This window comes from Actinoalloteichus hymeniacidonis, from assembly GCF_014203365.1.
GTDB classification, from domain to species: domain Bacteria; phylum Actinomycetota; class Actinomycetes; order Mycobacteriales; family Pseudonocardiaceae; genus Actinoalloteichus_A; species Actinoalloteichus_A hymeniacidonis.
Map to the genome: position 1 here is coordinate 3,277,168 of NZ_JACHIS010000001.1, position 115,343 is coordinate 3,392,510.

Annotated in this window: 94 protein-coding genes, 1 pseudogene and 1 riboswitch; of the genes and pseudogenes, 47 read left to right on the plus strand and 48 right to left on the minus strand. The window is 68.2% G+C overall.

The genetic code is table 11. The features are described 5' to 3' along the window. Window positions 1-44: 44 nt before the first annotated feature. The 4 genes from BKA25_RS13315 to BKA25_RS13330 all read left to right on the plus strand — a co-directional run bounded on the left by BKA25_RS13315 (window position 45) and on the right by BKA25_RS13330 (window position 3,799). Window positions 45-842 (plus strand): glycerophosphodiester phosphodiesterase family protein, encoded by a 798-nt coding sequence (locus BKA25_RS13315; protein WP_069849426.1) that lies wholly within the window; start codon window positions 45-47, stop codon window positions 840-842. A 154-nt stretch (window positions 843-996) separates the two neighbouring features. Continuing rightward, window positions 997-2,385 carry an MFS transporter gene (locus BKA25_RS13320; RefSeq protein WP_069849425.1) on the plus strand — a complete coding sequence of 463 codons (1,389 nt, stop codon included), beginning with the start codon at window positions 997-999 and terminating at the stop codon, window positions 2,383-2,385. A 64-nt stretch (window positions 2,386-2,449) separates the two neighbouring features. Further along, window positions 2,450-3,208: a thymidine kinase gene (locus tag BKA25_RS13325; protein WP_069849423.1), complete on the plus strand. Its 759-nt coding sequence runs from the start codon at window positions 2,450-2,452 to the stop codon at window positions 3,206-3,208. A 243-nt stretch (window positions 3,209-3,451) separates the two neighbouring features. Then, entirely contained in the window at window positions 3,452-3,799 is a 348-nt protein-coding gene (locus BKA25_RS13330) for an RNA polymerase-binding protein RbpA (protein ID WP_069849421.1), read from the plus strand. Between the two features lie 152 nt (window positions 3,800-3,951). On the opposite strand, the gene BKA25_RS13335 is transcribed toward BKA25_RS13330, so the two are convergent. The 4 genes from BKA25_RS13335 to BKA25_RS13350 all read right to left on the minus strand — a co-directional run bounded on the left by BKA25_RS13335 (window position 3,952) and on the right by BKA25_RS13350 (window position 7,031). Continuing rightward, window positions 3,952-4,752: a polyprenol monophosphomannose synthase gene (locus BKA25_RS13335; RefSeq protein ID WP_069849419.1), complete on the minus strand. Its 801-nt coding sequence runs from the start codon at window positions 4,750-4,752 to the stop codon at window positions 3,952-3,954. Between the two features lie 110 nt (window positions 4,753-4,862). Continuing rightward, the gene (gene lnt / locus BKA25_RS13340; protein ID WP_069849417.1) at window positions 4,863-6,518 is read right to left on the minus strand and encodes an apolipoprotein N-acyltransferase; all 1,656 of its coding nucleotides are present in this window, start codon (window positions 6,516-6,518) and stop codon (window positions 4,863-4,865) included. Window positions 6,519-6,680: 162 nt separating this feature from the next. Next, window positions 6,681-6,863, minus strand: coding sequence for a hypothetical protein (locus BKA25_RS13345; RefSeq protein WP_069849415.1), 183 nt, complete (start codon window positions 6,861-6,863; stop codon window positions 6,681-6,683). 27 nt (window positions 6,864-6,890) lie between these two features. Further along, on the minus strand, window positions 6,891-7,031 hold the full coding sequence (locus tag BKA25_RS13350) for a hypothetical protein (RefSeq protein ID WP_184285090.1): 141 nt from the start codon (window positions 7,029-7,031) through the stop codon (window positions 6,891-6,893). On the opposite strand from BKA25_RS13350, the gene BKA25_RS27850 reads away from it, so the two are divergent. Further along, entirely contained in the window at window positions 7,030-7,782 is a 753-nt protein-coding gene (locus BKA25_RS27850) for a class I SAM-dependent methyltransferase (RefSeq protein ID WP_084642994.1), read from the plus strand. The genes BKA25_RS13350 and BKA25_RS27850 overlap by 2 nt on opposite strands. Window positions 7,783-8,207: 425 nt before the next feature. Here BKA25_RS27850 and BKA25_RS28735 read toward each other — a convergent pair. After that, a pseudogene (locus tag BKA25_RS28735) lies at window positions 8,208-8,792 on the minus strand (helix-turn-helix transcriptional regulator); the annotation flags it as partial. A gap of 183 nt (window positions 8,793-8,975) precedes the next feature. Here BKA25_RS28735 and BKA25_RS13360 point away from each other — a divergent pair. Next, window positions 8,976-10,442, plus strand: coding sequence for an FAD-binding oxidoreductase (locus BKA25_RS13360; protein ID WP_216637831.1), 1,467 nt, complete (start codon window positions 8,976-8,978; stop codon window positions 10,440-10,442). Between the two features lie 268 nt (window positions 10,443-10,710). On the opposite strand, the gene BKA25_RS13365 is transcribed toward BKA25_RS13360, so the two are convergent. Then, on the minus strand, window positions 10,711-11,328 hold the full coding sequence (locus BKA25_RS13365; RefSeq protein ID WP_069849409.1) for a dihydrofolate reductase family protein: 618 nt from the start codon (window positions 11,326-11,328) through the stop codon (window positions 10,711-10,713). A gap of 327 nt (window positions 11,329-11,655) precedes the next feature. Here BKA25_RS13365 and BKA25_RS13370 point away from each other — a divergent pair, with 327 nt between their 5' ends. Beyond that, the gene (locus tag BKA25_RS13370) at window positions 11,656-11,832 is read left to right on the plus strand and encodes a hypothetical protein (protein WP_157421069.1); all 177 of its coding nucleotides are present in this window, start codon (window positions 11,656-11,658) and stop codon (window positions 11,830-11,832) included. A gap of 12 nt (window positions 11,833-11,844) precedes the next feature. After that, window positions 11,845-12,426, plus strand: coding sequence for a hypothetical protein (locus tag BKA25_RS13375; protein ID WP_157421068.1), 582 nt, complete (start codon window positions 11,845-11,847; stop codon window positions 12,424-12,426). A gap of 26 nt (window positions 12,427-12,452) precedes the next feature. Here the strand turns inward: BKA25_RS13375 and BKA25_RS13380 are convergent, their stop codons facing one another. Then, window positions 12,453-12,713, minus strand: coding sequence for a hypothetical protein (locus BKA25_RS13380; RefSeq protein ID WP_157421067.1), 261 nt, complete (start codon window positions 12,711-12,713; stop codon window positions 12,453-12,455). Between the two features lie 4 nt (window positions 12,714-12,717). Between BKA25_RS13380 and BKA25_RS13385 the strand changes: the two genes are divergently transcribed. After that, window positions 12,718-12,978: a hypothetical protein gene (locus BKA25_RS13385; RefSeq protein ID WP_069849403.1), complete on the plus strand. Its 261-nt coding sequence runs from the start codon at window positions 12,718-12,720 to the stop codon at window positions 12,976-12,978. Window positions 12,979-13,102: 124 nt separating this feature from the next. On the opposite strand, the gene BKA25_RS13390 is transcribed toward BKA25_RS13385, so the two are convergent. After that, a complete protein-coding gene (locus BKA25_RS13390; protein WP_069849401.1) occupies window positions 13,103-13,735 on the minus strand; it encodes a YigZ family protein in 633 nt (210 codons plus the stop codon). Window positions 13,736-13,909: 174 nt separating this feature from the next. After that, the gene (abc-f, locus tag BKA25_RS13395) at window positions 13,910-15,547 is read right to left on the minus strand and encodes a ribosomal protection-like ABC-F family protein (RefSeq protein WP_069853679.1); all 1,638 of its coding nucleotides are present in this window, start codon (window positions 15,545-15,547) and stop codon (window positions 13,910-13,912) included. A gap of 373 nt (window positions 15,548-15,920) precedes the next feature. Here abc-f and BKA25_RS13400 point away from each other — a divergent pair, with 373 nt between their 5' ends. Next, window positions 15,921-16,673 carry a class I SAM-dependent methyltransferase gene (locus BKA25_RS13400; RefSeq protein ID WP_069849398.1) on the plus strand — a complete coding sequence of 251 codons (753 nt, stop codon included), beginning with the start codon at window positions 15,921-15,923 and terminating at the stop codon, window positions 16,671-16,673. A gap of 88 nt (window positions 16,674-16,761) precedes the next feature. Here the strand turns inward: BKA25_RS13400 and BKA25_RS13405 are convergent, their stop codons facing one another. From BKA25_RS13405 to BKA25_RS13415, 3 genes are all read right to left on the minus strand, one after another. Further along, window positions 16,762-17,550, minus strand: a complete 789-nt coding sequence (locus BKA25_RS13405) for a DUF4132 domain-containing protein (RefSeq protein WP_069849396.1) — start codon at window positions 17,548-17,550, stop codon at window positions 16,762-16,764. 610 nt (window positions 17,551-18,160) lie between these two features. Continuing rightward, window positions 18,161-19,198, minus strand: coding sequence for an aldo/keto reductase (locus tag BKA25_RS13410; RefSeq protein ID WP_069849395.1), 1,038 nt, complete (start codon window positions 19,196-19,198; stop codon window positions 18,161-18,163). 30 nt (window positions 19,199-19,228) lie between these two features. Beyond that, on the minus strand, window positions 19,229-19,678 hold the full coding sequence (locus BKA25_RS13415; protein WP_069849393.1) for a PPOX class F420-dependent oxidoreductase: 450 nt from the start codon (window positions 19,676-19,678) through the stop codon (window positions 19,229-19,231). Between the two features lie 110 nt (window positions 19,679-19,788). On the opposite strand from BKA25_RS13415, the gene BKA25_RS13420 reads away from it, so the two are divergent. Then, on the plus strand, window positions 19,789-20,604 hold the full coding sequence (locus BKA25_RS13420) for a helix-turn-helix transcriptional regulator (RefSeq protein WP_069849391.1): 816 nt from the start codon (window positions 19,789-19,791) through the stop codon (window positions 20,602-20,604). A gap of 60 nt (window positions 20,605-20,664) precedes the next feature. Beyond that, the gene (locus tag BKA25_RS13425; protein ID WP_069849390.1) at window positions 20,665-21,351 is read left to right on the plus strand and encodes a helix-turn-helix domain-containing protein; all 687 of its coding nucleotides are present in this window, start codon (window positions 20,665-20,667) and stop codon (window positions 21,349-21,351) included. A 38-nt stretch (window positions 21,352-21,389) separates the two neighbouring features. On the opposite strand, the gene bla is transcribed toward BKA25_RS13425, so the two are convergent. Next, complete coding sequence (bla, locus tag BKA25_RS13430; RefSeq protein ID WP_311734475.1) at window positions 21,390-22,337, minus strand: class A beta-lactamase; 948 nt, start codon at window positions 22,335-22,337, stop codon at window positions 21,390-21,392. Between the two features lie 154 nt (window positions 22,338-22,491). Here bla and BKA25_RS27855 point away from each other — a divergent pair, with 154 nt between their 5' ends. After that, window positions 22,492-23,256 (plus strand): GNAT family N-acetyltransferase, encoded by a 765-nt coding sequence (locus tag BKA25_RS27855; protein WP_236750832.1) that lies wholly within the window; start codon window positions 22,492-22,494, stop codon window positions 23,254-23,256. A gap of 21 nt (window positions 23,257-23,277) precedes the next feature. Here BKA25_RS27855 and BKA25_RS13440 read toward each other — a convergent pair whose 3' ends face one another. The 6 genes from BKA25_RS13440 to BKA25_RS13465 all read right to left on the minus strand — a co-directional run bounded on the left by BKA25_RS13440 (window position 23,278) and on the right by BKA25_RS13465 (window position 29,688). Next, window positions 23,278-24,306, minus strand: coding sequence for a serine hydrolase (locus BKA25_RS13440; protein ID WP_157421066.1), 1,029 nt, complete (start codon window positions 24,304-24,306; stop codon window positions 23,278-23,280). Window positions 24,307-24,427: 121 nt separating this feature from the next. Next, window positions 24,428-24,970, minus strand: a complete 543-nt coding sequence (locus tag BKA25_RS13445) for a methylated-DNA--[protein]-cysteine S-methyltransferase (RefSeq protein ID WP_236750830.1) — start codon at window positions 24,968-24,970, stop codon at window positions 24,428-24,430. A gap of 25 nt (window positions 24,971-24,995) precedes the next feature. Continuing rightward, a complete protein-coding gene (locus BKA25_RS13450; protein ID WP_069853674.1) occupies window positions 24,996-26,483 on the minus strand; it encodes an AlkA N-terminal domain-containing protein in 1,488 nt (495 codons plus the stop codon). Between the two features lie 361 nt (window positions 26,484-26,844). Next, window positions 26,845-27,654: a Rossmann-like domain-containing protein gene (locus tag BKA25_RS13455; protein WP_069849388.1), complete on the minus strand. Its 810-nt coding sequence runs from the start codon at window positions 27,652-27,654 to the stop codon at window positions 26,845-26,847. A 28-nt stretch (window positions 27,655-27,682) separates the two neighbouring features. Further along, on the minus strand, window positions 27,683-28,744 hold the full coding sequence (locus BKA25_RS13460) for a pyridoxal-phosphate dependent enzyme (RefSeq protein WP_069849386.1): 1,062 nt from the start codon (window positions 28,742-28,744) through the stop codon (window positions 27,683-27,685). A gap of 149 nt (window positions 28,745-28,893) precedes the next feature. After that, window positions 28,894-29,688 (minus strand): class I SAM-dependent methyltransferase, encoded by a 795-nt coding sequence (locus tag BKA25_RS13465; RefSeq protein ID WP_236750828.1) that lies wholly within the window; start codon window positions 29,686-29,688, stop codon window positions 28,894-28,896. 352 nt (window positions 29,689-30,040) lie between these two features. Here BKA25_RS13465 and BKA25_RS13470 point away from each other — a divergent pair, with 352 nt between their 5' ends. Beyond that, window positions 30,041-30,556, plus strand: a complete 516-nt coding sequence (locus BKA25_RS13470; protein ID WP_069853672.1) for an isochorismatase family protein — start codon at window positions 30,041-30,043, stop codon at window positions 30,554-30,556. 52 nt (window positions 30,557-30,608) lie between these two features. Here BKA25_RS13470 and BKA25_RS13475 read toward each other — a convergent pair whose 3' ends face one another. Both BKA25_RS13475 and BKA25_RS13480 read right to left on the minus strand, forming a co-directional pair. Further along, window positions 30,609-31,871 (minus strand): glycoside hydrolase family 10-like protein, encoded by a 1,263-nt coding sequence (locus BKA25_RS13475; RefSeq protein ID WP_069853671.1) that lies wholly within the window; start codon window positions 31,869-31,871, stop codon window positions 30,609-30,611. A gap of 265 nt (window positions 31,872-32,136) precedes the next feature. Then, window positions 32,137-32,628 (minus strand): MarR family winged helix-turn-helix transcriptional regulator, encoded by a 492-nt coding sequence (locus tag BKA25_RS13480; protein ID WP_069849385.1) that lies wholly within the window; start codon window positions 32,626-32,628, stop codon window positions 32,137-32,139. Window positions 32,629-32,802: 174 nt separating this feature from the next. Between BKA25_RS13480 and BKA25_RS13485 the strand changes: the two genes are divergently transcribed. From BKA25_RS13485 to BKA25_RS13495, 3 genes are read left to right on the plus strand one after another with little or no spacing between them, the layout of a single operon-like run. After that, window positions 32,803-33,807 carry a ring-cleaving dioxygenase gene (locus BKA25_RS13485; protein ID WP_069849383.1) on the plus strand — a complete coding sequence of 335 codons (1,005 nt, stop codon included), beginning with the start codon at window positions 32,803-32,805 and terminating at the stop codon, window positions 33,805-33,807. A gap of 52 nt (window positions 33,808-33,859) precedes the next feature. After that, window positions 33,860-34,489: an alpha/beta hydrolase gene (locus BKA25_RS13490; RefSeq protein WP_069849381.1), complete on the plus strand. Its 630-nt coding sequence runs from the start codon at window positions 33,860-33,862 to the stop codon at window positions 34,487-34,489. Between the two features lie 12 nt (window positions 34,490-34,501). Further along, window positions 34,502-35,563, plus strand: coding sequence for a maleylacetate reductase (locus BKA25_RS13495; protein ID WP_069849379.1), 1,062 nt, complete (start codon window positions 34,502-34,504; stop codon window positions 35,561-35,563). A gap of 583 nt (window positions 35,564-36,146) precedes the next feature. On the opposite strand, the gene BKA25_RS13500 is transcribed toward BKA25_RS13495, so the two are convergent. From BKA25_RS13500 to dacB, 3 genes are all read right to left on the minus strand, one after another. Further along, window positions 36,147-37,211, minus strand: coding sequence for a zinc-dependent alcohol dehydrogenase (locus tag BKA25_RS13500; RefSeq protein ID WP_069849377.1), 1,065 nt, complete (start codon window positions 37,209-37,211; stop codon window positions 36,147-36,149). Between the two features lie 114 nt (window positions 37,212-37,325). After that, a complete protein-coding gene (locus tag BKA25_RS13505) occupies window positions 37,326-38,969 on the minus strand; it encodes an ABC-F family ATP-binding cassette domain-containing protein (RefSeq protein WP_069849375.1) in 1,644 nt (547 codons plus the stop codon). Between the two features lie 111 nt (window positions 38,970-39,080). Beyond that, window positions 39,081-40,682, minus strand: a complete 1,602-nt coding sequence (gene dacB / locus BKA25_RS13510; protein WP_236750826.1) for a D-alanyl-D-alanine carboxypeptidase/D-alanyl-D-alanine endopeptidase — start codon at window positions 40,680-40,682, stop codon at window positions 39,081-39,083. A 966-nt stretch (window positions 40,683-41,648) separates the two neighbouring features. Between dacB and BKA25_RS13515 the strand changes: the two genes are divergently transcribed. The 6 genes from BKA25_RS13515 (at window position 41,649) to BKA25_RS13540 (ending at window position 47,468) form a co-directional block, all read left to right on the plus strand. Continuing rightward, on the plus strand, window positions 41,649-42,413 hold the full coding sequence (locus tag BKA25_RS13515; protein WP_069849372.1) for a thioesterase II family protein: 765 nt from the start codon (window positions 41,649-41,651) through the stop codon (window positions 42,411-42,413). 128 nt (window positions 42,414-42,541) lie between these two features. Continuing rightward, entirely contained in the window at window positions 42,542-43,198 is a 657-nt protein-coding gene (locus BKA25_RS13520) for a 4'-phosphopantetheinyl transferase family protein (RefSeq protein WP_069849370.1), read from the plus strand. Between the two features lie 275 nt (window positions 43,199-43,473). Beyond that, on the plus strand, window positions 43,474-44,499 hold the full coding sequence (locus tag BKA25_RS13525; protein ID WP_069853669.1) for an iron-siderophore ABC transporter substrate-binding protein: 1,026 nt from the start codon (window positions 43,474-43,476) through the stop codon (window positions 44,497-44,499). A 16-nt stretch (window positions 44,500-44,515) separates the two neighbouring features. After that, entirely contained in the window at window positions 44,516-45,556 is a 1,041-nt protein-coding gene (locus BKA25_RS13530; protein WP_069849368.1) for a FecCD family ABC transporter permease, read from the plus strand. Continuing rightward, the gene (locus tag BKA25_RS13535; protein ID WP_069849367.1) at window positions 45,553-46,614 is read left to right on the plus strand and encodes a FecCD family ABC transporter permease; all 1,062 of its coding nucleotides are present in this window, start codon (window positions 45,553-45,555) and stop codon (window positions 46,612-46,614) included. The genes BKA25_RS13530 and BKA25_RS13535 overlap by 4 nt, the downstream gene beginning before the upstream one ends. Further along, window positions 46,611-47,468 (plus strand): ABC transporter ATP-binding protein, encoded by an 858-nt coding sequence (locus BKA25_RS13540; RefSeq protein ID WP_216637829.1) that lies wholly within the window; start codon window positions 46,611-46,613, stop codon window positions 47,466-47,468. Before BKA25_RS13535 ends, BKA25_RS13540 begins: the two co-directional genes overlap by 4 nt. 25 nt (window positions 47,469-47,493) lie before the next feature. Here BKA25_RS13540 and BKA25_RS13545 read toward each other — a convergent pair whose 3' ends face one another. Further along, complete coding sequence (locus tag BKA25_RS13545; RefSeq protein WP_069849366.1) at window positions 47,494-48,114, minus strand: L-threonylcarbamoyladenylate synthase; 621 nt, start codon at window positions 48,112-48,114, stop codon at window positions 47,494-47,496. Between the two features lie 290 nt (window positions 48,115-48,404). On the opposite strand from BKA25_RS13545, the gene BKA25_RS13550 reads away from it, so the two are divergent. The 3 genes from BKA25_RS13550 to BKA25_RS13560 all read left to right on the plus strand — a co-directional run bounded on the left by BKA25_RS13550 (window position 48,405) and on the right by BKA25_RS13560 (window position 51,896). Further along, the gene (locus BKA25_RS13550; protein WP_069849365.1) at window positions 48,405-49,052 is read left to right on the plus strand and encodes a DUF1707 SHOCT-like domain-containing protein; all 648 of its coding nucleotides are present in this window, start codon (window positions 48,405-48,407) and stop codon (window positions 49,050-49,052) included. Between the two features lie 367 nt (window positions 49,053-49,419). Beyond that, window positions 49,420-50,382, plus strand: a complete 963-nt coding sequence (locus BKA25_RS13555) for a glycoside hydrolase family 43 protein (RefSeq protein WP_084643664.1) — start codon at window positions 49,420-49,422, stop codon at window positions 50,380-50,382. A 50-nt stretch (window positions 50,383-50,432) separates the two neighbouring features. Beyond that, window positions 50,433-51,896 carry a DUF6055 domain-containing protein gene (locus BKA25_RS13560; RefSeq protein ID WP_069849363.1) on the plus strand — a complete coding sequence of 488 codons (1,464 nt, stop codon included), beginning with the start codon at window positions 50,433-50,435 and terminating at the stop codon, window positions 51,894-51,896. A gap of 66 nt (window positions 51,897-51,962) precedes the next feature. Here the strand turns inward: BKA25_RS13560 and BKA25_RS13565 are convergent, their stop codons facing one another. The 5 genes from BKA25_RS13565 to BKA25_RS13585 all read right to left on the minus strand — a co-directional run bounded on the left by BKA25_RS13565 (window position 51,963) and on the right by BKA25_RS13585 (window position 58,360). Next, window positions 51,963-53,051, minus strand: a complete 1,089-nt coding sequence (locus BKA25_RS13565; protein WP_069849362.1) for a LacI family DNA-binding transcriptional regulator — start codon at window positions 53,049-53,051, stop codon at window positions 51,963-51,965. A 29-nt stretch (window positions 53,052-53,080) separates the two neighbouring features. Then, complete coding sequence (locus BKA25_RS13570; RefSeq protein WP_084643663.1) at window positions 53,081-55,144, minus strand: glycoside hydrolase family 127 protein; 2,064 nt, start codon at window positions 55,142-55,144, stop codon at window positions 53,081-53,083. Window positions 55,145-55,212: 68 nt separating this feature from the next. Further along, window positions 55,213-56,067: a carbohydrate ABC transporter permease gene (locus BKA25_RS13575; RefSeq protein ID WP_236750817.1), complete on the minus strand. Its 855-nt coding sequence runs from the start codon at window positions 56,065-56,067 to the stop codon at window positions 55,213-55,215. Continuing rightward, window positions 56,064-56,972 carry a carbohydrate ABC transporter permease gene (locus BKA25_RS13580; protein ID WP_069849360.1) on the minus strand — a complete coding sequence of 303 codons (909 nt, stop codon included), beginning with the start codon at window positions 56,970-56,972 and terminating at the stop codon, window positions 56,064-56,066. Before BKA25_RS13580 ends, BKA25_RS13575 begins: the two co-directional genes overlap by 4 nt. Window positions 56,973-57,085: 113 nt before the next feature. Next, the gene (locus BKA25_RS13585; protein ID WP_069849357.1) at window positions 57,086-58,360 is read right to left on the minus strand and encodes an ABC transporter substrate-binding protein; all 1,275 of its coding nucleotides are present in this window, start codon (window positions 58,358-58,360) and stop codon (window positions 57,086-57,088) included. A gap of 283 nt (window positions 58,361-58,643) precedes the next feature. Here BKA25_RS13585 and BKA25_RS13590 point away from each other — a divergent pair, with 283 nt between their 5' ends. Next, window positions 58,644-59,687 carry a LacI family DNA-binding transcriptional regulator gene (locus BKA25_RS13590; protein WP_069849355.1) on the plus strand — a complete coding sequence of 348 codons (1,044 nt, stop codon included), beginning with the start codon at window positions 58,644-58,646 and terminating at the stop codon, window positions 59,685-59,687. Here the strand turns inward: BKA25_RS13590 and BKA25_RS13595 are convergent. The 3 genes from BKA25_RS13595 to BKA25_RS13605 form a co-directional block, all read right to left on the minus strand. Next, window positions 59,684-60,550 carry a GNAT family N-acetyltransferase gene (locus BKA25_RS13595; protein ID WP_069849353.1) on the minus strand — a complete coding sequence of 289 codons (867 nt, stop codon included), beginning with the start codon at window positions 60,548-60,550 and terminating at the stop codon, window positions 59,684-59,686. The genes BKA25_RS13590 and BKA25_RS13595 overlap by 4 nt on opposite strands. A 92-nt stretch (window positions 60,551-60,642) precedes the next feature. After that, the gene (locus BKA25_RS28390; RefSeq protein WP_157421065.1) at window positions 60,643-64,857 is read right to left on the minus strand and encodes an Ig-like domain-containing protein; all 4,215 of its coding nucleotides are present in this window, start codon (window positions 64,855-64,857) and stop codon (window positions 60,643-60,645) included. 205 nt (window positions 64,858-65,062) lie between these two features. Beyond that, a complete protein-coding gene (locus BKA25_RS13605; RefSeq protein WP_084642987.1) occupies window positions 65,063-65,824 on the minus strand; it encodes a DUF2306 domain-containing protein in 762 nt (253 codons plus the stop codon). Between the two features lie 324 nt (window positions 65,825-66,148). Here BKA25_RS13605 and BKA25_RS13610 point away from each other — a divergent pair, with 324 nt between their 5' ends. The 4 genes from BKA25_RS13610 (at window position 66,149) to BKA25_RS13625 (ending at window position 69,210) form a co-directional block, all read left to right on the plus strand. After that, complete coding sequence (locus tag BKA25_RS13610; RefSeq protein ID WP_069849349.1) at window positions 66,149-66,898, plus strand: TetR/AcrR family transcriptional regulator; 750 nt, start codon at window positions 66,149-66,151, stop codon at window positions 66,896-66,898. Window positions 66,899-66,983: 85 nt separating this feature from the next. Beyond that, on the plus strand, window positions 66,984-68,093 hold the full coding sequence (locus BKA25_RS13615) for an LLM class flavin-dependent oxidoreductase (RefSeq protein WP_069849347.1): 1,110 nt from the start codon (window positions 66,984-66,986) through the stop codon (window positions 68,091-68,093). Next, window positions 68,090-68,713 (plus strand): FMN reductase, encoded by a 624-nt coding sequence (locus BKA25_RS13620; RefSeq protein WP_069849345.1) that lies wholly within the window; start codon window positions 68,090-68,092, stop codon window positions 68,711-68,713. The genes BKA25_RS13615 and BKA25_RS13620 overlap by 4 nt, the downstream gene beginning before the upstream one ends. Continuing rightward, on the plus strand, window positions 68,710-69,210 hold the full coding sequence (locus BKA25_RS13625; protein WP_236750815.1) for a MarR family winged helix-turn-helix transcriptional regulator: 501 nt from the start codon (window positions 68,710-68,712) through the stop codon (window positions 69,208-69,210). Before BKA25_RS13620 ends, BKA25_RS13625 begins: the two co-directional genes overlap by 4 nt. A gap of 163 nt (window positions 69,211-69,373) precedes the next feature. Here the strand turns inward: BKA25_RS13625 and BKA25_RS13630 are convergent, their stop codons facing one another. From BKA25_RS13630 to BKA25_RS13650, 5 genes are all read right to left on the minus strand, one after another. Then, window positions 69,374-69,637, minus strand: a complete 264-nt coding sequence (locus BKA25_RS13630; RefSeq protein ID WP_157421064.1) for a hypothetical protein — start codon at window positions 69,635-69,637, stop codon at window positions 69,374-69,376. A gap of 197 nt (window positions 69,638-69,834) precedes the next feature. Continuing rightward, window positions 69,835-72,369: a bifunctional FO biosynthesis protein CofGH gene (locus BKA25_RS13635; protein WP_069849342.1), complete on the minus strand. Its 2,535-nt coding sequence runs from the start codon at window positions 72,367-72,369 to the stop codon at window positions 69,835-69,837. Between the two features lie 219 nt (window positions 72,370-72,588). Continuing rightward, window positions 72,589-73,251, minus strand: coding sequence for a methionine ABC transporter permease (locus BKA25_RS13640; protein WP_069849340.1), 663 nt, complete (start codon window positions 73,249-73,251; stop codon window positions 72,589-72,591). Next, a complete protein-coding gene (locus tag BKA25_RS13645) occupies window positions 73,248-74,273 on the minus strand; it encodes a methionine ABC transporter ATP-binding protein (protein ID WP_069853663.1) in 1,026 nt (341 codons plus the stop codon). The genes BKA25_RS13640 and BKA25_RS13645 overlap by 4 nt, the downstream gene beginning before the upstream one ends. 5 nt (window positions 74,274-74,278) lie before the next feature. Beyond that, window positions 74,279-75,238: a MetQ/NlpA family ABC transporter substrate-binding protein gene (locus BKA25_RS13650; RefSeq protein ID WP_069849338.1), complete on the minus strand. Its 960-nt coding sequence runs from the start codon at window positions 75,236-75,238 to the stop codon at window positions 74,279-74,281. Window positions 75,239-75,694: 456 nt separating this feature from the next. Here BKA25_RS13650 and BKA25_RS13655 point away from each other — a divergent pair, with 456 nt between their 5' ends. The 3 genes from BKA25_RS13655 to BKA25_RS13665 all read left to right on the plus strand — a co-directional run bounded on the left by BKA25_RS13655 (window position 75,695) and on the right by BKA25_RS13665 (window position 78,885). Then, window positions 75,695-77,107, plus strand: a complete 1,413-nt coding sequence (locus tag BKA25_RS13655; RefSeq protein ID WP_084643660.1) for an MFS transporter — start codon at window positions 75,695-75,697, stop codon at window positions 77,105-77,107. A gap of 77 nt (window positions 77,108-77,184) precedes the next feature. Beyond that, window positions 77,185-77,481, plus strand: coding sequence for a hypothetical protein (locus BKA25_RS13660; RefSeq protein ID WP_069849336.1), 297 nt, complete (start codon window positions 77,185-77,187; stop codon window positions 77,479-77,481). A gap of 135 nt (window positions 77,482-77,616) precedes the next feature. Continuing rightward, window positions 77,617-78,885 carry a YeeE/YedE family protein gene (locus BKA25_RS13665; protein ID WP_069849334.1) on the plus strand — a complete coding sequence of 423 codons (1,269 nt, stop codon included), beginning with the start codon at window positions 77,617-77,619 and terminating at the stop codon, window positions 78,883-78,885. 61 nt (window positions 78,886-78,946) lie between these two features. Here the strand turns inward: BKA25_RS13665 and BKA25_RS13670 are convergent, their stop codons facing one another. Next, on the minus strand, window positions 78,947-79,645 hold the full coding sequence (locus BKA25_RS13670) for a hypothetical protein (RefSeq protein ID WP_069849332.1): 699 nt from the start codon (window positions 79,643-79,645) through the stop codon (window positions 78,947-78,949). 228 nt (window positions 79,646-79,873) lie between these two features. On the opposite strand from BKA25_RS13670, the gene BKA25_RS13675 reads away from it, so the two are divergent. After that, window positions 79,874-80,875, plus strand: coding sequence for an iron-siderophore ABC transporter substrate-binding protein (locus BKA25_RS13675; RefSeq protein WP_069849330.1), 1,002 nt, complete (start codon window positions 79,874-79,876; stop codon window positions 80,873-80,875). Window positions 80,876-81,119: 244 nt separating this feature from the next. Continuing rightward, window positions 81,120-81,962 (plus strand): siderophore-interacting protein, encoded by an 843-nt coding sequence (locus BKA25_RS13680; RefSeq protein WP_069849328.1) that lies wholly within the window; start codon window positions 81,120-81,122, stop codon window positions 81,960-81,962. 112 nt (window positions 81,963-82,074) lie between these two features. Here the strand turns inward: BKA25_RS13680 and BKA25_RS13685 are convergent, their stop codons facing one another. The 5 genes from BKA25_RS13685 to BKA25_RS13705 form a co-directional block, all read right to left on the minus strand. Continuing rightward, window positions 82,075-83,133 (minus strand): MDR family NADP-dependent oxidoreductase, encoded by a 1,059-nt coding sequence (locus tag BKA25_RS13685; protein ID WP_069849326.1) that lies wholly within the window; start codon window positions 83,131-83,133, stop codon window positions 82,075-82,077. A 2-nt stretch (window positions 83,134-83,135) separates the two neighbouring features. Further along, window positions 83,136-84,881, minus strand: coding sequence for a phytoene desaturase family protein (locus BKA25_RS13690; protein WP_069849324.1), 1,746 nt, complete (start codon window positions 84,879-84,881; stop codon window positions 83,136-83,138). Between the two features lie 35 nt (window positions 84,882-84,916). Next, entirely contained in the window at window positions 84,917-86,584 is a 1,668-nt protein-coding gene (locus tag BKA25_RS13695) for a phytoene desaturase family protein (RefSeq protein WP_069853662.1), read from the minus strand. After that, the gene (locus BKA25_RS13700; RefSeq protein WP_069849322.1) at window positions 86,574-96,077 is read right to left on the minus strand and encodes a non-ribosomal peptide synthetase/type I polyketide synthase; all 9,504 of its coding nucleotides are present in this window, start codon (window positions 96,075-96,077) and stop codon (window positions 86,574-86,576) included. The genes BKA25_RS13695 and BKA25_RS13700 overlap by 11 nt, the downstream gene beginning before the upstream one ends. A 64-nt stretch (window positions 96,078-96,141) precedes the next feature. After that, entirely contained in the window at window positions 96,142-97,086 is a 945-nt protein-coding gene (locus BKA25_RS13705; RefSeq protein WP_084642983.1) for a sterol desaturase family protein, read from the minus strand. Window positions 97,087-98,372: 1,286 nt separating this feature from the next. On the opposite strand from BKA25_RS13705, the gene BKA25_RS13710 reads away from it, so the two are divergent. Next, window positions 98,373-99,302 (plus strand): tachylectin-related carbohydrate-binding protein, encoded by a 930-nt coding sequence (locus tag BKA25_RS13710; protein WP_069849318.1) that lies wholly within the window; start codon window positions 98,373-98,375, stop codon window positions 99,300-99,302. A 78-nt stretch (window positions 99,303-99,380) separates the two neighbouring features. Here BKA25_RS13710 and BKA25_RS13715 read toward each other — a convergent pair whose 3' ends face one another. Beyond that, a complete protein-coding gene (locus tag BKA25_RS13715) occupies window positions 99,381-100,064 on the minus strand; it encodes a dienelactone hydrolase family protein (RefSeq protein WP_221312343.1) in 684 nt (227 codons plus the stop codon). 139 nt (window positions 100,065-100,203) lie between these two features. Then, window positions 100,204-100,740: a mycothiol transferase gene (locus tag BKA25_RS13720; RefSeq protein ID WP_069849315.1), complete on the minus strand. Its 537-nt coding sequence runs from the start codon at window positions 100,738-100,740 to the stop codon at window positions 100,204-100,206. A gap of 250 nt (window positions 100,741-100,990) precedes the next feature. Here BKA25_RS13720 and BKA25_RS13725 point away from each other — a divergent pair, with 250 nt between their 5' ends. Continuing rightward, entirely contained in the window at window positions 100,991-101,662 is a 672-nt protein-coding gene (locus BKA25_RS13725; protein ID WP_084642982.1) for a lytic polysaccharide monooxygenase auxiliary activity family 9 protein, read from the plus strand. 139 nt (window positions 101,663-101,801) lie between these two features. Further along, window positions 101,802-102,269: a DUF6314 family protein gene (locus BKA25_RS13730; RefSeq protein WP_069853659.1), complete on the plus strand. Its 468-nt coding sequence runs from the start codon at window positions 101,802-101,804 to the stop codon at window positions 102,267-102,269. Window positions 102,270-102,321: 52 nt separating this feature from the next. Here the strand turns inward: BKA25_RS13730 and pip are convergent, their stop codons facing one another. Then, window positions 102,322-103,284 (minus strand): prolyl aminopeptidase, encoded by a 963-nt coding sequence (gene pip / locus BKA25_RS13735; RefSeq protein ID WP_069849311.1) that lies wholly within the window; start codon window positions 103,282-103,284, stop codon window positions 102,322-102,324. Window positions 103,285-103,331: 47 nt separating this feature from the next. Between pip and BKA25_RS13740 the strand changes: the two genes are divergently transcribed. Then, window positions 103,332-103,883, plus strand: coding sequence for a MarR family winged helix-turn-helix transcriptional regulator (locus BKA25_RS13740; protein ID WP_069849309.1), 552 nt, complete (start codon window positions 103,332-103,334; stop codon window positions 103,881-103,883). A 159-nt stretch (window positions 103,884-104,042) separates the two neighbouring features. Here the strand turns inward: BKA25_RS13740 and BKA25_RS13745 are convergent, their stop codons facing one another. Then, complete coding sequence (locus BKA25_RS13745) at window positions 104,043-104,951, minus strand: endo alpha-1,4 polygalactosaminidase (protein ID WP_069849307.1); 909 nt, start codon at window positions 104,949-104,951, stop codon at window positions 104,043-104,045. A 689-nt stretch (window positions 104,952-105,640) separates the two neighbouring features. Here BKA25_RS13745 and BKA25_RS28395 point away from each other — a divergent pair. The 7 genes from BKA25_RS28395 (at window position 105,641) to BKA25_RS28400 (ending at window position 114,976) form a co-directional block, all read left to right on the plus strand. After that, entirely contained in the window at window positions 105,641-106,819 is a 1,179-nt protein-coding gene (locus BKA25_RS28395; protein ID WP_069849306.1) for a SagB/ThcOx family dehydrogenase, read from the plus strand. A 68-nt stretch (window positions 106,820-106,887) separates the two neighbouring features. Beyond that, a complete protein-coding gene (locus tag BKA25_RS13755; RefSeq protein ID WP_069849304.1) occupies window positions 106,888-107,859 on the plus strand; it encodes a ferric reductase-like transmembrane domain-containing protein in 972 nt (323 codons plus the stop codon). Between the two features lie 887 nt (window positions 107,860-108,746). Next, complete coding sequence (locus BKA25_RS13760) at window positions 108,747-110,591, plus strand: carbohydrate-binding module family 20 domain-containing protein (RefSeq protein ID WP_236750813.1); 1,845 nt, start codon at window positions 108,747-108,749, stop codon at window positions 110,589-110,591. Between the two features lie 234 nt (window positions 110,592-110,825). Continuing rightward, window positions 110,826-111,476, plus strand: a complete 651-nt coding sequence (locus BKA25_RS13765; RefSeq protein WP_069849300.1) for an SRPBCC family protein — start codon at window positions 110,826-110,828, stop codon at window positions 111,474-111,476. Between the two features lie 412 nt (window positions 111,477-111,888). After that, window positions 111,889-113,166, plus strand: coding sequence for an ABC transporter substrate-binding protein (locus BKA25_RS13770; RefSeq protein WP_172803786.1), 1,278 nt, complete (start codon window positions 111,889-111,891; stop codon window positions 113,164-113,166). Further along, the gene (locus BKA25_RS13775) at window positions 113,163-114,152 is read left to right on the plus strand and encodes a carbohydrate ABC transporter permease (RefSeq protein ID WP_216637827.1); all 990 of its coding nucleotides are present in this window, start codon (window positions 113,163-113,165) and stop codon (window positions 114,150-114,152) included. The genes BKA25_RS13770 and BKA25_RS13775 overlap by 4 nt, the downstream gene beginning before the upstream one ends. Continuing rightward, the gene (locus BKA25_RS28400; protein WP_069849298.1) at window positions 114,149-114,976 is read left to right on the plus strand and encodes a carbohydrate ABC transporter permease; all 828 of its coding nucleotides are present in this window, start codon (window positions 114,149-114,151) and stop codon (window positions 114,974-114,976) included. The genes BKA25_RS13775 and BKA25_RS28400 overlap by 4 nt, the downstream gene beginning before the upstream one ends. Before the next feature lie 146 nt (window positions 114,977-115,122). After that, window positions 115,123-115,258, plus strand: a riboswitch (cobalamin riboswitch). Window positions 115,259-115,343 lie beyond the last annotated feature (85 nt).

Below are 115,343 nucleotides of genomic sequence, written 5' to 3' on the forward strand. Positions count from 1 at the left end.
ACACCGGGTGCAGCGATGCCACGCCGCACTTGCACACTGGGCCGGTGCCTCGACAAGTACCTCGCCCGCATCCCTATCTCGACGGGCCGTATCCGCGAGCGTTCGCCCACCGCGGGTGGCATCTGGATGAATTGGCGGGCCTGGAGAACTCCGGCGCAGCCTTCACCCGAGCCTGGGCCGAGGGTTTCCGATACCTGGAGACCGATGTGCGGGCCACCGCCGACGGTGTGGTGGTCGTCCACCACGACGAGACGCTGGACCGCACCACCGATGCTCTCGGGCCGGTGGCCCGGTTGCCGTGGTCGACGGTACGGCGGGCCCGGATCGGCGGCCGGGAGCCGGTGTCGCGCCTGGAGGACGTGTTGGAGGCGTCCCCGGCCGCGCGGTTCAACATCGACGTGAAGTCCTCGGATGCCATCGCGCCGGTGATCCGGGTCTTGGAACGGATGTCGGTGTGGGACCGGGTGTGCCTGGCCTCGTTCGACGAGAAACGCCTACAGACGCTGCGGCGAACCTGTGGCCCCCGCCTGATGACCTCGGTGGCCGAGCACTCCGCACGACTGCTGTGGGCGGGGGCCCGGGTGGGTCGTCTCGGTGACCTGCTCCCGGTCGCCGGGCGGCTGGCCCAGCTGCCGCAGCATCGCGGTTCGCTGACGGTGGTCGACCGGGCCCTGGTGCGGGCGGCACATCGTCGAGGGATCGAGGTGCACGTGTGGACCGTGGACGAGCGGGACCGGATGCGCACGCTGCTGGATCTGGGTGTCGACGGGTTGGTCACCGATCGACCGGATCTGCTGCGGGCCGAGTTGCGGGCGCGCGGGGTCTGGCCCGACGGGGCTTGAGGGGTCCCAAGGTGAACGGCCGGCAACGCTGAGGACATGTGTTCGACGCGAGTGGATGTCGGCTGCATCGTTCCCGGGTCCGGCAGTGGATCAGCCGAGTACAGTCCCGCCACCTGGGCCAATCAGCCTCGCCCGGGCGAGAGGAACTGGGGCCATGGTTTCCAACGTGTCAGGCGCTGCGACCAGCGAGGAGAAACGCCGCGAACAGCGCGGCTGGGTGTGGTACGACTGGGCGAACTCGGTGTTTCCGACCTCGGTCATCACCGTGTTCCTGTCGCTGTATCTGACGGAGGTCGCGGAGTCGGCGGCACGCGCGGACGGACAGTCGTGCGCGGACGGGTCCGCCTTGGTGGACTGCGACATCAGTCTGTGGGGGTTGTCGTTCCCGGCGGGTTCGCTGTGGGGTTATCTGCTGTCCGTGGCGACCGTGGTGCAGGTGTTGGTGCTGCCGATCACGGGTGCGATCGCCGACCGGACGCAGAACAAGCGTGTGATGCTGGCGGGTTTCGCGTTCGTCGGTTCGGCGGCGACCTCTGCGTTGGCGTTGTTGGCGGGGACGAACTGGGAACTCGGCGTCGGGCTGTTCATCCTGGCCAATATCTGTTTCGGCGGGTCGGTCGTCGTCTACTACTCGTTCCTCCCGGAGATCGCCGACGCCGACGAGCGGGACGGGGTGTCCTCGCGCGGTTGGGCGTTCGGTTATCTGGGTGGTGGTCTGGCCCTGGCGTTGCATCTGGCGCTGTATCTCAACCACGAGGCGTTGGGCCTGACAGAGTCCGAAGCGGTTCGGTGGTGTTTCTTCACCGCGGGTCTGTGGTGGGCGGTGTTCACGTTGATCCCGTTGGCTCGGCTGCGAGGTCACCAGGCACCGCAGGGCACCGAGCGGGGTGTGGCGGTGTTCCGGGCGGGTTTCCGACAGTTGGGGCAGACACTGCGGGAGGCGAAGTCCTATCCCCTGACGCTGGGGTTCCTGGCCGCGTACCTGATCTACAACGACGGGATCGTGACGGTGACCAACGTCGCCGGGCAGTACGGCGAGCGCGAGCTGGGTCTGGACCGGACGGTGTTGATCACCACGATTCTGATCGTGCAGTTCATCGCCTTCGTGGGCGCGGTGGTGCACGGCCGAGCGGCGCGGCGGTTCGGCGCGAAGCGGACGATCATGGTCAGCCTGGTGTTATGGGTGGTGGTCGTGGGCGCGGCGTTCTTCGTCGAGGCGGGCCAGGAGTTCCAGTTCTACGGACTGGCGGTGGGCATCGGCCTGGTTCTCGGCGGGACCAACGCCCTGTCGCGGTCGTTGTTCTCCCAACTGGTGCCGCCGGGTCGCGAGGCCGAGTACTTCTCGGTGTACGAGGTCGGTGAGCGGGCGACGTCGTGGCTGGGGCCGATGGTCTTCGCGGTGGCCGGGCAGATGACGGGTTCCTATCGGTTGGCGATCGTGTCGCTGGTGGTGTTCTTCGTGGTCGGGCTGATCGCGGTGTCCTTCGTCCCGGTGCGTCGGGCTATCGAGGCTGCGGGGAATCGCCCCCCGAAGGTGGTGTGATCTCGGCGGCCGGGCGGCGAGCGTGCGTCGGGACTGATCGGCGCACACCGTAAGGTCTGCGGCCGTGGATAGTGCAGTGTTGGCCGATGACCCGACCGATGCCCTCTCCTCGCTGCCTCGACGCGCCGGGCGTCGAGCGGCGGGGCAGGTGAGGTTCTTCTACGGACCGATGGACTGTGGGAAGTCGACGCTGGCGTTGCAGATCGATCACAACCACGCGCGGCAGGGCCGGGAGGGAATGCTGCTGGTCCGCCATGATCGGTCGGGGCATCCCAAGATCTCCAGCCGTATCGGGATCACCCGGGGTGCGGTGGAGGTCCATGAGGATCTGGACATCCGTGAGCTGGTCCGGGGGCGTTGGTCGGCGAGCAGACCGGTGGACTATCTGATCGTGGACGAGGCGCAGTTCCTGACCGAGGCGCAGGTGGATCAGCTCAGCGAGCTGGCGGACGACGTGCAGGTGGACGTGTACTGCTTCGGGATCGCCACCGACTTCCAGAGCAGGCTCTTCCCGGGGTCCCGCCGGTTGTTCGAGCTGGCCGATCTGATCCAGGCGGTGCAGGTCGAGGTGCTGTGTTGGTGTGGCTCGGCGGGCCGGTTCAATGCCAGGGTCGTCGATGGGCGGGTAATCCGTGCCGGTGACACGGTGCTGGTGGCCGACACCGCGCGGGATGATGGACAGCGTGAGGGGGCTGCCGCTGTGGACGCGGCGACAGTCGACGAGAAAACTACCGTGCGTTACCAAGTGTTGTGTCGCCGTCATTTCAGGTCAGGTGATCTCGGTCCGATCGCGGCTGGGCAGGGGCAACTCAGCCTGGCTTGATAACCTCCGCCTTGGCACGGTCACCCATTCGCGTGATCGTGCTCGTTACTGGGCGGAAAACGCGTCACGAACCACACTTGTTTGCATCCCTATGGAGGAAGTCTTCGTTGACGCGTGAAACACGTCACCGTGGGCGACCGACTAGGCCAAACCGGGAACGACCGCGACCTGTGCGTCGTTGCACTCGGTGAGCACGTACCCCGGGGTCGATCCAGACCCTGGACCGAGCGAAAGGACACCGTTATGGCCGACCGCGTTCTGCGTGGCAGCCGGCTCGGAGCCGTCAGCTACGAGACCGACCGCAATCACGACCTCGCACCGCGCCGGACGGTGCGCTACGCCTGCCCCAAGGGCCACGATTTCGAGGTTCCGTTCTCCGACGACGCCGAGGTCCCCTCGGTCTGGGAATGTCGGCTGCACGGCAACGAGTCGAAGATGCTCGACGGCAACGAGCCGGAACCCAAGAAGGTCAAGCCGGCTCGTACGCACTGGGACATGCTGCTGGAGCGCCGGACGATCCCCGAGCTGGAGGAACTGCTGTCCGAGCGGCTGGAAGAGCTGCGCGGCAGGCGCACCTCTCGGTCCGCCTGAGTCGCGGACCGCACGATGCGGCGATATGGGCCGCCTGAACTGCTGGTTCAGGCGGCCCTCTTCGTGTCGGTCCTGGCGAGGTCACCCCGGTGGTAGCGACACACCGGGGGACGCTGCCGCAGCGGCGACCGCGGTAGCGGACATCCGCCGCGCTACTGGGTGCGCTTGCCTGCCAGTAGGGCCTGCAGCTGCCTGCCCCGCCGTCGCAGCCCCCACTTGGTCACGCGGAGCAGTGCCTCCCGCACGATGTTGCTGCTCATCTTCGACTCGCCGTGGACCCGCTCGGTGAAGGTGATGGGCACCTCCGCGACGGTGAAGCCCGCCTCGATCGCCCGCCACGCCAGGTCGATCTGGAAGCAGTAGCCCTGCGAGGCGACGTTGTTGAGCCGGATCTTCTCCAGGACCTGTCTGCGAAACGCCCGGTAACCGCCGGTGATGTCCTTCACCCGGGCGCCCAGCGCGATCTTCGAGTACAGGTTGCCGGTTCGGGAGATCCATTCGCGTCGCTTGGACCAGTTCACGGTGCGTCCCCCGGGCACATACCGGGAGCCCAGCACGAGATCGGCGCCATCGGCGTCGTCTCCCAGCGCCGCCAACAGCCTCGGCAGTTCCTCCGGGGCGTGCGAGCCGTCGGCGTCCATCTCCACCACGACGCCGTAATCACGCTCCAGGGCCCAGTTGAAGCCGGCGACGTACGCCGCGCCCAGACCTGCCTTCTCCGTGCGGTGCAGGACGTGGACGCGCGGGTCCTCCGCGGCCATCTCGTCGGCCAGCTTGCCGGTGCCGTCGGGGCTGCCGTCGTCGACGACCAGCACCTCGGCGGTCGGCAACGCCGCGTGCAGACGCGTCACGATCGGGCCGATGTTGTCCCGCTCGTTGTAGGTGGGAATCACCACCAGCACCTTGTCGAGGTCGGGCACCTGCCGCTCGTCCTCGGCCGCCTGCTCCGCCATGTGTCTCCTCCTCGTCGACGCCGCTGATCGCCGCGCCGAGCGTCTATGCCCGTTGGTTCGCCGCTCCCCGACGATCCACGTGCTCCGGTGCTCGTGTCGCCGACGTCGACTCAGGATTTCTGGATCTCACCCTGAGTAACGGGCTCGCGGTCGTGTCGGCGACGTCGAACGCCGGCGATCACGACCCAGCCCGCCGCCACCAGTCCCAGCGCGGACAGCATCCACTCCGGGCCGGAGCCGAGTCGGGTGGCCAGAGTAGTCGTCGACCGCAACGGGATCTCTTCGACCAGTGCATCGGCGGTGAACAACTCCGACGAGGAGATGATGTCGCCCGCTGGGGAGACCACGGCGCTGATCCCGCTGGTCGCCGCGACGAGGACCGCGCGACCGTGCTCCACCGCCCGCAGCTGGGAGATCGCCAACTGCTGTTCGGACATCGGGGTGAGCCCGAACGCGGCGTTGTTGCTCGGCACCGACAGCACGGTGGCCCCCGCGCGCACGGTGTCGTTCACGCGGTGATCGAAGGCGACCTCCCAGCATGTGACGACGCCGACGCGGGCGTCACCCATTGCGAACACTCCCGGTGTATCTCCGGGCTGGTATTCGCGGTCGGGAATGCTGATGGAGGGGTTCACCACGCTCATCACCGCGCTGACCAGGCCCCGCAGTGGCATCCGCTCGCCGAAGGGCTGGATCTCGCGTTTGCGGTAGGTGTCGACCGGGCCCTCGCCCGCCTCCCAGTGCACGACGGTGTTGTGGATGTCGCCCTGCGCGGGGGTCTCCAGGGTTCCGACCATGGTCGGCGCGTCGATCGCCCGCACGGCCGATTCGATCACCGCTGCGGCGTCGGCGTTGCGGAACGGGTCGATGTCCGAGGCGTTCTCCGGCCAGATCACGATGTCGGGTTGCGCCACGTCGCCCGCAGCCACCTCGTCGGCCAGCTCCCGGGTCTGTGCCGCATGGTTGTCCAGCACGGCGCGGCGCTGGGCGTTGAACTCCAGACCGAGCTGCGGAACGTTGCCCTGGATGACCGCAGCCGTGACGGTGCCCTCCTCCGCGTCGCTGCCGACCGTCGGCAGTACCACCAGCGCCACCAGCACCGGGACGAGAATCAGGGCCGCGGGTTGAAGCCAGGACCGAGGCGTCGCCGTGTCCGTGGCCGGGTTCCGACGGCCGGTCAGAACCCGGCGGGCCAGCTCGGCGAGCCCGAATCCGCACAGCGCGACCGCGAACCCGACCAGGGCCACGCCGCCGATTGAGGCCAGCGACAGGAACAGCCCGTCGGCCTGTCCGAACCCGACGCTGCCCAACGGGAACCCACCGAAGGGGATCGCCCCGCGTACCGTCTCGGCGGCCACCCAACCGCCTGCCGCCCACAGCGGCGCCAAGGGCAGTCGGGACACCAGGGCGATCAAGATGGCCGCCACACCGAAGAACAACGCTTCCAGTGCCGCCAGGATGATCCACGGCACGGCGCCGACGTATTCGTTGGTCCAGGTCAGCAGAGGCAGGAAGAACGCCATGCCCGCGACGAAGCCCAACCCGAAGGCCCCGCGCGCGCGACGGCGGTGAACGGCCGACGCGAAGAGGGCCAGGGCGATCGGCGCCAACCACCACCACGAGAACGGCGCGAACGTCAGCGACAGCAGCCCGCCCGATGCGAGCGCCGCCAAGACCCGCAGCAGCGTGTGCCGCCGATTCGGGGTTGCCTGTTGATCGGGGCCCGCCGGGCCGCTCGGCGAGGCCGCGATGATGGCTGAAGACACACCGGTAACCCTACGGAATCACTCCGGGTCCCCTGCTTCACCCCAGCGTGGAGACGCCCCGGTCGGGCAAGCCTTGGTCCCGGCGTTCCCCGTCCCGCTCTGCCCCGTTCGGTTGGACGGCGACTCCCCTGTCTCCGGTCGGTCGATCGCTGATCGCGGCGGCTACCGGTCGTCTCCGTGTACGTGCAGGGCTGCCACGGCGCGTCGGTATTCGGCGAACCGATGTCGGGCTTGGCGCCTGCGGGTGCGATGTCGAAGCCAGTCGACGAGGAGGACGGCGATCACCATCAGCGAGAACAACACCAACCAGGCGATCAACAGTGCACCCAACAACGACCAGAGCATCGACGGACACCTCTCTGTGACCAGACATCACTGTTCGTGATGACAGGTGACCGTAGATCCACTGCGGGCCGTGAGCGAGTCGACATCGATCAGCACCACCCGATCAGTGCGCGGTCGGGCATCGACCGGCGGGCCGGATGCCCCGCCGTCCTCGATGATGTGGGCCATGGGCACTCGTTCCGACGCTCGCCGGACAGGGGGGCTGGGTCCGGCGCCGGACCCCGAGCCGTACCGGGTGACCTCGGAGTTCTACGACCTGCTGCACCGGCGCGGGTATCGACGCTGGGCGCGCCGCGAGCTGGCCGGACTGGCCGGACAGGCCCGACATGGGGTGGTGGAGATCGGCGCGGGCACCGGCGTGGTCACCGAGGTGCTCGCCGAGGCGGCGGCGGTGCCGGTGCACGCGGTGGAGCCGTCACGTCCGATGCGCGCGGTGTTGCTGTCCCGGTGGGCGGCGTCGCCACCGATGCGCCGCCGGGTCCGGGTGTGGCCGACACCGTTCGAGCAGCTGCGGCTCGGGGCTTCTGCGGATCTCGTGGTGTGCGTGAACCTGGTGAACTCGTTGTCTCCGGCGGATCGCGACCGGTTGTGGGCGGCGGCACGAGACATGCTGCGCCCGGGTGGTGTCGTGGTGCTGGATCGGCAGGGGCCCGCTCCCACTAGGCCCCGGGTCTTGTCCACGGTCTCCGTGGGAGAGGTGTGTTACGCGGTGTCGGTGTCGGTGGCGCCGCTTCCGGATTCCACCCGACAGCGGTGGACCTTCCGCTACACGGTGTCCGAGGCGCGGGAGACGGTGCGGGAGGAGGTCGAATCGTTCGATCTGTGGCCGGTCGAGGAGTCCGACGTGGGCACGGGGTTGGCTGAGGCAGGGTTCTCCGCGCAGCCCGGATCGGCGGGTTTGCTGGTATTCCGGCGTTGAGCTCGGGTTTCGGCCGGGGATAGCCCGTCGGGTACGGCAAGGCCCGGTGTCGGTGTGATGCCGTGGGCGGTTCCGGTGATCGCGCTGAGGCGCTCGCCCACCGTTCGCAGGTGCTCCACGACCTCGGGGGAGGCTGTGACCGTGGCCTTCTGATCGAGTCCGATGAGCGCGACGAGGTCTTGGGCGATCGTGTCCAGGGAGTCGGCGCTCAGCCGCACCAGGCAGTGGGTCTCCGACAGCGGTGTGACCCGGTGGGCAATCGCGGTGGGCAGCCGCGTGTGGATGTCGGATGCCTGCGCGGCCACTGTCACCTGCGCTGTGTGCCGGTAGCCGGTGGAGGTGATTGCGCGAGCCAGGTATTCGGCGGCATCGTCGGTGGGAAGTGTGCGAATCGGTGCCTTCCTGCCGCTGGGCCGTGGATCGGTGAGGCGGTCGACGCGGAAGGTTCGCCAGGCCTGACGGTCGGTGTCGAATCCGAGTAGGTACCACAATCCGTGTGAGCTGATCAGCCGGTGCGGTTCGACGCGCCGCAAGCCGGTGCTGCCGTCACGGCGCCGATAGTCGAAGGACAGTATCTCCTGGTCGCGGCAGGTGTCGGCCAGTACGCCCAGTGTCGCGGTGTCGATGGTGGGATGGCGGCGGCCCACGGGGACGACCGTGGTGGCGAGAGCGGCGACCCGGGGTCTGAGCCGGGCGGGCAGCACTCGATCCAGTTTGGCCAATGCGCGCGCCGAGACCTCCTCGAAGCCGGGTATCCCATCGGTGGCTGTGCGCAGTCCGACGGCCACGGCGACGGCCTCGTCGTCGTCCAACAGCAGCGGCGGCAGGTGGCGACCCGCGATGAGCCGATAGCCGCCGGCCGTACCCGAGACGGCGCCGACCGGATAGTCGAGGTCGCGCAGGCGTTCGATGTCGCGACGCACCGTCCGGTCGGTGACCCCGAGATGCTCGGCGAGGACGGGTCCGGTCCAGGTTCTGCCAGTGAGTAACAGCGACAGCAGGCGCAGCATTCGAGCGGTCGGGTTCCTTCGCACTCAGCCGATTCTGCGCCCGGTCACGGACATTCGGTGTCCGCGACCGCTTCTACCTTTCGGGCGAACACCGGATCAGTGATCTCACATCCGGTGGCTGGCCAGCGTCTTACTTCATGCGCCAGGAGAACGGCGGCAGCCCGCCACCTCAGGGAGGAAATCGTGTCCAGTCTCAGACGATCGCGAGTCCAGGAGTACGCCGCCCAATCCGATCAGGGCCTCGCCGGCGTGGTGCGCGGTTCGGTATCGGTGGCCGGCGGCCCCGGCTACGACGTGGCGCGCACCGGGTTCCAACGCGGATATGCGCACCGGCCGTCGGTGGTCGTCGGCGCCGTGGGCGCCGCCGACGTCCGTGCCGCCGTCGACCATGCGGCGGCGCACGGTCTCGCGGTGTCCATCCAGGCCACCGGGCACGGACTGTCCGTGCCGAGCGAGGGAGGCGTGCTGATCGACACGGCCCGCTTCGACGGCGTAGAGGTCAACGTCGGTCGGCGGCGGGCCAGGATCGAGGCAGGCGCGCGATGGAAGGACGTCATCGAGATCACGGCAGCCCATGGCCTGGCGCCGCTGTCCGGTAGCAGCCCGACGGTCGGCGCTGTCGGGTACACCCTGGGTGGTGGGCTGGGGTTGCTCTCCCGCGCCCACGGTTGGGCCGCCGACCGGGTCGAGGCCGTTGAGGTCGTCCTGGCCGATGGGCGGCTTCGGCGGGTCACGGCCGATGCCGAGCCAGATCTGTTCTGGGCCGTGCGGGGTGGCCGGGACGGCTTCGGTGTCGTCACGGCGATCGAGATCGAGCTGTTCGCGGTGCCCAAGGTTTTCGGTGGTGCCCTGGTCTTCGAGGGCGACCGTGCGCTCGAGGTCCTGCACGCCTATCGGCGTTGGACCGACACGGTGCCCGAGGAGATGTCGTCCTCGGCGACGATCCTGTCGTTCCCGAGGCTGCCCAGCATTCCCGAGCCGCAACGCGGCGAGCGCATCGTCCAACTCCAGATCACCTATGCCGGTGATCCCACCGAAGGTGCGCGACTGGTCGCGCCACTGCGGAAGATCGGCGGGCTGCGGGAGGACACGCTGCACGACATGTCGTTCGCCGACTCCCACGTGATCCACTCCGATCCGACCGATCCGCACGCCTATCAGGGCGAGGGTGTCCTCGTTCGAGGTCTCGACGACGACGTGCTGGGCAGGGTGTTCGAGCTGTGCGGGCCGCAGGCGGCGGCGATGTCGGTGCTGACGGTCAAGCACCTCGGTGGGGCGCTGGCCCGTCCTGCCGAGGTGCCCAATGCGGTGGGCCATCGCGAGGCCGCCTTCCTGGTCACGTTGATCAATCCGGTGACGTCCGCGCCGGTTTCCACGGACGGCGAAGTTCGCGCGGATGCCGCCTCCGGTGTCTCGGCGAGCACTATGGGAACCGGATTCCACGCGGTCGACTCCGACATCGCCGATATCCGGCTGCTGCACGGCGAGTTCGCGACGGTGCTGCGACCCGTCACGCTCGGGCGGAGTATGAACTTCTTATTCGGCGAACGCACCGCCGCCGCGCGGACGTCGACGCACTGCCCTGCGGTCGCCCGACGGCTCGACGAGTTACGCGCCCACTACGACCCGACCGGGATGTTCGTCCGCTGACCATCTGCGATGGGACGGTGCCGATGACATCAGCTGGTAGAAGGCAGTGTGCGGGTGCACCAGCACCACCGTCGGTGGGTGTGTCGGGGGCGATCCCGGCGCCGGGCGGTGTCGGTGGGTGTCGCATTCGGCGGCGTCGCGCGTCTGTCCAGAAGGGGCGGTGCGCGCGTAGCGCGGCTACGTGGGGCGAGTGTCGCCAGTGTGCAGGGCCCCGGTTCGGCGTGGGGTGCGAACCGGGGCCGTGCGGAGGCGAGAGGAGGTCGGTCTGCTAGTCGAAGCTGCCGTACTGCGGTCGCCCGGCAGGCTGGTACACGTTCGCGGTGATACCGCTGGCGGTCGTCGACGACTCGACGAGCCGCAGCGCGGTGGGGGTGCGACCTGGTTCCAGGAGCCTGCGGCCCGCCCCCAGCACCACGGGGAAGGTCAGTAGGCGCAGTTCGTCGACAAGGCCGTCGTCCAAGAGTGCCTGTACGAGAGTCGGGCTGCCGTGGACCTGCAGTTCCCCGGTTTCCCCGACCTCGACCTTCAGGCGGCGAACCGCGTCGGTGAGGTCGCCGCCGACCACCGTGGAGTGCTGCCACTGCGGGTCGGTCAGCGTGCGGGAGACCACATGTTTGGGCAGGGCGTTGAGCGGGCCCGCGATCGGGTCGTCGGGGTCGGTGACCTGCGGCCAGTAGGCGGCGAAGATGTCGTAGGTCTTGCGTCCCAGCAGGAACGCTCGTGACTGGGCGAACCAGTTCGACACCAGGCGCCCCATGTCCTCGTCGGCGTAGGGCACGGTCCACCCTCCTTGGTCGAAACCGCCGCTGGTGTCCTCCTCGGGACCGCCCGGGCCTTGGACTACGCCGTCGAGTGACAGGAATGTGGTCACCGTCAGTCTTGCCATGGGGGTGCATCCCTTTCTGCTGTTCGCCCGGTTCGATGGGCGAACCGGGTCGAGTCTGCTCTTCTCCTTACCCGTCGAACGACACACCGCCGGATCGACACGGCGTGGCAATCGGTTTCAGGCGGCTTCGTCGACACCTCCGGGGGATGGCGGGTCGCGGTGAGGTGGAGCAGAGAAGCACGAGTCCCGTCGGTCTCCAGCGATGAAGCCGAGTTCCATGTTTCATCCGGTTTCGACGACAACGGCGGTCCGGCGGATAGATCGTTTCTCCGGCTCGGGTCGGGAAACTACGGTCGTGCTGATCATCCGCGGGGATGAAGGAGACTCATGTACGGCCTGACCTCGTACTACTGGGATACCGATTCGCTCAAACCCAGGGAGCGTCGGGCGGTACGGGTGCTGGATCAGACCCGGGATCACGCCGAGGTGGCGGGCGCGGTGGGCAAGTTGCTCGGCAGCCCCCGCCATCAGGCACAGGGCATCGCGATGGATCAGTACCACTAGTGCGTCGCCCAGATGCGGTGGGGAGTGATCAATCCGCTGGAGGACTTCGAGGAGGAACTGCGTTCGCGGGCGTTGGCGATGATCGAGGTGGTTCTCGCCGCACAGGACCGGGGCGAAGGCCAGCCCGATGGAATGTTCGGCAGCCCGTTGGGAATCCTGTTCCACCTCGCGAGACCCGAGGATGCCGAGCTGCTCCACCGAGTCCTGGATTCGTGGATCCCCCGGCTCTCCGAAGATCCGTTCGGTGGCCTCTTCTTCGAAGTGGTCGGCGCGATCAAGACCTGCCTGAACCGGACCCCGAGCGACCGGCGGTGCCGCGCATTCGGTGCCCGATTCGCCGAGGTCTTCACCGACGACGACCTACCCGGGCACATCCGGGCGACGGCGATCCGACCCTTCCTCGACCACGGCGATGGTGCCCCGACATCAGGGCGGACCGAAGCCTTGGTCGGTCTACTCCGACACGAGGACCTCACATTGGCCGGCACCGCGGCCCTGACGTTGTTCCTCCGAGGAACCCACGGCGCCCTGGTCCGCGAGATCGCAGCGAGCTGGCCCACTATCCGAAGCAGATCGTCTGGGAGTGTCAGCTGACTCGCGAGTACATCGACGACGCCGACCTACGCACCGAACTCCGCCACACCCTCACCACCGCGCACGCCTCGACGGCGCCGATCGGCCAAGCCCTGCTGAACCACATCACAGAACTCGGCAGGCTCGGCGATCAGACCGATCTCGACCTGGCCCTCTCCCTGGCAGCCGGCCAATGCACCAGCGAGGCGATCGAAGCCGTGGGTGCCGCAGTGCAACGCCTCGCACGCAACACCGGTTCGGACGAGCGAGAACACCAGCTCGAACAGCGGCTCGGCGCCATGGTGCACCACAGTGATCCGCGATGAGAGCCTCCCCCACGACGCCAGGTCGGCCGCGTTCCGCCCGCTGCGCAACACCGGCACCGCGCTCGGCCAGGACCGGACGATGCTGGAGCTCCTCCACGGCACGGACCCCTGGTTGGCGGCCGCAGCCGCCCGAACGCTGATCGACGGGCAACACGACGCACTCGTACGCGCCGCAGTGGCGACCTGGCCTGCCGACGCACCTGATCCGGCCGAGGCGGTCCGGTCGCTGCTCGCTCTCGACGACTGACCGTCCGACGTGCCGAACCGAGACCATGCAGGCGAGCGGGGACCGGACGCCCTCCGGGGCACACCCCGTGCCGCGTTCGACACCGACACATCACCGCGGCTCGACCACCAACCGGCGCCGCAGCTCACCGGGGAACCTCCACATAGTCGACCTCCCCCACCGTCAGCTGTGCCTCGCCCCCGGTGATCGAGGTGATCCACTCCTGAAAATCGGCCACCGCAGGCGCATCGACGGCGACGTCGAACCGGGCCCTATCGGTATAGGCGGTGTCGCGCACCGCATATCCCGAGGCACGCAGTTCGTGTTCGATGCGCCCGGCCCGGGGGAAGTCCACCGCCACGTTCACCAGCCGAGCGGGCCGCAGCTCGACGACACCGAGCAGGTCCGCGGTCTCGGCGACCGCCTGGCCGTAAGCGCGGATCAACCCTCCCGCGCCCAGCTGCACTCCGCCGAACCATCGGGTCACCACGGCGACCACGTCGCTGAGCTCCCGACGACGCAGCACCTCCAACATGGGCACCCCCGCGGTGCCTGCGGGCTCCCCGTCGTCGCTGGACTTCTGCTTGTCCGATGCCGCACCGAGCACGTAGGCGGTGCAGTTGTGGGTGGCGTTCCAATGTTCCTTGCGGCGGGCGGCGATGACCGCGCGAGCCGCGTCCTCGTCGTCGACCCTGCGCAACAGGCAGCGGAACCGAGAGCGGCGGATCTCGATCTCGTGCTCACCGCTCCGGGCGATCGTCCGGTATCCCGTGAGCATGTCCCACCCGTTCCCTCGTGATCTGCAACGACATCCGAGGCGATCCTGCCGGAACCCGCCGCCGGAACCGACACCCGGTGGTGCCGGCCCCGGTGCCCGGCGCCCCACCAGAGTGTCGCCACCAGTACCGCCGCTGTTGGTGGCGACGGCGGTGCGTACACCATCGGTCGACCTTCACACGCCGTCGGGGCGCGCGATCTCCTCGAGCCTGCCCTCGGACAGCCGCAGCCACCGGGTGACTCCGATCTCGGCGAGGAACCGTTCGTCATGGCTGACCACGACGAACGCGCCCTGGTAGGCGACCAAGGCGCTCTCCAGCCTGGCCACGCTCACCAGGTCCAGGTTGTTCGTCGGCTCGTCCAACAGCAACAACTGCGGTGCCGGTTCGGCGAACAACACGCAGCACAGGGTGGCGCGCAACCGTTCACCACCGGAGAGTGCCCCGACCGCCAAGTGCACGCGATCGCCACGGAAGAGGAACCGGGCCAGCAGATTCAACCGCTGTGCGTCCGACATCCCGGGTGCGGCGGCTGCCAGGTTCTCGACCACGCTGCGTTCGGGATCCAACAGGTCCAGTCGTTGCGACAGGTACGCCACCCGGCCTTCGGCGCGGTTGATCGCGGGCCCGGAGGATGCCAGGTCGCCGTGGATCATCCGCAGCAGCGTCGACTTGCCCACGCCGTTGGCGCCGGTGAGGGCGATGCGCTCGGGTCCACGGATCGTCAGGTCGAGGCCCTGTTCCGCGAACATCTGCCGCCCCGCGAAGTCGGTCTGCAGTCCGTCACCGGAGAACACGGTGCGCCCGGCGGGAACCTGGGTCTGGGGCAGTTCCAACGCCAGCTGCGGTTCCTCACGCAGGGCCCGGCCCGCTTCGTCCAGCCGCGCCTTGGCCTCCCCGACCCGCGCGGCGTGGGTCTCGTTCGCGCGACCGGCCGATTCCTGTGCGCCGCGTTTCATCGCCCCGGCCACGATCCTGGGCAGTCCGGCGCTCTTCAGATTCCGCGCCGCATTACTGGCTCGGCGTGCGGAGCGCTCCCTGGCCTGCTGCATCTCCCGTTTCTCCCGCTTGACCTCCTGCTCGGCGTTGCGCACGTTCTTCTCCGCCACCTCGCGGGCCGCGCGGACGGCCGCCTCGTACTCCGTGTGGTTACCGCCGAAGACACGCAGTTCGTGCCGGTCCAGCTCCGCGATGCGATCCATCCGATCCAGCAATGCCCGATCGTGACTGACCAACAGCAGACAACCGGTCCAGTCCGCCAGGACGTCGTAGAGCCGTCGGCGGGCAGCCACATCGAGATTGTTGGTGGGTTCGTCCAACAGCAGCACGTCCGGTTCCTTGAGCAGTTGCGCCACCAAGCCGAGGGAGACGATCTGGCCTCCGCTGAGGGTCGCCAATCGTTGGTCGAACGACAACGGTCCGAGGCCGACCCGGTCGAGCTGGGCGCGAGTGCGTTCCTCGATGTCCCAGTCGTTGCCGATCGTGGTGAAGTGCTCCTCGTCGGCGTCGCCTGCCTCGATGGCCGCCAACGCCTGGATCATCGGCGCGATACCGAGCACCTCGGCCACGGTCGGCTCCCCGACCAACGGCAGGTTCTGCGGCAGATATCCGAGGACTCCGTTGACCGCCACGGTCCCCGCCGTCGGCCGATACTCCCCGGCGATCAACTTCAGCAAGGTGGTCTTACCCGCCCCGTTGGGCGCGACCAGACCGGTGCGCCCAGCGCCGACGGTGAACGACAGATCGTCCAGGACCGGGGTGTCGTCGGGCCAGGAGAAGGACAGGTTCGAGCAGGTGATGAATGCATCGGACATCGCAGTGGCGCCCTCGGGGAAAGCGGGCGCGTCGACGCGCCCGGTGCGAGTGAGGTTCGGTTCGAATGACGACGACACGACTGTGGGCGGCAACGCTCGCGCGCCTGCCACACCGTCATGCAGCTCCGGTATCACCCGGAGATGTCGTCGTCACTCACCACAGTCGAACTCCCTCGGTTCCGCTCACGCGCCGCCACCCTAACAGCACCCTCAGCTGGGTTCATCCCATTTACCGGCCCTTGGCGGGCCGAACCTCACCGCACACCGCAGGTGTCACAGCCTCGGGCTCTCAGACAGGAGGAACGCGGACATCACGATGACCGGACGAGAAAATCCGTGGCCTCTCAGAGGCGTGATCGGGCACGCTCGGAGCATGACGCGCAGCTTCGACGAACTGATCTCGGAGGCGGCGACAGCCGATGTCACGGGCTGGGGCTTCGCCTGGCTCACCGGCCGGGCCACCGAGCAACGCGCACCCTGGGGATACACCCGGTTGGTCGCCGAGCGCGCCGTCGGGGCCACCGCACTCCTGGATGTGGAGACCGGCGGCGGTGAGGTACTCGCGGGCATTCCCGGGCTGCCTGCACGTACCGTCGCCACCGAGTACTGGCCACCCAATCTCGCCGTCGCCCGTCGCACACTCCACCCGTTGGGCGTCGAGGTCGTCGACGGCGATCCGCAGCAGCTGCCCTTCGAGGATGAGACCTTCGACCTGGTGATCAGCCGCCATCCCGTGGCACTGCCCTGGGGGGAGGCAGCGCGAGTGCTACGGCCGGGCGGCACCCTGCTTTCGCAGGGCATCGGCTCGGACAGCATGCTCGAACTGGCCGAGGCCGTCGCCGGGCCCCGCCCACCGAGCACCACGTCGCGTGCGGAGGGCAACGCGGAGGCGGCGCGAGCAGCCGGGCTCACTGTCACCGACCTGCGAACGGCGGCCCTTCGCGCCGAGTTCTTCGACATCGGCGCGGTGGTCTACTTCCTGCGCAAGGTGGTCTGGACGGTGCCGGATTTCTCCATCGAGACCCACCGGGCCCCGCTCGCCGAACTCCACCAGCGCATCCGCACCGAAGGTTCCTTCGTCGCCCATGCACAGCGGTTCCTGATCGAGGCGCACAAGCCCGTGTGACCCGCCCCCACGGTTCGTCCTGCCCCGCCGGGCCACCTTGTCGTGCCGCCTGCCCGGTGGGTGGGCGACACGGTCGGTCGGTGCCGGGTCAGGCCACCGAACCCGCTTCGGCTCCGAAGCGGCCCGCGAACACGACGGCGGCCATGCGCGCTCCCTCCGACCAGGCGACCGGGCCGACCTCGCTGCACCGCAGTCGGGTGCCCTCGGGCAACTCCCAGAACAGTTCGCCGGTGCAGGCGGGCAGGTCGGGCGAGCCCGCGCCGATCCAGTACTTGGCCTCGATCAGCCTGCCGCGCTCGAAGATCGGACACACGACGTATCCATCGCGGACCGTCAGTCCCTCGGTGTGGCAGCGCTCCAGGGCATCGCCCAACTCGACGAAGTGCCCATCGGCGTAGTCGGTCAGCGAGGTCGCCGTCGCCGACATCACGATCGGTCGGGCCTCGGTCTGCCGGAACAGCTGCGAGACGGGTTGCTCGATCTCCAGGACCACGGCCAACTCCTGGAAACTCTCCAGATCGGACAGCAACACGGGGTGCGCGATCGCCAACCGTTCGGGGGTGAGGGTCTGCACGGTCCCGGCGGCGTCCACCACGAGGACCGCGCCGTCGGCATCGATGTCGCGCAGCAATCCGGCAGACCGGGTGATCAGCGCACCTCGTTCGTCCACGGGGACCACGACGAGCGCGGACAACGCGTCCCGCCAGGTCTCGTCCTCGAACAGTCGGACCAGCGTCGTCACCGGAATCGGCAGGGAACGCACCATCCACCGCCGCACGGTCTCCCGGCATTCCCGCCGGAACCGGGCCTTCGGGTCACTCGGCGCGGCGGGCGGTACGACGGCGGGCAGTGCCGCACCGTCGGAGGCGACCAACACCAGATGTCCTCGGTCGGCTCGTCGTGTTGTTCGACGCCGGTTCCGCCGTCGGGCGACCCCCGTGATCGCAGTCCGCTGTTCGTCCCTCGTCATGTCTGTCGCCCCCATCTGAAGATCGTTGATCAAGTCGACGCGGACTGTATGGCAGTGCGCCGACAAGACCGCCGGCGCCCATCTGATCACGCACCGGAATCGGCTGTCATCGTACGGTGGTCGCCGGGTGCGGCGGGCGAGGTTTCGCGGCCGCATCGACCGGCCGCAGCACGCCGTCGAGGCGCGGGGGCGACGCCGGCGGGGAAGCCCGGTAGGTCTGTTCGAGCACGACTACGTGCGCGCGCCCACCACGAACGACCAGGGGTTTCGGTTGGCGTGTGGTGGGCGCGTGCGCGGCCTGTGGCGCGGAGTCGACTCGCGACGGTGGTGGTCGTGGCTATGGCGGGCTCGGCGAAGATTTTTTTATCAACTTTCATTGACGCTGAAGTGATCGAGCGGGCGGTGATCACTTCAGCGGCTCACGTACACCCGACGGGTGATCCCGGATCACCCGTCGGGGACGACGATCAGCGAACCGCTCGATGACGACAACGACCCGTAGTGCTCTGCGAGCAGCTCAACCCCTGGTGTCCTCCGCTGCCCGCGCCGTCGGAGTGGTCTGACCGAACACCCAGGGATTGGCCTCGCACTGGGCGAGGAACTCGCCGGGGAAACCCACCTCGAACCTCGCGGCCGCCGACAGCCGACGCACCGCCTCGGCAGACAGAACCAGTCCCGCCGCCCCGAGATTCTCGGTGAGCTGCTCGACGTTACGAGCACCCACGATCGGATGCACCCCGGCGAACCGCGACCGCGTCCACGCGAGCGCGACCTGCGCCGCACCGACGCCCAACTCCTCGGCCACCGCCAGCACCTCCCGGGCCACGGTGTGATCGACCTCGGTCAACGACTCGGCATCGACCCGAGTCGCGACAGCGGCGTCGCCGACAGAACGACGGCCACCACTGAACTTCCCGGACAGCACCCCACCCGCCAACGGCCCCCACGCGGCCACGCTCAGACCAAGGGCCTCGGCCATCGGCAACAGCTCTCGCTCGGCATCCCGCCGCAGCAGGTTGTACGGCAGCTGCACCGCCGCGAACGCCGTCCAATCCCGCCACTGCGCAAGGGTGTTCGCCCGACTGATCAACCACGCGGGCGCGTCCGAGATCCCGACGTAGAGGATCTTGCCCGCCCGCACGGCATCATCCAAAGCGCGCATCGTCTCCTCGATCGGCGTATGCCGATCCCACAGATGCACCCAGTACAGATCGAGATAGTCGGTACGCAGTCGCCGAAGGCTCTGTTCCAAGGACGACACCAGGTTCTTGCGGTGATTGCCCGCGGCATTCGGATCGGTCTGATCACGCGAGATCGTGTATTTGCTCGACAACACGAAACGATCTCGACGACCCGCCAACAACTCCCCCAGTATCTGCTCGCTCTGGCCATAGGCGGAGGCGGTGTCGATCACATTGCCGCCAGCCTCCGCATAGGCGTCCAGCATCGCCCGATACTCGCCGATCGCATCCCCCTCGTTCTCGTAGAAGGACATCGCACCGAAGAACAACTCGGACACCCGCAGCCCACTGCGGCCCAACAAACGATGACGCACAGACGTTCCCCTCCTACCCCGCGCCGCCGATCAGCCCCGACCCGCCGGAGTCACCGTGCGGGCCGCGAGATCGAAGGAGTCGCCGTCCAGTCCCCAGGACAACACCCGCCTCGGACGGATCACCATCCACGCCTCGTCGAACGGGAACGGCGCCGCCAACGCCAACCCCTTCGCAGGCCCGTCCCCCCACCTCGGCTCCGCCCGCCCACGAACCTCGATTCCCCTCGGCGCCCACGGATCCACCGACGCGAGATCATCGACGAGGAACGACACATCGGGATTGCCCACCACATCACGGAACTTCTTACTGCCCGCCATCCCGCTGCCCGCCACCCCACCGATCACCAGAACGTCGTCCTCGGCGTCGAACAGCACCCCGACCGGTCGCACCGAGGGACGCCCATCCCCACCAACCGTGGCGAACCGCCCCAACGGCTGACTTCTGAGATACGCGATCTCGTTGCTGGTGAATACGCTCATGACACCGACCCTTCTCGATCGGCCACCCCGTAACCAGACCGCGCCGAGACCAGCCCCACCAGGGACACGATCGACGAAACCCGCCCTACGACACTGCCTAGGATCGACCGGTGGGCGAAAACGAGATGGGTGCCTTCCTCCGGGCACGACGAGAAGCAGTCACCCCGGCCGCCGTGGGCCTACCCGACGGAACACGACGCCGCACCCCCGGCCTCCGACGCGGCGAACTCGCCACGATCGCAGGAATCAGCGTCGAATACCTCACCCGACTCGAACAGGGCCGCGACCGTCGCCCCTCCACCGAGATCCTGGCCGCCCTCGCCGACGCCCTGCACCTCACCTCCGACGAACGCATCCACCTGTACCGCCTCACCAAGACCGTCACCGGCAACGTCTGCCACGGCGGCGCCCCACCCAGCCGACCCCGAACCACCGTCCTGGCCCTACTGGCCCGGATGGACCCGAGTCCGGCCGTGATCATGAACCCGCCCGGTGACCTACTCGCCCACAACACCGCATACCGGCGCCTCACCGAACCGACCGGACTCCTGGACGACGAGACACCCAACCTCGCCCGCTTCGTCTTCACCGACCCCCGCGCACCCGAGGTGTTCCCCGAATGGGACCGCATCGCCGACGAACGCGCCGCAGACCTCTGGGCCGCCGCCTCACTCGGCGACGTGCCCTCGGCACGCCTGGCCGAGGAACTCTCCATCGCCGCGGGGACGAGCTTCAGCGACCGCTTCCGATCACCGGCCGCGCTCCCCGCCCGCACCGGAACACACCAGTGGGCCCACCCCACCGCAGGCACCCTGACCCTGCCCTACGAAACCCTGGAGATCCCCGACTCCGACGAACAACGCCTCCTGGTCTACCTCCCCGCCGACGAGAACACCGCCGCACTGGACCAGCTCACCCAGCCCTAGCTGCCCACCAGACAACCACCGAACGGCACCGTCTTCACCCGGAGAGGATCAAGGCCGCCCGTGTACCGGGAACAACGACCGCCACCACGACTACGCGGCCTGGTCCGCTGCCTATGGCAAGCACAAGAACCCACGGCGCGACTGATCATCCCCGACGGGTGCCTCGACCTCATCGTGACCGACGACCGAGTCTTCATCGCGGGCCCCGACACCCGATCCTGGCAGTCCGCCCTGCCACCGAACACGATGATCACCGGCCTGCGCTTCCAACCCGGCCAGGCCACCCGCGCCCTCGGTGTTCCCGCCGATGCGCTGCGAGATCGCCGCGTGGACCTCGCGGAACTCTGGGGAACCCACGGCGCGGCCCTGACCCGCCGATTGCAGGACGACCCCGACGCACTATCCGCGATCATCGCCCACCGACCCATCGCCCGACCCGACCCCGAACTGCGCGAGGTGCTGGCACGCATCGACGCAGGCGCAACACCGGTGTCCTCGGTGATCGCCGAGATCGCGTTGAGCGAGCGGCAACTGCGCCGCCGCTTCACCGCAGCCGTCGGCTACGGCCCCGCCACCTACCGCAGGATCAGCCGACTGCACCGGGCGATCGATCGGGCAAGGCACGCCACGACCACATCCCTGGCCGAGATCGCCGCCGAAGCGGGCTACGCCGACCAGGCCCACCTCAATCGCGACTGCCGGGAACTCACCGGTCGGACACCGGCCACCCTCCTACGACGAGACTGACCCACCCACCACGTCGGGCGCGCAGGCGCCGCTGGAGGTCAGTCGGTCGCCCCGAGCGCCCCGGCCACGATCGCCGTCGCCGCCGCCACCGTCGCCCGGCCCGTCGTGGACTCCGGATCATCCGGCGCGGTGTACACGGCGATCACCCACGGATCGGCCTCCGGCGGCCACACCACGGCGATGTCGTTGATCTCACCCAGCGAGCCCGACCCGGTCTTGTCGCCGACCTGCCAATCGGCGGGCAGCCCCGCCCGGATCTGCTCGTCGCCGGTGGTATTGGCCCGCAGCCACCCGACCAGCAGTTCTCGCCCGGTCTCGTCCAACCCCGCACCCAGCGCGAGCTCCCGAAGATCGACGGCCATCTGCTCCGGCGTCGAGGTGTCCCGTTCGTCCCCTGGCGCACCCACGTTCAGCTCCGGCTCCATCCGATCCACCCGGGTGTGCTCATCGCCGAGTGACCGGCAGAAGTCCGTGACCCCGTCGGGGCCGCCCACCAGCTCCATCAACAGATTCATCGCCGTGTTGTCGCTGACCGTGATCGCCGCATCGCACAAGGCCGACACCGTCATGCCATCCGCGACATGCTGCGCGGTCACCGGCGCATACTCCAGCACCTGCGACTGGTCGTACTGCACGACACGCTCCATCAGCTCCGGCTCCGTGACCCGCAACCGCAGCACCGCGGCCACCGCCAACACCTTCGCAGTCGAGCACAACAGGAACCGCTCCTGCGCGCGATGGCCGATCGAGTTCCCCGAACCGGTGTCCACCGCGTACACCCCGAGCCTGCCCCCGAACTCCGCCTCCAACGCGGCGAGCTCCGCCTCGACCGCAGCCGTGTCCACCGAGGACGGCACCGGCGAAGAAGACCGTCCCGACGGCGACGACACGGACTCCGAGGTCGCCGAACACCCCAGCACGGTCGCACCCACCGCCGACAACCCGCCGATCAACAACACCCGGCGAGCAACTTCCCGTCCCAACACCACGAACACCCTCCTGAAGCGAATACCGACTCCTCGACACTACGTCGCCGCCACCGGAGGAAACCGACAACCGCGACCCGGCGTACCCGTCCGCGAACCCCGGCCGGCTCGCACACCACGGCCAGCCAAGCCGCCCTCGTCGCCACCGGGCGTCGTGCACCGACGCCCCACAGGAGGTGACCCGGATCTCCGGCGCTCGTACAGTCGAAGCAACATCGACTTCGGCGACGAAGACCACCGGCGTCAGGAGGCCCCCATCCGCACCCCAACACCGCTCATCCGTCCCTACCGGACGAGCGACCGCGATGCCGTCTACGACGTCTGCCTACGCACCGCCGACAAGGGCGGCGACGCCACCGGCCTCTACGAGGACCCCGAACTCATCTCGAACGCCTTCGCCGGGCCCTACCTGCACCTCGAACCCGACCTGGCCTTCGTCCTGGACGACGGCCAGCGCGCCGTCGGCTATGTCATCGGCACCGCCGACACCACACGCTTCGCCTCGGCCTTCGCCCGCGAATGGCTTCCGCTGGTCACCCATCGGCACCCGCCTCCGCCACCCCGGCCCAGCACCCCGGACGAGGAGATTCGGGCACTGTTGCACCATCCGGAGCGGATGGTGCACGCCGCGCTGGCCGACTATCCCGCCCATCTCCACATCGACCTACTACCGCAGGCACAGCGGGCCGGGCACGGCCGTGCGCTGATCGCAACCCTGTTCACCGCGCTGCGGGCTCGCGGTGTTGCGCGCGTGCACCTGGGCATGATGCCGGAGAACCGGGCGGCCCGGGCGTTCTACGATCGACTGGGGTTCCGAGAGCTCGTCGTCCCCGGCGAACCGAGGGGCACCTACCTGGGCCGGACCACGGAACTCCCGGTCAGACCGACAGAGACGTCGGCGACCATCCACACCGGCTGACCGAGAGTCACTCGTGGAGGATCAGCCCCCGTTGCGGGGCTGATACCGGGGAATGTCCAGTTTGGGCTTCGGGCTACTCAGCGGCGTGACCGAGTCGAGGAACACCCGCCCCATCACCGAACGAGCCTGCACCACCGGGTGGGTGGCGCCGAAATCGTCCGCGCCCTCGGAACCCCGAGCGAACAACGAGTAGGTCAACACGGGTGCGCCGTCGACATCGAAGATCACGCCCGCTTCATTGCGCCCGTCGGCGAACCAACCCGCCTTCGTCGCCACCCGCAACCGCTCGGCGGAGGACATCTCCCGCCGGATCCCGTCGGTGAACGCCACCGGAGCCCGCAGCGTGTTCAACAGGAACTCGGTGGACTCCGGCGACAGAACACTCCCCGCCACCAAGGCATTCACCAGGTCGTGGGTCTCACGTGGTGTCGTCGTGCCGAGGAAGAAGCGATTCGGATTCTCGACGGGAACCACCTGGGTCTGCGGGAAACCCTTGGCGACCAGGATCTCGTTCAATTCCGCTGCCGGGCACACCAGACCGCATAACCGGACCGAGGTGTTGTCCGACACGGTCAACAACACGGCCAGGGCATGGCCCACGGTCACCAGACTCGGATAGGCGCCATCGAGGTGGAAGATCCCGTCCACATCGTCGACGACGATGTCCGCCGACACCTCCAGCTGCTGGTCGAGGCTGATCAGGCCCCGGTCGACCTTGTCCAGCACGGCGACAGCCACCGCGATCTTGTTCACGCTGTACGCCTCGACCACCTCATCGGCGGCCTCCTCCACGGCGGGCACGGCCGTTCCCGCCGCGTCGACGACCGTGACCAGCGAGTTCCACACCCCGCCCGCCCGAACCGACTCCGTCTGGTACACCTCGGCCACCGCATTGGACGCCGACGCAGCCGAGACCACGCCCCTGGTCTGACGGGCGACGCCTGCTTCCTGAGCGGTCGCGGTCAACGAGGTTCCCCACACCGTGCTCGCCGCCGCGACCGTACCCAGGCCCCAGCTCAACGCAGCCCGACGATTCAGATTCGCTGCCACATCGTTCCTCTCCTCGAAGAAATGATGAGCGAATCCAATCACGAGCGAATTTCACGTACTTCGGCGCCATTGAACCGACTAATCCCCCGAAGAACGACAAACAGCACCCGAAAGTCAATACCTACAATTCGCCCACTGCGGCGACCCTGGACCGCTCCAATTCCAACAACGATTCCTTACGCTTCATGCCACCGCCATACCCCGTCAACGAACCGTTCGCACCGACCACCCGATGACACGGCACGATGATCGAGATCGGGTTCCGCCCGTTCGCCGCCCCCACCGCACGCGACGCCGTCGGCCGACCCAACTGCTCGGCGACCCACCCATACGACACCGTCTCGCCATACGGGATCTCCCGCAACACCGACCACACCTCATGCTGAAACGGCGTGCCCTGCGGCGCCGTCGGCAGATCGAACTCGGTACGCCGCCCCTCGAAGTACTCCGTCAACTGCGCGATGCAATTCGTGAACACCTCGGCGTTCTCCGCACCGAACGTCTCCCACGCAGGCCGATGCCGATGCTCGGCCATGTACACGCCGCACAACGCACCGCCCGCCGCCACCAACGTCATCGGCCCCAACGGGCTCTCCATCACCGTATGCACCCGCTGCACAACCCCGGCCTGCACCATCGTCTGCTCTCTCACCATTCGTTCCATCGACACTTTCCTCACCACCGCCACCTCACACGGTGGTCGACTCCGCACCCGGCAAGACATTGATCGGATGCTCACCCACCCCCCACAGGTGTTGAACCGCATACGCCCGCCACGGACGCCACACCGCCGACCGCTCGACCAACCCCGCCGGACTGACCGGCAGACCCAACTCGCGCGCCGCCGCCCGCACCCCCAGATCCGTCGCCACGAACGCATCGGGATCCCCCAGCGCACGCATGGCGATCGACTCCACCGTCCACGGCCCCAACCCCGGCAACGCCGACAGACCCGCACGCGCCCGATCCCAATCCGCGCCGACATCCAAGGCCAACTCCCCCGACGCCAACACCGACACCAGAGCCGCCAACGCCCGCCGCCGAGCCCGCGGAAACGCCAAGGTCTCCGGATCCACCTCGCACAACGCCGCAGGCTCCGGGAACAACCAACCCAGCCCACCCTCCGAATCCGTCACCGGAGTCCCACAAGAACGCACCAACCGACCGGCATGCGTCCGCGCCGCCGCCGTCGACACCTGCTGCCCGAGCACCGCCCGCACCGCGAACTCCGCGCCATCCACCGCCCGAGGCACCCGCCGCCCAGGCGCGGCAGCCACCAAGGGCGCCAACACCGGATCAGCCGACAACTGCTCGTCCACCGCAACCGGATCGGCATCCAGATCCAACAACCACCGACACCGACTGATCGCCATCGACAGATCCCGCAGATCGGTCAACATCAACCGGGCCACCACATGGCCGGGCCCCGGACGCAACGCCACCACCCCCGGACCATGCGGCAACCGCAACGTTCGCCGATACGCACCGTCGCGCCACTCCTCCACACCCGGCACCGCGGTCGCCACCAGATGCCCGAACAGGTTGTCCGGCCACAACGGCGCCCGAAACGGCAACCGCACCGTCAACGCCCCCGGCACACCCAACGACACACCACCGGCAGCCCGCCGACGCAACTCCGACGGCGACGTGGCAAACACCTCCTGAACCGTGTCGTTGAACGACCGGATACTGCCGAACCCCGCCGACGCCGCCACCTCACCCATCGGCAACGCACTCGTCTCGATCAACACCCGAGCCGCCTGCGCCCGCTGAGCACGCGCCAAAGCCAACGGGCCCGCCCCGACCTCGGCCAACAACGACCGCTCGACCTGCCGCACGCTGTACCCGAGACGAGCCGCCAACCCAGGCACACCGTCCCGATCGACCACCCCGTCGGCGATCAGCCGCATCGCCCGCCCCACCACATCGGCACGCACATTCCAGGCGGGCGAACCCGGCACCGCATCGGGTCGGCAACGCTTACACGCCCGAAACCCCGCCTGCTGGGCCGCCGCCGCCGTCGGCCAGAACCGCATGTGCTCCGCCTTCGGCGGCGGCACCGGACAACTCGGCCTGCAGTAGATACCCGTACTGGTCACCGCGGTGAAGAACCACCCGTCGAACCGCGCGTCCTTGGACCGCACCGCTCGTACACACCGCTCGACGTCCTCATGCACGCCGTAAGCATGCCCGGACCGCACCACCACAGCCGGCAGGAAAACGACATGGCATGTGCACCCGACCCCACTCAAGGTCCGGCGACGCCAAGCCGAGACACGGGCGCGCCGTCATACCAAGCACGGACCCCCGCAGCACCGACCGGGCCGGAATATCCCCCCGGCCCGCCTCGTTGAACCGGAAGTCGATGCGGCGGTGTCCCCCGGGCTCACTACACCGCCGTCGCGGAATACCGGTCCGGCCGGAGCCGCGTTCGGACTCGCGCCGAGAGGCGACCCGCCGCATCGGCCCTCGTCGTGCCGAGCCCACCCCGACCGGCTCGGCACGGCCCAGCCGCCGACGGAACCACTTCCGGCCATGTCAGGCCCGATACAGATACAACTCCGTCGGCTCGGCACTGAACTGCGAGAACGGAAACGGCTCCGCCGACAGCGCCGTCACCCCCGCCCCAAGGAACTCCCGCGCCACCGCACTGCCCGTCTGCGCATAGACGACCAACGGCACACCGCGCTCTCGACACGTCGACAACAGCGCATCGAAAGTGCCGTTACCCAACGTCATCCCCGTCGCCACCACCGCGTCAGCCTCGGCCAACACGGTCGCCATCGAGGCCACCACCGGATCACCCCATGCCGTCGCGGCCAGGTTGAAATCACACGGCAGCGGAACCCCACCGCGCTCCCGGATCGCCGCGACCAGCGGGTTCACCACTCCGATCAAGGCCACCCGAGACCCCGGCTTGATCTCGAGCAAACCCGCGACCGCCGCGTCTCGCGCCGCAGCCCGCGACTCCGGACTCCCCGACGGCAACGTCGTCGACACCGCCGCCTCCGACGACCGATGCGGCCGCACCGCGCCCAGATACGCATCCAAAGCCGCCGTGCGAACAGCGGGACGCCCATCGCTGATCAAAGTGTCCAGCGTCCGACCAGCAACACCCTCGCAGAAGTCGGAATCGACCTCACCAGGCTCGAAGGAACTCGCACCGAAGGCAGCACCGCAGCGCAACACCACATAGTGGTTGAGGTACGTCGTCGGCGAACCGGCCAATCTCGTCGCATGACGCAGCCAGAAACCGCTGGTGGCCGTCAACGCCGATGGCGGCGGCCCCATCTCGCCTGCCAACACCGAATCGGTCAACTCGCCCAGTGTCGTCACACGCCCCGTCATCGTCTCCGCCTCTCATTCCACGACCCGCTCAACGACCCGCACCGCCGCACCGCCCGGTCGGCACGGGCCCCGCCGACGAACCCGCCGCAGCAGGCATCGGCGCGGGCCGCCCCGCCCAGTTCATCGCCGACCAGGGCCGCGCCAACTCCCCCAACGATTCGATCTCCACCGGCTCCAACTTGTCCACGTCATAAGCCTCGGCGTATCTGCTGAAAGCCGAATCGACATACCGATGACCGGTGTCCGGCGCGATGAAGACGGGCCTGCGCGCACCATCGAGTCGATGCTCCCAACGGGCCGCCAAATAGGCGGCCCCGGTCGACAAACCGGCGAATACCGCACTGGAGCGCAACAATCCGACGGCGCCGGACATCGCATAATCGAACGACAGCCAATGAATGCGATCGTACAACTCGTGTCGCACGTTCTCGAATTCGATCGAACTGCCGATTCCAGCGATCAGAATCTCGGCGTCGTCGATGTGCTCGCTGCCGAAGGTGACACTGCCGAACGGCTGCACTCCCACCAACAACACATCCCGGCCCGCAGCCCGAAGCCCGGAGGCTATCGCCCCGGTCGAGGCTCCCGTACCCACCGCACCGACGATGCTCAACGGGCCTGCGGGAACCTCTGCGGCGATCTGCCGCGCGACCTCGGCATATCCCGAGTAGTGCACCGAATCGTGGTACTGCCGCATCCAGTGATAGGACGGATTCTCCCGCAATAACTCGGCGATCCGGTGTACCCGCAGGTTCTGATCCAGCCGGAGACTCGACGAGGGCTGCACCAATTCCACGGTCGCGCCGAGGATCTCCAACTGCACCCGCAGCACCCGGTCCACCGTCGTGGATCCGACGATGTGGCACTGCATCCCGTGGCGGTGACACGCCAGCGCCAACGCATAGGCATAGATTCCACTCGACGAGTCGACCAGTGTGTCGCCCGGACGGACCTGACCGGAATCCAGCAGCGCACGCACCGCACCCAAAGCCGAATAGATCTTCATCGTCTCGAATCGAACACACACCAGATCCGAGTCCACCGAAATCATCGCGGGCCGTTTGACGGCATCCGTGACATGGTCATACATCCGTGCCCCCGAACCAATCAGAACCTTATCGCGGTCAGACACCGGAATGACTGTTCGATCCGCAGCGGCGCGGGCGCCACCCACCGACCGCACACGCGCGGCGGCAACAGGCACTCCCGGTGAGTCGAGCAAGCTCCGCCCGGCCCGGCTCAGGGCAACGGGCGGCGCAGTCGGAAGAAGTAGGTCAGCACCGCGTCATCCCAGGTCTGCACGTGCATGACCTCCACCCGCAGGCCAAGACGTATCGCATAGCCGATCGCGCCACGAAGGTCGGCGGTGTTGGACAGGATCAACACGGCCGACCCGTCGGCGGTCAGCAGATCCCGCTCGACGAGTTGGTCGAGGAACCGATCCACGATCGCCCGGCCCACGCACACGTTGCGGACCACATCGGGCTCGTCGCTGGTACGCAGGCTCACCGCCGGCGGGTTGAAGGTGACGACGTCGAACCGCGTTCCCGGCTCGATCGCATCGAAGAGATCCGAGGTGCGAGCGTCGAACCGGGTCGGCGCGTCGACAGGGGTGAGCCGGACGTAGTGCTCGGCGGCCGTCCGAACGCTGTCTGGGTGGACGTCCAGAACGGCGACCTCCCGCGCTCCCCGTGCGCCCGCGATCACCGCTTCGACGCCGAGCCCCGCACCCATCGCCGCATAGGAGCGGCCGGCCAGCTCGATGGTCCCGTCCAGAAGTCGGTCGTGCATCAGCCTGCTGGTGCCGCCCGGCAGGAACACGCCTGGTGGTACGTCGAAGGTCCATCCGTTGTATTCGTGTCGCCGCCAGGTGTGCACCTCGCTCTTCGCCTGGTTGACCGCGAGGATCTCGGCGCGCGACAGCGTTGCGGGAAGGGCGTGGAACCACTCCGGGGCGCCTGCGGGATCGGCGGTGTGGGCGGCCGTTGCGCGGGACTGCTCGTCCGAGGCGGATCCGTCCGCGCGGCGGGTCACCGGCCATCTCCCCTCGGAAGGGTGCGACGACGATGCACACGGTCCTGAGTGGATCGTGCCGTCCCGTAACCACGCTCCGAATTCATTCGAGTACCGATCGATGCATGACCCGATCATGGCACTAACGAGAACAATTCTCAATAGAGCGGTCGGCCGCAACGGCACTACCTGCGCAGATTTCGGATCTTTGGCATGAATTGGGCGCCGAAGGCGCCTCGATATGGGTTTTGCTCTGGGGTCGACGGGTATTAATTTTGATGGAAACTGAAGTGATGGGGATTTTCAAAGTTTCAGACTCGTGTCGGTGTGGCCGCCCCGCCGAGAGTGGGTGGGGCCGGATACCGTGAACGGTATGGCCGTGCTGCTGCTCATCGACGTTCAACAGAACATGCTCGAACCACCGAAACCGGTCCCGGATGCGGCTGCCGTCGCTCCGACCATCGAGCGGCTACTCGCAGGAGCCCGCGCGCAGGGCGCCGCAGTGGTCCACATTCGCAACAACGGCACGGACGACGACCCCGATGTCCCCGGCACCCCGGGCTGGGAACTGGTCCATCCGCCGAGGCCGGACGAGGAGATCGTCGACAAACACGAACCGGACGCCTTCGAGGGAACCCGGCTGGCCGAGATCCTCGCCGAGCCGACCACGGTGGTCGTCGCAGGCATGCAGAGCGAGTTCTGCATCCGGGCGACCTCGCTCGCCGCAACGCATCGCGGGCACCGGGTCCAGTTGGTGCGGGGAGCGCACGCCACCTACGACGACACGGTCGAAGAGCTACCGGCCCGCACGATCTCCCACGAGGTGGAGCAGGAGCTGCGCGCGGCCGGTGTCGAGCTCGTCGACCCCGCCGAGGTCGCCTTCGCTTGAGGCTGCGGTGGGGCCGCAGGCGAGGATGATCTCGACCGATTGCAACGAACGCCTATCCCCCGGCCGGTTCGGTGTAGTGGTCGGCCACCACCCGCGCCATCGCCTCGGCGGCGTTGGAGGTCAGCGAGGAATGGCTGAAGAACACGTCGCCGCCGACCTCGGGATGTGCCTCGTTCAGGGTCAGATGCTCGCTGAGCTCGGCCGTGTCCCAGGCCGCATTGCTGCCGACCTTGTAGGCGGCCTGTCCGATGTAGAGCCGGACATCGGTACCGGCCACCACATCGGCCCACCAGGGAACCAGGACGGCGTAGTCCGCAGCGGCGTGGCCGATCTCCCAGTAGACCTGGGGACTGATGTAGTCGACCCAGCCCTGCGTGACCCAGCGTCGGGTGTCTGCGAAGATCGCGCTGTAGGACTCCAGGCCGTTGGTGTCCGAACCGGCGGGGTCACTGGAGTCGTTGCGCCAGATACCGAAGGGGCTGACACCGAAGGCGACATCGGGCTTGACCGCCTCGATCCGCTCCCCCATCTCCTGGACGAGCAGGTCGATGTTGTTACGTCGCCAGTCCTCGATGGAATCGAAGTCATCGCCGAACTCGGCGTAGGTGTCCTGGTCCGGGATCGACTCCCCGCTGATCGGGTAGGGATAGAAGTAGTCGTCCCAGTGCGCGCCGTCGATGTCGTAGTTCTCGACCGCGTCCATCATCGCCGTCTGGACGAACTTCCTGACCTCCGGGATGCCCGGGTTGTAGTAGAGCTGACTGCCGTATCGAAAGATCCAGTCCGGGTTGACTCGCGCCGGGTGGTCCGGGGCGAGCTTGCTCGGATCGCTCTGTGTGCTGACCCGGTACGGGTTGAACCAGGCATGGAACTCCAGGCCTCGCGCATGCGCCTCCTCGACGAGGAAGGCCAGCGGGTCGTAGCCGGGGTCGGCGCCCTGCGTACCGGTCAACCACTGCGACCACGGCTCGTGCGGTGAGGGCCAGAACGCATCGGCTGTGGGCCGGATCTGCACGAAGACCGCATTGAGCCGCAGGTCGACGGCCTCGTCGAGCAGGGCGACGTATTCCTGTTGCTGGGTCTCGGCACTGAGCCCGCTACGACTGGGCCAGTCGATGTTGGACACGCTGGACACCCAGGTGCCTCTCAGCTGCGTGCTCTGGCGCGGCGCGGCGTCCTCGGCGCCTGTGTCGTTCTCGACTCGCGGCGTGCCCGCAGCGGCCGAGGTGAGCGACAGCGTCGAGCAGAGCAGCCCGACGGCCGCCGCCAAGGCCACCGCGGAGCGGCCACCGATTCGGTTTCTGGACAGGGGCACCGGGCCTCCCGAGGTCACGTCCGGTTGGCCTCCCCCGCCGGCGAGCACCACTGACAGTGGGAAATTCTCCTCATTCGATCGAATCAGGCAAGATTCTCACCACGATCCCGCCAAGGATCCCCCGTTCGGCCCAGCGGCGTCCACCGTAAAGAGAAGCCGGTGACGGCGCGCGCCCTCGTTGGCATGCCGCACACACGGCAGGCGCGACGAAAACCCGTTGCGCCGCCCGCGATCGGGCGCGGTCGGGGCGGCGACTCCGCGAGTCTCAGGCCGGGCCGTCGTCGTGCTCGCCGTTGGCCGACCGCAGGGTCCGCATCGCCTGGGCGAGGCTTGCCGAGGACTCGGGCCCCAGCGGTTCGATCACGCGGCGCCGCAGGATCTCGGCGCACGCCGCACGCGCCCGAGTGGCCACATCGCGGCCGTGGTCGGTCAGTACGGCGTAGGTGATCCGTCGGTCGGTCGTGCACGGCTCGCGTCGGATCAGGTCGGCTGCGACGAGCCGGTCGGCGACCTTGGTGAAACCGCCACTGGTCAAGGCCGCCTCCCGTGCGAGCCGGGTCATCGGCAGCCGGTTCCTCGGCGAGCGAATGAGTCGGACGAGGATGTCGAAGGACGCCGGGGCCAACCCGAAGCTGTCGGCGATCTCCCCCATCAGCCTGCCCTGGGTGGCGTGATAACCCTCGATGACCAGTCCCCACCAGGTGACCAGTTCGTCGTCCCCCGGCCCCCCATCCGCCGATGCCGCGGTCGTACTCACCGGATGCCCTCCGTTCCCTGTGCGCACGGACACAGCCTAGCGCGCTGAATTCTTTCGCAGATATATCTTCCATGGAAGATGTTATCTCGATAGCATCTTCGGTAGATCATCATCGCCCAGCGCTCGCAGCGGCACCCCCGCAGTTCGGCAATCGACGACGAGGAGTCCAGCACCATGGCGATACAGCCCAGCGGCCTACACCACGTCACCGCGATCGGCTCAGACCCGCAACGCAACGTCGACTTCTACTCCCGCGCGCTGGGTCTGCGGCTGGTGAAGACCACGGTGAACTTCGACAACACCAGCAGCTACCACCTCTACTACGGCGACGAGGCGGGCCGGCCTGGTTCGCTGATGACCTTCTTTCCGTGGCAGGGAGCCCCGAAGGGCCGACTCGGCACCGGGCAGGCGACGGCCACGGCGTTCTCCGTTCCGGAGGGGTCGCTGGGCTGGTGGAGCGACCACCTCGGCAACCTGGGCATCGACGCCGACCCGATCCAGGAACGCGATGGCGAGGAGGTCCTCACCTTCCGCGATCCGGACGGCCTGATCCTGACCCTCGTCGCGCACCCGCAGGGCGACCCGAGGACGCCCTGGGACGACGGGCTGATTCCCGTCGAACGAGCCGTCCGAGGCCTGCACTCCGTCACTCTCTCGGTGGCCGACGAATCGGCGACCTCGGAGCACCTCGTCGACGATCTCGGTCTGCGCTTCGTTCACCGCCACGGAGATCGGCTGCGCTTCGCCGCCGGGGACGGCGGGCCGGGCGCCCTGGTCGATGTGCTCGTCACCCCCACCGCCCCCGAAGGGCTCGTGGCGGCGGGCACCGTGCACCACATCGCCTGGCGGGTCGACGACGAGGCGACCCAGATCCGGTGGCGTGCCGAACTGATGGAACGCGGTTTCTCGGTCACCTCCATCCTCGATCGGCAGTACTTCCGCTCGATCTACTTCCGGGAACCGGGCGGCACCCTGTTGGAGATCGCGACCGACGAGCCCGGTTTCACCGCCGACGAACCGCTGTTGGAACTCGGCAGGGCCCTGCGGCTGCCGCCCTGGTTGGAGCCAGACCGCGAACAGATCGCGGCGACCCTGCCCCGGCTGAACCTTCCCGCCGAGAACAACCCGGAACGACTCGCCGAAGCCGACGCCACGGCCGCGACCGAGGCACCGGCATGACCGACGCCCGCCCCGCGATCAGCGGCGTTCCCCGACAGCGCGAAGGAGCGCAGTGACCGACTCCGGTTCCCCACTCCACCATCGCTTCCACCCCGGCTCCCCCGACGCTCCCGTATTCCTGCTCCTGCACGGCACCGGCGGCGGGCCCGAGGATCTCGTGGAGCCGGCCAGGGCTCTGGATCCGAGGGCTTCGCTGCTGGCGCCGAGCGGGCCGGTCCGAGAACGGGGCGCCGCCCGCTGGTTCCGCAGGCTGGCCGAGGGCGTCTTCGATTTCGCCGACGTCGAGGTCAGGGCGCGGCATCTCGCCGATTTCCTCGATCACGCTCGGGATCGCCACGACTTGGCCGACCGCAGGGTTGTGGCGATCGGTTTCTCCAACGGCGCCAACATCGCCGCCGCCACCGCCCTCCTGCGACCGGACTCGCTGCGGGAAGCGGTGCTGTTCTCGGCGATGATGCCGCTGGCCGCCGATCCCGTGATCGCACTCGCGGACACCCGAATCCTGGCCTCCAACGGCTCGGTGGACCCGTTGGCGCCCGCAGCCGAGGCCGATCGGCTGATCGAGACGCTGCGGGCGAACGGGGCCGAGGTGTCGGTACACCGTCATCCCGGTGGACATCCGATCACCGCGGCCGGGATGGCGGCGGCTCGGGAGTGGTTGACCAAGCCGAACGACGACTGATCGGAGAACACCGTGCGGACCTTCGTCCATGAATCCTCGCCCGGCCGGGTCGTGTTCGGCGCCGATGTCGTCGACCGCGTCGGCGACGAGGTCCGGCGGCTCGGCGGCAATAGGCCGCTGGTGGTCAGCGGCCCCTCCCGACGCTCCGTGGACCGGGTGCGCCGAGGCTTGGATCCGCTGGCGGTCGGCGAGTTCGCCGGCGCGGCGATGCACGCTCCCGTCGAGGTCACCGAGCAGGCGTTGACGGAATTGCGCAGGCACCGGGCCGACTGTGTGGTGAGCATCGGCGGCGGGTCGGCGACCGGGCTGTCCAAGGCGTTGGCAGCGCGAACCGACCTGCCGCAGGTGGTCATCCCGACCACCTACTCCGGCTCCGAGGTCACCTCGGTGCTGGGTGAGACCAGCCAGGGCCGCAAGACCACCCGCTCCTCGCCGATGCTGTTGCCCGAGACGGTGCTGTACGACGTGAATCTCACGCTGGGTCTGCCGGTTGCCGCCTCGGTCACCAGCGCGGTGAATGCGATGGCACACGCCGTGGAGGCACTGTATTCACCGCAGGCCAACGGGCTGGTCGACGCGGTCGCTCTCGCCGCGATCCGCATGATCGGCCCTGGGCTGTCCGGGATCCGCGTCGATCCCCGGGACACCGAGTGCCGGGCCGCCCTGCTGGAGGCAGCGTGGCTGGCGGGGATGACCCTGGCCTCGGCGGGAATGGGTTTGCACCACAAGCTGTGTCACGTACTGGGTGGTTCGTTCGGACTGGCGCACGCCCCGACGCACACCGTGGTGCTGCCGCACGTATTGGCGTACAACTCCCCCGCCATCGGTCGGACGACGGCCCGAATCGCCGACGCGCTGGGAGTCGGCGATGCCGCGGTCGGGTTGGCACACACCATCCGCGATCTGGGCGGACCGGTCAGCCTTCGCGCGCTTGGTCTGCGGGAAGCGGATCTTCCGGAGGTCGCGCGTCGCGCCGTCGCCGCTCCCTATGCCAACCCGAGGCCGGTCGAGCAGGCCCCGTTGGAGGCGCTGCTGCGGATTGCCTGGGAAGGCGGCGATCCTCGGACTCCGTGATCGGCTGCGGGCGGTGTCTTCACGCCGGTCAGGCATTATTTTTAATCGACACTGAAGAGATAGGCACAATCATGCATTCGGCAGCCGGGGGATGACCGTCCGTCATCCGCAGCCGGAAGCCACCCGGTCGGTGGCTCACACGGGTGGAACGGAATGTCTCGAGTTGCCGACCACGCCGACACCCCCAATGCTCCCCAGCGTAGTCAGTTGGCTACGCAAAGTATGAAATGGAGGTCGAGGTGGACGAGCAGGCGACGTCGAAACGCCTTGAACCACCCACGCCGGCACAGCTCGACGGGTCCACCCAGGGCTCGGTCGACGCCGGGCTGGGTGCGAGATCGGCCTCGACGGCCTGAGTACCCCTGTCGGCCCCCGTTGCCTGCGATCGGATGGCCTCCCCGGCGCCCACCCGAGTAAGGCGACGATCGCGAACGGCGGATGACCACCGCCGGTGCGGCACGAGGGCGCGACGGCATGTCGACGGTCGGGTCGACCCGGGGGCGGTGGTGATCGGCTCCCCCACCGATCATCACCGCCCCCATCGACGCCCACCCGGCAACCGACCGGCCGCCTGCTTCCCGGGTCACCGCCGGGGATCGACCAGGACCTTCGCGTGCCTGCTCTGCCCGGATTCCAACTCCGCCAGGATCCGTTCCAGGTCATCCAGGCCGACCGTTCCGGTGTGCAGTTCCTGGGTGCGCACCGAGCCGTCGGCGATGGCCCGCATCGCACCGAGGAAGTCCTCGTGGTTGTAGGCCAGCGAGCCCACCACCGTCAGCTCGCGCATCTGCCAATCGGCGTAGCTCACCTCGGAAGACACCATCGGGAATCCCAACAGGGCCAACCGGCCGCCCCGGCGCACGAGTTCGCCGGAGGACTGCAGTAGCCCTGCCACCCCGCTGCACTCGTACACGATGTCGGCGCCGAGACCGCCGGAGACCTGGCCGACTCGTGCGACGAAGTCGGACCCCGGGCTGTGTACCTCGGCGAAGCCCAAGGCCCGAGCCGTCGCCCGCCGATCGGCGGACGGCTCCACCACCAGCACCATCCCGGCACCCGCATGGCGGGCGTGCTGCGCGGTGAGCAGTCCGATCGGTCCGGCCCCCTGCACGACCACGATCGCACCGAAGGGTTGCCTGGCGCGTTTGACGGCGTGAAAGGTCACGGCGGTCGGTTCGACCAGGGCGGCCTGCTCCTGACTGAGCCCATCGAGGACGCGCATCACCCGCCGCGCGGAGACCGCCAGTTCGGTGGCGAATCCACCCCATTGCGGTGCGTCGTCGGTGACGCCGTTGGCCTCGGCGAAGGCCGTGTCACAGTGGTCGGGATTGCCGAGTCTGCATTGTGCGCAGTGGCCGCAGGCCGGGCCGACGCAGGCCACCACCCGGTCGCCCACGGCGAAATCCGTGACCTCGGCACCCACCGCGCGGATGGCGCCCGTCCACTCGTGGCCGAACACCGAGGGCGGCACGAGTCCACCCGAGGCGTAGGCGTGGGTGTCGGTGCCGCAGACCCCGCAGTAGGTGATGGAGACGACGACGCCGTCGGCGGCAGGTTCGAGCCGCTCGGCGGTCTCCCGGATCTCCACGGCACCCGGTGCGGTGACGACGGCGTAACGCGCGGACTCCGAACTGGTCCTGGCACTCATACCAGCGAGTTTATGGCGATCGGCCCAGTCGGCAGCGCGAGCGCCGATTCCGCCGCCCGCCGATCGGCGTTGCTCGGGCGGGTCGCGGTCAGACGGTCGGTCCCGGCTCCCGGCTCACACGACCTGTTCGGTGATGCCACCCTCGGCGACCTCGATGCGGCGATTCACCCGTACCGCGTCGAGCATTCGACGGTCGTGGGTGACCAGGAGCAGGGTCCCGGTGTAGGAGTCCAAGGCCGATTCGAGCTGTTCGATCGCGGGCAGGTCGAGGTGGTTGGTCGGCTCGTCGAGGACGAGCAGGTTGACCCCCCGGGCTTGCAGCAGGGCCAGAGCCGCGCGGGTCCGCTCCCCCGGCGACAACGAGGACGCTGGCCGGAAGACGTGCTCGGCGACCAGCCCGAACTTCGCCAACAGGGTGCGGATCTCATCCGGTGGCGGGCCGGGTAGCTCGGCGCGAAAGGCCTCCAGCAACGGCATGTCACCCAGGAACAGCGCCCTGGCCTGGTCGACCTCGCCGACGACCACCCCGGAACCGAGCGCCGCAGATCCCGTCTCCGGTTCGAGCCTGCCCAGCAACGCCGCGAGCAGGGTGGACTTGCCCGCCCCGTTGGCCCCGACGATCGCGACGCGATCGGCCCAGTCGATGTGCAGGTCGATCGGTCCGAGGCCGAAGGTCCCACGCCGCAACACCGCACCCCGCAGGGTCGCCACGATCGCACCCGATCGGGGGGCCGTGGCGATCGACATCTGCAGTTCCCACTCTTTCCGAGGCTCCTCGACGACATCGAGTCGTTCGATCAGCCGCTCGGTCTGGCGGGCTTTCGCCGCTTGCTTCTCGGTGGACTCGGAACGGAACTTGCGGCCGATCTTGTCGTTGTCGCCGGACTTCCGTCGCGCGTTCTTGACGCCCTTCTCCATCCAGGCGCGTTGGGTGCGGGCCCGCGCGGCCAACGCGTCCCGGGTGTCGGCGTACTCCTCGTAGTCCTGTCGGGCGTGGCGGCGGAGTCGTTCGCGCTCGGCGAGGTAGGCGTCGTATCCGCCGCCGTAGAGGTGCACCCGCTGTTGGGCCAGGTCGAGTTCCAACACCTTGGTGACGGTCCTGGCCAGGAACTCCCGATCGTGGCTGACCAACACCGTGCCCGCCCGCAGGCCGTTGACGAACCGTTCCAACCGGTCCAGTCCGTCGAGGTCGAGGTCGTTGGTCGGCTCGTCGAGCAGGAAGACGTCGTACCGGCTCAGCAGCAGCGAGGCCATTCCCGCCCTGGCCGCCTGACCACCGGAGAGCGCCGTCATGTGCCGGTCGAGATCGACGTCGAGACCGAGTTGCCCGGTGATCTCCTCAGCGCGTTCCGCGAGGTCGGCGCCGCCGAGGGCGAGCCAGCGGTCGAAGGCGGTCTCGTAGGCGTCGTCGGCGCCCGGGGCGCCTTCGGTGAGTGCGGCGACCGCGGCGTCCAGCGCGGTCTGTGCCGAGGTGACACCGGTGCGTCTGGCGAGGAAGTCCCGGACCGTCTCGCCGGGTCGCCGCTCTGGTTCCTGCGGTAGGTGGCCGACGGTCGCGCTGGGCGGGTTGAGGGTGATGGTCCCCTGATCGGGAGTGCCCAGTCCGCCGAGTAGCCGCAGCAACGTCGATTTGCCTGCGCCGTTCACCCCGACCAGACCGATGACGTCGCCGGGCGCGACCACGAGGTCGAGTCCGCTGAACAGCAGATGGTCGCCGAAACCGGCCGCGAGGTCCTTGGCGACGAGAGTTGTACTCATGAGGCGTCCGATCCTAATCGGCGCGCCCCGATATCCCCGGCAAGCCCTCGACGTGCCTGCGCCCTCGGCGCACGTCGCCGCACCCGTCGGTGCGGCGACCGTCTCGGCGGCTCAGCAGGCGCGGGCCCAGGTGCATTCCAGTGCCGATTCGTCGACGGGGGTGCGCGGATCGTCGACGGGCAGCCGAATCTCGGGTGTGGACAGTGTCTCGACGTCGATCACGCGGTCCTGCTCGCCCGCATAGCGGGCCAGCCGCAGCGCGACGAGATCCTCGATGTCCTTGGGGCTCGCGCCGAGGTAGTTGTTGAACACCACCGAGAAGACCAGCTCCTCACCGGAGGCGGCCGTGACATAGCCGGACAGCCCCGTGACACCGGTGAGCGAGCCGGTCTTGGCGTGCACGTTGCCCGCCGCCTCGGTGCCCGCCAACCGATTCCGCAGGGTGCCGCCGACCAGCCGGTCGGACTCGCCTGCGATCGGCAGGGACTCGTACCAGTCCGAGAACCACGGTCGGTCGCCTGCCGCGACCAGCAGCGTGGTGAGCTGGTCGGCCGTCACCATGTCCATCCTGGAGAGACCCGACCCGTCGACCAGTCGGTAGTCGGCGGCAGGCAGACCGAGGTCGGCGAGCGTGTCGGTCAGCACCGCGCCGCCGGCCCGCCAGCTTCCCGAGGCGCCGTGCTCGGCGCCCATCGCCTTGACCAGCACCTCGGCGTGACCGTTGTTGCTGAGCTTCATGAACGGCACCATGAGCTCGTCCAGCGGCATCGAGTCGTGCTCGGCCAGCACCTCGGCATGCTCGGGTGTGCTGCCCCGGACGACATCGCCGAGCACTCGGACGTCGTGATCGGCCAAGGCCCGGTGGAACACGTCGGCCGCGTAGTCGGTCGGTTCCCAGACCGTGCTCCAGTCCTGGGTGGGAGCACCGTCGAGCGCGATGCTGCCGTCGACGCGGATGGCGTTGCCGCCGCGTTCCCGGTGCACCGTGATGGCCTCGGTGCTGCCCGCTGCCGAGGTCGTCGCGCGGACGTCCACGGTGACGTGGTCGGTGGGCGGTTCGACGGTGACCTCCGGCGGGGCGCCCTCCTCGGCGCCGGGCGCGACCTCCACGATCACCGTTCCCGCGTCGTAGTCGGTGTCCGGGGCGACGGTGAGGGCGGAGATCTGCGCCGAGTAGTAGTAGGGCTCGTCGTCCCAGGCCCAGCCGGTGCCCAGCCGCACATCGTCGAACCAGGTGTCGTCGGCGACGAGGTCGCCGCGCACCAGATCGATGCCCGCGTCGGCGATGTCGGCGGCCAGTGCGTCGTAGTCCTCGGCGAGCAGGGTCGGATCGCCGGTCCCGCGCAGATACAGGTCGCCGTTGAGCACCCCGCCGTAGCGCCGGGCCGGACTGCTGACCTCGGTGCGGAATCGGTAGTCCGGTCCGAGGGCCTCCAGCGCGGCGACGGAGGAGAGCAGTTTCGCGTTGGACGCGGGCAGCAGCAGCTCCTCGGCTCCGCGTTGGTAGAGGGTCTCGCCGTCGGCGACGGTGCGCACCACCACGCCCACGCCCGCACCGTCCAATCGGGAGTCGGCGAGGATGCGATCCAGATCCGAGGCCAGGGCTTGATCGCCGATGGGTTCGGTGCTGCCCGCCATGCCGGGCAGCGCAAGTAGTCCTATGAGCGAAACCGCGGTCACCGCCGCGCCCACGTAGTGCAACCGACTGGTCATCGCAGCCTCCGAAAGGGGGCGATCCCGAAGTGATCGGACAGTCGACATTAGGCATGTCCGGGTGAACCGGTCAACGCATCGACCGCAGGCAACCCGCCGAATGGCGAATAGCGGACCCCTGATGGAGTGAGCGGGACGGTCGCCTCTGTCGAGTGAAGTCCACCGGGATCGACTGCCGGGCCCGGCGAGTTCTGCGATCTTTGAGAAACCGCAGAGATCGTCACCATCGGCGACATCCCGGGAATGCGCCGAAGCACGCGATGGCCGAGCGGCGGGCGCGTCACCTCGCGTCGGTCGCTCTCGTCGACGACGAGTCCGAGTCTCGACTCCCCCGAGGACCAGCTGCCCGACCGAGGTCGGATCCGGTCGTCTCGGGGTGAGCCTGCGCGAGTCCGCTGTTCCAACCGGGGAGGTATGTGGTGCTGCGACGCGAACACGGACCTGGATCGATCCGGGGCTCCGGCCGGGCGCGGAGTGCAGGGGTCGGTCGGTTCGCCGCGAGCCTGCCGTGCGTCGGCTCGACCGAGGCGCCTGCCCGCAGTATCGAACCGGGCCGGGTGCTCGACCGGGTGCCCTGGGGCTGGCCCCTCGAGCATGCGCATTGGACGTCCGCGCCACGAGGTCGTCCCCCGGGCAGGCCCAGCGAGCGCGGACGTGATCGGCCCGATACGAGCCCGCCGTCCCGGCGCGGATTGCGACGGCGCCGGAACTAGCGCGTGGTGGATCGCGATCGACATCGTGGTCCGCCTTTCTGACGAGGCCGCCGACACCCCGAGTCGGCGGCCTCGTCGCGTCATGCCCGACGCTTTGCGACGAACCGCACTCGGCCGACGGTTCGAGGACCGTCGGCGCTGTCGTGTCGCCGCTCGGATACCCACCGTTGTGAGGAACGTCCCTTGTCTTACGGCCGCTCGTCCCGCAGCATCCTCGTGAAAGATCTTTTCTCGGGAAGGACGACCCACTGCGATGACCGCCAGCACGAGCGAAGCGTGGATACGACGTTTTCATCCGACCTCGACCGCGCGAGCGCGTCTGCTCTGCCTGCCGCATGCGGGTGGGGCCGCAAGCTACTTCTTCCCGCTCTCCCGAGGTCTGTCGCCACAGATCGAGGTACTCGCCGTGCAGTACCCGGGCAGGCAGGACCGGCGGTCCGAGCCCTGCGTCGAGACCGTGGAGGAGTTGGCCGAGCGTCTGGTCGAGGTCGTGCTGCCCTTCCAGGACAAGCCCTTGGCGCTCTTCGGCCACAGTCTGGGCGGCTCGGTGGCCTTCGAGCTGGCCGCACGACTGGAGGCGCATGGAGTGGTGCCGACGACCTTGTTCGTCTCCGGCAGACGGGCCCCGAGCGCCATCCGGGAGAACGAGACCGCGCACCTGCGTGACGATGCGGGCTTGATCGACGAGATCAAGCAACTCGCGGGCACCGACGACGGATTATGGGACGACAAGGAGATGGTGGCGCTGGTGCTGCCCGCCATCCGCAACGACTATCGCGCGGCGGAGACCTACCGGCCGGAGCACCACACCCGCATCGCCGCGCCGATCCACGCGCTGCTCGGGGACGACGATCCCAAGGCGAACGTGAACGAGGTCCAACGCTGGGCCACTCACACGACGGGCGGCTTCGAGCTCGACGTCTACCCGGGCGGGCACTTCTACTTGAACGACCATGCACCTGCCCTGATCGAGCACATCGCGAACAGGTTGACCGGGCGCGTCACCACCGGAAGCTGATCGACCGGGCACGTCGGAACAGCCGACGTGCCCGACTGCCTCGCCGACCGATCGATCGGCAGCCGCGCGACGAGGTCGCGAGACGGACACCGGAGAATGCGGGAACCCCATCCGCCGAGAGGGAGATCGTGATCAAGCAGATCCTGCCGTCCGAGGTGGTCGCGGTGGATGTGCGGGAGGACCCGCCGGAGGCGACGCTGTTTCCCGAGGAGGAGGCTTTGGTCGCCGCCGCCGTGGAGAAGCGGCGCCGCGAGTTCCGCACCGTGCGGCACTGTGCCCGGCTCGCGCTGGCCGAACTGGATGTGCCGCCGTCGCCGTTGCTGCGTGGCGAGCGCGGGGCACCGATCTGGCCTGCGGGAATCGTGGGAAGCATGACGCACTGTGCCGGATATCGGGCCGCCGCGGTGGGCCGGTCAGAGGTGGTCTCGACGATCGGGATCGACGCCGAGCCGCACGACAGGCTGCCCGACGGAGTACTGGACGCGGTCTCGCTGCCCGCCGAGCGCGTCCGGCATGCCGCGTTGGCCGGGGCGGACGCCACCGTGCATTGGGACCGGATCCTCTTCAGCGCCAAGGAGAGCGTCTACAAGGCGTGGTTCCCGTTGACCGGCCGGTGGCTCGGTTTCGAGGATGCCGACATCACGATCGACGCCGAAGCGGGGGCCTTCCAGGCCCGGCTACTCGTCCCCGGCGACACCGCCGAAGGCCTGTATCTGACCGGGTTCGCGGGCCGATGGCTGGTTCAGGACGGCGTGGTGACCACGGCGATCGCCGTACTGCGCTGACGCCCGCCGTCCTCACCGTGGCCCTCGGACACACGACGTTCGCCTGATCGGCGCGGTGGAGCGGTGTCGGCTCCCGACCCGATCGGGCCCCCGTGACCCGGGCCACGGCGGAAATCTCGAACCAACCCGGATACTTAGGTTAGTCTAACCTTCATTATCCGCCGGGCGTTGATCGCGCGTGGCACGGAAACCGGGTCGAGCGCGCTCGCATTATGCCTCGCCCGCCGTCGGCCGCTGCCCACGCCGTCAACCGGGACGAGAACGAGGACCATCGCATGAACTCCGCCCTTGGCCGGTTACGCACGACCTCGGTGCTGATCGCCGCCGCACTCGTGGGACTCGCGGGCTGCGGTGCAGGCAACGACACCGGCACCGACACCACCGGAGGCGAGAGCGAGGGCGCGGTCACCATCCAGAGCGCACTCGGCGACGCCGAGATCCCCGCCGACCCGCAACGCGTCGTGACCCTCGGCCAGGGCTCCGCCGAGACCGCCATCGCCCTCGGCCGGATCCCCGTCGGCGTCGAGAGCTACGAATGGGGCAGCGACGAGACCGGCTACCTGCCCTGGGTGCACGAGGCGATCACCGAGGCAGGCGGGGAGCTTCCGACACTGTTCACCGGCGGTGAGGACATCGACTTCCCCGCCATCGTGGAGTTGGCCCCCGACGTGATCCTCGCCCCCTGGTCGGGCATCACCCAGGAACAGTTCGACATCCTCAGCGACATCGCGCCCACGGTCGCCTACCCCGACCTGGCCTGGAGCACCGACTGGGACGAGCAGATCGAGATCATCGGACGCGCCCTGGGCATGCCCGACGAGGCCGAGGAACTGATCACCACCATCGACGAGCAGTTCGCCGAGGCGGCGGCCTCCCGCCCCGAGTACGCCGACGTCACCTTCTCCTACATCTACACCAACGGCCCTGGCACCCTCGGTGTCTTCCTGCCGGACGAGCAACGCGTCGCGATGGTCCGCAACCTCGGGCTCACCGTCGACCCGATCGCGGAGAGCTTCCCGGAGACGGAGGGAACCGACTCGGCGTTGATCGGACTGGAACAGGCCGACCAGTTCGGCGACAGCGACCTGATCTTCACCTTCTACTCCGACCCCGAGACCCGGGAACAGATCGAGGCACAGCCGCTCTACGGCTCCATCCCCGCCGTCGAACGCGATTCCCTGGTCGCCAGCGACGAGAACCCCTTCGTCACCGCATCCTCCATGATCAACCCGCTGACCGTGCCGTGGGCGATCGACCGCTACCTGCCGCTGATCGACGACGCGATCAGCCGAATCGACTAGCCGGACCAGCCCCGACGTGACCTCCGCCCCCACCACCACCCGACCACGCGCCGCCCGACACGCCACCGCACGCACCGGCCGCTATCCCCTGCTGCTGGCCGCCTGCCTGGCGCTGTTGGGCGGGGCGGTCCTCGCCAGCCTGATCCTGGGCTCCCGCGTGACCACACCCGCCGATGTCCTCGCCGTGTTCGACGGCACGGCAGACCCATACCTGGTCACGGTCATCGAGAGTCGCTACCCGCGCACCCTGCTCGGCATCCTCGCCGGCGCCGGACTCGCGATCGCGGGCACCCTCCTCCAGGCCATCACCCGCAACCCACTGGCCGAACCGGGCCTGCTCGGGATCAACATGGGCGCGGCCGCAGGCATCGTGACCGCCACCGCGTTCCTCGGGGTCCAGGGCGCGACGACCACCGTGTGGTGGGCCCTGCCCGGCTCGATCCTGGCCGGACTGTCGGTCTACCTCATCGGCGCGGCCGGACCGGGCGCAGGCCTCGTGCGGCTGGTCCTGGCCGGCGCGGTGGTATCGGCCGTCCTCGCCGCCTACATCCAGGCGGTCACCCTCAGCCTCCCCGAGGCCTTCGACGGCTACCGCCACTGGGTGGTCGGCTCGCTGGCGGGCCGAGACTTCGACCTGGTGTCCTCCGTCCTGCCGATCCTGCTCGTCGGCCTGGCCATCGGCGTCGTGTGCAGCCCCGCACTCAACGCCCTCGCCCTCGGCGACGAGACGGCGGCCTCACTGGGCGTCAACGCCACCGTCGTACGAGCAGCAGGACTACTGGCAGCCATCCTGCTCAGCGCGGCGTCGACCGCCGCAGCAGGCCCCATCGCGTTCGTCGGCCTCGCCGTCCCCCATATCGTGCGCGCACTGGTGGGCATCGACTTCCGCAGGCAGATCCCCTGTGCCCTGCTGCTCGGACCGACACTGCTGCTCGCCGCCGACGTGATCGGCCGCGTGCTGCTGCGCCCCCAGGAATTGATGGTCGGCGTGGTCGCCGCCTTCGCGGGCGCACCGTTGCTGCTGCTGACCGTACGGCGAATGCGCGGTGACGCATGACCACCCACCTCGACCGGACCCGCCGACACCGCCGCCCCGGCCTGCGACTCGGCTCGGCCGTCATGCTCCCGATCCGGCCCCGCTCCGCGATGGTCGCACTGTCGCTTGTGGCGGCCACGCTCATCGGCGCCACCGCGACACTCACCCTGGGCACCCTCGGCGTCGCACTCGCCGACCTGGCCCGCCTGGCCACCGGCGACCTCGACCCGCAGACGGCGTTCGTACTCGAACGACTGCGTGGCCCTCGCCTCGTCGTCGCGATCGGCACCGGCTTCGCACTGGGACTGGCGGGCGCCCTCTTCCAATCCGTGGCCAGGAATCCGCTCGGCAGCCCCGACGTGATCGGCGTCGGCAACGGCGCGGGCGCGGGCGCCGCCTTCTTCGGACTGCTGATCCCCGGGTTGATCCCGGTCCCCGTGGGCGCCGTGATCGGCGGCGCGGGCGCGGCCCTGCTGGTGTACTTCTCCACCGGCACCGGATTCCGCAACCCCGGCCGGCTCATCATCGCGGGCATCGGCGTGGCCGCGATGGCGACGGCCTTCACCCATTACGTGGTGTTCGTGGTCGCCCGCGATCAGGCCACGGTGCTCTCGGCCTACCTCAACGGCAGCCTCGCATCCCGTTCCTGGGAGCACGCCCTGACGATCGGACTCGCACTGCTGGTGCTGATCCCCTTCGTGATCGTCCTGGCCGACCGTGTCTCGATCACCGAGATGGGCGACGAGCTGGCCGACGGGCTCGGCGCCAACCCACGTGCGGCCAGGGCATGGGCGATCGTGCTGTCGGTGTTGCTGTCCGCGGCCGCCGTCAGCGTCGCGGGACCGATCTCCTTCATCGCCCTCACCGCACCGAACATCGCCAAACGGCTCTCGCGCAGCCCCGGCCCGAACCTCGTGCTCTCGGCGTTGACCGGGGCGTTGCTGCTGGTGCTGGCCGATCTGGGTGCGCAGCACTCCCCGCTCGGCGACGGCCTGCCGGTGGGCATCTTCACCATGGGAATCGGCGGGGTGTATCTCGGGTTCCTGTTGATCCGCGAATGGCGAAAGGGCGCGCTATGACACTGCACCCCGACACGGAGGCCGGCGAGCGCTCCGATGCCGCAGGCACCGCGCCGTGCTGCCTGCGCGCCGACGGCGTGACACTCGGCTACGGCCGAGATCCCGTGGTGCGCGAACTGAGCCTGGACATCCCCACCGGCGGTCTGACCGTCGTCATCGGGCCGAACGGGTGCGGCAAATCCACCCTGCTCAAGGCGCTCGGCCGAGTGGTGGTGCCGACCGAGGGCCGGATTCTGCTGCACGGCACGAATCTGCGTGGTCTGCGGGGCAAGGCCGTCGCGCGCCGTCTCGCCCTGCTGCCGCAGAACCCGATCGCCCCCGAACGCATCACCGTCCGGGAGTTGGTCGGCCGCAGCCGCTACCCGCACCACTCGCTGTTGCGGCAGTGGAGCGACGCCGACGACGTGGCGGTGAACCGGGCACTGGAACGCACCGACCTCGTCGCCAGCGCCGATCACCCGGTCGGCGAGTTGTCCGGCGGCCAACGCCAACGAGCCTGGTTCGCGATGGTCCTCGCGCAGGAGACCGACATCGTGCTGCTCGACGAGCCGACGACCTTCCTCGACATCGCCCACCAGTTCGATCTCCTCGAACTGTGCGCCCAGCTGCATCGCGACGGACGCACCATCGTGGCGGTGCTGCACGACCTGAACCAGGCCGCCCGCTACGCCACCCACCTCGTCGTCATGAACGCCGGGACCGTGGTGGCCCAGGGTCCGCCCGCCGAGGTGCTGACCGCAGAGCTGGTGACGACGGTCTTCGGACTGGACTGCGATGTCATCGCCGACCCGCATTCCGGAAGTCCCCTGGTCATCCCGATGCCCCGCCCACTGGCCGACCAGACGAACGCCTGACGGGCGGCAGTCCGGCGTGGCGGCCCTATTCGAACCGCGAGGGGTCGCCCGCACCCCGGCGAACGATGACCGGCTCGTCCTCGGAGAAATCGATCACCGTGGTCGGCTCCGTCCCACAGTCCCCCGAGTCGATCACCGCGTCCAGGCTGTGGTCCAACTCCTCCTTGATCTCCCAACCCTGGGTCAACGGCTCCTCGTGATCAGGCAGCAGCAGAGTGCTGGACAACAACGGCTCGCCGAGCTCGGCCAGCAACGCCTGAGTCACGACGTGATCGGGAATCCGCACACCGACCGTCTTCTTCTTCGGATGCAGCAGCCTGCGCGGCACCTCCTTCGTCGCGGGCAGAATGAAGGTGTACCCACCAGGCGTGGAGGCCTTGACCGCCCGGAACACCGCATTGCCCACGTGCACGAACTGCCCGAGCTGCGCGAAATCCCGGCACATCAGGGTGAAATGGTGCCGATCGTCGAGCCGTCTGATCGCCCGGATCCGATCGAGGCCGTCCCGGTTGCCCAGCTGCACGCCCAACGCGAAGCAGGAATCCGTCGGATACGCGATCAGCCCGTCGGACCGCACCAGGTCGACCACCTGCCCGACCGTGCGCCGCTGCGGGTTCTCTGGATGCACATCGAAATACTTCGCCATCCCAGGAGCTTAGGGGTGTCGGTGTGCGGCGGGGGATCACGTCGCGGCGAGTGCGGTGGGCGGCGGGATCGGTCGACCTGTCGAGATCGATGTTGGTGGAGAACACACAGAGACGACTGAACCGGATGGCCAACCTCCATGTACGTGGCGAACTGTCTTGGGCCACGGTGGCGACATCCGGTAAATCGCCGATTCTCGCTTGCCCATTCGCCCCCGGCCGAACGGCCGTCAGAGCCGGTGCCGGGCGCATACCTGCAAAGGGAACGTGAAATCTCTGCGAGAATGGCGCGGTGGAGGACGAGCAGATCGAGATTCGCATCGGTGATCGTGAGCGCCGGAGTGTGGACGCCCGGTTGCGAGCGGCGCTCGATGACGGCGTCTTGACATTGACGGAGTACGACGAGCGGACCGCGCAGGCCTGGGGTGCACGGACTCGCGCGGAACTGGACGTACTCACCCGTGATCTCCCAGAGCCGACAACTACGGAAAACGAGGCGGACAAGAAGCCGGTCCCGCCCGAGGGCTCCCAGGCATGCGAGGAGACCAAGCCGGAGGAGGGCGGTCTCCTCTCTCGCATCATCGGCACGATGATCTCCGGCGTGGTGCTTGCAGGCGGAGCATTCCTCGGCTGGCAGGTGCTGAATTCCGACGACGGCGCGGCGGTGTTCGGCAGGCAGACGATCCATATCGGCGCCGACGAGCCCAGTGTCGAGGTCGGCGCGTTGTTCGGTCGCCTCGAGATCGTTGTGCCCGATGACGTCCGGGTACGCACGGATGGTCCTTTCCTGTTCGGTCGGTCCAACTGCGAACAGGCATGCATCGGCTCCGACGACGCGGACGAGGTGACGGTCACCGTGCGGGGTGCGATGGCCAGGGTCGACATCCTCACGCAGGAGGAGTTCGCGTCCGAGAGCCGCGACCAGGACGAGGACGAATAACAGCCGTCCACAGCGGAATCGGCCAGGAGGCCGACAGCGACGTTCCGGCGAACACGGGCCCCTCGGATTCAGCGCAGTCTCGGCGACCGAACGGCCGCTTGACGGTGGTGTGACCCACACCTAGCGTTGAAACCGCTTTCGGTGCCTGAAAAGGCACGTGAGAGCGTTCCATCGGACGCTGTTCTCCGTCGGCTCCGGTCGCGTGGTCGCGCGTTCCCCCGGGTGGATGATGCCGTGGCAGGTCCGGCGTTCACCGCATGCGGTCCGGTCGAGCGCGCCCGAGGAGCAGGTGGTCCGTTCGCCTTCGATCGAAGGGTCCGTCATGGACAGTCCTGGTTTTCCCGACCGCCGACGAATGCTCAGAACAATGGGATTGGGCGCGACCGTCGCCGCAGCCACCCTCTCCGGCGGCCTCGTCGCCAATGCGGCCGCTCTCCCCCGTTCCGGTGGGCAACGGGCCGCGCAGCAGTGGAGCAACCCGATCATCCAGCACATCCACACCGCCGATCCCGCCGTGCTGGTGCATCAGGATCGGGTGTATCTGTACGCCGGGCGGGATGTCGCCCCACCCGAGGCAGGCGACTTCCTGATCAACGACTGGCATGTGTTCTCCAGCGACGACCTGAGCACCTGGATTGATCACGGCGTCCGGCTGAGTTGGCGGGATTTCTCGTGGTCGGACGGCGCGGCCTACGCGAGCCAGTGTGTCGAGCGCGATGGCCGTTTCTACTGGTATGTGCCGATCTCCGATCGGGGCCCGGCGTGGTTCTCGATCGGCGTGGCGGTGGGCGATTCGCCGCTCGGTCCGTTCCGCGATGCACGAGGCACCCCGCTGGTCAGCGGTAGCGACCCGGGCGCGCCGACGCTCAACATCGACCCCACGGTGTTCGTCGACGAGGACGGGCAGGCCCATCTGTACTGGGGTTCGTGGTGGGAGCTGCGCTATGCCCCGCTGGCGGACGACATGATCTCGCTCTCGGGTCCGGTCCAGACGATCACCGGGCTGCCCGGTTTCTGGGAGGCGCCGTTCCTGCATCGTCGTGGCGACCTGCACTACCTGTCGTACGCGGCTGGCGGCAATCCCGCGACGATCGACTATGCGACCTCGCCGTCGCCGACAGGGCCCTGGACGTTCCGGGGCACCGTCAACGGCCGGGTGAGCAGCCCGACGAATCATCAGGCGTTTTTCGAGTTCCGAGGGCAGTGGTACATCGCCTATCACACCTCCGACCTGCCGGGCGGCACCCAGTTCCGCCGTTCGGTGTGTGTGGACCGGGTGGAGTACGACGCCGCCGGCCTGATGCGGCCCGTCCAGCAGACCCGGGGCTGACCCTGTTCGACGAACCAGCGAATTCGTAGCCTCAATGATGAGGAGATGACATGCGGATCTCGAAACCTCGATTACTCGCTCTCACGCTGGCCGCCGCGCTGACCATCGCGACACCGGCCGCAGCCGAGCCCGCCGCGCCCGCCGACGCCGATCGCGCCGGTGCCACCGAGGCCCCGGCGGGCTCGCCGACCGACCCGCTCGGAACGGTCGCCCCGACCACTCCGGACAACGCGACCACCGCAGGTTCCCCCGCCGCCGAGCAGTCCACGCAGGGCAAGCAGGCGCGGATCCCCCAGTTCCTGTACGACGCGGGCGCCGAGACCGGCAACAGTCGGGAGCCGGCCAATTTCGTGGTCCGATGGGGCGACTCCGTGGACGTCGTGCGATGGGCACAGGAGAACCGCGGCATCGCCGACTACCCGGCCTACGTGCTGGATGTGATGGAACGGACCTACGACTACTACGTCAACCAGGTCGGTTTCGCCGATCCGGACGCACTGTCGCCCGGCCGGGACTTCAAGATCAATATTTACCTGTGTGGGAGTTGGTCCGGCGGGTTCCTGCCGCCCGCCAACTGGGCGGGTGCCGACGAGGTCGGCGCGGGGCACATGTGTCTGCCCTATGACAAATTCTGGGACGACTGGGTGGAGTCGCACGAGTTCGTCCATGTCCTGCAGGTTTACGCCAGCCAGCAGAACCGGGCGGCGGGCAATGGCGGCGGGTTCGGTGAGGGCAATCCGTATGCGGGCCCGTTCTGGGAGGCGCACGCCAACTACCTGGCCCGGATGCGTCGACCCGAGGTCGTCACCGGCTCGGGGTATCTCGGCCGCCACCACTACCGGTGGCTCGACGAGCAGACCTATTACGGCGACTGGACGTTGATCAACACGCTGCGGGATCGCTACGGAACGTCCTTCGTCGACGATCTGTGGTTCGAGGCCCGACAGGGTGAGCACCCGATCACCACGATCAAGCGGGTGCTGGGACTGGATCACGGCTCCTTCGCGGAGTTGATCGCCGACCACGCCCGCCGCAACGTGGCCTTCGACTACACCGACGGCGCGGCCATCCGCAGTGATCTCTGGCGCGCGCCCGGGGCGACCTACCGGCCGCTGTACACGGTGTCGTTGCAGACGGTGGACGCGAATGCGGGTGCGTACCGGATACCGGCGGATCGGGCTCCCCAGCAGTACGGCTACAACCACATCGAGTTACGACCGGATTCCTCCGGCGCGATCTCGGTTCGGCTCGACGGCACCGGCGGCGGGGCGCCCAGTCCCGACTGGCGGTTCGGTTTCGTGGCGGTCGGCGCCGATTTCTCGGCCCGGTACAGCCCGCTGTACCGCAGTGGTGAGTCCGGTTCGTTCGCGTTGGAGGCCGGGGAGACGCATCTGATCCTGGTGGTCACGGCCACGCCGACCGAGCACGTCGACTATCCGCTGGGCACGCCGAGTCCCGGTTACCCGTATGCGCTGACGGTGCAGGGCGGCACGCCGGTGGCGGGAACGACCTGAGTCCTGCCGCTTCTCGCGCAATCGCGCCCGGCGGCCAACCCGCCGGGCGCGATTCGGTGTCGTCGATCAGGCCGAGCCGCGCCGCACCAATCGTGGTGGCACCCGGATCAGGCCGCCCCAGATCGGCTCGTTGCCTGCGAGGACGAGGCGTTCTGCGGCGAGTCTGCCGAGTAGGCCGAGGTTCATGTCGATCGTGGTGAGTCTGGGTCTGGTCTCCACGGCGAAGGGTTCCCAGTTCTCGTAGCCGACGACCGCCACGTCCTCGGGCACCGCTGCGCCCCGGTCGCGTAGGCCGTCCACCGCGCCCGCCGCGATCTGGTCGCTGGCGCAGAACACGCCGTCGAGGTCGGGGTGTCGTTCGAGGAGCAGGTTCGCCGCGCGGCGGCCCCAGCCCTGGCTCCAGCGGCCCGGTCCGCAGGCCGGTGCCAGGGGTGTCAGTCCGGAGCGGGCCAGTTCGGCGGCGAAACCGGCGGAGCGTTCGAGGGCAGATCGGTCGGCGGGCGGCCCGGGTATCTGGGTGATCCGGCGGCAGCCTCGGTCGAGCAGGTGTCTGGCCGCCAGTGCTCCGCCCGCGCGGTCGTCGGTGATCAACGAGAGGTCCCGAGCGTTGCACGAGGGTGTGACGGCGTAGACGACGGGGGTGGGTTCCGCGCCGGGCAGCGGGATGGGGTGTCGGGTCTCGCGCCGGGAGCCGAGGACCAGCAGTCCGTCGACGCCGTGTCGGACGAGCGCCTCGGCGTGTTGGCGTTCGCGGCGTCCCTCGCCGGGTGTCCAGCAGAGCATGGCGACGACGTGGGTGCCGCCGAAGGCCGCCTCCGCCCCGGTCAGGACGGGCAGGCTGAAGCGTTCGGCGGCGCACGCGGTCACCGCGTCCTGCTGATCGGGGTCCACCGCACGGTCCGAGTTTCGGCGTGGTTCGGGCACCCGCCCCGCGTGCCCGGTGAGCAGGCCGATCACTCGTTCTCCGGCGCGGTCTCGGCGGCGGCCGCTGCCCTTGGGGCGTCGGTAGCCCAGGCTCTCGGCAGCACGGAGCACGCGCCGTCTGGTCTCCTCGTGCACGTCGGCTCGGCCGTTGAGTGCCCGCGAGACCGTGGCCGCCGAGACGCCCGCCCGCACCGCCACCGAGTGCACGGTCGCCTGCCCAGTCCTGTCCATGACCGCTCCATCGTTCCCACGCGGGCCCGTTACCGGACGGGCAACCACACGCGCATCGTCGAGGGGCCTCGGTTGGCCCATTGGTGGTAGGGGCGCAGCAGGACCCAGTGACCGAGGTCGGGTTCCGGGGCCGAGGCGGCGGTGTCGGCTTCGAGCACCGTGCCGTGGGCCGTGGTGGAGCTCTCTGCGGTCTTGCCGCCATCGGTGACGAGGTCGTTGTCGAGTTGGTGGAGTGGATACCCGTAGGGTCCCCATCCGCCGAGCCAGGCGATGGGCTCCGGTCGTCGTCGCACCCGCACCATCGCGCCTTCGGGACTGGGCTGCGGAGCGACCGAGAGATCCACCCGAAGGTCCTCGAGATCGAGCTCGGCAGGGAGATCGACGGACTCGGCGCACAACACCAGCGGGCCGCGCTCGACCGCGACACAGCCACGCAAGGCATCCACCCGGTCGTCGGCTCTGGTGTACCTGGGCGTGAGGTCGAAGTCGAGTCGGAGCGTCTCACCCTCGGCGAACTCTCGCCGCACGGTGACCGTCGGGTCATCAAGCTGCGCCAGCAAGCCGTCACCCGCGTCCAAAGTGGCTGTGCCCTGAGCCCAATGGGGCACGCGCAGGGTGAGTCCGAAGTACCCGGGCGTGAGCACACGGATCGCGACGCTGCGGTCATGCGGGTACGAGGTGATGATCTCCAGGTCGATCTCGGTGCCGTCGTCGAGCCGGGTGCGGATCTCGCAGGCGGTGTACTGGTGGATCTGTACCCCGTCGGCGTCGCGGGTGGCCACATAACCTGACACCGAGGCGAGGGTGCGGGCGATGTTGGTGGGACAGCAGGAGACGCTGTACCAGGCGGGTCTCAGGCTGGCGCCGGCCGACGCGCTGACCTCGTCCTCGGCGGGGATCCGGCCGGGGATTCGTTGGTGCAGGGTGTTGGCGTAGAAGAAGGCGCGTCCGTCGGCGCGAGACGAGGTGGCGACGATGTTGAACAGGGTGCGTTCGACCAGGTCGGCGTAGCGGCTGTCGCCGGTGGCCAGCAGCAGCCGCCAGGACACCATCACCGAGGCGATGCCGGCGCAGGTCTCGGCGTAGGCCCGGTCCGGTGGGAGGGCGAAGTCGGCGCCGAAGGATTCGTCGAGGTGGTGCGAGCCCATTCCGCCGGTGAGGTAGGTGCGGCGGGCGAGGGTGGTCGCCCATTGGGTGCGGACCGCGTCGATCAGGGTTCGGTCGCCGGTCTCCACTCCGACGTCGACGGCGCCCGCCGAGAGGTAGAGGGCTCGGACGGCGTGTCCGCGTAGGACGGTGGCGTCGCGGATGGTCTGGTCGTCCTGGAAGTAGGCGGCGCCGAAGCGGATGGCGGGCAGGGTGCCGGTGCCTCGGCGGTCGATGAACAGGGTGGCGAGTTCGAGGTGTCGTCTCTGTCCGGTCACGCGGTACAGCTCGACCAGGGCGGTCTCGATCTCGGGGTGTCCGCAGACGGCTGTGCGTCCGGTTGGGCCGAACTCGGTGTACAGGTGGTCGGCGACCCGCCGGGCCACGGTGAGCAGTAGGTCGTCGGCTGCGTTGGTTCTGGCGCGGGCCACGGCGGCCTGGATCAGGTGTCCGTAGCAGTACAGCTCGTGTCCCCAGGCGAGGTCGGAGTAGCGCTGGGGCCTGCCGGGACGGCCGTAGCAGGTGTTGAGGTAGCCGTCGGGGTGTTGGGCGGCGGCGACTCGGGCCGCCAGTTCGGTGAAGCGGCGGTCGAGGTCGGCGTCGCCGCTGCGGTGGCTCTCCCAGGCCAGTGCCTCCAGGAGTTTGTAGATCTCGGAGTCGGCGAACTCCGGTCCACGATGATCGCCCTCGGTGCCGTGGGTGAGGGCGTGGGCGGCGATGTCGAAGTTGTCGATCCAGCCGAGGCGCTGCATCCAGCGCTGGCAGTGGTCGAGGGTGTGCTCGGCGTTGATGCGCGCCCGCTGCGCCCAGAAGCCGTCGGTGAGTCGCACCTCGTCCAGTCCGAGCGGGGTCAGCGTGCCGTGGTTGGGCGACACGGGTCGCGCATGGGTCGCAGCGGAGTGGGGTGGGTGGTTCTCGGCCGTGGTGGATGCGTCGGGCGGGTGCATCGAGAGGGTCTCCTTCACCGTGGTCGTCGAGGGCTGCACTGGTTGGGCGGTCGGTGCCGGGTGTCTGGTCAGCCTTTGAGTGCGCCGGAGGCGAAGCCTCGGACGTAGTGCCGTTGGAGGAGGACGAACAGGAGCATGCAGGGCACGGCGCTGACCACGACGCCGGATTGCAGGGCGCCGAAGTCGATGGAGCCGAAGTTGCCGGAGCGCATGGCGGCCAGTGCGACCGGCAGGGTGTAGCGGGATCCGTCGGTGACCAGCATCAACGGCGCGATGAACTCGTTCCAGGAGTTGAGGAAGGCGAAGAGGGCCACCGTGATCACGCCGGGGGTGACGGCGGGCAGCAGGACCGACCAGAGGGTGCGGGGTATCCCGGCGCCGTCGACGAGGGCGGCCTCGTCGAATTCCCTGGGCACGGCTTCGAAGGCGTTGCGCATCATGAACAGGGCGAAGGGCAGTTGGAACATGATCAGGACCAGGGAGAGTCCGATCAGGGAGTTCTGTAATCCCGCGCGGCTCAGCAGCACGTAGAGCGGGATGAGGATGGTCGGGTAGGGCACCATCATGATCGCCAGTGTGCCGAGGAAGAGCAGGTTGCGGCCGGGAAACCGGAAGCGGGCGATCGCGTAGCCCGCGAGGACCGAGATCAGCACGGTGCCCACCACGGTCAGCAGCGAGACGAGGATGCTGTTGGTCGCGTAGACGAGCAGTCCCTCGCCGTAGGAGAACAGTCGTCGATAGTTCTCCGTGCCGAAGCCGGCTCCCTCGCCGGTGGCGTCGGGTCCGCGTAGCGAGGAGTAGCCCGCCCAGGCCAGTGGGAGCAGGAACAGGATCGCCAGGGCGGTGCCGGTGACGAGTGCACCGGTGTCGGCGATCACGATGCGCAGCCGGGTTCGGCGTGCTGCGGTGCTGGTGGCCGTCACGACTCGTCGCCCTTCCTGATCAGGCTCAATTGGACGATGTTGGCGAGTACCAGTGCGATCAGGACGACCACGGACATCGCGGCGGCCCAGCTGAGGTCGAAGAGGGTGAAGGCTTGGCGGAAGATCGTCGAGACGACCGTGACGGTGGAGTTGTCCGGTCCGCCGCCGGTGAGCACGTAGAACTGTTCGAAGGCCAGTAGTGATCCGGTGACCGACAGGACCAGCACGAGGGCGAGGGTGGGTCGCAGCAGGGGCACCGTGATGCCGGTGAAGGTGCGCCACCAGCCTGCCCCGTCGATGCGCGCGGCCTCGTAGACCTGGTCGGGGATCGCTTGTAGTCCGGTGAGCAGGATGATCATGTAGAAGCCCGCGAAGCGCCAGATCACCATCAGGACCGTGGACCACAGCGCGCCGTCGGGCGTACCGAGCCAGTTCACCGGTTCGTCGACGAGTCCCAGGGTGGCGAGCAGGTCGGACAGCGGCCCGACCTCATTGGAGTAGAGGGCGAACCACAGCAGGCTGGCGACGGCCAGTCCCATCGCGGCCGGGAGGAAGAACGCGGTGCGCAGGAAGCCGCTGCCGAAGCGGGTCTGCTGCACGAGCAGGGCCAGTCCCAGGGCGACGGCGGTCAGCAGGACCGTGGTGATGAGGGTGTAGCGCAGGGTGAACCAGATGGCGTCCAGGAACAGCGGGTCGTCGAGGATCGCGTCGTATTGGGCGAGGCCGACGAAGCTCGGCTCGCCCAGCAGCGGCCAGTCGGTCATCGACATCCATACCAACAGCGCGAGCGGGACGACGAAGAGCAGTCCGACCACCAGGGCTGCGGGCAGCGATAGGACGATCGCCTGGGTGGATCGGTCGGTGCTGCGGCGGCGGTGTCGGTGGTGGGTGCCGGTGCTTCTCACGAGGACTCCCTTGATCCGGGCTCGGTGGTCCTCGAGCCGGAAGGCGGTGTCATGTCGAGCGGCGAGTGGGTCGCCGGGGCGGTGACGCGAAGGTGCACTGGTGGCGGCGGGGTTCAGCCCGCGACGTCGAGGGCGGAGTCGAGTCGTGGTCGGTGCTCGGCGATCGTGGTGTCCACGGGGTCGGGGCCGAAGATGGCCGCTCGGGCGAACTGCAGCCAGGGGCCCTGCGGGTCGTTGAAGGTCGCCCCGAAGTTGACGGCGGTGGGGACTCGGCCGAGGTCGACGACCTGGTGGAAGGTGCGTAGGTGTGGGTCGGTGCCGTCGGTCGGGGCGATGTCGGTGCGGACGCTGACGTCGCCACCTGAGGTGAGCACCTCGCGTTGGACGTCCTCGGTGAGTGTCCAGGACAGGAAGTCCCAGGCGGCGGCGGTCTTGGTCGAGGTGGCGGTGATGCCGAGGACGTCGCCGCCGACGAAGGTCGACTCGCCGCCGTCCATTCCTCGGATGGGTGCGACGCCGATCTCCAGGCCTTCGTGTTCGGGCATCAGTCGCAGCATCGTCGAGCCGAGGGGGGCGACGCCGACCGTGCCCTGGGCGAAGGGTTGCAGCCAGCTGATGCCGTTCTCCTGTGCGGCCGATTCCGGTGCCAGTCCTTCGGCGTAGGCGTCCCGGTAGGTCTGGAGGATCGGGCCGATGGTCTCGCTGTCCATGGCGGAGGCGGTGCCGTCGGGGGTGAGGATCTCGCCCCCGTCGGCCCAGACCATCGGCCAGAGGGTGAACAGCAGGCAGCCGGGGCAGTTGCCGCCGAAGTAGGTGCCGGAGATTCCGTCGCCCAGGGCGGAGATCGCCTCGGCGTGCTCCATCATCTCGGGCAGGCTGGTCGGAGGTCGTTCGGGGTCCAGACCTGCTTCTCGGTAGAGCACCTTGTTGTAGAAGATCAGGGAGAGGTCGAGGGTGTGCGGGACCGCGTACTGGGCGCCGTCGGCGGTCGCGGCGTCCAGGTGGGCGGGTGCGAGCTCGTCGAGGAGGTCCGTCTCGGCGAGTCGGTCGCCGAGGTCGGTGTAGAAGCCGTGGCGGATGAAGTTCCTGGCGTAGACGACGTCCGCGCCGAGGAGGTCGGGCAGACTGCGCCCGCCTGCTGCGGTGGCGACCTGTTGAAGGTAGGTGTCGTTGGGTACCACCGTCAGCTCGACGGTGTTGCGGCCGAGGTCGTTGTAGGTGTCGACGAAGGCCCTGGTCTGGGCCTCGGTGGCGGCGCGGGTCCAGAGGGTGAGGGTCTGTCCGGTCTCGGCGTCTGCATCGCCGACGTCGCCCGAGGTGCAGGCGGTGGTGAGCAGGGCGGCGGCGAGCACGGCGCCCAGGCGGTGGCCGAAGGTGTTCTCACGCACGGCACGTTCTCCTTGTGCTCATCGTTGAGCGAAGTCGAGCGGCATGACGGTGAAAGCCTTCGTCCACTTCGGCCAGACGAAGTGGAAGAGGACCGATGGTGTCTCGACCGGTCGTTCTCCCCGCTGGTAGAACGACTGGGGTGGCAATGGTCTCCGTGGTGTGGAACCCAATACCGAAACTACTTTCGGTATCGTAGGTTCGGGCCGGTTCCGACGTCAATACCGAGGCGGCGGGAGAATGCGGCCGCACTGTGCGAATTCTTCAGCCGAGGAGCATGAGGCGATGGGCCGTGACAGCCGGGGCGAGCAGAAGCGTTCGATCACCCTCACCGACGTCGCCCGGCTCGCCGGGGTCTCGGTGGCCACGGCGTCGAAGGCGCTGAACGGCAGACGGCAGGTTCGCGACGAGACTCGGCAACGGGTCCTGGCCGCGGCCGAGACCCTGTCGTTCACCCCCAATCCCTTCGCGCAGGCCTTGAACATGCCCCGATCCGGCACCGTCGGGATGCTCACCAGTGACCTGGAGGGCCGCTTCGCGCTGCCGATCATGATGGGGGCGGAGGACGCCTTCGGATCCGGTGCGACCTCTGTGCTGCTCTGCGATGCCCGGGGGGACGCCGAACGCGAGCGCAAGCATGTCGAGGCGCTGCTCGCCCGGCGGGTGGACGGGCTGATCGTGGTGGGATCGCGTACCGACCCCCGGCCGAGTCTGGGCCAGCGGTTGCCCGTTCCGGTGGTCTACGCGTATGCGCCGTCCGACGACGACGCCGACGTCTCCTTCGTGCCGGACAACATCCGAGGCGGCGCCCTCGCCGTGGAACACCTGGTGGCGGGCGGTCGACGACGTATCGCGCTGTTGGCGGGCGATGCCGACTACGCCGCCGCGCGCGACCGGGTCGCCGGCGTGACCGAGGCCCTGCAGGCGGCCGGGCTCGAACTCGTCGGCGGCGCCGCGTCCTTCGGGCCGTGGTCCGAGGCATGGGGCAGGCGGGTCACCGCCGAACTGCTCGATTCCGATCCGGAGGTGGACGCGGTGTTGTGCGGCAACGACCAGGTCGCGCGGGGCGCGTTGGAGACGTTGCGGGAGCGCGGCCGCCGGGTGCCGGAGGATGTCTGGGTGGCGGGTTTCGACGACTGGGAGGTGCTGACCACCAGTTCTCGGCCGCCGTTGACCAGTGTGGACATGAACTTGGAGGAGTTGGGGCGCACGGCGGCCCGGCATCTGTTCCACGCGATCGACGGGCAGCGCCACGGCGGGATAGTGACCCTGCCGGTGCGGTTGGTGGTGCGGGAGTCGACCGGCGGCGCCGAGAACGGCGCGGACTAGCCGGGCCGGTGCGCGTCGCGCACCTCGGCGTGCGGTTGGAAACCCGCCGACACGTAGGTGGGTACGGCGCCGAGGTTGCCGCTGGGCGTGCAGACGAAGGCGCTCGATGCGCCTAGTTCCCGGAGCGCGGCGGCTGCGGCGACGGTGATCGCGGTGCCGTGGCCTCGGCGTCGATGATCCGGGTGCACGCCCAGCGGTTCCAGCAGTCCCGGCTTGCCCGGTCCTGCCGACCACACCGTCACGATCGCGGCCGCGGCGCCCGAATCGGCATAGGCGATGAGACAACGGGCATCGCGGTAGAGCGAGCCCGCCGCCATGGCCTGCCAGCGTTGGGTGGTGAAGGACGAGCCGCCGAACGCCGCCCGCTGGACCTCGACTCGGTCCGCAACACGGTCCGCGTCGACCACCTCGATCCGACCGGCGGGCGGTGGTACCGGTTCGGTCAGATCGCGGTGCAGCGGTGTCCAGGGTTCACCGGCGACCCAGCCCGCCTCGAGCAGCTGGTCCAGGATCAGTGCGTCGGGTGGCGCCTCGACGTCGACCGCACCCTCGGGTAGGACACCGCGTCCCGGCTCGATCACGTCGGCGATCACCGATCGTGCCAGCTCCCGGTCGCGCCGTGTCTCGGGTGCGGTCGTGATCCGCAGCAGGCCGGGTCCGTCGAGCAGTCCGACGGCGAGGATCCGGCCGTCTCGGCTCCACGTCCGCACCGCCGCAGCGGTGGCCTGGGCCCCGAGTTGCCAGAACCAGCCCACATCGCCCGGATGCAGTTGTCGCGGTGCCGCGTCGGATTGCCATTCGCGTAGCGCGACCACGGCTGCGTCCAGTCCGTCGCTTCCCGGGGTGGCCAGCACGATCGTCATGACGGCGATAAGACACCACCGGGCTCCGTGTCCGCACTGGATTTTCCGGGCGGGCGGGCGCCCCTCGGTGTCTCGGCGAGCGGTCATCGCCGCTAGGTGACCACCACCCGTGCCACCGCGACGTGGCCCGTGGTCTCGACGGTGCCGGTCACCTCGAATTCGCCGGGGCGGGCGTAGTCGTCGGGGTCGATCTCCTGCCAGGTCACCGGGATCGAGCTGTCCTTGGAGCCGTCGTTGTAGGTGGCCACGACCGTGCTCGGCAGGTTCGGCGCGTGGCCTGCGGTGGTGCCGATCTCCCAGGGATCGAGGCTGGTGATCTGGACGGCGTCGGAGGTGCGCACCCAGATCGTGGCGCTCGCGAGCAGAGCCGAGACGTCGGTTATCCCGTTGACGGTGAACGAGGTGCCGCCGTCGGCGACCTGGTCCGGGTCGATGGCGGGCCACGCCACCTCGACCTCGCTCGTCGCGCCACCGGGGTAGACGAGGGTGACCGTCGAGGGCGGTTCGGGAAGGACCTCGCGGGTGGTGGGCACGTGGATCGGCCGGATCTCGCTCGGTTGCTGGGCGAGGATCCTCCACTGGCCGATGCCCACCGACAGTCCCGGGTTGTTGGACAGCACGGCTCGCAGGCGGGTGGTGGTCACCGGGTCGAACTCCGTCACGTTGTAGCGGTCGGCGGCCACCCCGTAGTCGTCGGCGCCGGAGATCGGCACGAACTCCTCGGCGTCGTCGTCCCAGTACTCCAGCCGCCAGGCCGCCGGGACCGCGATGCCGTCGGGGGCACCGGGCTGCACGTCGCGGAAGAAGTACATCTCCGAGCGGTCGATGCGGACCGGCGAGTCCCAGGTGTACTCGACCCATTGTTCGGTGCGTTGCGGCCAGGTTCCCCAGAACGGTCGGTCGGTGGAGGAGTCGGGATCGCGGCCGTCGTTGAGGGCGGTGACCGGGGTGCCGTTGGCACTGAAGGAGGCCGTGGCGGTCGCGTCCACCGCGAGGTTGCGTCGCTCGGGTAGGGCGTCGACCGTGACCACGACCTGGTCGCTGGTCTGCTGTGCGCCGTCGGTGGCGGTCAGCGTGAGGGTGTAGGTGCCCTCGGTGTCGAATCTCGCGATGGTCGTGGGCACCGAGTCGTCCTCGAGGATCACGGTGGCCCCGTCGGGGGCGTCGGCGACGGTCCAGGTGCTGTGTACCTCGCCGGTGGGCAGGCCGTCGTCCTTGACGATGCCGATCAGGCGCGCCTGGCCGGGCACGCGGTGCCCGGTGTCCACCCTGGTCCGCACCTGCGGGGCGAGATCGTGGGAGTCGGTAGGCGGCTCCCCCGTGGCGAAGGCCTGGAATTCCTTGAGTGCGATCGGGTGTCCCGGTTGTGCGGTGAGGTCCACCCGCAGTGCCGAGGTCTCGACCGGGGCGAACCGGATCTCGTTGTGGTTGGCCCTGGGGTAGGCGGGGGTGCGGACCGGTTCGGTGACCGCGCGCCATTGGCCGTCGTCGAGGTAGGAGACGGTGTAGAGCGCGGGTTCCCGGTGGCCGCGTGGCTGTTTGTCGTTGCGGAAGAACAGTCGCACCTCGTCGACGGTCTGGCCGGAGTCCAGGGCGACCTCGAAGGAGTGCTGGTTCTGCGCGGAGCCCTCGGTGCTCCAGTACGGCTCGTTGATCGTGGTGCCGTCGACCGCTCCCGCCGGTTCGCGGCCCGGTGCGGAGTAGGAGGCCGAGGCCGGGGCGCCCTCGGCGAGGTTGGTCGCGTCGCGGGTGCTGCCGATGTCGCGGCCCGCCTTGGCGAAGACGTCGACCACGCGGCTGTCGTCGGTGAAGGCGACCTGCGCTGCCTCGGTGACCGAGCCCGCCGCCTGGTGCAGTATCTCCGCCGGTTCGTCGGGGAACTCGATCTCGCCGGTGGTCGGGTCGTAGTGCACCGGGGTGAGCGTGTCTAGGGTGAGAACGCGTTCGCCGTCGAGGTAGAGGGAGTAGCCCTCCGGGATATCGGTGCCGTAGTGCCGGGCGCCGTCCCCGGGTTGGTCCCAGACGATCGTCAGGTCGCCGCCGCGATAGCGCAGGTTCTCCACGGCGAAGTGGTCCCAGCCGAGGTCGATCGGCCAGAGTTCCACCGTGGTGTCGGTCCGGGGTCGCAGGCCTGCGACGTCCTCGATGATCGTGTAGTTGGTGGTGCCCAGCATGGTGTGGTGGATCCAGGAGCGGTAGCCGATGTGCTGCGGGTCGGGGCTCGCGTCGGCCCAGAACTCGTTCTGGTCGGGCCAGCGGTTGTCGCCGTCGACGTAGTGCGACCAGGCATTCCACAGCAGCAGCTTCTCGTACAACTCCGGGGTGACGTGTTCGGAGGGATAGTCCCGCAGTGCCGCGCTGTACACGTCGAGGTAGCGCTGGGCGTTGATGACGGAGAAGTTGTTCGTGCCGGGATGGCCCTGCTGTGCTGCGGCCGCTTTGTCCGCCTGGTTGGCGGTGAAGAAGGGGAACACCGGATACTCGCGGCGATCGGCCAACAGCCGCAGCGCGTCGACGTATTCGGGTTCATCGGGCATCAGGCCGACTGCGTACGGTATGAAATTGTTTCCTTCTTTCCACGGCACCAGGGCGTCGGTGGCCACATGACGGTGTTTGATCATGCGGTCGGCCGGGTCCCACAGGTATTCCAGGGTCGCGGCACGGATGCGTTCGGCGATCTCGTCGAGTTCGGCGGCCTTGTCCGCCTCGCCCAGTAGTTCGTAGGCCTCGGCTGCGGCCCGGGCACCGGCGAAGACGTAACCCGATTCGGCGCGGTCGAGTTGACCGGCGCGCCAGTGGAAGGACACCGCGTCGGCGTCGTTGCCGGTCATCGCGCCCCAGTCGTACTCGATGAGGCCGTTGCCGTCGTGGTCGTAGGTGGCGAGTTGATCGCGCACGTCGCCCTCGGCGTAGCGGGCGAGGTTGCGCACGATCCCGTCGGGCCCGCCGTGGACCTGGTAGGACTGCCAGGCCGCCTCGGCGAGGTACTGGGTGTAGCTGTTGCTCCAGTTCTCCGGGTCGCCGGGGTTGTCGGAGAATCGACCGCCTCGGGAGGTCTCCCCCGTCGAGACCCAGGTGCCGTAGGCCCACGCCGGGTCGCGGAGGTATTTGAGGTCGTCGACGAACATGCCGGAGGTCAGGGCGATGGAGTTGTTGTAGCCCAGTACGCCTTCGACGGCGGTGGGGAACTGGTAGTCGTCGCCGGGGATGTCGGCGTCGAGGAAGTTGTAGCGCAGCAGCCACCAGCGGTAGTAGAGGGTCTTGCCGACGTCGGCCGATGGCACGTCGAGGTAGGGCAGATTCTCGCTCCACCAGCGGTTGTACTCCCGCACGTGGTCACGGAAGGCCACTCCGGGTTCGGCGGTTCGGATGGCCTCGTACTCGGTACGCGCGGCCGGGATCTCCTCGGTGAGCAGTCCGAGTCGCACACTCGTGTGGACGGTGTCGCCTGCGGGGATCACCATGCTCGCCCGCAGTTCGCCGTCCTGGACGGCCATGTCGGTCCCGGAGAACCGAGGGTGCAGGGTGGTGAGGTCGTTGCGGACCGAGTGGACTCCGGTGAGTTCGTCCTCGGTGGGCTCGGTGGCGTACGGCGATGCCGCCGAGATGTCCAGTACTCGATCCGAGGCACCGGCGTTGCGCACTTCGAGGTCGGTGACCAGCACGTTGGCGTCGGTGATGAACTTGCGTTGCACCACGGAGAGGCCGCCGCCCGCGTCGAACTCGCTGCGCCAGTGGCTGGGTACCTGTCTGCGGGCCGAGATGTCCTCGGTCAGGTCGAGTGCCGTGCCGTCGGTGGCGAGTTCGATCGTGTAGCCGGGTCGATCGTCGATGCTCTCCCAGTAGGCGAGTTGGCCGCCGAAGCCGAGCACGCCGGGCTGGTGGGTCTTCATGAAGGCCGCGCGGCCCCTGGTGAACAGCCAGTCGCCGGCGGGATCGTCGCCGTGGCGCGCGAGCATCCGGTCCATCCAGAAGTCGGTGCCGTCTCCCGCCGCGAGGTCGGCCTCGTAGCCTGCCGCGAGGGTGCCGTCGACCCGGAAGGGCGCGGGCAGCGGCGGCACCGGTTCGGCGTCGCCGCTGAATCTCGGGTGGCCGATGGTGTCGTTGGCGAACTCCCCGATTCCGGAGGTGTCGGTCTGCCCGAACGCCGTCGGGCCGAGGGCCGCCGGGGCGAGCAGGATCACGGCAGCGGCCAGGACCGGGAGGCGCCGGGGCCGGGTTGCGGTCAGGTTCGGCTGCCACACCCTGGGTGGCCTGCCCGACTGCGATCGGGTGGCCGTCGGACCGGCGGCGCGACGTGGAGACACGGGAACCTCCAGGTGGTCCAGGCTGTTCCGCCGGGCGGCGGAACGTGCGGGAGAGCGTTGGTGATGACCGCTCTCCCGCTTCGGCGGCAACCGTGAACACTGCGGATGATCGGCGTTGTTCGAGTCTGGCCGGCGGAGCGAGACACCGACAAGACTTTCCGGCGCGTTTCATCGATCACCGTGTGTCCAGGGTGGTCGCCTGCCGTCACCGTTGCGAGGTCCTCGTTCGGTTCGCGTTGCGGCGGGAGCGCTGTCGTCCCCATTGCAGCCAGGCCTCGACCGCGAACAGCGGCACCGTCCAGCCCAACCAGTTGGCCAGCCCGGATATCGCATGATCGAAGGCGATCTGGCTGCCCTGGAAGGTCGAGTCGACTCTCGGGGACAACAGGATCGTGGCCAGGGCGCCCCACAGCCGATTGGAGATGATCGACATGGTGAGGGTGAAGCTGCGGATCATCCACACCCGGTGATCGGCGAATCGCCGGGCACGGGCAGTTCGGAAGCCGTTGATGGTGAAGGCGAGCCACAGGATCGCCAAAATGCTGCTGCTGACCTGCGCCACCGGGCCGAACGGGGTGTGGATCGCGATCACCAGGCCGGTGATCCCGCCGGGCAGGCAGCCCGCGAGGACGTAGACCCGGCCGAGAACTCGGTGTGCCGCGCGGAAGCGGCCTCGGAACCACGGCCAGACCTGGAACACGCCGGTGACCATCGCCACCGAGGAGAAGACCACGTGCGCGACCAGGGTCGGGTAGTAGAAGGCGAGGCCGTCGGGTATGGGAACTCGGGCCAGCTCCTCGTCTCCGGTCAGATAGGGCGGGAGTGAGAAGCCGACGAAGGCGACGGCGAGGAAGAGTAACGGCACGACCCACGGCCGCCGCCACCATGGCTTGGACCCACCGGCCCGTCGAGGGGGTGCCTGCGTGCCGTCCGGCTGCGCCGAGGGCGAATCGGTGGAGGTGGTCATCGTTCTTCTCCTTCGTACTGGTCGGGGCCGGGTTCACCGGGGCGCGGGCCGAGACGTCGGCTCGCCGTGTGGTGCGGCCCGGTGGGTTGCGATGCAGCGAGCGGGCGTGGCGCGGGATGCCATGCCCGTCGTCGGCCGACGTGGGCAGATCGCCTGTCAGGCACGGCGGTTCGCGGCGTTGCGGTGGAACGTCGATCAATCCCCAGCAAAACTGCGAACGTCGTTCGCGTTTCAGCGAAAGGGTTTCGCAGTTTTGCGGTACTGTCAAGCTGTGCAGGTCGAGGAGGATTACCGCTCCCCGCAGACGACGGCACAGAGGAACGAATGAGCCACAACGCGAAGCGAGCCACCCCCGCAGGCCTCGAACTGCTCTGGGGCGAACGCCAACGCCCCCGGCGCGGACCGAAGCCCGGACTGAGCGTGGAGCAGATAGTCCGGGCCGCCATCGAGGTCGCCGACGCCGATGGTCAGACCGCGTTGTCGATGGGGCGAGTGGCCGAGCAACTCGGCACCGGCGTCGCCTCGCTGTACCGCTACGTGCCGGGCAAGGCCGAACTCGTCGGCCTCGCCGTCGATGCGGTCCTCGAACACCCGCCGCGCTCCATTCGGGAGGATGCCGACTGGCGGAGCAGACTGGCGGAGTGGGCGCGCGCCCTTCTCGACGTCATCCGCAGGCACCCCTGGATCCTCCCCCTGCTGACCAGCAGAAAAGGTGTCCCGGGGCCGAACGAGACGCAGTGGTTGGAGGACGCCCTGGCTGCGATCTCGGACATCGGCCTCAGCGACGTCGAATGCATAGAGGTGATCTCGCTGCTCAACTGGTACGTCCGAGGCGCCGCCCAGGTCGCCATCGACATCCGGCTCGGCACCCCCGAGGAGGACGCGAGCGAGTCGCCCATCTCCGGGCCGATGCTGCGGCTGGTGACCGGCGAACGCTTCCCCACGGTGAACCGAGTCCTGGCATCCGGCGCCTTCGACCAGCCCGCGGACGTCATCGAGTTCGGGTTGAACCGGGTGCTCGACGGCGTCGAGACCTTCCTCGCCGCGAAGGGCGTCCGCACCGAGAAGGACTGAGCCGACCAGCGCGTTCCACTCCGGGGAACATTCTCCACACCTCACGTGTTATGCATGCGCATACACTTTTCAGGAGGCTGGCGACATGCAGTTCGGAATCTTCACCGTCGGAGACGTCACCCCGGATCCGACCAACGGCACCACCCCGACCGAGGCCGAGCGGATCAAGGCCATGGTCGCCATCGCGCTGAAGGCGGAGGAGGTGGGTCTCGACGTCTTCGCCACGGGTGAGCACCACAACCCGCCGTTCGTACCGTCCTCCCCCACCACGATGCTGGGCTACATCGCCGCCCGCACCGAGCGGTTGCAGCTCTCCACGGCGACCACGTTGATCACCACGAACGACCCGGTGAAGATCGCCGAGGACTACGCGATGCTGCAACACCTCGCCGACGGGCGGGTCGACTTGATGCTGGGACGCGGCAACACCGGTCCGGTCTACCCCTGGTTCGGCCAGGACATCCGACAGGGCATCCCGCTGGCGGTGGAGAACTACGCGCTGCTGCACAAGCTCTGGCGAGAGGACGTCGTGGACTGGGAAGGCCGGTTCCGCACACCGTTGCAGTCCTTCACCGCCACGCCGCGCCCGCTGGACGGGGTGCCGCCGTTCGTGTGGCACGGATCGATCCGCAGCCCGGAGATCGCCGAGCAGGCCGCCTACTACGGCGACGGGTTCTTCGCCAACCACATCTTCTGGCCCAAGGAGCACTTCATCCAGCTGATCGACCTCTACCGCAGTCGCTTCGAGCACTACGGGCACGGCGCGGCGGACCAGGCGATCGTCGGTCTCGGCGGACAGCTGTTCCTGCGTCCTCGTTCGCAGGACGCCGTCCGGGAGTTCCGGCCGTACTTCGACAACGCACCGGTCTACGGACACGGGCCGTCGTTGGAGGACTTCACGGAGCAGACTCCGTTGACCGTCGGCAGCCCGCAGGAGGCCATCGACAAGACGCTGCGGTTCCGGGAGTACTTCGGCGACTACCAGCGTCAACTCTTCCTCGTCGACCACGCGGGCCTGCCGTTGAAGGTGGTCCTGGAACAGCTCGACATCCTGGGCGAGGAGGTGCTTCCGGTGTTGCGCAAGGAGTTCGCGGCGCGCAGACCCGCTCAGGTGCCCGCCGCTCCGACGCACGCAAGCCTGCGGGCGGCCCGGGAGCAGACGGGCACCCAGACCGCAGCCGGGGAGCAGCGATGACCAGCAGGAAGCTCGCTGTGGTGGCCGCGGGCCTCAGCCAGCCCTCGTCGACCAGGCTGCTGGCCGACCGGCTGACCGAGGCCACTGCGGCAGCCCTGGACACCCACGGCGTCCGCGTCGACATCGAGGTGATCGAGCTTCGCGGTCACGCCAGGGAACTGGCCGACAACCTGGTGACCGGTTTCCCTGCGGGGAATCTGCGCACGGCGATCGACCAGGTCACGAACGCCGACGGGTTGATCGCCGTGACGCCGATCTTCACCGCCTCCTACAGCGGTCTGTTCAAGATGTTCTTCGACGTCCTGGACTCCGACTCGTTGGTCGGGCTGCCCGTCCTCATCGGCGCGACCGGTGGCACCGCACGGCATTCGCTGGCCTTGGAACACGCCCTGCGGCCGATGTTCGGCTACCTCCGGTCGGTCGTGGTGCCCACCGCCGTCTACGCCGCTTCGGAGGACTGGGGATCGGCAGGGACGGACAGCGCACTGGCAGGCCGGATCGATCGCGCGGGCGGCGAACTCGCCGGTCTGATCGCCGGACGGCCGGTGAGCCGGGCAGCCGATCCCTTCGAGAACCCGGTTCCCTTCGAGCAGCTACTGGCCCGGAGGGACGAGCGATGAGTGGCGAGACGGCGGGCGAGGCCGACGACCGGAGGTCGCGATCCTCGGCCCGCATGGCCGAGCGGGACGCCCGCCGAGCCAAGGTGGACGTGTGGCGCTCGGTCATGGAGGTCCACGCGAGGGTGCTCGGCGAGCTGGAACGCGAGTTCACCACCCGGCACGGCCTGTCGATCAGCGATTTCGACACGCTGTCCAACATTCCGACCGGTGGGGTACGGCTACGCGAGTTGACCGACCGGGTCGTGCTCAGCCAGAGCGCGTTGAGCAGGCTGGTCGATCGGTTGGAGCGACGCGGACTCGTCGAGCGTTCGGTGCCGCCGGACGATTCCCGCGCCGTCTACGTGCGCCTCACCTCGCAGGGACGTCGGCTGGCGCTGGCTGCGATCCGCACCAATGCCGACGTCGTCGAGCGGGTCTTCGCCGATCGGCTGTCCGAACCGGAACTACGCGCCCTGGGCACGGTTTTCGGCAGATTACGCGCCGAACGGCCGGATTGAGGCGGCGCGCTCCCGTCCGCCCGGCCCGGACGGGAGCGGCGGCCATCGCTTCCGGACTCAGCCGACGGGTCCACAATCGGGTACGGCACGGCGAACGTCGAAGTGCCGGGTCGTGCTCCCGGAGACCCCGCCCTCACCCTGCCGTACCTCGCCGTCGTCCACCTCACTCGCGGCGAAAACCGCCCGGCACGGCCTCGGTGGGAGGTTCCTCGGGCCAGAATCGCACGGTGCTGAGTGCGCCCGCGTATAGCTCGTGCTGGACGGCATCGCTCCCCTCGCCGGATTCCACGGAGACCGACACCGGAATGTCCGGTTCGATGCCCGCCCATCGCAGCGAGAGCTTGCCGTCCTCGATCGATCCGGCGATCTCATCCTCGTGCGCCATCGCGGCCCGGCCCTCGTTGAACTCCGATTTGATACCGATCACCGAGGCGATCTCCATCTGCCGGCAGCGCCCAACCCGGTGCCAGCGGTCAGTGCGATCGCCGCCGCCAGGACGACGGTCTTGCTGATAGCCATCTTCCCTCCCCCGAAGATCCGGCGAACGACTGTAGCGACGCTCGACACGGAGTGTGAGCGTTTCGCTACATCGCGCCATTGGTGGAGGTGGCGGCTCGGTCGGGCCTACGGCGTCACCGGCGTCAATCCCAACTGCACGCGACCGACCCGGCCGTAGGTGGTGCCACGCTGCCGGGCAGGCCTGCCGATGCGGTCGGCCAGCGCGCGTAGTTGTTCGACGGTGCGAGCCGAACCGTGTTCGGAACCGGCCATCCGACTGATGGTCTCCTCCATCAGCGTGCCGCCGACGTCGTTGGCGCCGCCGGTCAAGACCTCGGCGGAACCCGCCTCGCCCAGCTTCACCCAGGAGCACTGCACGTTGTCGATGCGGCCGTGCAGCAGCACCCGTGCCATCGCGTGCACGGCGCGGTTGTCCCGACGCGTCGGACCCGGTCGCGCCAATCCCGCCAGGTACAGCGGCGCGTTGCGGTGCACGAAGGGCAGCGGCACGAACTCGGTGAAGCCGCCGACGCCGTTGGCCGTGGCCGTGTCCTGCACCTCGGCGAGGGTTCGCAGGTGCCCCAACCAGTGCTCCGGGGTGTCCACGTGGCCGTACATCATGGTCGACGAGGACGGGATGCCCAGCCGGTGCGCCGTGCTGACGACCTCGATCCACTGCGCTGCGGGCAGTTTGCCCTTCGTCAGCACCCACCGGACGTCGTCGTCGAGGATCTCTGCGGCAGTGCCGGGGATGCTGCCGAGTCCCGCGTCCCGCAGGTCGGTGAGCAGTTCCTCGATGCTGATGCCCGCCTTGGCCGCCACGCTGACGATCTCCATCGGGCTGAACGCGTGCACGTGCATCTCCGGGACGCGGGCCCGGACGGCGCGTACCAGGTCGACGTACCCGGTCACCGGCAGCCGTGGGTCGATGCCGCCCTGCATGCAGACCTCGGTGGCGCCCGCCCGCCAGGCCTCCTCGGCCCGGTCGGCGACCTCCTCCGGGGAGAGTCGGTAGGCGTCGGCATCCCGTTCACGCTGGGCGAAGGCGCAGAATCGGCAGCCGACGTAGCAGATGTTGGAGAAGTTGATGTTGCGGTTGACCACGTAGGTCACGTCGTCTCCGACCACCGTGCGTCGGAGGTCGTTCGCGATGCCCGCCAGCGCGTCCAGCGCGACCCCGTCGCAGGTCATCAACGCCATGGCCGCCTCGGTGTTGGCCGGGTCCAACAGCGCGGCCGGGTCGTCGGCGGCGATGCGCAGGCCCTCGCGGACATCGGTGTCCAGGCGTTGGGGGGCCGAGGTGTCCGGCAGACTGGATTTGAGCGCGTCCCAGTCGCCGTAGACGGTGTCGAAGTCGCCCCGGCGGTCCTCGGTGCGGCCTGCGGTGTCGATGCTGGCGTGCAGGTCGGTGCGACCGATCGACTCGATGCCGCCGTCGGGCTCCTGCCAGGCACGGCCGGTGAGCTCGGCGTCGGGCTCGGCGAGGCCCTCGGCGGTGGCGAGGGCTGCGACATGGGCCGCCACCCGCGTGTCCAACCACTGGGTGCTGTCGCCTGCCAGGCCCTGCCGGAGATGCCTTGGGTAGATCGTGAGCCGCTCACGCAGGGTGAATCCGTTGGCGGCGGTCATCTCGGCGAGGGTGTCGATGGCGGGCCAGGGGCGCTCTGGGTTGACGTGGTCGGGGGTGACCGGGGAGACCCCGCCCCAATCGTCGATACCCGCGCGAAGCATCAGGGCGTGTTCGGCTCCGACGAGGTTCGGGGGCGCCTGGACGCTGACTCCGGAGGGCATCAGTAGCCGGGCGACCGCGATCGTGGCCGCCAGTTCGTGCAGGTCGGCGTCGGGCATCCCGCGCATCGCGGTGTCCGGCTTGGCACGGAAGTTCTGCACGATCACCTCTTGGAGGTGCCCGTACTGGCGGGCGCTGGCCCGTAGCGCCAGCAAGGACTCGGCGCGTTCGAGGTGGTTCTCGCCGATGCCGATGAGGATGCCGCTGGTGAAGGGGATTCCGATCCGGCCCGCTTCGGCCAACACCTTGAGTCGGACGGCGGGTTCCTTATCGGGGCTGGCGAAGTGCGGCATGCCCTTCTCGCTCCACAGCCGCTCGGCCGTGGTCTCCAGCATCATGCCCATGCTCGGTGCGACGGGCTTGAGCCTGGTCATCTCCGACCAGCTCAGTACGCCCGGGTTGAGGTGCGGCAGCAGGCCGGTCTCCTCCAGTACCGCGATGGCGCAGGACCGCAGATAGTCCACGGTGGACGAGTAGCCGCGGGCCTCCAACCACTCTGCGGCGGCGTCCCAGCGCAGTTCCGGTCGATCCCCGAGGGTGAACAGCGCCTCTTTACAGCCTGCCGCGGCGCCCTGACGGGCGATCTCCACGACCTCCTCGCGCTCCAGGTAGGCCGACTCGACCTTGTGCGGCACGGTCGCGAAGGTGCAGTAGTGGCACCGGTCGCGGCACAGCCTCGTCAACGGGATGAACACCTTGCGGCTGTAGGTGATCAGTCCGGGGCGGCCTTCGGCGGTCAGGTGTGCATCGCGGGCGCGCCCTGCGATGACGAGCAGCTCGTCGAGATCGCTCTCACGGGCATGCAGCAACACCGCTGCCTCGGTCGCATCCAGCGCTACTCCGTCGCGGGCGCGCCGCAGCGCGCGGCGCATGGCCGACGGCGTGGGAGCGACTCCGGTCGAGGATGACTCGATTTCGATCGACACCCTCGCAGGCTACAACTCGGCCGACCTTCGAACCGTTGTCGAATATGTCTCACACCCCGCTGTCCTCGGTATTCCCATCATCTGGACGGGGTGATCGATGCACCGCCGGATATCGGGAATAAAAGAGCCGATCTTGATCGGTGGACTCCACAACGGACGGTGCGGTCAGCGTCGCAGCACCGCCCGCGAGAGTCGATTACCGATGAACTGGGCGAGTTGCACGAGGACGATCATGATGACCACCGCGACGGCGGTGACCGCCCAGTCGAAGCGCTGGTATCCGTAGGCGATCGCGAAGTTGCCGAGCCCGCCGCCGCCGACCGCGCCCGCCACCGCCGTCATGTCGATCACGGCGACGAAGACGAAGGTGTAGCCGAGGATCAGTGGCCCGAGCGCCTCGGGAACGAGAACCGTGACGATGATGCGCATCGGACCGGCACCCATCGCCCTGGCCGCCTCGATCACGCCGGGGTCGACCGACACCAGGTTCTGCTCGACGATCCGGGAGATGCCGAAGGTCGCCGCGACGATCAATGCGAAGGTGGCGGCCGCCGTTCCGAGCGTGGTGCCCACGACGCTGATGGTCAGCGGACCGATCGCGGTGATGAAGATGATGAACGGAATCGGTCGGATGATGTTGACGAGCACGTTCAGCACCACGAACACCACCGGATTGGCCAGGATGCCGCCCTTGCGGGTGGTGTAGAGCAGGATTCCCAGTACCAGGCCGAGAAGGCCGCCGAGGATCATCGTGGCCAGCACCATCCACAGCGTCTGCCCGATGGATTCGAGCAGTACCGGGCCGAGACGCTCCCAATCGGTGCTCATGCCGCCAGCTCCTCGACCTCGGTGGTCTCCCGAAGTTCGGCGATCAGTGCGTCCACACCGTCCGGCGGACCGATCAGCTCCAGGGTCAGTCGACCGATCGGCTCGCCACCGAGTTCCTTGATGCCGCCGTAGACGATCTCGAAACGGACCTGATGGCGGCTCAACGCGCTGGACAGGGTCGTGCCGATGCGCTGGTCGTCGCGGATCCGGGCGGTGATCAGTCGGCCGCCGTGCCGAGTACGCAACCGGGCCAGGTCGTCCCCGTCGGGTTGATCGTGCAGCACGGTCGCGACGAAACGCCGGGTGGTCTGCGTCCTCGGTTCCGCGAAGACGTCGATGACCCGGCCCTGTTCCACTATGCGACCAGCGTCCAGCACGGCCACCCGATCGGCGATCTGTCGGACCACCTCCATCTCATGCGTGATGACCAGAATCGTCACCCCGAGCTCCGTGTTGACCCGTTTGAGGAGCCGCAATACCTCGCCGGTGGTCTCGGGGTCGAGGGCGCTGGTGGCCTCGTCGGCCAAGAGGATGGTCGGATTGGTGGCCAGGGCTCTGGCGATCCCGACGCGCTGCTTCTGTCCGCCGGAGAGTTGGTCGGGGTAGTGCCAGGCCTTCTCGGTGATCCCCACGAAGTCGAGCAACTCGGTGACGCGTTCGGTGCGGCGTTGTCGATCCCAACCGGCGATCGTCAGGGGGTAGGCCACGTTGCCGAACACGGTTCGGGACCGCATCAGGTTGAACTGCTGGAAGATCATCCCGATCCCGAGCCGCACCGTCCGCAGCCGCCGCTCACTCAACCGGGTGATGTCGGTGCCGTCGATCAGCACCGAGCCCTCGGTCGCGGTCTCGAGTGCGTTGACCAGTCGTACCAGGGTGCTCTTCCCCGCGCCGGAGTACCCGATGATCGCGAAGACGTCGCCCGCGTCGATGGACAGGTCGATCCCGTCCAGAGCGGTGACCCGCCTGCCGCCGGACTCGAACACCTTGGTGACACCCCGGAACTCGATGAGCCCGCTCACCTCGCTCACTCCTGCGAGTCCCGCACGGTCTGGGTCAGCCGATCGAGGATCTCCGCGAGCTCCGTCTGCGGGCGGTCGATTCGCACCGAGGTGCCCTGCGACTGGGCTTGGGACTGCTCGATGACACGCTCGTCGGCGAAGATCTCGGCCACGCGCCGATAGAGCGGGTTGTCCACATCGGCCGACCGGACGGCGAAGATGTTGATGTACGGCTCGGCCTCGGGACTCTCCGGGTCGTCGCTGTACAGCGCGCCGGTGAGGTCGAGTTCCGCGTCCAGGGCGAAGTTGTTGTTCACGATCGCCGCGTCCACCGACGGCAGTGAGGCGACCGTCTGGGCCGCGTCCACCGGGGTGACCGTGACCTTCGAGGCCGCCTGGTCGATATCGGCGGGGGTGGACAGCACGGTGCCGCCGCCCGTCAGCTCGACCAGCCCGGCCTGTTGCAATACCAGCAGCGCTCTGGCCTGGTTGGTCGCGTCATTGGGAATGGCGACCTCGGCCCCGTTCGGGATGTCCGCCAGCGCCGAATGCCGTTGTGAATACAGACTGAGCGGCACCACGAATGTCGAACTCAACGGTGCCAGTGTGTCGTCGTTGGCGACGTTGTAGTTCGCCAGGAACAGCAGATGCTGAAACTGATTGAGATCGACCTGACCCTGGGACAAAGCCGGGTTCGCCTGGTTGTAATCGCTGAAGTTCACCAGTTCGATCTCGATGCCCTCTTCAGCGGCAATGGTACGGAAGGTCGCCCAATGGTCGGCGGCGGCATCGGTGACTCCGATCCGCACCACCTGACGCTCTCCACCGCCCGTCCCGTCGTCGCCCGGTTTGACCAGGAAGAACACCGACAAGGCGACCGCGACCACCACTGCTGCGGTGCCGAGCACGAGCCCCAGTCGGTTCTTCCTCGGTTTCTCGGGAAGCGCACTGGGGCCGCCGGTGGACGGCGCGTCGTTCTCGGACATCGTCGGACCTCTCCATCGGGACGGCGCGGACGACCATCGCGGTCCGCGCTTTCGACTCTGGACACGATGCCCGGGTAGTCGGGCCGCCGGGAAATCGTTTCAGCATCTGGCGGGAAACGGCGGGATTTGTCACCGGGTGAGTCGTTGTGTTATTCGCCGGCCGACTGCGCATCGTCACCGAATCCGGGGTGGACATTGGTCGATGTCGCCCAGCCGGTGGACACGCGCGACTCGGTATCCATCGGCGACGCTGTCCGGCCGCAACCCGGACCACGAGCGGCTCGATGACCCGGCTCGCTTCCGCATCTGTCCGACGTTGCCCCTGCGGTCCCGAATCCGCAGCCTGCATCGATCTTGACAGTGTCGGCGCTCACACTTAGCCTCAGATTCGACGAGATCACGGACTACGTCCGACATTTCGGACATTGGTGGACCTCTGGAGACAACGGAGTCGACGTGTCCTCAGCCTTCGCTGCCGCTCCGAGCGCCTCCGCAGCCACCCTGCGCAAGATCTCGCTCCGTCTACTGCCGCTGTTGGGTCTGCTGTATGTCATCGCCTACATCGACCGATCCAACGTGGGTTTCGCGAAGCTCACTCTGCAGGCCGAGCTGGGGCTGTCCGCGACGGTGTTCACGCTCGGCCAGGTCTTCTTCTTCGTGGCCTACGCCCTCTTCGAGGTGCCCAGCAACCTGGCGCTGCACCGCTACGGGGCGCATCGGTGGATCGCGCGGATCATGTTCACCTGGGGCCTGGTCACCGTCGCGACGGCGCTGGTCGACCAGACCTGGCAGTTCTATCTCGCCCGGTTTCTGCTCGGAGCCGCCGAGGCAGGCTTCTTCCCCGGGGTCCTCTACTACCTGACCCGCTGGTTCCCCGCCTCACACCGCAGCACGGCCATCGGACTGTTCATGCTGGCCGGGCCGCTGTCCTTCATCATCGGCAACCCACTGATGGGCGGTCTCAACGATCTACACGGACTCTGGGGTCTGGACGGCTGGCAGTGGATCTTCGTCGCCACCGGATTGCCCGCCCTGCTGATGACGCCCGTCGTGCTGTGGATCCTGCCGCGCGACCCCGAGACCGCGCGGTGGCTGGCGCCTGCGGAGCGGTCGTGGCTGACCGGCACACTGCGCGCCGAGGCACAGCAGGCGGGCGCACAACCGCACAACCCGCTCGCGGTGCTGGCCGACCGCCGGGTGCTGTCGATGGCGCTGTTCTTCCTCTGTTTCCCGCTGGCCACCTATGGTCTGGCCTTCTGGCTGCCGACGATCGTCGAGGGCTTCGGCGAGATGTCCGGGCTCACCGTGGGCCTGGTCTCCACCATCCCGTATCTCTGCGTCATGGTGGGTCTGTTCCTGGTGCCGAGGCTCGCGGCCCGCCGGGGCAGCCCGTTCTTCTGGCTGGGTCTGATGTTGGCGTTGTCGGTGGCCGGTTTCCTCGTCGCGGCCACCGCGAGCGCACCCTGGCTGCAGATGATCGGTTTATGCATCGCCTCCGTCGGCGGGTACTCGGCACAACCGGTGATGTGGAGCCTGGTCCCGAGATTCCTGGCGGGCGCGGCCGCAGCGGCGGGCATCGCGGCGATCAACGGAATCGGCAATCTGGGCGGCGGGTTCGGGCCGATGGGCATCGCGGCGATCGTCGACGCGACCGGCTCCCCCGTCACCGGGTTGATCTTCTTGATCGTCGTCTCGGCGATCGGTCTCGTGGGCACCCTCGGGCTCCGCCGGGTGCTTCGGGTCCGCCCGGCCGACACCGAGGGCACCGGCCTGGTGCAGGCAGATCCAGCGCAGACACACGACGATGCGGGCGCGACGCCGTTCGATGCCGTTCGAACCGAGCGGGACCGGCCGAGCTCGAAGGACTGATCAGGCTTGATGTCCGTCCGCACGCCCAGGTCTCGCCGCCGCAGGACGGACGGGCTACTGCGGTACCGTCCGCGACCATGCCCTCCTTCCGGCTGACGATGACGATCGGACTCCTACGACCCGACGCCGCCCCGGAGGACGTTCTGCCGCATGCGGCGAACGCCACCGCCGAGCTGGCCACGCTGGAGTCCAGAACGGTCACGGTCGTGTCGGGCGAGGCGCGCATCGTCATCCGATTCACCGCCGATGACGCCGAGGAAGCGGCGCGGATCGCCGCGCAGGTCGTCGAGGCGACCGCGACCTTGGCACAGGTCCTGGCCTGGCGGGTCACGGGCCGGGTGCGCGGGCGGTGGGCGGATCTCGTCGTCCGGTGAGATGGGCCCCGCTCGGCTCGGCAGCCGGCCCGCGAACGACCCGATATATCACTCTGTGAGACGACCTGCCCATGGTGCGAGCAAGGACCTAGCCTCCGGGTGAGTCCGTTCGTTCGCCCGCGCCCTGGAGTCCCCGTGTCCGCAGCACCCGATCAGACCGTCACCCGCAGCCGGTTGGCCTCGCCGACCTCCTGCGCTGCGCCCGCCGCAGCACCGGCGGATCCGGTCCGCGTGGTGCCGCTGACCATCGCGGCGGTGTTGGCGGTGGCGCTGAGCTGGTACGTCTGGTCGGCCCACGGCGCACGATTCGGCGCGCTGTTGGTGATCGGGCTCTTTCTCGGGGTGGCGCTGTTCCACTCGCGTTTCGGTTTCACCTCCGCTTGGCGGCAGCTGATCGCGGTCGGCAACGGCCAGGGATTACGGGCCCACACGCTGCTGCTGGGCACGGCCGCGACCTTGATCACGCTGATCCTGGTGTCGGGTGCCGGTCTCTTCGGCAGCGTCCCCGAGGTGACGGCCAAGCCGATCGGGTTGGCGCTGTTCGCCGGGGCGGCGCTGTTCGCCATCGGCATGCAGCTCGGTGGCGCCTGCGCCTCCGGGACGCTGTTCGCGGTCGGCGCCGGGCAGTCCACGATCCTGTTCACCCTGGCGGGTTTCATCCTCGGTTCGATCTTCTACACCTGGGCCTTCCCGATCTTCGACGGTTGGCCGCAGGTGCCGGGCATCCTGCTCTCCGATCACGTCGGCTGGTTCGGGTCCTGGGCGATCACCATCGTGGCGCTGCTCGGCGTCGTGCTGCTGACCAGGGTGATCCAGGCACGGCGGACCCCGCCGCCGGTGGCGTCGGTGCCCACGGCACGCGGCATCGCCCGGGTCTTCCGAGGATCGTGGCCGGTGCTGGTGGGAGCCGTGGTCCTGGCGGTGTTCGCGGCCGCGGTCGTGCTGGTCTCCGGCGGAACCTGGGGCGTGACGTTCTCTTTTGCTCTCGTGGGAGCGAAATTCCTCCAGCTCATCGGGCTGCACCCCGAGACCTGGGAGTTCTGGTCGTCGGTCAACAACGCTCAGGCACTGGCGAACCCGGTGTGGACGGACAAGACCAGTCTCACCAACATCGGCATCATGATCGGTGCGGGCGTCGCGGCGGCGGCCGCGGGCGCCTGGCGATTCCGTGCCGAGATCCCGTGGCGGACCGCGTTGGCCGGGATCCTCGGCGGGATCCTGATGGGGATCGGTGCCCGACTCGCGGGCGGCTGCAATATCGGCGCCTATCTCGGGGGCATCTCGACCGGCAACCTGCATGGCTGGCTCTGGGGCCTGTTCGCGCTGGGCGGTACCTGGATCGGCCTCCGGCTGCGCCCGCTGTTCGGATTGGCGACTCCGAAGCCGACCGACAGCGTCTGCTGAGCGCAGGCCGATCCCGCGCAGGCTCGGGCCTGATCGTCGGCGCACCGGGCAGGCGAGATACTCAGCCTGCCCAGTCGACCCGGGCGGCCACGACCCAGCCGTGCGCGCAGGCGCCGCGAAGCTCCTCGGCATCGACGGCATCGGTATCGGTCTGTGCGGATGCGTCGGCGATTCCGCCGGACTGCCGGACGCCGAGACGGAAGCCGTAGAGCACCACGACGTGTCCGGCGGCCGCGGCCGCCGCCGACCACGCAGGATCGAGCTCCAGCGGTGTTCGCGCCCACAGCCCGTCCTCCTGGTCGGACAGTTGCAGTTCGCCGTCGAGCAGGCGCAGCGTCCAGCCTCGGGCGGTGTCGACGTCGGCGGACGGTTCGGCGATACGGCCGCCGAAACCAGCCTGGACGATCATCTCGATCTGGAGTTCGGTCTCCGAACCAGCGCCGTCATCGATCAGCAGGGCTCGTCGCGGTTCGCACAACAACACCGGCGCCGCTGCACCGTCAGGTCCGTCGGTTCCCAGCGCGGGATGGCCTGCGGGCAGGGCGCGGGCGATCACCCGGGTATCGGCCGCGATGCGCTCTGCCTCGGCTTGCTCGGGAGCACCGATCCGAGGAGCCGTTCCGGGTCCGGCGGGCTTTCCGATCAGCGGATTCGGCGGCGCCGAGTCTCGCGACGCCGCCGATCCCGCAGTTCCTGGCGCGTCCGAATCGCTCTGATGTCGCCCGGCTCTGCGCTGTCGTTTCGCTCGTCGTCCGCTCACCCCACCGAGCCTGCCCCGCCTCGATCGACGTGCACACCGGACTCACCCCATCGAGGCGGCGGCCTGTGGGCGACCACGGCGGGACGGTGGTCGCCCACAGGACGAGGCCTTCATGCGCCCCCGAGGTTGTGATTGTCTTCATGGGTCTCCGAGATTCACCTCGCCCGCGAGGTAGCTTAGGCTAGCCAAAATTAGGCAATGCTTAGCAAAGTTCCGGAGAGTCTCCTGATGCGCACCACCCCACGACGTCGAGGCCGGCTGGCCGCCACACTGCTCGGCTGCGCCCTGCTGATGTCGGGTTGTGGCGCGGCGCAGGAACGGTCCACCCCCGAGATGCCGCAGGCGGATGAGGGCGCCTTCCCGGTCACCATCTCCACCGCGTTCGGGGACGTCACCATCGACGAACAACCGCAACGGGTGGTGGCGCTCGGTTGGAACGATGCCGAGACAGCCCTCGCGCTGGGTGTGCAACCCGTCGGAGCCGCGGACTGGCTCGACATCGGCGGCGACGGAGTCGCACCGTGGGTCGAGGACGGTTACGACCACCCGCCGACCATGCTGGGCACCCTGCAGCTCAACATCGAGGCGCTCGCCGAGCTCGATCCCGACCTGATCCTGGACACCCGAGCCAGCGGCGAGCAGGACCGTTACGACCTACTCAGCGGACTCGACGTGCCGGTGGTGAGCATTCCCGAGAGCGGCCACGCCTATCTGACGAGCTGGGAGGACCAGCTCGACATGATCGGACGTGCCGTCGGTCGCGCCGAGGAGGCCGATCGACTGCGCACCGAGCTGGACGAGAAGTTCGCCACGGCCAAGGACGCCCATCCCGAGTTCGACGGCGCAACGACCGTGGTGGCGGCCCGCACCACCTCGACATGGGGCGCCTACATCACCGATACCTCCCGCATCCAGTTCATGGAGAAGCTCGGCTTCGTCAACTCCCCCGCCATCGAGGAGCTCGCTGACGAGGGTTTCTCCGTCGACATCTCCCATGAACGTCTGGACCTGTTGGACGCCGACCTCACCGTGGTGTCGGGCATCGGGGTGGCCGCCGAGGAGATCGAGGACGACCCGCTGTTCCAGGCGGTCCCCTCGGTTCGGGACGGCCACAGCATGGTGCTCGACGACGAAGCCCTGGACCAGGCCTTCGCCAGCGCATCGGTGCTCGGCCAGTCCTACGCGCTGGACGGACTCGTCCCCGGATTCGCCGCCGCCGTGGCGGGCTGAGCCGATCATGGAAACACTCACATCGGACCGGGAGACGGCGTATCCCGACACGTCGACTCCCGGCCGTCGTACTCGTCGGGACGGGAACCACCTGCTGTGCGGGCCCGGGAGGATGAGTTGACCGCGACGCATCCGTCCGCCGCCCGGACCCAGCACGGTGGGTTCCACCGACACCTCGCTGTCCGACTCCCCGACGTCCCCATCGAGGCGGTTGCACAGCGACCGCTGGTTCTAGGAGCAGTCGATGTCTGTCAACACGGAGATCCGCGCCCCGCGCTCGACGGTGGTCCGACCGTTCTCCCTCTTCTACATCACCGTGACCGAGGCTCGCGCCATCACGCCGAACATGGTGCGGGTCACCTTCGGCGGCCCGGACCTGGCGGGTTTCACCAGCGGCGGGCTCGACCAACGGGTCAAACTCTTCTTCCCGTTGGCCGGGCAGGACGTGCCGGTGCTGCCCGCCCCCGACGACTGGTACCAGGCGTACAAGGACATGCCGGACTCGGTTCGGCCGGTCATGCGGACCTTCACCATCCGAGACCACCGCAAGGACGATACCGAGATCGACATCGATTTCGCCGTGCACGGCGATCTCGGACCTGCCTCGCGCTGGGCCGGGCGGGCGCAGGTGGGTGATGTGCTCGGATTACTCGGGCCGGACGCGCGTCATGCCGACAACGGCGGGGTGGAATACCGACCGGAGGGTGCCGACTGGCAATTGATCGTGGGAGACGACACCGCGTTGCCCGCCATCGGCGCCATCATCGAATCGCTCCCGGCCGGCACCCCGGCGCAGGTGTTCCTCGAGGTCGCCACGGCCGCGGACGTCCAACGATTCGACACCGAGGGCGACGTGCGGATCACCTGGTTGTCGCGGGCGCAGGCCGACCCGGATCAACCCTCGCAACTGGTCGCCGCCGTACGCAACGCGCAGCTGCCCTCGGGCAGGCCGTACGCGTGGACGGCGGGCGAGGCAGGCATGGTCCGCGAGTTGCGCAAGCACCTGGTGACCGATCTCGGCTGGGATCGCAAGCACGGCTACTTCGGTGGGTACTGGCGGGTCGACACGGCCGAGGACGCCCGCTGACCTCGCAGGCCCGACCGGCACCGCGACGCAGGCTGACGGCGAGACAGAGCCCGCCGTCAGCCGAACGCCTCGGCACCCAGGGCACCGGAGAATCCGGCGCATCCGATGTCGGTCAGTCCAACGCGACCAGTACCTTGCCCCGGTTGACGGCCCGGTCGACGTACAGACTGCCGTAGGCGGCGGGGATGTCGTCGAAGCCGTGCCGAACGGTCTGGATGTAGTCGACCTCGCCGCGACGGATCATCCCGCCGAGGTCCTCGTGCAACGCCGCCCAGTTCTGCTCGGTGAACCACTCCAGCGAGAAGATCCCTCGGATCGTCGTCCGGGGGAACATGATGTACGGCAGCAGACGGGGCCCGGTGTAGTCGTTGCCGACCTGGGTCGCCCACTGCCAGCACACCGCGACCTGGCTGTCCACGTTGAGCATCGAGAACGCCGCGTCGGTGATCGCGCCGCCCAGGCAGTCGAAGTACTTGTCGATGCCGTCCGGTGCGACCGACCGCAGGGCCTCGCCGACGGTATCGAGGTCGTCGCCCTGCTGGTAATCGATCACCGCGTCGAAGCCGAGTTCCCTCAGGTAGGCCGCCTTGGCGGGCGACGAGGTGCTGCCGATCGCCCGGCCGCCCGCCCGTCGGACCAGTTGGCCGAGCAGGGAACCGAGGGCTCCGGAGGCACCGCTGATGAGCACCGTGTCACCGGGTTTGACGGTCATGAACTTGTTCAGCGTGCCCCAGGCCGTCATGCCCGGCCCGCCCAGCACCCCCAGCGCCGTGCTGAGGGGCAGGCGTTCGTCGTAGTCGTCCGGGTTCAGTTTCCGGAACGCCGGAAAGACCATGGGGAAGGTCCCGGTCTGCCACAGCGCGGGGGTCCCGTCGCTCACCAGGTGGCTGCGCCAGCCGCCGAAGCCCTGAACGAGGTCGCCGGGGCGGAACGGGGCGTTGGGACCCGACTCGAGCACCTCCATGACCGAGTCGGCACCCATGTGATCCCCGATCGGGGTGTCCAGGGTGATGCCCTGCAGATACGGATCGACCGAGACGTACAAGGTCTTGAACAGCATCTGCCCGTCGCCGAGTTCGGTGTCGAGGTCCTCGGTCACCTTGTGGTAGACCCGCTCGACATCGGGCACGCCCTCGTGGTGCTCGGCGACGACCCATTTCTCGATCTTCACTCTCAAGCTCCTGTTCGGTAAGACGACGAGGCGACGGCGGGCACCGGGTCGGCTTCTGGCGCGGTGGTCGGCGCGGGACCGACCGGGATCAGGCGATGGGTGGGCGGCGGCTTCGTCTCGTCGACGGAGGCGGTGAACTCCAGTCCGTCGTCCCGGCAGATGAACTGCATGACGTGTCGGCCCGCTGCGGCGGCGCGGATCAGCCCGCCCGTGGTGGCCCACACGCCCGACAGGTAGAAGTTCTTCAGCCCCGGCAATCCGGGTCCGTGTTTGCGGATCAGGACCTCCAGGGTCTCGCCGCTCTCCACGAACGGCTGCCAGCCCAGCACCGTGCCGTCGTAGTTGCCGGTGTAGCGCAGTTGGGTGAGCGGACTCGACATGTCCTTCACCGCGATGGCGTCCTTCAGCCCGGGATAACGCTGGTCGAGGAATCGCACCATCGCGTCGCGCACGCGCCGCTTGGCCTGGTGGTATTCGCGGCCATGCCGGACCGGCAGGGTGTGCAGCTCCTCGCCTCGACGGATCCGGCTGGCCTGCTCGGGTCCCTCGTTGAGTGCCCGCCACGGTTCGATGTCGCAGAAGTACGTGGCGTAGACGACGGTCGTTCCCTCCGGCGACAACTCCGGGTAGTGCTGGCTACGGAACTGGACGTTGATGCTGGAGTGCCGGATGCCGAGCATGTCGGCGGCCGCCTCGTCGTCCAGTAGATGCGTGGTGCACGGCTCGCCCTCCGGGAACGGCCGCCGCAGTCCGAGGAACAGGATGAAGTAGCCGGGGAAGACCATGCCCGGTTCCTCGATGGTCTTCGTGTACAGCTTGCGGTACTCCTTGTTCAGGTATCGACCCTTGAGCAGTTTCATCGTCGTGGTGTGGCCGTCCGCGGCCGAGACGACGATGTCGGCGCGGTACTCGCGTCCATCGCTGAGCCGGATGCCCACGGCCCGGTCGTCCTCGACGAGCACCTCCTCGACCTTGGCGTTGTAGGTCACCTCGCCGCCGAGCCGTTGGTAGCGCTCCTCGATGGACTTGGCCAGGCCGAGGGAGCCGCCTTCCGGGACGCCCGCCGACATGTTCGCGTGCGAGGCGAGCTGGAAGTAGTTGGGCAGCACCGGGAAGGCCGGATGCCGCTCGTACAGGATGAAGTTGAACGCCTCTCGAAGGAGTGGGTGTTGGAACTTCGAGGAGTAGTCCGACATCAGTACGCTGATCGACTTCCGGACCACGTTGAAGTACGGCAGATATCGCGACATCATCCGCCAGCGTTCGAGGGTGCCCATCAAGCCGACCGGCTTGAGGAAGGGATACACCGCCAACGCCTTCTTGAATTTGCGCAGTCCGTCGCAGAAGTTCCGGATCAGCCGCGCGTCCGCGGGTGAGATCTCGGTCAGGTGCGTCTGCAGACGATCCGGGTCGGAGTAGAAGTACACCGGCTGGCCATCGCGGCCGCGCACGATGTTGAAGACGTCGAAGTGCCGCATCTCCTTGCCCTGCAGGGCACCGAGTTCGAGCCAGATCTGGTGCATCTCGTTGCCGGGGCCGTTGCCCAGCAGCCAGCTGATGCAGCAGTCGAAGGTGAAGTCACCGCGATCCCATGCGGTGCAGCATCCCCCGGGGATCTCGTGCATCTCGAAGATCTGGCTCTGATATCCGTTCATCTGCGCGTAGCAGCCGGTGGACAGGCCGCCCAGGCCTGCGCCGACGATGATCATCGACTTCCTGGGCTGTGCTCGCGTTGTCGTTCGTGGCATGTGATCTGCTCCTCGAGATGGGCTCGGTCTGGTCGTCAGCGGACCGGCCGGGCGTCGAGCTGCGGCAGGTGACCGAGTTTGTCCGGATGCCAGGGCTCGGTTCCCGAGCTCTCCCAGGCCTGGAACTCCACGCCCAGCTCCGCGCACAGGAACTGGGTGACGAAGCGGCCGGTGGATGCGGCGCGGATCAGCCCGCCGAGGCCGACCCATTGGCCTGCCATCGAGAATCCGCGTAGGCCTGGCAGGCGCATGTGTTCCTTGTTGATCAGCTTCGCGGCCAGGTCGTCGGCATCGGAGAACGCCTTCCAGGCGAGGATGCTGCCGTCGAAGTTCCCGGTGTAGCGGTTCGTGGTCGCGGGAGTGGCGATGTCGACCAGATCGATCCGACCGGCCAGTTCCGGCAGTCGGCTGACGAGGAATTCGCGGACGAACTCGGCGATCTGCCGTTTCTGCGCCCGGTACTCCCGTCGGTCCGTGTTGCGCAGCGACTTCCAGTACGAGTAGTCGCTGAAGTAGGTGCAATGGATGACCGACTTGCCCTCGGGCGCGAAGCCGTCCGAATACTGCGAACGCAGCTGCACGACGATGCTGTTCTGCAGAGATCCCGGCAGTCCCGGTCCCGCGGAATCGGGGAGCAGATAGGTGGTGCTGTGGGCGCGGTCGGCATCGAGATCGCCCTCGATGCCGACGAAAGCGGAGACCACGGCGGGGAACAGGGTGCCCGGTTTGGTCAGCAACTCGTCGTACAACCGGTCGATGGTGGGACCGGTGTAGCGCCCGTCGAGGAAGTCGTAGATGGTTGTTCGACCATCGCAGGCGGCGACGACGTGATCGGCGTACAGCCGTTCGCCGCCCTTGAGTTCGACGCCCACCGCCCGGTCGTCCTCGACCAGGATGCGGGCCACCCTGGCCCGGTAGGTGATATCGCCGCCGAGACCGAGATAGCGTTCCTCGATCGATCGGGCCAGGCCGAGCGACCCGCCCTGCGGGAAACCCGCGTTGTCGTTGTGCGCGGCCGCCATGTTGAACAGGAACGGCAGGAGCGGGAAGTCCTCCGGGTCCTGGAAGAAGATGTTGCGGAACGCCTTGCGCAGCAACGGATCGGCGAACTTGTCGGCGAAGGTCTTCATCTGGGTGGCCGCGGTGCGCCAGTACAGCACGAACGCGGGCAGGATCGTCCGCAGCTTCGCGATCTTCTCTCCGACGCTCTCCAGCGGCGGCGGGGTCAGGAAGGGATACAGGTTCATCGGGATGAACCGGCGCAGGTCCCGACAGAACGCGCGGATCAGCTTGGCGTCGGCCGGCGAGATCTCCAGCAGGTGCCGTTCGAGGCGATCCGGGTCGTTGTAGAACACCACCGAGCGACCGTCGGAGTCGACGACCTTGTTGAACATCGCGAAGTTCTTGATCGTCTTGCCGTCGAACGCGCCGAGTTCCCGCCACAACTGGTTGGCGTCGTTGCCCTCGGCGGTGCCGATCAACCACTCGATGGTGTAGTCGAAGATGTAGCCCTCCCGCGCCCACGCGGTGCAGCAGCCGCCGGGGAGCACATGCTTCTCCAGAATCCGGGTCTCCATCCCGCTCATCTGGGCATAGCAGCCGGTGGACATCCCGGCGATGCCCGCCCCGATCACCAGGACCCTGGGTTTGTCCCCCGGTGCTCGGTCTCGGCGGTCCCAGCCTGCTACGAGATCACGCGCCACGGTGGCCACCTCCGACGAGGATCTCGCGGGTCAGCCCCGCGTTGTGCTGGAGGTGCTGCTCGTCGAGCATCTCCGCGTGCGTGCCGAGCCCTCGGAACACCGAGGTGCCGGTGGTGGAGCTGCCGTGCCAGGTGCCCTGTTCGGACACCCCGTAGAACTCCACCTTCTGTTCGTCGGAGATCACGTCCACCGACGCCTTGATCAGCGCCAGGTTCGGGGTTCGGCCACAGAAGCGGATGTAGTCCCTGGCCTGCTCCAGGGTCTCCTCGGTGAGGACCTCCGACCCGGTGTGCTTGCGCAGGTGCTCGCCCAGCTCCTGTTCGAAGGCGTCGAAACGCATTCCCTCCAGCTCGAAGGCCTCCGGGATGCGGTAGGAGTCCATGATCACGACGTTCTCCACGGCCCGACCCCTGGCCTCCAGCACCGAGGCCACCTCGAAGGCGAGGTTGCCGCCCAGCGAATAGCCGAACAGCGGGCAGGGCCCCACCGGATGGAGTTCCTCGATGAGATCCGCGTAGCGCTGCACCTTGTCGTCTCCCGGCAGGTAGTTGAAGGCGATGAACTCGTATTCCGGCAGGTGGGCGGCGAATCGCCGGTAGATCAGGCCGTGCCCACCTGCGGGCGGGAAGCAGAACAACCGTCGTTCGCCGCCCGGGTTGAAGCGCAGGTACGGTCGGGCGCCGCCGATGCGGCCCGTGACGATCTGTTCGACGGTGCCCGCCATGCCCTGCAGGGTGGTGACGGTGAACAGCTGGCTCACCGGGATGTTGATCCCGAACTCGTCCTGCAGGTGGTAGATCAGTTCGATCAATTTGATCGAGCTGCCACCGGACTCGAAGAAGTCGTGCCGCAGGCCGACGCGTTCCAGCCCCAGCAGCGACTCCCAGTGCGCGGCCATCCGCACCTCGTAGAGGCTGATCGGTGCCTCGTACTCCCTGTCGTCACCGGTCCGCGCGGGCGCGGGCAGTGCGGCCACATCGACCTTGCCGTTGGCGGTCAGTGGCAGGGCAGGCAGCTCGACGAAGTAGGCGGGGATCATGAAGGTGGGCAGGTACTCGGCCAGGTGCCTGCGCAGTGCCCGCAGGTCCAGCTCGCCGTCGCCGCCGGGTACGCAGTAGGCGCAGAGCACCGACTCCCCTCGGTCGTCCGGGAGCAGTGTCACCACGGCCTCGGCGAGGTCGGGCCAGTCGGCGAGTTGGGATTCGATCTCACCGAGTTCGATGCGATGGCCTCGGACCTTGATCTGGCCGTCGATCCGGCCGAGGAGCTGCACGCGCCCGGCGCTGTCCCACCGTGCGAGGTCGCCGGTGCGATAGAGCCGCAGCGGTTCGCCGTCGGTCGAGCGCGCGGTCCACCTCGTGGTGACGAAGCGGGTGGCGGTCTGCTCCGGGTCTCCCGCGTAACCGATCGCCACGCCCGCGCCGCCCACCCAGAGTTCGCCGGGCACCCCGACCGGGACCGGCTCGGCATGTTCGTCGAGGATGTAGAGCGCGCTGTTGGGCAGCGGCCTACCGATCGGCACCATCCGGCTCGGTTCCAGGCCATCGGTGGGGCCCTCGAAGTAGGCGCTGTCGATCGTCGCCTCGCTGAGCCCGTAGGAGTTGACGACGCGGGTGTCCTCGGCGCACAGCGCGCGCAGCCGGTCGTACTCCTCGACCTTCCAGGCGTCGGAGCCGACGATCAGCAGCCGCAGCGAGTCGAGTCGCCGATCGGTCTGCTCGCAGTGATTCATCAGCGCTCGCACCACTGCGGGGACGAATTCGCCGCAGTCGACCCGTTCGTCGAGCATCGTCTGGTGCAGCCGAGCGGTGTCGAACAGCAGCTCGCGGTCGACCAGCACCAGGGTGCCGCCGGAGCACAACGCGCGCACCAGGTCGCCGGTGAAGACGTCGAAGGAGAAGCTCGCCATCTGCAGGTGTACGCGCACCTCGTCGTCCAAGCGGTACTCCCGGCGCCAGGACTCGTAAGCGGAGGCGAGATTGTGGTGGCTGACCTGCACCGCTTTGGGCCTGCCGGTCGAGCCGGAGGTGTAGATGACGTACGCGGGTTCGGCGAGGTCGATCGGACCGGCGACCTCGGCAGGTGCGGCCTCGACCACCGATCGCGTCTGCGGGAGCAGGCTCGTCGTCTCGGCGTTCTCCGCTTCGGCCGCACGGTGCAGATCACCGAGCACCAGCACGTCCTCGCCCACCAGGCCGGCGAGTCGGTCGCGGCGAGACTCGTCGACGATGGCGAGGACGGCGCCGACGTTGCGCACCATGAAAGCCAGTCGATCGGTCGGGTGGTCGGGATCCAGCGGGAGATACGCGCCGCCCGTCTTGAGCACCGCCAACACCGTGACGACCAGTTCCGGCGACTTCTCCAGGCACAACGCCACCACGGAGCCCTTGCCGACGCCGAGGGCGCCGAGTCGGCAGGCCAGGTTGCAGGCCCGGCGTTCCAGCTCGCCGTAGGTCAGCGTCCGCCTACCCCGATCGTCGGTGCCGGAGCGCAGTGCCTCGGGCGCCGATGTCAGCCCGGCGGGCATCGACACGGCGATCGCGTCGGGGTCCTGTGCCGCGGCCGAGGTGATCAGTTCGTGCACCGGCACGTCCACGTCGACGGTCGAGCTCGCCCCGCTCCAGTCCTCGAGGATCTCGCTGCGCTCTTGGTCGCCGAGCAGCGGCAGTCGGGAGATCGACTCGGTGGCCGGTGCACTGGTCAGCGCGTCCAGCAGCGTGACGTAGTGCGACGCCATCCGCTGCATCGTCTCCGCGAAGAACAGGTCGGTGTTGTACTTGAAGACACAGTGGAAGCTCTGGTCCGCCTCCTCCTCATACACCGACAGGGTCAGGTCGAACTGGCCCTCCTCCTCGGGAAGCTCGATGTAGTCCAGTCGATAGCCGTATTTCTCGGTGGCGACCTTGTGCACGAGCAGGATGAACATCGCCTGGAACACCGCGGAGCGGCTCGGGTCGTGCTGCAGGCCCAACTTCTCGACCAGCAGCACGAAGGGGTACTCCTGGTTGTCCAGTCCGTTGAGGACCGTGGCGCGGACCTGTTCCAGCAGCTGCGCGATGGACGGCGAGCCGGCCAGGTCCACGTGCAGGGGCAGCGGGTTGACGAAGTATCCGTAGACCGAGGAGAACTCCTTCTGGGTTCGGCCGGTCACCGGGCTGCCCACGATGACGTCGTCCTGACCGGAATAACGGTGTAGGAGCAGGTAGTAGGCGCTCATGAGCACCATGAACACCGTGACGTCGTGCTCACGGGCCATCGCGTGCACCCGGCCGCTGAGTTCCCGGTCGAGCACGAAGAACTCGGAGGCGCCGTTGTAGGTCTGCACGACGGGGCGGGGCTTGTCGGTCGGCAGGTTGAGGATCGGGACCTGTTCTGGCAGGTGCCCGCGCCAGTACTCGAGCATCCGCTCGGCGTCCCGGGAGGCCAGGAAGCGGTTCTGCCAGTTGAGGAAGTCGACGTATCGCGACGACGGGGGCGCGAGCTCGACGGGCCGCTCGGCGCGCAGCCCCTCGTACACCGCCAGGAGTTCCTCGATGAAGGTGAAGGTGGAGATGGCGTCGGAGATGATGTGGTGGACGGCCTTCATGATCACCCAGCGGTCGTCGGCGCGCTTGAACAGCCGGAACCGGATGAGTGGATCGCGTTCGAGGTCGTAGGGCTTGCGGTATTCGGCGATGATCATCTGGTAGATGTCGTCCCAGTCCCGATCGACGACGTCGAACAACGCGATGTCGTGGACGAGGTCGGAGACCTCACGCAGCTCCTGGACCGGCACGCCGTCACGCAGGTGGAAGTTCGCCCGCAGGCTCGGATGCCGAGCGGTCAGGGTGCGTACCGCGTCGAACATCAACTCCGGGTCCAGCTCGGCCCGGACCTCGACCGCGCCGCCGATGTTGTAGGCGAATCCGTCGGGGCTGAGTTGTTTGAGGAACCACAGCGCCTTCTGGTTCTGGGTGAGCGGGTGACTGCGCTCGTCCTCGAAGATCTCCACCGCCTCGACGGCCGTCTCACCGTCGTCGTCGGCGATCACCTCGACGAGTCCGTCGTGGAGCTGGTCGATGGCATCGCTGATCGGTGCGCTGCTCAGCAGGGCCACGACCGGCAGCGCGATCCGCATCTCGGTGTGCACTCTGGCCCGCAGTTCCATCGCCAGCAGCGAGTCCAGACCCAGGGCACCCAGGCTGACCGAGGGGTCGACCTGACCGGTGCGCACCCGGAGTACTCCCGCCACCACCGAGGTGAACTGCTCGGTGACCAGCAACCGTCGTTTCTCCTCGTCCGCGGCGCGGAAGGCGTCGAGGAAGCTGCTGCTCTCCGAGGCGCCGTCGGTGCCTGCGGCTGCGGCGAGTTCGGCGACCAGCGGCGGCGGGGCGGGGTACCAGGCCAAGAAGATCGGCCAGTCCACCACGGTCGCGACCAGCAGTTGGGCCCGGTCCTGACCGATGACGCGTTCCAGCACCGCCATTCCCGCGTCCGGCGACAGGGAACTCATGCCCCGGCTGTTGCGGTAGTGGTCGATCAGTCCCAGTTCCTCGATCATGCCGGTGGCCCACGGGCCCCAGTCGATGCTCAGCGCGGGCAGCCCGCGAGCTCTGCGGTGGTGGGCCAACGCGTCGAGGAAGGCGTTGCCCGCGGCGTAGTTCGTCTGTCCGGCGGTCGTCAGCAGGGAGGCGATCGAGGCGAACAGCACGAAGTGCTCGATCGGTTCCTCGATCAGGTGCCGATGCAGGAGGTAGGCGCCGACGACCTTCGGGTCGTGGACGGAGTCGAAGACCTCGCGGTCCATGTCGGGGACCAGGGTGTCCTGCACGTGTCCGGCGAGGTGGAAGACGCCCCTGATCGGCGTCGACTCGGTGCGGCGATAGTCGGCCAGCCACGTGGTGAAGGCGTTCTCGTCGGTGATGTCCAAGGGCGCGAGCACCGCCTCGGCACCCATCGCCTCGAGCTCCGTGAGCAGGTGCACCGCCCGGCCCACCCGGGTTCCCGGGTCGACCTCGTGCCAATGACCTCGCTCGAGCAGTGTGGTGCGACCCACCAGGATCAGGCGGCGCGCGCCCCTGGCGACCAGGGTCTTGCACAGGACCCGGCCCAGTGCGCCGAAGGCGCCGGTGACCAGGTAGCCGCCGTCCGGACGCAACCGCAACGGCAGCGGTCGGGTGAGCCCGTCTGCGATGCGGAGCCTGCCCGACCGGCGTCCGTCGGCTCGCAGCGCGACCTCGTCCTCGTCCGAGATCGACGCCTCCCGAAGCAAGGCGCGGGCCTCGGCACTGCGGGACTCCTGGTCGGTGCCGCCCGCCGGGTCGAGGTCGATCAGCCTGCCTCGGTGTGCGATGAGCTCCTGATTCCACAGCACCCGACCGATTCCCCAGGCGGGGGCGCCCAGCGGTTCGACCGGGTCGTCGAGCGCGACGGCCTGTGTGCCCCGGGTGACGATGTGCAGTCGACCCGCCCGCTCCGGATCGGATGCCAGGGTCTGGGCCAGTGCGATCAGCGAGTAGGTGCCGAGGCTCTCGTGGTCGGTGAGGCTCGACCGAGCGGTCTCATCGATCGAGGGCAGGTCGAGGTTCCACAGGTGCACGATGGTCGCGAAGGAGTCCAGCCCCGCCGCAGCCAGTTCGGCGAACAGGCGGGCCAGGTCCTCGGCCGAGCCCGGTACCACCACGGATTCCCGGTTCCCCGGTTCCATCCGGTACTGCTCGCCCGGCCGCACCAGGTGGCACCGGCCGCCTCGACCGGCGACCAGCTCGGCCAGCTCGGTGCCGATGCCGCCCGCGTCGCAGAAGATCAGCCACTCGTTGCTGACCGGGTCGGCCGCGCCGAGCGCGTTGAGGTCGTCCTCGACGGCGGCCGCCTCCGCCGGGAGTGGGGCATCGACCCATTCGACCTCGGTCAACCAGTGGTCGATCGTCGACAGGCCGACCGTTGCGGTCGCCTTCTCGACGTCGGCGGCGCGGAATCCCTCGATTCGACCCAGCGGGACCCCGCTGTCGGAGTAGACGACGATGTCGCCGACCAGCTCGTCGCCCTGCTGTCGGGTGATCGTGGCGTGCGCCCACACGGGTTGCGTTCCGATCGGGGCGACCCGCATCTCCTCGATCGACAGGGGCAGTCGGATCCCGGTGCTCGTCGGGTCGGTGTCGTCGTCGAGCAACTGCGGGGTCAGCAGTGATTGGAAGCAGGCGTCGAGCAGGACCGGGTGGAAGTGGTACTGCCCGTCCTGGTCGGTCGGTGCATCGAGCGCGGCCGAGGGGCGGATCCTGGCCAGTGCCTCGCCCGGTCCGATCCAGACGTCCTCGATGCTCTGGAATGCCGGGCCGTAGTGGTAACCGAGTCCCGCCAACGCCGAGTAGCAGTCCGCAGAGCCGAGCCTTCGGACGGTGCGCGACTGGATCGCCGTCAGGTCCAGTGTCGAATTCAGCCTGCGGCGCTGCCCGACGCGCACGACGCCGTCGGCGTGCACGGTCCGTTCCGGCGCGGCCGGGTTGACCGTGGCGATGGTGAAACCGGCCGCGTCCGAGGAGAAGGCCAGTTGGACCGTCGTGGCGGCGTCGTCGGTCAGGAACAGTGCCTTGCGTAACCGGATGTCGGCCAGGGTCGCCTCGGCCGAGCCGGTCATCGCGTGTACGGCCTGGGCCGCCATCTCCAGGTAACCGGCGGCGGGGAACACCACGTTGCCCTGGATGCGGTGGTCGGACAGGTAAGGCAGGTCCTCCACGTCCAGACGTGCCTCCCACGTCGGCTCCACGGTGGCCATCCGACGTCCCAGCAATGGGTGGTCGAGCCTGCCGAGCCGCACCTGCTCGACGGAGGCGGGTTCGACCCAGTAGCGGTCTCGCTTGAACGGGTAGCGCGGTAGGACGACCGCCGGGCGTTGTGGGTACATCGAGTGCCAGTCGATCTCCCGGCCCAGGTTGTGCAGGGTGGCCAGCGACATGGCGATCCGCGCCGCCTCGTCTTCGCCACGCCGGATCGAGGGCACCGTGCGCCCCTCCACCTCCCGGGCGTCCAGGGCCTCGCGGATCGAGTGACCGAGCACGGGATGCGGTCCGATCTCCAGGAAGAGTCCGTAGCCGTCGTCGATCAGGCCGTCGATCGCCTCGTGGAACCGAACGCTGTCGCGCACGTTGTGCCACCAGTAGCCGGCGTCCAGTTCGGTTCCGTGGGCGCGGCCCCGGCGCGCGGTCAGGTACAGCGGCACCTCGGCGACCTGCGGGGTGATGCCCGCCAGCGCGGAGAGCAGTTCGTCCTTGATCGAGTCCATGCGGGCGCTGTGGTAAGGCACCCGCACGGTGAGGAATCGGGCGAAGGTCTGTTCGGAGCGCAGCGCGTCGGCGATCTCGGCGAGCACGTCCTGGTCACCGGCCAGCGTCATGGCGGTGGGACTGTTGATCGCCGCGATCGACACCCGGTCGCCATAGGAGGCGATGCGGTCGGCGGCCTCGCTCTCGGTGAGGCTCACCGCGAGCATCGTGCCGGTGCCCACCAGCTTCTGCTGGAGCCTGCTGCGGTGCAGGACCACCGTCACGGCGTCGCGTAGTGAGTAGACACCAGCCTCGTAGAACGCGGCGACCTCGCCGGTGCTGTGCCCGACGATGGCGTCGGGGGTGATGCCGTAGGACCGCCACAGCGCGGCGAGTCCCATCTGGACCGCGAAGTTCGCAGGCTGGGCCAGCCAGGTCTCCTCCATCCTGGAGTCCGCCTCGTCGGCCGACATCTCCTCGATCAACGACCAGCCAGACTGCGCCTGGAACTCGGCGTCGCACCGTTGGACGGCCTCGCGGTAGACGGGCTCGCTGTCGAACAGCATCCGGCCCATCGCCCACCACTGCGGGCCCATCCCGGTGAACGCCCAGACCAATCCACGCCGTGCGGGGTCCCACTGTTGGTCCAGCAGCACATGCGGGTCCGCCTCACCCGCGAGGAAGCCCGCCAGCTTCTCGTCGAGCGACTCTCGGGAGGAATAGACGACCGAGAGTCGGGAATCGAGGTGTTGCCTGCGGTGCGCCAGGGTGCTGCCCAGATCGGCCAGCGAGATCCCGGTGGCGTCGGCACCGGCGAGTTCACGACGGATGCCCTCGACCAATTCGGGAAACACCGCCGGGTCGCGTGCCGTCAACGGCAGGATCGCGTAGCCGGCGGAGGGTTCCTCGGGTTCGTGGTCGGCATCCCGTCGAGCGGGTGCCTCCTCCAACAGCACATGCGCGTTGGTGCCGCCGAAACCGAAGGCGTTGACCCCGGCGCGGGCCGGGCCCTCGTGGTCGGGCCAGTCGGTGACCTCGGTGGGAATCTCGTAAGGCAGCGTGGCCAGGTCGATGGCTGGGTTGACGGTTCCGAGGTTGATGTGCGGCGGGATCTTCTTGTGCTTCAGACACATCGCGGCCTTGATCAGACCCGCGATGCCCGCTGCGGACTCGGTGTGCCCGATGTTGGTCTTGACCGAGCCGACGTAGCAGCGGGAATCGGGTTTGCGCCCCATACGCAGCGCTCTACCCAGCGCGTTGGCCTCCAGCGGATCGCCTACCGGGGTGGAGGTTCCGTGTGCCTCGACGTACTGGAGATCGCCCGGCGCGATACCCGCCTCGGCGCAGACCCGTTCGATCAGGTCGATCTGCGCCTCGGGGTTGGGCACGGTGATCCCGCTGGTGCGGCCGTCCTGGTTGACACCGCTGCCGATGATCACCGCGTGGATCGGGTCGCCGTCGCGCACCGCGTCGTCCAACCGTTTGAGTGCGATCACACCGACCCCCTCGGCACGCACGTAGCCGTTCGCGTCGGCGTCGAAGGTGCGCGACCTCCCCTCGGGCGAGAGGAAACCGCCCTTGGTCTCCGCGATCGTGTACTGCGGGGTCATGTGCAGCAGGGTTCCGCCCGCGAGGGCGAGGTTGGTCTCTCCACGGCTCAGGCTCCGACAGGCGAGGTCCACGGCCACCAGCGAGGAGCTGCAGGCGGTGTCGATCGAGATGCTCGGGCCTCGGAAGTCGAAACAGTAGGAGATCCGGTTCGAGACCATCGTCATCATCGTGCCGGTGGCTGTGTGTGCCGCCAGGGTGTCGAAGGACAGGTCGGCGAACTGCACGATCTTGTAGTCCAGGGTGAAGGCGCCGACGAACACCCCGACATCCGATCCGGCCAACCGGCCGGGTTTCTGTCCGCCGTCCTCCAGTGCCTCCCATGCGACCTCCAACAGCTTGCGCTGCTGGGGGTCCATGTGGTGGGCCTCGCGCGGGCTGATGCCGAAGAAGGCCGGGTCGAACTCGTCGAAGCCGTCGATGTACCCGCCTCTACCACCGACCAGTCGACCCGGTTTCGACTTGTCCCGGCTGCCGAGGGTCCCGATGTCGTATCTGTCGGCCGGGGTCGGTGTTATGCAGTCCTTACCGTCGATCAGGTTCTGCCAGAAGGTCCGGTAGTCGGAGGCGCTGCCGGGCAGCCGACAACCGATACCGATGATCGCGATCTTGTCGCGGGAGGCGGATGTGGATGAGTCCGACACCGTGGAGTCCTTTGGTCGAGGGAACACTGCAGTGGGCTTTCTGGGTAGGGAGGCGACGGGTCGGTCAGTCGCCGGGCGGCGCCTGCTCCGGCGGCGTCGTCTTCTTCGGTGACCGCCACGGCTGCAGGAGCGTGGCGAGGATCGCGCCGGTCTTCGGGAAGGAGTCCGGATCGGACAGGCCGACCGCCACCGGCTTACGGCCGGGGTACCAGGTGAAGCTGCCGAACACCCGGTCCCAGAGCGAGAGGTCCGAGCTGTAGTGCCCTGCTTCGTCGAGGTCGATGCTGTGATGCAGTCGATGTTGTTCCGGGCCTGCGACGATGTGGTTCAACCAGCCGAGACGGACATCGATGTTGGCGTGGACGAAGTAGCCCTGCAGGACGATGAACAGGCCCGCGACGAACACGGACTGGTGCGAGAAGCCCACCAGGGCCAGGCCGAGTTGCACCAGGCATTGGGTGATCGCGATATCGACGACGTGATTGACGCCGTTGTTGGCCACGTTCACCTTGTCCGGGACATGGTGCACGCCGTGTAACCGCCACAACCAGGCATGGGTATGGAAGAGGCGGTGGATTCCGTAGCTGACCAGCGAGCCGAGCAGGACCGCACCGGGGATCTCCACCCAGAGCGGCAATACCGGTTCGGGCATGGCCACCGAGCTGACCAGTGCGTTGACCGGCAATTGCGCGATACCGGCGCCCGCCATCGTCAGCAGCACGTAGATCGCATAGAACCCCCACTCACGACGGCTCGGGTGCCAGTCGCGCTCGTAGGGGATCAGTCGTTCGAGGAGCGCGAGGAAGGCTATCGTCCCCACGAGGAAGGCGAAGTTCACCCGCCCGAAATCCCAGCCGTAGTGCACGGCGGACACCGCAGTCGCGACCATTGCCGCGAGCATGATCGGGTAGGTGATATGACACAGGATCGAGCGCGGTCCGGTGGTCGTCCCGGCGTCGTCGCGCAGTCTCTTCTGTAGTGATCTTCCGGACTTCGATTGAGTGTCCATGACTCGATTCCATCCATGAGGGGGCATCGGGACCGACGAATGTCGGGCGCCGAATGTTTTCCGTTTCAACATCGGAGCGCTGGCCGGATAACGATCGCCATCGACCTCGGACAGACTCCGGCTCTGGAATCACCGGAACAGCGGCTCAACGCCGTTCTCGTCGTTACCAACCCCGCTTGTCACGGTTTCCATCGTCAGGTCTACAACTTCCATTCGTGAGGTGGGCAGCGCTGATCCAAGCAGCGGTGCACAACGGGAAGACCGACGGCGACGTCGCCGACGCCGCGATTCGCAACCGATCTCGGTCGCCGACGTATTTCTATCCAGTGGTCAGCGCTGACCGCTTCCGGCGCTGTTTCGGCCGGATCGGAATAGGTATCGCCTGGCGCCTGGACGGCGCGGCTCTCCGGTGCCACGACTCGGCACCATGGCGCTCGGATCGGTTGCCGAGCTCTAGCGCGATCGACTACCTCTCTCGGATCCCCCGGTCATTCGGACTCGATGCCCACGAACAAGTCCGGTCCGCCCTGTTCTGATGTCGTCCGCCTTCGCCCATCACCATCGAATCCCACCCACCTGCCCGCGCGATGCCACGCAGCCGGCGCGCAGGCCGCGCCGGAGGAGCGGGCCGTCGAAGCTCACCCATCGGTCCGACGCCCCGGGACGGGCTGCCACCGAGTGCCGAGTGACGACATCCCCACCCGCTTTGCCCACGGCACCTTCAGACACGACGTCCTCCCCACAACGGACCATCACCTAAAGTGTCCGATCAGATGCTAACCGTAGTTGTCAGAGTTCAGGGATCACCCGATCGGTGAGAGCTTGACGAAGATCATGCCTGCAGACAGCGATACAGCGACGGCCTCCGCCACGAGGGGATCACCCACGATCCGGCGAGCGAGGACCGCGAGGCGCCTGGCCCGCGCATCGGGACCGCGACCCGGACCGGCCGCTCGGCGACCGGCCAGGCATCACGACACCGACGGCCTAACGGTCGGCAATGCGAACTACCGACGGTCGGCCGCCGAGGCCTCCCGCCGGAATTCCCGACCAACCCGCCACCGAATCGGCCCATTCATTCAGCACCTGGATCACCGCATGCGACGTGATCGATATCATGCAGATCCGAGCATTCCGGCGGCCGGTAATTTTCCTCCCCTCGGAACGACTTGGAAATTAACAACATTCCCAGGAAATCCATCCTGTACGTAGTAGTGTCAGACCGCTTCGGCGACACAGGCCGCCTCGGCCGCAGCTGCGCGTCCACCGAAAAAAGGAAAACAATAGTGCGAGCACTACACAGCAGGAACCTGACGGCATGGGCCGTCGGCATCATGTCGACCATACTGATGGCTGGCGTCCCGACCATCGCAGGCGCGGAAGCGGCCGAACCCGCCGTCGATTGCAGGAACTTCGCGTCTCTGTACTCCGCGGACGAGGACGGCAGACTCTACGAGAGATCTCATAGCCGACCGACCGAAGGACAGGGCTTCTGGGATTCGGCGATTGGATCCATCGGGAGCGGTGTCACCGGAAACATGCTTGCGGGAACCGACGGGCTGATGTACCAGATCAAGCCGGACGGAATCGTGGAAGCGTATCGGCACATCGGCGGCAGATCCTGGTATCAGTGGGAGGACGGCTCGTACTCACGGAATATCAGCACGACGCTGGGCGGCTACACGGACCCGGTATGGCGGAAACGAATCACGGTCGACTCGAACGGCACGTTCTACCTTATTCGAGGAAACAATCAACTTTATCGCGCAACAGTCGATATCGAAGGTCTTGAATTCCGTCAGCAATCCATCGCCGAGGATTGGAGTCGTTTCGACGCCATCACGGCGGCCGGCCCGGGGGTGCTCTATGCCCGAGAGAGCGACGGTACGTTGTACCGCTTCCATTACGAGGAATCCTCACAACGCTGGATCGACGAGGGGACACACGTCGACGACGGCTGGGATCGCTACACCGCGTTCGTATCGCCGGGCGCCGACATCCTCTACGCCGTCGACACGGAGAGCGGCGGCGTGTATTGGCATCGGTTCTTCCCCTACTCCGAGGAAACCGTCGAACCACGCCTGATGGTGGTCGCGGGCACGCACGACTATCGGGTTGCCATGCCGTCGGACTCCTGTGCGTGGATTCCGCCGACGGAAGACACGACACCCGAATCGGGTGCCGCAACGAAACCAGGTTCGACCGAGGGCGCCTGACTCACGATCGGAGCGGTGCGGCTCGGCGCCGGTCCTCCATCATGATCGCCTGCCGTCGTGATCGATCGGTTCGGTGAGTCAGCCGACCTGGCCGCCGTCTCCCACCACAGCGGTGCGATCGGGCAGGTGCCTGCCGAACCAGTCCGCGCTGAGTCTGGCGACCTCGTCCAGGGCGCCCGGCTCGGCGAACAGGTGGGTCGCGCCGGCGACGATCTCGATCCGATGCGGGGCGGACAGTTCCGCCGAGGCACGTCGGTTGAATGCGAGCACCTGCTCGTCCGCCCCACCGACGACGAACAGCGTCGCGGCGCGCACCGATCGCAGCACGGCAGGCTCTACGAGATCCGGGCGACCACCTCGGGACACCACCGCACGAACTTCCGGCAGTCGCGCCGCCGAGGCCAGTGCGGCGGCGGCTCCGGTGCTGGCTCCGAACAAGCCGATCGGCAGTCGGCCCGTGGAATCGGCCTTGATCCAGGCCACCGCGTCGATCACCCGTTGGGTCAGTAGCGGGATGTCGAAGCGCAGCTCCCCGGTTCGCTCGTCCAGCGTGGACTCCGCCTCGGTCAGCAGGTCCAGCTGCAGCGTCGCCAATCGGTGTGCGTGCAACACCGCTGCGACCGTCCGGTTACGCGGGCTGCGCCGCGAGCTTCCCGAGCCGTGGACGAACACGACGATCCCCCTCGGCGCATCCCCCACCGTGAGATCGCCTGCGAGAGAACCCGCCGACGTACTCACCGAGATCGGAACCGACACCGCCATCGCCCGCCCCCTGGCTTCTCGAGGCCACCTCTGTTCCGGGGTTGCCGCCGATCACTGCGGGCAAACGTGATCTTGCTGTCCTCGTCGGAGCGCAGCCCCGCTGCAACCCGTGATCCGCTCGTCGCAGGCACCGATCGGGTCAGGACGAGGCACGCGCCGGATCCCGTTCCCACACCCCGCGCAGGAAGGCCGCCTGGCCTGCGTGTTGGAGATCGTCGCCGACCACACTCACCAGTCTGGATGCCAGCGAGACCGGGGGATCCCAGCTCTCGTCGACGATGCGGTCGAAGTCCGAGTCGGTCACCGACGACAGGTATTCCACCGTCATCGCGTGCACCGCATCGTGGTAGCCGGTCAGAAGATCCGCGGAATCGACGCAGACCACGCCCACCTCCCGCGCGGTATGTCCGAACCCGGTGTCGGCGGCATCGAAAGGAAGCCCGAACCGGTCGAACCATCCCTCAGCGGTCCAGATCTGCTCGGACCCCGCCAGTTCCGAGACGTGGTCGTCCTGGATTCGCGTGAGGTGCCACAGCAACCAGGAGATCGAGTTGGACCCGCCGTCGAGTCGAGCGGACAACACCTCCGGGCTCAGGCCGGTCGCATTCTGCGCGACGAGCTCGCGGATTCGGTCGAACGCGTCGATCAGCACTCGTGCTGCTCTGTGGGCCGTCATTCCTCCCACGCTAGGAGACCGGCGGGCCGCTGTCCGGCTGAAACGGCACCAACCAACTCGTCGGGTCCGCGCTGCGGATCCGGCACCGCGACTCGGCCGGGCGCGACCGCGGCCGATTCGGCCGTTCGGCCCTGGAGCCCACCGCTGCCGATTGCGCTGTCCGGTGGCTGTCACCGCCGAATCCCCACGGTTACCTTCATTCCGGGTGCGCGGTCTCGATGTCAATCCTCCACGAGGTACGGAGAACGAGATGTCTTCTCACACGCATGCCCGAATGTCTTTCGCCGCCCGACTGGCGGCCATCGGATCGGCGGTGTTGCTGCTCCTTGCGGGCCTGTTCACCGGGACCGCCTCCGCACACGGCTCGGTGATCGACCCCGGTTCCCGCAACTACGGCTGCCACGACCGGTGGGGCACCGACCACCTGAACCCGGAGATGGCCACCGAGGACCCGATGTGCTGGCAGGCGTGGCAGGACAACCCGAACGCGATGTGGAACTGGAACGGGTTGTACCGCGAGAACGTCGGCGGAAACCACCAGGCGGCCATCCCCGACGGACAATTGTGCAGCGGCGGCCAGACCGAGGGTGGACGTTACAACTCGATGGACGCGGTGGGCGACTGGAAGGCCACCGACATCGCGAACGACTTCTCGGTACACCTGTACGACCAGGCCTCGCACGGCGCCGACTACTTCCAGGTGTACGTCACCGAGCAGGGTTTCGACCCGACCAGTCAGAGCCTGGGCTGGGGTGACCTCGAGTTGGTGGAGGAGACCGGGTCCTACGCGCCTGCCACCGACATCACCTTCGACGTCAGCGCTCCCGGTCGGACCGGCCGCCACATCGTGTACACGATCTGGCAGGCCAGCCACATGGACCAGTCCTACTACATCTGCAGCGATGTGAACTTCACCGGCTGAGTCGGCCTGGTGGGTCCGCCCCTCGCCTCACCTCGACCCCGCGCCACCCGACGCACGGCATCGGTGCGACATGATGTCGGGTGGGGCGACGAGGTCGGTGTCGGGTGCGGCGGGGTGCGGCCCGCAGGAGGCGATGGTGATGGACGGACACGACGATCGGGCGGTGCACGATCTCGGTGCCTTCCTCCTCGGACGATGGCGTCTGGATCGGAGGATCGTCGACGACCGGGGCGACCTGCTCGGCACCGTGGTCGGCTCGGTCGTGATCACCGAGGTCGCGGCGGAGGTGGCGACGCCCCCGCCGCGCAGCCTCGACTACCACGAGGAGGGCGAGCTGGTGCTCGCCTCATACCGGGGCCCGATGAGCCGACGGTTGGAGTATCGCCTCGGTGAAGCGGGCCGGGCGGTGGTCCACTTCGATCACGGCGGATTCTTTCACGATGTGGACCTGCGTAGCGGGCATTGGCAGGCACGTCATCCCTGCGGCGATGACCGCTACCTCGGCACCTATTCCGTGCTGGGCCCGGACCGCTGGCGGCAGGAGTGGCAGGTCGAAGGCCCGTCGAAGGCCCACACGATCCACTCCGAGTTCCACCGTGTCGGCTGAGCGGGTAGACCGCCCTTCATCGATCCCCTTACGCCGAGTCGAGCCGCTCGGTTCATCGCCGGCAGGCGAATCGGTCTAGGGCCCGGCGGAACTCCTGCCGCATGGTGTCGCTTCCGGTGTGCCCGGCATCCTCGACGATGACCAGTTCCGCGTCCGGCCACCGGCCCGCCAGTTCCCAGGCATTGCCCAACGGCCCGCCCAGGTCGTGCCTGCCGTGGATCAGCACGCCGGGGATGCCGGTCAATCGGTCGGCCTGTTGCAGCAGCACACCCTCGGGCAGCCAGGCGGCGTTCGAGAAATAGTGCGCACAGATCCGAACGAAGGCCGACAGATCCCGATCCGGCCGGTCGCTGTAGGCATTGCGTCGGCCGTTGGGCTCCTGGGAGATGACCGTGTCCTCCCAGTCGGCCCAGTCCCGGGTGGCGCGGGCCCGTACCTCGGGGTCGGGGTCCGAGGTCAGTCGCGCGTAGGCCGCGAGTAGGTCGCCGTCGCGGTCGACCTCGGGAACGCCGTCTCGGAATCGTTCCCATTCCTGGGGGAACAGCAGACCGACACCTCGGTACAACCAGTCGATCTCCGAGCGACGGGTCATGGTGACACCGGCGAGGACGATCTCCGAGACACGATCCGGATGTCGCTGTGCGTAGGCCAGAATCAGGGTGGAGCCCCATGATCCGCCGAAGAGCAGCCAGCGGTCGATGCCCAGGTGTTCACGCAGCCGCTCCATATCGGCGATCAGATGGTCGGTGGTGTTGACCGTCAGGTCGGTGGCAGGGTCACTCGCGTGCGGGGTACTTCGGCCACAGCCGCGTTGATCGAACAGCACGACCCGGTACTCGGCCGGATCGCAGTACCGGCGCAGGCCCCGCGAACGCCCGGCCCCGGGACCGCCGTGCACGATGAGGACGGGCTTGCCATCGGGGTTGCCGCCGACCTCCCAGGCCACGTGGTTTCCGTCACCGACGTCCAACATACCTTCGTCGAACGGCTCGGTCGGCTCGTAGTACTCGGACATAACCGCCTCCAACAACGCAGATGTATTAGCGCTGTTACATTAACGGCATGACGGTCCGATCCAGCCTCCCGGGCAGCGGCAGCGAACTTCTCGGCACGCGACTGCGTCATCTCCTGGAGCTTCTGGAGGGCGATGTCGCCGCGGTCTACGCCGATCTCGGCCTGACGGGCTTCCGTCCGAGATTCACACCGATCGTGGTGTTGCTGCACACCGACGGCCCACAGTCGATCCGTGACATCGCGACGGCGACCGGCGTGACGCACTCCGCCGCGAGTCAGACCATCGCGCAGATGGTCACCGAGCAACTGGTCATCCTGTCCACCGGCTCGGACGCCCGCACCCGGCTCGCGCGGCTTACCCCGAAGGCGACCAGGCTCATCCCCGCCCTGGACGCGGAATGGGCGGCCACCACGGCCGCCGTCGGCGAATTGGAAGCCGAGTTGTCGGCACCGCTGAGCGACGTGATCGACGAGGCGCTGGCCGCACTGCGGCGACGATCGATGCGCGAACGCATCGCAGCGGCGGCATCGAATCAGGAACCTTCGAACACGGCGCGCTCCGCCACCTGGGATGCGATCTCGCGCGTTCCGAATCCCTGATCAGCAGGGCTCGCCCCTGCACCGGGGAACGCCCGGAACGGTTCCCGTCGCGCCGCCTGCCGAGTCGGCGGGTAGGCCGATCATCGTCCCTGCGACGCGACGGGTATCGCACTCAGCGAGCGCCTGCTCGGATCGCCAGCACTCGGTGGTGAACGCCGATCAGCAGGCGTCGTACTGATAGGTCGAGCTGCCGGGCCTGCTGACGGGGACGTCCCGCAGCACAACCGAGATGGAATCGCCGACCTGGTCGCAGGTCCAATCGAAGTTCTCGCGCTCGTACTCGATGGCGATCACCCGGTCGCCGAAGACATCGCGGTAACCCTGGCACTCGGTCCACTCGCCACAGTTCTCGGCGATGGCGAAGTCGAAGCCGATCACCTCCAGCGAGACCTCGGCTTCGAGCTCGACGGTGTTCTTCTGCGCGGAGGCCATGCCCTCGGAGTGCGCGACCTCGGTGATCAGCGTGGCGAACTCGACGGCCTCCTCCTCACCGAAGGGCACCTGCCCCTCCAACGGCGTCCCGTCGAAGCGGATCCACGAATCGAGGTTGTCGTACTCGACGGCCTCGAAGCCCTTGTCCGCACAGGTCTCGATCATCGGACGCAGATGCTCGACCGCGTCGGCACGGTTGCTCTCGGTCGAGATGTCGACCAGGTACTCGCCACCCCAGTTCGGGTCGTCGCCCAATTCGTTCAGCACGAGGTGCGCAGGCCAGTTCGACTGCGCGTCCGGCCGGTCGAGACCACCGTCGTCGCTCTGGGTCTGGAAGGCGTTCACATAACAGATCCCATAGGCACCCGCAGGCGCGTCGCCCGCGAACCAGTCTCTGGAGACGACGGAGACACCCTCGGGCAGCTCGTAGTCACCACCGATCTGGTAGTCGAAGGTCGCGTCGACCGGCGGCGCACTCCACGCCTGGTCGGCCGCATTCTCGACCTGAGCCGTGGAGCCCGCGACCAGTTCGGGCGTCCCGGCGGACATGGTGGGGGTCTCTCCGCAGGCTGCCGCCAGCGGGAGTACCACGGCGAGAGCCGAGATCCGACGAATCACGATGCGATCCCTCTCCATCGATCCGATTGGGAGTCGCAGTGGTCGGGTTCGACCACCGCAACCCAGCCCACAAGTTGATCTCTCGGGGCGTTCAGCACCCTACGCGTCCGTGCGCGGGCAACGACCGGCTTCGCGGGCCGATCTGGAACCCGGGATTGCGGGGTGGAGATGATGCCCGCCAAACCCTTGCCAGGACCGGTTCGATGGTGTGGAGACGGGGCCTGCGGGTGCCGGAGATCGCCATCGCCTGCGATCTGCGCAACCGCTCGCACACCCAGCGTACTCGCTTCGTGACCCGCGTCACTCCAATGCGAATTCTTCTCGGGAACTGTGGTGCGTGACACAGCGACTTGTCCACTGTGTACGTGTCGAGCACGAGTGACCGAGACGAGACCACCGCACACCGCGCCGGAGGGCGCGGGATCGTGGGCGGCCTCGCTCCGGCACCACTCGGCAACGCCGGGAGGAGGTGATTCCCATGCGCAAGAAGGTGATGACGGCGAAGGTTCGCCGGAAGAAGACCCGCACCCGCACCCTCACCAACCACGGCTGATGAGTTCGGCGGTCGCCGGCATTCTCGACGGCGACCCCGGACAGCGATCCGCAGCAGCCGGTCGGCGCTTCACGGGTGGGGTCGCGGTTGCGACCTTCCGCTCGTCGGCGCCGGCCGGCCTGCGCAACCGAGTGGCAGAAAGGCGGTCCTTGAGGTGGAGTACCGACGCTCGCGCAGCCTGGTGCTGTACTGGCACGACGGCGAGCTGACCGTGGAGAACTATCTGGAGGTCCGGTCCACGGACGTCGAAGGCGACAACGCGGTGGCCATCGACGAGGAGGCCGTCGCGTTGCTGAGCCGCTTCGACGACTTCACCGACGTCGAGGACGTGGTGGCGGACTTCCCCGAACACGAGCCCGATTCGGTGCGAGGTGTGATCAAGGACCTCGCCGAGGACGGACTGCTCCTGACCAGGCAGCAGACCGATCGGGAGGACCGGTTCCTCGACTCCTGGGGCTCGTGGGGCGAGGAGGCCCGGTACTTCCACTTCGGAACCCGCAACGCCCTCTACTCCGGCGACAGCCTGGAGCAGCGACGCTCCGATGCCCGGTGGATACGCGAGACCGGCGGCGACCCGCCCGCCATCTTCAAGAGCTATCCCGATGCCCCTCGGGTGTACCTCCCCCGGATCCCCCGCCGGATCGACGAGGATTTCCTCACCGTCTTGACTCGACGCCGTACCCATCGGGTCTTCACCGGGGAACAGGTGCGCCTGGCCGATTTCGCCGCAGCGCTGTTCTACACGTTCGCGCCGATGCAGCTCTACGACGCGGGCGACCTCGGAACCCTGATGCTGCGGACCAGCCCGTGTGGTGGGGCGCGACACGAGCTGGAGGGCTATGTGGGGGTGTTCGACGTACAGGGCGTGCAACCGGGCCTCTACCACTACAACGCCGAGTGCCACGCCCTGGAACTGATCGACGGCGACTTCGACCGCGAACGGCTGCACCGACTCACCTACGAGTCGGAGATGTGCACGCCGTCGGCCTTCGTCTGCTTCGTGACCGCCGTCTACGAGCGGACGATGTACAAGTACCGACACTCCCGCGCCTATCGGGTGACGCTGCTGAGCGCCGGCCACCTGGGCCAGACCTTCGTGCTCACCAACACGGCGCTGGGGCTCGGGGCATGGCAGACGGCCGCCTTCCGTGACGACGAACTCGACGCCGCGCTCGGTGTGGACGGTTTCACCGAGGGCGTGCTGTACATGTTCGGTGCGGGCCATCCGGTCTACGCCCCCGACGGCATGCCCGCCGGGATCTCGCGCGCGGGCCTGGTCGACGGCGCCGCGCTGATGGCACCGCGACGACAACCCGACGGCGACCAGGACTAGCCACATCCCGAGTCGGGCCCGCGCCGGTGTCAGTGCGCCGGCCCGACTCGTCCGACCGATCACCACCGATGACCACGGCCCGAGCCGACGGCCCGGAGCCAGGCGAGAACGAGGAGCTGCTCGTGGAACGGACCGACGACGCCCCCAGACGGTCCCGAGGGGAACTGCGTACGGATCTGGTCGCGACCTCGGTCGAGCTGGTGATCGCCACCGTGCTGACCAGCGCGGTATTCCTGCTGCTGTACCAGCGGATCGAGGCGGACACCTCGGACACCACGCTGGTCATGCCCTTCATGAACGACGCCGCGATGCACTGGCCGTACTGGCTCAGTCAGGCCTTCGGTTGGACCGCGCTGCTGTGGTCCTGGGTGACGGTGATGCTCGGACTCGCGGTCTCGGGTCGATCGCCCGACTGGCTCACCATCTCCCCCGCCCGGATGGAACGGCTGCACCGGTCCACCAGTCTGACCACGATCGTGCTGATCTTCGCGCACGCCCTGGTGCTCTCCTGGGATCCGGCCGATCCCAATCTCGCGGGCAGCTTCATCCCCTGGATGTACTCCCACCCACCCGGTCGGTTCGGAGTGGCGCTGGGCGTGATCGCGTTCTGGTTGGCCATCCCGCTCGGTCTGTCCTTCTATCTCCGGCGGCGGATCGGCCCCCGCACCTGGCGCATCGCGCACCGGTTCGTGATCGTCGTCTACATCCTCGGGGTGTGGCACACCCTGTTGTGGGGGACGAATGTCTGGTTCGACGGCTGGGTGCGCTGGCTGCTGTGGGCGTTGCAGATCCCCGTCGCGGTGCTCCTGGTCGCGCGGCTGCTGGCACCGGCGCGGCGGGGTGAACGGCTGCCGCTGCGTCTGAGCGAGCTCCGGCAACGGTGGAGCGGCGGCACGCTGGCCCGGCTCGGTGGCCGGCTGGTAGCGGTGCTCGCGGCGGTGGCGCTGGTCGTGGTGGTGGTGACCGGTTCGATCGGCGGCCGGGATCGCGAGGACTACGACCGCACCCCGGCGGAGACCGGGCACGAACACGAGCACTGAGTCGCTGTCCGACAGGGCGTTGCGCTCGGCCGTCTGCTGCCTTCTCGATTCGCCGAAGGCCGATGGCCGCGACGGAGCGAGGTTGGTCGCCGCCCTGCTCCAGCCCAACCGATCGGAGGCCGCACGCCGCGCTGAGAACCACCCGTGCCACGCGGCGAACCGCAGGCGACCTACGGATTCGCTGCCCGGTATCCGATCGCGGCGTTCGGCTTCGTTCTCTCCGAACGGGCATCATCGCGCGCAGGCCGCCATCGCGGCTGTTTCATAGCGAGGCTCGACCGACTCCGCCTCCCGATCGCGCGAACCTCTGTCATCGAGCGGGGCCATGCCGTTGCCGTGGCCATGTTCACCGATCCTCGCGACGGCCTGGCGTTGCTCCACGCCTTGGATGACTCGCGGTTGGCCTACGACCGGCGGCCCCCTGCGGCGCGGGCACAGCTGTTGGAGAAGGCCGACGGACTCGATGCCGCTCGACATGCTTACCTCCGAGCAGCCCAGCCCGGCCACCGACGTGCACCACATGCGCTACCTGAACGCTCGAGCTCATCGACTTGGCAGTGGCCTCGACGCCGACCGGTAGACCGGCTGACGATTCTCGGGGCGAGGCGCATCGCTGCAAGGTTTTGCGGCGGCTCGAGACACGGCTAGCGCCCGCTCGGGCAATCAATCATGCAGAACAAGAACCAGTTCGTCGACGTCTCCCCCTTGACGATCAGCCGACCGCTCTTTACCTTCAGGAAACATCCACGTCACTCCTGCAAAATCTTCTCGACGTTTGCAAGAAAGCGTCAGCCACTCCTCGGCTACGCCAGTTCGTCTTACCCCTTCGGTCAACGGTCGCGGCGCCACGAGCGCCGGGCTGAGTCACGCGTTCCAAGGAGGTAACCGTGAGATCGAATCCCCGCCCACGCATCGGTTCCGCCCGTACGGCGGCGCCCGACGCACGTCGCACGACCCGACGACGCAGATCGATCGGCGCATTATTCGCAGGCGCGATGGCGATGGTGATGACCATCGGCGCCGCCGTTCCCGCCCTCGCCGAGTCCCGGTCCGAGGCATCCCAGGCCGCCGGGACCGTCTCCGCCGAACCGGCGCTGGCTCCGCCCGGCGACAAGGACGTCACCGCGGTGCTCTTCGAGCAGACCTTCGCCTCGGTGTCCCGCGCCTGCACCGAGGTACTCGGCCCGAAAGGCTACGGGTACGTCCAGGTCTCGCCGCCGCAGGAACGGATCCAGGGTTCACAGTGGTGGACGGCGTACCAGCCGGTCAGCTACCGGATCGCCGGACCGCTGGGCGATCGAGCCGCCTTCCAGAGCATGATCGGTGCCTGCAACGACGCGGGCGTCGAGGTCATCGTGGACGCGGTGGTCAACCACATGTCCGCAGGCTCCGGAACTGGCACCGGCGGCACGCAGTACTCGAAGTACGACTACCCCGGGCACTATCAGGACCAGGACTTCCACGGCTGCCGCCGAGACATCGACAACTACAACGACCGGTACAACGTCCAGCAGTGCGAACTCGTCGGTCTGTCCGACCTGAACACGAGCAGCGAGTACGTGCGCTCCGAGATCGCCGAATATCTCGACGATCTGATCGGGATGGGCGTGGCGGGCTTCCGCGTCGACGCGGTGAAACACATCGACACCGATGATCTCCGGGCCATCAAGGACCGACTGTCCGACCCCGGCGTCTACTGGGTCCAGGAGGCCATCTACGGCGCGGGCGAGGCGGTGAGCCCGAGCGAGTATCTGCAGAACGGTGACGTGCAGGAATTCCGCTACGCGACCGATCTGAAGCGGGTCTTCAACAACGAGAACCTCGCGTACCTGGAGAATTTCGGCGAGGCGTGGGGATACATGCCCTCGGCGCAGTCGGGCGTGTTCGTCACCAATCACGACACCGAACGCAACGGGTCGACGCTGAGTTACAAGGACCAGGCGAACTTCACGCTGGCCAATGTCTTCATGCTCGCCCATCCCTTCGGCACCCCCTCGGTGCACTCCGGCTATGACTTCTCCAACCACGACGCGGGCGCGCCGAACGGGGGCGAGGTCAGCGCCTGCTACACCGATGGCTGGGGCTGCCAACACGCCTGGCCGCAGATCGCCAACATGGTCGGCTTCCGCAACGCCGCAGGCGATACCGCCGTCACCCACTGGTGGGACAACGGCAACGACGCCATCGCCTTCGGTCGGGGCGACCGGGCCTTCGTCGCCATCAACCAGGAGAACGGCGGGCTCACCCAGACGTTCCAGACCGGACTACCCGCAGGCACCTACTGCGACGTGCAGCACGGCGGCCCGACGGGATCCGGCGGCTGCACCGGGCCCACCTACACCGTCGACGGCGACGGCCGGTTCACCGCGACGATCGGCGCGCGCGACGCCGTGGCGCTACATGTCGGCGCCACCGGCTCCCCCGCTCCCGAACCGGGACGCGGCGGTGCCTCGTTCAGCGTGACCGCGAGCACGGTCTTCGGCGAGAACATCTTCGTCGTCGGCGACCGCGCGGAGCTGGGCAGCTGGAATCCGGCGGCCGCCCTGCCGTTGTCCGCCGCCGACTATCCGAGGTGGACCCGGGACGTCGCGCTGCCCGCCGGGGTCGTCGCGCAGTACAAGTATCTGCGCAAGGACGCGAGTGGGGCCGTCACCTGGGAGCAGGGTGGTAACCGGTCGTTGACCGTGCCCGCCACCGGAACGATCCGGCTGACCGATTCCTGGCGCTCGTAACCGAGCTGATCCACCGCCCCGGCAGGCGGTGACGACGCCCGATCTGCACACGCAGGTCGGGCGTTCGTCGCTTTCGGGCCGCCCCTCCCGGCCACACATGACAGGATGTGCTTATATAAGAGATGACTGATATAAATCGGCCTTCATCTGGACCGTGCCACGACGACCACCGCGAGTCGGGTGCGGTGTGACGGCCCGCCTGCCACAGGCGAGAGGAAGGGAAGAACCACCGCCATGAGCGACATCGTCGACCAGATTCGCAACACCCACCGCGAGGTGGGCACCGGCCGCATCCCTGCGGGCGAGGGCTACACCGTGCTGCTGCGCAGGCACTACGACGCCGACATCGACGACGTCTGGACCGCGTGCACCGAGCCCGACCGGTTGGCCCGCTGGTTTCTCCCGGTGTCCGGCGACCTGCGGGTCGGCGGGCGCTACGAACTTCGTGGCAACAACACCGGCGGGGAGATCCTGCGGTGTGAGCGTCCCACCTCGCTGACGGTGACCTGGGTGTTCGGCGAGACCCCGACCGAGGCAGACGTCACCGAGGTCCGGATTCGGCTCTCGGCCGCGCCGGAGGGCGGCACCGTCTTCGAACTGGAGCACACCGCAGTGATCGACGAGGAGCGTTGGAAGCAGTACGGACCGGGTGCGGCAGGCGTCGGCTGGGACATCAGCCTGACCTCGCTCGGTCGATTCCTGGCAGGCATCCCGATCGAGGACCCCGTCGCGTGGGAGAACTCGGAGGAGGCCCGCGAGGTGAGCATCGCGAGCAGCCGGGCGTGGGGCGCCGCGTTCGAGGCTTCGGGGGCGAGCGCAGCGGCGGCCGCAGCCGCGACCGCGCGGACCACGGCGTTCTACGCACCGGAGCCCGACCAGGGCTAGGCCGACGGCGGGCAGCATCCGCCGCCACGACCCCGCGTGAATCGCCCGCCTGCGCCGCAGGCGGGCGATACGTTTCGTCCCGGATTTCGATCTCCCGTCGACGTCGGGGTCGATATGCCGCTCGAATTTCGATTCGATCGACCGAGTCAACCCTCCAATTCGACGCCGTTTCCAGCGAACGCAATTCGATCCCGCCGACTCGCAGCCGGCGCAGTCCTCGACGGCAATCGTCGGAATAACCGCCGCCGAATGTCGGATCGCCTGCCATGATTCTTTTTTCCTCGACAATGGTGCGCTAGTGTCCGACGGCGCCGAGGCTTCGTCGAATGCACGTATCGACGGGCGGCGGCCACCATGGTCGACGGCCCTGGGTCGACCGTTCTCGCCGATGCGGTCGACGGAGGTTCACGGGGTGCACAGCTCACGCGAGCGCGGCAAGCCGCTGCGATCACCCACGCCCGGTTCGTTCAGCAGAAGAAACCTGCTGCGTGGCACCGGCCTGGGACTGCTCGCCGCAGGCGGGATCGGCACCCTCTCGGCCTGCGGTTCCTCTCGGGACGATGCCGCGCTGCAGTGGTGGGACTACATCATCGAGCCCGAACGGCAGGCGGGCGTCGAGGCCTTGATCGCCGAGATCGAGCAGGCTCATCCCGACATCCGCATCGAACGCCGGGTCTTCCCCTATGCCGATCTGCAACCCGCGTTATTGCGCGGGGCGATTTCGGGCGAATTACCCGATATCGCGGTCGTGGATACCGTCCAGGTCGGCATTCTCGGCGGCTATGGCTTATTGGCCGACCTGACCGAACAGGTGCATCGCTGGGGCGAGGCGACCAACTACGTCCCTGCCGCCTGGGATGCAGGCGTGATCGACGATCGGATTCTCTCGATTCCCAATAACAGCAATTGCCTGGCACTGATCTCCAACGTCGATCACCTGGAGGAGGCCGGTGTCGAGGTGCCCTCGGACTGGGCCGAGCTGGCCACGGTGGGCCACGCATTGACGACCCCGGAGCATCGGGGGCTCGCGGTCTGCGCCACCGCCTCGGAGGAGGGCGTCTTCCAGTTCCTACCGTTCCTCTGGCAGACCGGCGGCGATCTCGCCGACTTCGACACCTCGGGCGCCGAGGCGTTGGAACTACAGCAGCAGCTCGTCGCCGACGGCGTGCTGTCCGGGCAGGCCGTCGGGTGGACGCAGCAGGACGTGGCAGGCCAGTTCATCTCCGGAGCCGCCTCGATGATGATCAACGGACCGTGGCAGCTGCCCACGCTGCGCGCAGCCGAAGACCTGCGGTTCCGCGTGGACCCCCTGCCCGCCGGACAGACCAGGGCCTCCTGTCTCGGCGGCGAGGGCTGGACGGTGATCGCGGGCTCGACGAAGGTCGACGCCGCCTGGCGGGTCATCGAGTACTCGCAGCGCCGCGAGGTGCTGGTGCCCTATCTGGACACCATGGGCCTGTTGCCCGCCCGAGCCGACCTGACCGATGCGGGCCCGTGGGCGCGCGACCCCGAGCTCCAGATCTTCCTGGCCGAGTTGCATCACGCCCGCCCGAGGGCCTACGGCGCGGCCTATCCGGAGATCTCCAACGAGGTGTCCCGCGCGCACCAGACGGTGCTCTCCGACCCGGACGCCGACCCCGCCGCCGTCGCCGCCGACGCCTTCACCCGGATCGCGGGTGATCTGCCGTGACGAGGCCGACGGCGACCTCCGATGCCACCGACGAGCCGGGAACGGCGACCAGTCTGCACACGGCGAGGCCCGGCTCGCACCGACGGCGACGACGGGGGCATCTGGCGGCCACCCGGCGCACCGAGGGTCTGCTGCTCGCTGCGCCCGCGTTGGTCTTCCTGGCCGCGCTGCTGCTGTTCCCACTGCTCTACAACCTCGTCACCTCGTTCCTCGACGTCGATCTGGCGGGTCTGCTCGGTGAGGGGACCCCGTTCGTCGGCGGCGAGAACTACCGCGCCGCCGTGTCGGAGTCGGACTTCTGGGCGGCCGTCGGGTTGACCCTCGTGTTCACCGTCGGTTCGCTGGTACTCCAATTCGGGATCGGGTTCGCGCTGGCGCTGCTGTTCGCCAGGGACTTCCCGTTCAACGGTCTATTGCGCTCCCTGATGCTGGTCGCGTGGCTGCTGCCGCCGGTGGTGAGCGGCTCGCTGTTCCGCTGGATGCTCGATGGCGACGTCGGCGCCTATAACGCGATCCTGCGCTCGCTGGGGCTGGACGCCCTGACCAATACCTGGCTCACCGACACCGGAACCGCGTTGGGCGGGGTGATCTTCGCCAACGTGTGGATCGGTGTGCCCTTCAACATGATCCTGCTGTTGGTCGGATTGGTCTCCCTGGACCGCGACCTCTACGCCTCCGCCGCGCTGGATGGAGCGAGTGCCTGGCAACGGTTCCGCTTCGTGACGCTGCCGCTGATGCGCCCGGTATCGGCGGCGGTGCTCCTGCTCGGATTGATCTACACGTTCAAGGCCTTCGACATCGTCTTCGTGATGACCGGTGGTGGCCCGGTGGACGCGACCCGGGTGCTGCCCCTGCTGGCCTACGAGCAGTTCTTCGAGTTCTTCCGCTTCGGCGAGGGAGCCGCGATCACGGTGCTGCTGTTGGTGATCCCGTTGGTGGTGTCCATCTGGTACGTCCGCCGGATCGGCAAGGAGGGCGATCGGTGACCCGCACCCGCAGACCATGGCTGCTCACCGGCATCGCGACGGCGATCGTCGCGGTCTTCCTGCTGCCGCTCTATTGGATGGTCGCCACCAGTCTGAAGCGGCCGGAGAACGTCCTGGCCATCCCGCCGCAGTGGGTGCCGCTGCCGCCTTCGGGCGAGAACTACGCCTCGGCCATCGCCGATCCACTGCTGACGCAGGCGTTGCTGAGTAGCGCGATCATCGCCCTGGGGACGACGATCCTCACACTGCTGCTGGCCGCGCCGCTCACCTATGCGATCACTCGGACGGGGGTGCCGGGCTCCCGTTCGATGCTGTTGGCCATGATGGTGGCCCAGCTGCTGCCCAGCATCGTGTTGGCGGCGCCGTTGCTGCTGCTCATGCGCATCATCGGCCTCACCGACACTCACCTTGGGCTCATCCTGGCCGACACCACGCTGACGCTGCCGTTCGCCGTGATCGTGCTGCGGCCGCTGATGGCCGCGCTGCCCATGGAGTTGGAGGAGGCCGCCAGGATGGACGGGGCCTCGATGGTGGACGTGCTGCGGCGGGTGGTGCTGCCGGTGCTGCGTCCCGGACTGATCGCGGCGGGCGCCTTCGCGTTCCTGCTGGCCTGGGGCGAGTTCGTCTTCGGTATCACCCTGGCCAGTTCGGAGTCGGTGCAGCCGGTCACCGTGCTGCTGAACTCCTTCGTCGGCCGGTACGGAACGGCCTGGGGATCGTTGATGGCTGTGGCGACGCTGATCAGCGTCCCGATCGTGCTGATCTTCGCGGCGTTCCAGCGTTTCATCGTCAGCGGTCTCACCTCGGGCAGCGTCAAGGCCTGACCACATCCGTCGCCGCCGTGATGCCGGTCGGAGCGGACTACGAAACGGCGGCGACTCGACACGGTCTCGAAGTGGCAGCGAAGCACTTGAACGACGCTTCCGACGTCTTCCGCTGCGCGAGGTGATGGGTTACGTTCGAATCGGCCGTCACTCCAATGAGGACGGTGCAGTTTCTGCTGCGCGATGGGGGAAGCCGGTGCGAATCCGGCGCTGACCCGCAACCGTGAGCGCCTGCCTGTGGCAGGTGCGAGTCGGACTGCCCATCGTGCCGCATTGTCCAGCTCCTCTGTCGTGGAATGCAGCGCGGAGCTTCGGAGCCGATCGGCTCCGGACTGCGGTCTGCGGTGAACCGAAGGGAACTCCAGGC

Bases quoted from the DNA above. Each gene is read 5' to 3' on its own strand.
- BKA25_RS13320 (WP_069849425.1), top strand. From the start codon at position 997: ATGGTTTCCAACGTGTCAGGCGCTGCGACCAGCGAGGAGAAACGCCGC.
- BKA25_RS13330 (WP_069849421.1), top strand. From the start codon at position 3,452: ATGGCCGACCGCGTTCTGCGTGGCAGCCGGCTCGGAGCCGTCAGCTAC.
- BKA25_RS13335 (WP_069849419.1), bottom strand. From the start codon at position 4,752: ATGGCGGAGCAGGCGGCCGAGGACGAGCGGCAGGTGCCCGACCTCGAC.
- BKA25_RS13345 (WP_069849415.1), bottom strand. From the start codon at position 6,863: ATGCTCTGGTCGTTGTTGGGTGCACTGTTGATCGCCTGGTTGGTGTTG.
- BKA25_RS27850 (WP_084642994.1), top strand. From the start codon at position 7,030: ATGGGCACTCGTTCCGACGCTCGCCGGACAGGGGGGCTGGGTCCGGCG.
- BKA25_RS13350 (WP_184285090.1), bottom strand. From the start codon at position 7,031: ATGGCCCACATCATCGAGGACGGCGGGGCATCCGGCCCGCCGGTCGAT.
- BKA25_RS13365 (WP_069849409.1), bottom strand. From the start codon at position 11,328: ATGGCAAGACTGACGGTGACCACATTCCTGTCACTCGACGGCGTAGTC.
- BKA25_RS13370 (WP_157421069.1), top strand. From the start codon at position 11,656: ATGTACGGCCTGACCTCGTACTACTGGGATACCGATTCGCTCAAACCC.
- BKA25_RS13375 (WP_157421068.1), top strand. From the start codon at position 11,845: ATGCGGTGGGGAGTGATCAATCCGCTGGAGGACTTCGAGGAGGAACTG.
- BKA25_RS13390 (WP_069849401.1), bottom strand. From the start codon at position 13,735: ATGCTCACGGGATACCGGACGATCGCCCGGAGCGGTGAGCACGAGATC.
- abc-f (WP_069853679.1), bottom strand. From the start codon at position 15,547: ATGTCCGATGCATTCATCACCTGCTCGAACCTGTCCTTCTCCTGGCCC.
- BKA25_RS13400 (WP_069849398.1), top strand. From the start codon at position 15,921: ATGACGCGCAGCTTCGACGAACTGATCTCGGAGGCGGCGACAGCCGAT.
- BKA25_RS13415 (WP_069849393.1), bottom strand. From the start codon at position 19,678: ATGAGCGTATTCACCAGCAACGAGATCGCGTATCTCAGAAGTCAGCCG.
- BKA25_RS13445 (WP_236750830.1), bottom strand. From the start codon at position 24,970: ATGGAACGAATGGTGAGAGAGCAGACGATGGTGCAGGCCGGGGTTGTG.
- BKA25_RS13455 (WP_069849388.1), bottom strand. From the start codon at position 27,654: ATGACGGGGCGTGTGACGACACTGGGCGAGTTGACCGATTCGGTGTTG.
- BKA25_RS13460 (WP_069849386.1), bottom strand. From the start codon at position 28,744: ATGTATGACCATGTCACGGATGCCGTCAAACGGCCCGCGATGATTTCG.
- BKA25_RS13470 (WP_069853672.1), top strand. From the start codon at position 30,041: ATGGCCGTGCTGCTGCTCATCGACGTTCAACAGAACATGCTCGAACCA.
- BKA25_RS13485 (WP_069849383.1), top strand. From the start codon at position 32,803: ATGGCGATACAGCCCAGCGGCCTACACCACGTCACCGCGATCGGCTCA.
- BKA25_RS13500 (WP_069849377.1), bottom strand. From the start codon at position 37,211: ATGAGTGCCAGGACCAGTTCGGAGTCCGCGCGTTACGCCGTCGTCACC.
- BKA25_RS13505 (WP_069849375.1), bottom strand. From the start codon at position 38,969: ATGAGTACAACTCTCGTCGCCAAGGACCTCGCGGCCGGTTTCGGCGAC.
- dacB (WP_236750826.1), bottom strand. From the start codon at position 40,682: ATGACCAGTCGGTTGCACTACGTGGGCGCGGCGGTGACCGCGGTTTCG.
- BKA25_RS13515 (WP_069849372.1), top strand. From the start codon at position 41,649: ATGACCGCCAGCACGAGCGAAGCGTGGATACGACGTTTTCATCCGACC.
- BKA25_RS13525 (WP_069853669.1), top strand. From the start codon at position 43,474: ATGAACTCCGCCCTTGGCCGGTTACGCACGACCTCGGTGCTGATCGCC.
- BKA25_RS13535 (WP_069849367.1), top strand. From the start codon at position 45,553: ATGACCACCCACCTCGACCGGACCCGCCGACACCGCCGCCCCGGCCTG.
- BKA25_RS13540 (WP_216637829.1), top strand. From the start codon at position 46,611: ATGACACTGCACCCCGACACGGAGGCCGGCGAGCGCTCCGATGCCGCA.
- BKA25_RS13545 (WP_069849366.1), bottom strand. From the start codon at position 48,114: ATGGCGAAGTATTTCGATGTGCATCCAGAGAACCCGCAGCGGCGCACG.
- BKA25_RS13555 (WP_084643664.1), top strand. From the start codon at position 49,420: ATGGGATTGGGCGCGACCGTCGCCGCAGCCACCCTCTCCGGCGGCCTC.
- BKA25_RS13560 (WP_069849363.1), top strand. From the start codon at position 50,433: ATGCGGATCTCGAAACCTCGATTACTCGCTCTCACGCTGGCCGCCGCG.
- BKA25_RS13565 (WP_069849362.1), bottom strand. From the start codon at position 53,051: ATGGACAGGACTGGGCAGGCGACCGTGCACTCGGTGGCGGTGCGGGCG.
- BKA25_RS13570 (WP_084643663.1), bottom strand. From the start codon at position 55,144: ATGCACCCGCCCGACGCATCCACCACGGCCGAGAACCACCCACCCCAC.
- BKA25_RS13590 (WP_069849355.1), top strand. From the start codon at position 58,644: ATGGGCCGTGACAGCCGGGGCGAGCAGAAGCGTTCGATCACCCTCACC.
- BKA25_RS13595 (WP_069849353.1), bottom strand. From the start codon at position 60,550: ATGACGATCGTGCTGGCCACCCCGGGAAGCGACGGACTGGACGCAGCC.
- BKA25_RS13605 (WP_084642987.1), bottom strand. From the start codon at position 65,824: ATGACCACCTCCACCGATTCGCCCTCGGCGCAGCCGGACGGCACGCAG.
- BKA25_RS13610 (WP_069849349.1), top strand. From the start codon at position 66,149: ATGAGCCACAACGCGAAGCGAGCCACCCCCGCAGGCCTCGAACTGCTC.
- BKA25_RS13615 (WP_069849347.1), top strand. From the start codon at position 66,984: ATGCAGTTCGGAATCTTCACCGTCGGAGACGTCACCCCGGATCCGACC.
- BKA25_RS13620 (WP_069849345.1), top strand. From the start codon at position 68,090: ATGACCAGCAGGAAGCTCGCTGTGGTGGCCGCGGGCCTCAGCCAGCCC.
- BKA25_RS13625 (WP_236750815.1), top strand. From the start codon at position 68,710: ATGAGTGGCGAGACGGCGGGCGAGGCCGACGACCGGAGGTCGCGATCC.
- BKA25_RS13635 (WP_069849342.1), bottom strand. From the start codon at position 72,369: ATGCGCCGCGCGCTGCGGCGCGCCCGCGACGGAGTAGCGCTGGATGCG.
- BKA25_RS13640 (WP_069849340.1), bottom strand. From the start codon at position 73,251: ATGAGCACCGATTGGGAGCGTCTCGGCCCGGTACTGCTCGAATCCATC.
- BKA25_RS13650 (WP_069849338.1), bottom strand. From the start codon at position 75,238: ATGTCCGAGAACGACGCGCCGTCCACCGGCGGCCCCAGTGCGCTTCCC.
- BKA25_RS13660 (WP_069849336.1), top strand. From the start codon at position 77,185: ATGCCCTCCTTCCGGCTGACGATGACGATCGGACTCCTACGACCCGAC.
- BKA25_RS13675 (WP_069849330.1), top strand. From the start codon at position 79,874: ATGCGCACCACCCCACGACGTCGAGGCCGGCTGGCCGCCACACTGCTC.
- BKA25_RS13680 (WP_069849328.1), top strand. From the start codon at position 81,120: ATGTCTGTCAACACGGAGATCCGCGCCCCGCGCTCGACGGTGGTCCGA.
- BKA25_RS13690 (WP_069849324.1), bottom strand. From the start codon at position 84,881: ATGCCACGAACGACAACGCGAGCACAGCCCAGGAAGTCGATGATCATC.
- BKA25_RS13705 (WP_084642983.1), bottom strand. From the start codon at position 97,086: ATGGACACTCAATCGAAGTCCGGAAGATCACTACAGAAGAGACTGCGC.
- BKA25_RS13715 (WP_221312343.1), bottom strand. From the start codon at position 100,064: ATGGCGGTGTCGGTTCCGATCTCGGTGAGTACGTCGGCGGGTTCTCTC.
- BKA25_RS13720 (WP_069849315.1), bottom strand. From the start codon at position 100,740: ATGACGGCCCACAGAGCAGCACGAGTGCTGATCGACGCGTTCGACCGA.
- BKA25_RS13725 (WP_084642982.1), top strand. From the start codon at position 100,991: ATGTCTTCTCACACGCATGCCCGAATGTCTTTCGCCGCCCGACTGGCG.
- BKA25_RS13730 (WP_069853659.1), top strand. From the start codon at position 101,802: ATGGACGGACACGACGATCGGGCGGTGCACGATCTCGGTGCCTTCCTC.
- pip (WP_069849311.1), bottom strand. From the start codon at position 103,284: ATGTCCGAGTACTACGAGCCGACCGAGCCGTTCGACGAAGGTATGTTG.
- BKA25_RS13740 (WP_069849309.1), top strand. From the start codon at position 103,332: ATGACGGTCCGATCCAGCCTCCCGGGCAGCGGCAGCGAACTTCTCGGC.
- BKA25_RS13745 (WP_069849307.1), bottom strand. From the start codon at position 104,951: ATGGAGAGGGATCGCATCGTGATTCGTCGGATCTCGGCTCTCGCCGTG.
- BKA25_RS13755 (WP_069849304.1), top strand. From the start codon at position 106,888: ATGACCACGGCCCGAGCCGACGGCCCGGAGCCAGGCGAGAACGAGGAG.
- BKA25_RS13765 (WP_069849300.1), top strand. From the start codon at position 110,826: ATGAGCGACATCGTCGACCAGATTCGCAACACCCACCGCGAGGTGGGC.